The organism is Mesorhizobium sp. M0862 (genome assembly GCF_040319795.1).
Classification (GTDB): Bacteria; Pseudomonadota; Alphaproteobacteria; order Rhizobiales; family Rhizobiaceae; genus Mesorhizobium.
This window is the reverse complement of the sequence record NZ_JAMYOJ010000018.1, coordinates 56,680-140,660: the sequence shown is the minus strand read 5'-3', so window position 1 is coordinate 140,660 and position 83,981 is coordinate 56,680. Positions and strand designations below refer to the sequence as shown.

At 63.5% G+C, this 83,981-nt stretch carries 68 protein-coding genes and 2 pseudogenes (1 of these 70 running past the window's edge); 44 read left to right on the top strand and 26 right to left on the bottom strand.

Annotated features, from left to right (window positions below; translation table 11 throughout):
• Nucleotides 1-149: 149 nt before the first annotated feature.
• Entirely contained in the window at nt 150-2,255 is a 2,106-nt protein-coding gene (gene pbpC, locus NKI15_RS24215; RefSeq protein WP_352797150.1) for a penicillin-binding protein 1C, read from the bottom strand.
• Between the two features lie 83 nt (nt 2,256-2,338).
• Nucleotides 2,339-7,825 carry an alpha-2-macroglobulin family protein gene (locus tag NKI15_RS24210; protein ID WP_352887238.1) on the bottom strand — a complete coding sequence of 1,829 codons (5,487 nt, stop codon included), beginning with the start codon at nt 7,823-7,825 and terminating at the stop codon, nt 2,339-2,341.
• Nucleotides 7,826-8,102: 277 nt separating this feature from the next.
• Here NKI15_RS24210 and NKI15_RS24205 point away from each other — a divergent pair, with 277 nt between their 5' ends.
• From NKI15_RS24205 to NKI15_RS24170, 8 genes are all read left to right on the top strand, one after another.
• The gene (locus tag NKI15_RS24205; RefSeq protein ID WP_352887235.1) at nt 8,103-10,031 is read left to right on the top strand and encodes an autotransporter assembly complex protein TamA; all 1,929 of its coding nucleotides are present in this window, start codon (nt 8,103-8,105) and stop codon (nt 10,029-10,031) included.
• A 2-nt stretch (nt 10,032-10,033) separates the two neighbouring features.
• Nucleotides 10,034-16,081, top strand: coding sequence for a translocation/assembly module TamB domain-containing protein (locus NKI15_RS24200; protein WP_352887233.1), 6,048 nt, complete (start codon nt 10,034-10,036; stop codon nt 16,079-16,081).
• A 252-nt stretch (nt 16,082-16,333) separates the two neighbouring features.
• Nucleotides 16,334-17,986, top strand: a complete 1,653-nt coding sequence (locus NKI15_RS24195; RefSeq protein WP_023668187.1) for an ABC transporter substrate-binding protein — start codon at nt 16,334-16,336, stop codon at nt 17,984-17,986.
• Between the two features lie 223 nt (nt 17,987-18,209).
• The gene (locus NKI15_RS24190; protein WP_023668188.1) at nt 18,210-19,244 is read left to right on the top strand and encodes an ABC transporter permease; all 1,035 of its coding nucleotides are present in this window, start codon (nt 18,210-18,212) and stop codon (nt 19,242-19,244) included.
• A 13-nt stretch (nt 19,245-19,257) separates the two neighbouring features.
• Entirely contained in the window at nt 19,258-20,415 is a 1,158-nt protein-coding gene (locus NKI15_RS24185; protein WP_023690814.1) for an ABC transporter permease, read from the top strand.
• Nucleotides 20,416-20,462: 47 nt separating this feature from the next.
• A complete protein-coding gene (locus NKI15_RS24180) occupies nt 20,463-22,667 on the top strand; it encodes a dipeptide ABC transporter ATP-binding protein (protein WP_023707712.1) in 2,205 nt (734 codons plus the stop codon).
• A gap of 142 nt (nt 22,668-22,809) precedes the next feature.
• Nucleotides 22,810-23,037 (top strand): hypothetical protein, encoded by a 228-nt coding sequence (locus NKI15_RS24175; protein ID WP_023707713.1) that lies wholly within the window; start codon nt 22,810-22,812, stop codon nt 23,035-23,037.
• Nucleotides 23,034-23,471 carry a TA system VapC family ribonuclease toxin gene (locus NKI15_RS24170; RefSeq protein ID WP_023682204.1) on the top strand — a complete coding sequence of 146 codons (438 nt, stop codon included), beginning with the start codon at nt 23,034-23,036 and terminating at the stop codon, nt 23,469-23,471. Before NKI15_RS24175 ends, NKI15_RS24170 begins: the two co-directional genes overlap by 4 nt.
• 56 nt (nt 23,472-23,527) lie before the next feature.
• On the opposite strand, the gene NKI15_RS24165 is transcribed toward NKI15_RS24170, so the two are convergent.
• Nucleotides 23,528-24,118: a transglycosylase SLT domain-containing protein gene (locus NKI15_RS24165; RefSeq protein WP_023707714.1), complete on the bottom strand. Its 591-nt coding sequence runs from the start codon at nt 24,116-24,118 to the stop codon at nt 23,528-23,530.
• Nucleotides 24,119-24,335: 217 nt separating this feature from the next.
• On the opposite strand from NKI15_RS24165, the gene NKI15_RS24160 reads away from it, so the two are divergent.
• Both NKI15_RS24160 and NKI15_RS24155 read left to right on the top strand, forming a co-directional pair.
• On the top strand, nt 24,336-25,874 hold the full coding sequence (locus NKI15_RS24160) for a trimethylamine methyltransferase family protein (protein ID WP_023707716.1): 1,539 nt from the start codon (nt 24,336-24,338) through the stop codon (nt 25,872-25,874).
• Nucleotides 25,875-25,952: 78 nt separating this feature from the next.
• Nucleotides 25,953-28,394, top strand: coding sequence for a GcvT family protein (locus NKI15_RS24155; protein WP_023741732.1), 2,442 nt, complete (start codon nt 25,953-25,955; stop codon nt 28,392-28,394).
• 92 nt (nt 28,395-28,486) lie between these two features.
• Here NKI15_RS24155 and NKI15_RS24150 read toward each other — a convergent pair whose 3' ends face one another.
• A complete protein-coding gene (locus tag NKI15_RS24150; RefSeq protein WP_023687981.1) occupies nt 28,487-28,879 on the bottom strand; it encodes a DoxX family protein in 393 nt (130 codons plus the stop codon).
• A gap of 207 nt (nt 28,880-29,086) precedes the next feature.
• Between NKI15_RS24150 and NKI15_RS24145 the strand changes: the two genes are divergently transcribed.
• On the top strand, nt 29,087-29,575 hold the full coding sequence (locus tag NKI15_RS24145) for a hypothetical protein (RefSeq protein ID WP_023753560.1): 489 nt from the start codon (nt 29,087-29,089) through the stop codon (nt 29,573-29,575).
• A 72-nt stretch (nt 29,576-29,647) separates the two neighbouring features.
• On the opposite strand, the gene NKI15_RS24140 is transcribed toward NKI15_RS24145, so the two are convergent.
• Nucleotides 29,648-30,424 (bottom strand): VOC family protein, encoded by a 777-nt coding sequence (locus tag NKI15_RS24140; RefSeq protein ID WP_023705592.1) that lies wholly within the window; start codon nt 30,422-30,424, stop codon nt 29,648-29,650.
• A 192-nt stretch (nt 30,425-30,616) separates the two neighbouring features.
• Here NKI15_RS24140 and NKI15_RS24135 point away from each other — a divergent pair, with 192 nt between their 5' ends.
• The 7 genes from NKI15_RS24135 (at nt 30,617) to NKI15_RS24105 (ending at nt 36,562) form a co-directional block, all read left to right on the top strand.
• On the top strand, nt 30,617-31,333 hold the full coding sequence (locus NKI15_RS24135) for a gamma-glutamylcyclotransferase (protein ID WP_023705591.1): 717 nt from the start codon (nt 30,617-30,619) through the stop codon (nt 31,331-31,333).
• 128 nt (nt 31,334-31,461) lie between these two features.
• On the top strand, nt 31,462-32,817 hold the full coding sequence (locus NKI15_RS24130) for an NAD(P)-dependent oxidoreductase (protein WP_023705590.1): 1,356 nt from the start codon (nt 31,462-31,464) through the stop codon (nt 32,815-32,817).
• A gap of 5 nt (nt 32,818-32,822) precedes the next feature.
• Nucleotides 32,823-33,665: a class I SAM-dependent methyltransferase gene (locus NKI15_RS24125; protein ID WP_023705589.1), complete on the top strand. Its 843-nt coding sequence runs from the start codon at nt 32,823-32,825 to the stop codon at nt 33,663-33,665.
• Between the two features lie 12 nt (nt 33,666-33,677).
• Entirely contained in the window at nt 33,678-34,991 is a 1,314-nt protein-coding gene (gene preA, locus NKI15_RS24120; protein WP_023699020.1) for an NAD-dependent dihydropyrimidine dehydrogenase subunit PreA, read from the top strand.
• A 109-nt stretch (nt 34,992-35,100) separates the two neighbouring features.
• The gene (locus tag NKI15_RS24115; protein ID WP_023697058.1) at nt 35,101-35,619 is read left to right on the top strand and encodes an RrF2 family transcriptional regulator; all 519 of its coding nucleotides are present in this window, start codon (nt 35,101-35,103) and stop codon (nt 35,617-35,619) included.
• A gap of 31 nt (nt 35,620-35,650) precedes the next feature.
• Nucleotides 35,651-36,109, top strand: coding sequence for a carboxymuconolactone decarboxylase family protein (locus NKI15_RS24110; protein WP_023705588.1), 459 nt, complete (start codon nt 35,651-35,653; stop codon nt 36,107-36,109).
• A 75-nt stretch (nt 36,110-36,184) separates the two neighbouring features.
• Nucleotides 36,185-36,562: a DoxX family protein gene (locus tag NKI15_RS24105; protein WP_023705587.1), complete on the top strand. Its 378-nt coding sequence runs from the start codon at nt 36,185-36,187 to the stop codon at nt 36,560-36,562.
• Between the two features lie 2 nt (nt 36,563-36,564).
• Here NKI15_RS24105 and NKI15_RS24100 read toward each other — a convergent pair whose 3' ends face one another.
• Nucleotides 36,565-37,287 (bottom strand): SDR family oxidoreductase, encoded by a 723-nt coding sequence (locus NKI15_RS24100; protein WP_352887226.1) that lies wholly within the window; start codon nt 37,285-37,287, stop codon nt 36,565-36,567.
• Nucleotides 37,284-38,104 (bottom strand): annotated as a pseudogene (locus tag NKI15_RS24095) (SDR family NAD(P)-dependent oxidoreductase). Before NKI15_RS24095 ends, NKI15_RS24100 begins: the two are co-directional and overlap by 4 nt.
• A gap of 99 nt (nt 38,105-38,203) precedes the next feature.
• Here NKI15_RS24095 and NKI15_RS24090 point away from each other — a divergent pair.
• Entirely contained in the window at nt 38,204-39,076 is an 873-nt protein-coding gene (locus NKI15_RS24090; RefSeq protein ID WP_023699636.1) for a helix-turn-helix transcriptional regulator, read from the top strand.
• Between the two features lie 9 nt (nt 39,077-39,085).
• Here the strand turns inward: NKI15_RS24090 and NKI15_RS24085 are convergent, their stop codons facing one another.
• Entirely contained in the window at nt 39,086-39,715 is a 630-nt protein-coding gene (locus tag NKI15_RS24085) for a TetR family transcriptional regulator C-terminal domain-containing protein (RefSeq protein WP_023705585.1), read from the bottom strand.
• Between the two features lie 255 nt (nt 39,716-39,970).
• Here NKI15_RS24085 and aptA point away from each other — a divergent pair, with 255 nt between their 5' ends.
• From aptA to NKI15_RS24060, 5 genes are all read left to right on the top strand, one after another.
• Nucleotides 39,971-41,299, top strand: a complete 1,329-nt coding sequence (gene aptA, locus NKI15_RS24080) for an omega-aminotransferase AptA (RefSeq protein ID WP_023705584.1) — start codon at nt 39,971-39,973, stop codon at nt 41,297-41,299.
• Between the two features lie 69 nt (nt 41,300-41,368).
• The gene (locus NKI15_RS24075; protein ID WP_023690832.1) at nt 41,369-42,619 is read left to right on the top strand and encodes a Zn-dependent hydrolase; all 1,251 of its coding nucleotides are present in this window, start codon (nt 41,369-41,371) and stop codon (nt 42,617-42,619) included.
• 62 nt (nt 42,620-42,681) lie between these two features.
• A complete protein-coding gene (hydA, locus tag NKI15_RS24070; protein ID WP_023682186.1) occupies nt 42,682-44,133 on the top strand; it encodes a dihydropyrimidinase in 1,452 nt (483 codons plus the stop codon).
• A 41-nt stretch (nt 44,134-44,174) separates the two neighbouring features.
• Nucleotides 44,175-44,507 carry a hypothetical protein gene (locus NKI15_RS24065; RefSeq protein WP_023712056.1) on the top strand — a complete coding sequence of 111 codons (333 nt, stop codon included), beginning with the start codon at nt 44,175-44,177 and terminating at the stop codon, nt 44,505-44,507.
• Between the two features lie 49 nt (nt 44,508-44,556).
• Nucleotides 44,557-44,907 (top strand): hypothetical protein, encoded by a 351-nt coding sequence (locus NKI15_RS24060; protein ID WP_023668217.1) that lies wholly within the window; start codon nt 44,557-44,559, stop codon nt 44,905-44,907.
• A gap of 17 nt (nt 44,908-44,924) precedes the next feature.
• Here the strand turns inward: NKI15_RS24060 and NKI15_RS24055 are convergent, their stop codons facing one another.
• On the bottom strand, nt 44,925-45,329 hold the full coding sequence (locus NKI15_RS24055; RefSeq protein ID WP_031193071.1) for a cupin domain-containing protein: 405 nt from the start codon (nt 45,327-45,329) through the stop codon (nt 44,925-44,927).
• Nucleotides 45,330-45,439: 110 nt separating this feature from the next.
• Here NKI15_RS24055 and NKI15_RS24050 point away from each other — a divergent pair, with 110 nt between their 5' ends.
• Genes NKI15_RS24050 through NKI15_RS24030 form a run of 5 tightly spaced genes read left to right on the top strand, consistent with a single transcriptional unit; the run spans nt 45,440 to nt 49,797 of the window.
• Nucleotides 45,440-46,231, top strand: coding sequence for an ABC transporter ATP-binding protein (locus NKI15_RS24050; RefSeq protein ID WP_023687997.1), 792 nt, complete (start codon nt 45,440-45,442; stop codon nt 46,229-46,231).
• Nucleotides 46,221-46,757 (top strand): endonuclease domain-containing protein, encoded by a 537-nt coding sequence (locus NKI15_RS24045; protein ID WP_023705579.1) that lies wholly within the window; start codon nt 46,221-46,223, stop codon nt 46,755-46,757. Before NKI15_RS24050 ends, NKI15_RS24045 begins: the two co-directional genes overlap by 11 nt.
• Nucleotides 46,758-47,636, top strand: a complete 879-nt coding sequence (locus NKI15_RS24040; RefSeq protein ID WP_023690837.1) for an ABC transporter permease — start codon at nt 46,758-46,760, stop codon at nt 47,634-47,636.
• Complete coding sequence (locus tag NKI15_RS24035) at nt 47,633-48,787, top strand: ABC transporter permease (RefSeq protein WP_023682179.1); 1,155 nt, start codon at nt 47,633-47,635, stop codon at nt 48,785-48,787. Before NKI15_RS24040 ends, NKI15_RS24035 begins: the two co-directional genes overlap by 4 nt.
• A gap of 38 nt (nt 48,788-48,825) precedes the next feature.
• The gene (locus NKI15_RS24030; protein WP_023682178.1) at nt 48,826-49,797 is read left to right on the top strand and encodes an ABC transporter substrate-binding protein; all 972 of its coding nucleotides are present in this window, start codon (nt 48,826-48,828) and stop codon (nt 49,795-49,797) included.
• Between the two features lie 48 nt (nt 49,798-49,845).
• Here NKI15_RS24030 and NKI15_RS24025 read toward each other — a convergent pair whose 3' ends face one another.
• Entirely contained in the window at nt 49,846-50,304 is a 459-nt protein-coding gene (locus tag NKI15_RS24025; RefSeq protein WP_023682177.1) for an Lrp/AsnC family transcriptional regulator, read from the bottom strand.
• A gap of 123 nt (nt 50,305-50,427) precedes the next feature.
• Here NKI15_RS24025 and NKI15_RS24020 point away from each other — a divergent pair, with 123 nt between their 5' ends.
• The gene (locus tag NKI15_RS24020) at nt 50,428-51,711 is read left to right on the top strand and encodes a cystathionine gamma-synthase family protein (protein ID WP_023688001.1); all 1,284 of its coding nucleotides are present in this window, start codon (nt 50,428-50,430) and stop codon (nt 51,709-51,711) included.
• A 214-nt stretch (nt 51,712-51,925) separates the two neighbouring features.
• Here the strand turns inward: NKI15_RS24020 and NKI15_RS24015 are convergent, their stop codons facing one another.
• The 3 genes from NKI15_RS24015 to NKI15_RS24005 form a co-directional block, all read right to left on the bottom strand.
• Nucleotides 51,926-53,575 carry a thiamine pyrophosphate-binding protein gene (locus tag NKI15_RS24015; RefSeq protein ID WP_023699629.1) on the bottom strand — a complete coding sequence of 550 codons (1,650 nt, stop codon included), beginning with the start codon at nt 53,573-53,575 and terminating at the stop codon, nt 51,926-51,928.
• The gene (locus tag NKI15_RS24010) at nt 53,572-54,747 is read right to left on the bottom strand and encodes a CaiB/BaiF CoA transferase family protein (RefSeq protein ID WP_352515171.1); all 1,176 of its coding nucleotides are present in this window, start codon (nt 54,745-54,747) and stop codon (nt 53,572-53,574) included. Before NKI15_RS24010 ends, NKI15_RS24015 begins: the two co-directional genes overlap by 4 nt.
• Before the next feature lie 82 nt (nt 54,748-54,829).
• Entirely contained in the window at nt 54,830-55,762 is a 933-nt protein-coding gene (locus NKI15_RS24005) for an alpha/beta fold hydrolase (protein ID WP_352515170.1), read from the bottom strand.
• Between the two features lie 142 nt (nt 55,763-55,904).
• On the opposite strand from NKI15_RS24005, the gene NKI15_RS24000 reads away from it, so the two are divergent.
• From NKI15_RS24000 to NKI15_RS23985, 4 genes are all read left to right on the top strand, one after another.
• On the top strand, nt 55,905-56,795 hold the full coding sequence (locus NKI15_RS24000) for an alpha/beta fold hydrolase (protein ID WP_198024389.1): 891 nt from the start codon (nt 55,905-55,907) through the stop codon (nt 56,793-56,795).
• A complete protein-coding gene (locus NKI15_RS23995) occupies nt 56,792-57,241 on the top strand; it encodes a MarR family winged helix-turn-helix transcriptional regulator (RefSeq protein ID WP_352515169.1) in 450 nt (149 codons plus the stop codon). The genes NKI15_RS24000 and NKI15_RS23995 overlap by 4 nt, the downstream gene beginning before the upstream one ends.
• A gap of 98 nt (nt 57,242-57,339) precedes the next feature.
• A complete protein-coding gene (locus NKI15_RS23990; RefSeq protein WP_352887221.1) occupies nt 57,340-58,353 on the top strand; it encodes a ribonuclease T2 family protein in 1,014 nt (337 codons plus the stop codon).
• 70 nt (nt 58,354-58,423) lie between these two features.
• Nucleotides 58,424-59,038, top strand: a complete 615-nt coding sequence (locus tag NKI15_RS23985; protein WP_352515167.1) for a hypothetical protein — start codon at nt 58,424-58,426, stop codon at nt 59,036-59,038.
• Nucleotides 59,039-59,043: 5 nt separating this feature from the next.
• On the opposite strand, the gene NKI15_RS23980 is transcribed toward NKI15_RS23985, so the two are convergent.
• Complete coding sequence (locus tag NKI15_RS23980; protein ID WP_352515166.1) at nt 59,044-60,330, bottom strand: GGDEF domain-containing protein; 1,287 nt, start codon at nt 60,328-60,330, stop codon at nt 59,044-59,046.
• A 234-nt stretch (nt 60,331-60,564) separates the two neighbouring features.
• Here NKI15_RS23980 and ettA point away from each other — a divergent pair, with 234 nt between their 5' ends.
• From ettA to NKI15_RS23965, 3 genes are all read left to right on the top strand, one after another.
• Complete coding sequence (ettA, locus tag NKI15_RS23975; protein WP_023688009.1) at nt 60,565-62,214, top strand: energy-dependent translational throttle protein EttA; 1,650 nt, start codon at nt 60,565-60,567, stop codon at nt 62,212-62,214.
• Nucleotides 62,215-62,263: 49 nt separating this feature from the next.
• Nucleotides 62,264-63,034: a trans-aconitate 2-methyltransferase gene (tam, locus tag NKI15_RS23970; RefSeq protein WP_023746931.1), complete on the top strand. Its 771-nt coding sequence runs from the start codon at nt 62,264-62,266 to the stop codon at nt 63,032-63,034.
• A 131-nt stretch (nt 63,035-63,165) separates the two neighbouring features.
• Nucleotides 63,166-64,287, top strand: coding sequence for a beta-ketoacyl-ACP synthase III (locus NKI15_RS23965; RefSeq protein ID WP_352515172.1), 1,122 nt, complete (start codon nt 63,166-63,168; stop codon nt 64,285-64,287).
• Here NKI15_RS23965 and NKI15_RS23960 read toward each other — a convergent pair whose 3' ends face one another.
• Complete coding sequence (locus tag NKI15_RS23960) at nt 64,288-64,437, bottom strand: hypothetical protein (protein ID WP_245260604.1); 150 nt, start codon at nt 64,435-64,437, stop codon at nt 64,288-64,290.
• 69 nt (nt 64,438-64,506) lie between these two features.
• Here NKI15_RS23960 and NKI15_RS23955 point away from each other — a divergent pair, with 69 nt between their 5' ends.
• On the top strand, nt 64,507-65,124 hold the full coding sequence (locus NKI15_RS23955; protein WP_023746929.1) for an MOSC domain-containing protein: 618 nt from the start codon (nt 64,507-64,509) through the stop codon (nt 65,122-65,124).
• 59 nt (nt 65,125-65,183) lie between these two features.
• On the opposite strand, the gene NKI15_RS23950 is transcribed toward NKI15_RS23955, so the two are convergent.
• Both NKI15_RS23950 and NKI15_RS23945 read right to left on the bottom strand, forming a co-directional pair.
• Entirely contained in the window at nt 65,184-66,026 is an 843-nt protein-coding gene (locus NKI15_RS23950) for an SDR family oxidoreductase (protein WP_023690853.1), read from the bottom strand.
• A gap of 145 nt (nt 66,027-66,171) precedes the next feature.
• Complete coding sequence (locus NKI15_RS23945) at nt 66,172-67,134, bottom strand: aminotransferase class IV (protein ID WP_352515164.1); 963 nt, start codon at nt 67,132-67,134, stop codon at nt 66,172-66,174.
• Between the two features lie 152 nt (nt 67,135-67,286).
• On the opposite strand from NKI15_RS23945, the gene NKI15_RS23940 reads away from it, so the two are divergent.
• Entirely contained in the window at nt 67,287-67,793 is a 507-nt protein-coding gene (locus NKI15_RS23940) for a hypothetical protein (RefSeq protein WP_023682159.1), read from the top strand.
• A 6-nt stretch (nt 67,794-67,799) separates the two neighbouring features.
• Here the strand turns inward: NKI15_RS23940 and NKI15_RS23935 are convergent, their stop codons facing one another.
• Together NKI15_RS23935 and tsaA are read right to left on the bottom strand one after the other, a co-directional pair.
• Nucleotides 67,800-68,114 (bottom strand): DUF2293 domain-containing protein, encoded by a 315-nt coding sequence (locus NKI15_RS23935; RefSeq protein WP_023668245.1) that lies wholly within the window; start codon nt 68,112-68,114, stop codon nt 67,800-67,802.
• Complete coding sequence (gene tsaA / locus NKI15_RS23930; protein WP_352515163.1) at nt 68,111-68,617, bottom strand: tRNA (N6-threonylcarbamoyladenosine(37)-N6)-methyltransferase TrmO; 507 nt, start codon at nt 68,615-68,617, stop codon at nt 68,111-68,113. Before tsaA ends, NKI15_RS23935 begins: the two co-directional genes overlap by 4 nt.
• A 166-nt stretch (nt 68,618-68,783) precedes the next feature.
• Between tsaA and NKI15_RS23925 the strand changes: the two genes are divergently transcribed.
• Together NKI15_RS23925 and metF are read left to right on the top strand one after the other, a co-directional pair.
• A complete protein-coding gene (locus NKI15_RS23925; protein WP_023688015.1) occupies nt 68,784-69,806 on the top strand; it encodes an ArsR/SmtB family transcription factor in 1,023 nt (340 codons plus the stop codon).
• A complete protein-coding gene (gene metF, locus NKI15_RS23920; RefSeq protein WP_023690856.1) occupies nt 69,806-70,723 on the top strand; it encodes a methylenetetrahydrofolate reductase [NAD(P)H] in 918 nt (305 codons plus the stop codon). Before NKI15_RS23925 ends, metF begins: the two co-directional genes overlap by 1 nt.
• Before the next feature lie 449 nt (nt 70,724-71,172).
• On the opposite strand, the gene NKI15_RS23915 is transcribed toward metF, so the two are convergent.
• On the bottom strand, nt 71,173-72,090 hold the full coding sequence (locus NKI15_RS23915; RefSeq protein ID WP_023733081.1) for a DMT family transporter: 918 nt from the start codon (nt 72,088-72,090) through the stop codon (nt 71,173-71,175).
• 211 nt (nt 72,091-72,301) lie between these two features.
• Here NKI15_RS23915 and NKI15_RS23910 point away from each other — a divergent pair, with 211 nt between their 5' ends.
• Nucleotides 72,302-73,522, top strand: coding sequence for an alanine racemase (locus tag NKI15_RS23910; protein WP_023668250.1), 1,221 nt, complete (start codon nt 72,302-72,304; stop codon nt 73,520-73,522).
• Here the strand turns inward: NKI15_RS23910 and NKI15_RS23905 are convergent.
• Nucleotides 73,519-74,250, bottom strand: a complete 732-nt coding sequence (locus NKI15_RS23905; RefSeq protein WP_023668251.1) for an SDR family oxidoreductase — start codon at nt 74,248-74,250, stop codon at nt 73,519-73,521. The two genes, NKI15_RS23910 and NKI15_RS23905, sit on opposite strands and share 4 nt — an antisense overlap.
• A gap of 131 nt (nt 74,251-74,381) precedes the next feature.
• Here NKI15_RS23905 and NKI15_RS23900 point away from each other — a divergent pair, with 131 nt between their 5' ends.
• Nucleotides 74,382-75,281: a LysR family transcriptional regulator gene (locus tag NKI15_RS23900; protein WP_352515162.1), complete on the top strand. Its 900-nt coding sequence runs from the start codon at nt 74,382-74,384 to the stop codon at nt 75,279-75,281.
• Between the two features lie 25 nt (nt 75,282-75,306).
• Here NKI15_RS23900 and NKI15_RS23895 read toward each other — a convergent pair whose 3' ends face one another.
• Nucleotides 75,307-76,536 (bottom strand): lytic murein transglycosylase, encoded by a 1,230-nt coding sequence (locus tag NKI15_RS23895; RefSeq protein WP_023682152.1) that lies wholly within the window; start codon nt 76,534-76,536, stop codon nt 75,307-75,309.
• 32 nt (nt 76,537-76,568) lie between these two features.
• Entirely contained in the window at nt 76,569-77,366 is a 798-nt protein-coding gene (locus NKI15_RS23890) for a glycoside hydrolase family 25 protein (RefSeq protein WP_023682151.1), read from the bottom strand.
• Between the two features lie 283 nt (nt 77,367-77,649).
• On the opposite strand from NKI15_RS23890, the gene NKI15_RS23885 reads away from it, so the two are divergent.
• Nucleotides 77,650-79,029, top strand: a complete 1,380-nt coding sequence (locus NKI15_RS23885; protein WP_023690860.1) for a serine hydrolase domain-containing protein — start codon at nt 77,650-77,652, stop codon at nt 79,027-79,029.
• Nucleotides 79,030-79,152: 123 nt separating this feature from the next.
• On the opposite strand, the pseudogene NKI15_RS23880 reads toward NKI15_RS23885, so the two are convergent.
• From NKI15_RS23880 to NKI15_RS23870, 3 genes and pseudogenes are all read right to left on the bottom strand, one after another.
• A pseudogene (locus NKI15_RS23880) lies at nt 79,153-79,809 on the bottom strand (class I SAM-dependent methyltransferase); the annotation flags it as partial.
• Entirely contained in the window at nt 79,806-81,104 is a 1,299-nt protein-coding gene (locus NKI15_RS23875; RefSeq protein ID WP_031201832.1) for a BtaA family protein, read from the bottom strand. The pseudogene NKI15_RS23880 and the gene NKI15_RS23875, both read right to left, overlap by 4 nt.
• Before the next feature lie 31 nt (nt 81,105-81,135).
• Nucleotides 81,136-83,981, bottom strand: partial view of a hydantoinase B/oxoprolinase family protein gene (locus tag NKI15_RS23870; RefSeq protein WP_352515161.1) — the 3' portion only. The gene runs 1,114 nt beyond the window's last position; only the last 2,846 of its 3,960 coding nucleotides appear in the window; its start codon lies off the right edge, out of view — the gene reads right to left on this strand; its stop codon occupies nt 81,136-81,138.

The window sequence follows — 83,981 nt, the reverse complement described above, 5'->3', positions numbered from 1 at the left end:
CGCCCCCCCCCCCCCCCCCCCCCCCCCGCCCCCCCGCCCCCCCCCCCCCCCCCCCCCGCCCCCGCCCCGGCCCCCCCCGCCCCCGAGGGGGGTGCCTCGCGCCGGGTTTCAGGCGAAGAAGCCCAATCCCCTGAATCGCTTGGCGCCATCTATTCAACGAACACCTTCACGCTTGCCGCGCGTCCCACGGCGTCGATTACGGTGAGCGTTGAATAGCCGGCGCCGTCGGGCAGCCAGGTCGCGGTGCGGCGGCGGTCGATGCCGACGAGCGGCTTGCCATTGGCCAGCCAGCGGAACGGCGCGCGGCCGCCTTGCAGTTTCAGCACCAGCGGCGAGGCCTCGGCGGAATTGGTGGCGAGATCGACGCGGGCGCCGTTGGGCGGGAAAATGATCGTTGGCGCCGGTTCCGTCGGGCCTGCCTGCACCAGTCCGTCGGCGCCGGCGCCGAAGCGCCCCAATGTCACCGGCAGGTCTTCGCGCCTGGCCTTGAGGACACCGGCCGGCTGGCTGGGCAACGGGACGGCGGTGAGGCCGGAGCGGACGAAGCCCTCGAACAGGATGGGGGCGGCCGAGACATAGCCGGACAGGCCGGGCACCGCACCGGCATCGGCGCGGCCGACCCACACACCCAGCACGTAGCGGCCGTCGAAGCCGACCGACCAGGCGTCGCGGTAGCCGTAGGACGTCCCAGTCTTGTAGGCGATGCCGCGCTGCAAGGCGCCCTCGGGCGGCTTTACGCCCGACAATATGTCGGTGATCTGCCAGTTCGCCTGGGCGTCGAGGATCGTGGCGGTGGTGCGCTCGGCATTGGCCGGCTCGGTGCCGTCATGCAGCGTGTTTGCCTTGCCGCCATTGGCGAGGCCGGTATAGAGTTGGACGAGATCGCGCAGCGTTACGCCGACGCCTCCGAGGCCGATGGCGAGGCCCGGCGCCTCGTTGACCGGTAGCACCGGGCTGACGCCGGCCTGGCGGAAGCGCGCCATCAGCCGTGCCGGGCCGACCGAGTCGAGCACGCGGATCGCCGGAACGTTGAGCGACAGCTGCAGCGCCTGGCGGATCGAGACATCCCCCTGATAGCCCATGTCGAAATTCTTTGGCCGGTAGCCGCCGAAATCGACCGGACTGTCCTCGATCAGCATTTCCTGCGCCACCAGCCCTTGCTCGAAGGCGAGGCCATAGATGAACGGCTTCAGCGTCGAACCGGGCGAACGCACGATCCTGGTCATGTCGATCCAGCCGGAGCGGCTGGCATCGAAGAAATCGGCCGAGCCGACTTCGCCAAGAATGTCGCCAGTGCGTGCGTCCGCCATCACCATGGCGACCGACAGGCGCGGGCCAAGCTTGATCGCGGCATCGCGCGCCACCTGTTCCAGCCCTTGCTGGACGCTTTTGCGGATCGTAAGCTGCAGTGGCTTGCCGGGCACGGCCTTGGGCAGCATGGCGTAGGCGGCGTGCGGCGCCAGCGCCGGCAATTTGCGGCGCAGGCCCGAGACATCGTCGAGGGCGGCGCGCGCGGCCTCGCGCTCGCCAAGCAGGCCTGCCGAAACCATGCGGGTCAGCACGCGGTCGCGGGCGGCATGAGCGATGGTGAGATTGCGGTCGGGCCGGCGCTTTTCCGGCAATTGCGGCAAGGCGACGAGCAGTGCTGCTTCCGAGACCGTCAGCCGCTTCGGCTCTTTGCCGAAATAGGCGAGCGAGGCGGCGCGCACACCTTCAAGATTGCCGCCATAGGGCGCCAAGGTCAGGTAGCGTTCGAGGATCTCCTGCTTGGACAGCCGCCGCTCGATCTGGATGGCACGCAGCATCTGCTTGATCTTCGAGCCGAGGCTGCGGTTTTCGCGTGGCTCGATCAGCCGGGCAAGCTGCATCGACAGGGTCGAGCCGCCGGAGACGATACGGCCGCTGGTGGCGAACTGGCCGGCGGCGCGCGCCAGCGCCAGCACATCGACGCCATCATGGTCCCAGAAGCGCTTGTCTTCATAGGTGACCAGCATGTTGACGAACTGCTTGTCGACCTGGTCGAGATGAGTGTCGAGCCGCCAGTAACCGTCCGGCGTGGCGAAGGCGCGCAACAGCTGGCCGTCGCGGTCCTGGACCTCGGTGGAGACGGTGAGCCTTCCGGGCAGCGGCGGCGGAAAAGCGCGGTCGAGTTCCCAGAGAGAAGCGGCAGCGATCGCCGCAAAGCCGACGAGGGAGGCGGCGGCGATGCCTGTTCGACGGAGAAATTTTCTGGAGAGCATGGTGGTGCCCTTCATCCGCCTGCCGGCTCCTTCTCTCCGCATAGCGGGGAGAAGGAGATGGTCGCGGACATCGGCGTGTTCATCTTCGTCAAGGCGCCTTACGGCGCCTTGATCTCCATCATACCGGTGGCGGTGCGGGCCGAATATTGCGGCCGGTACATGTCCTCCACCGTGGCCGCCGGATGGGCGTAGGTGCCCGGCGTCACCGCACGCACGACATAGGCCAGCATGATGTTGCGGTCGCCATCGCCGCCATTGGGATTGAATGCCGCGACGAAACGGTCGTCGCGGAATTCGAGATGGGCGGCGTCGGTTTGCGCCAGCCAGGTGAAGTTCGACAGCTGGGCGCTGGAAACAAGGCCCGGATTGTCGATCTCGAAGCCGGCCGGCAACAGGTCGGTGATCAGCAGGCGCGAAGGCCAGCGGTTCTGCTCGTAAACCTTGAGCACGACCACGTAGCGTTCGTTCTGCGTCGCCTCGGTGACGTTGGCTTCGGTGCCATCGAGCTTGTAGTAGGTGCGGTCGATGGTGAAGCCGTCGCCGCCGGCCGGCAAGGGCTCTACCGGCGAGGCGACCGTGGTGACGACCGCCTGCAGCGGCGTGGCGCCGGTGTTGGCGATGGTCAGCGGGCTGTCGGCAATGTCGGTGCCGCTGAGGTGGTTGGAATACCCACCGGCATGCGGCGCGCCGTTGACCGAGAGCGTGATCGAGTCGTTGCCCGACTTCAGCGCGCGGGCCGCCAGAAGCATCCAGGACTCGTCCTGCGTGCTGGTCCAGCGGGCATCGGCGCGTTCCCTTGCCACCAGCCGGATCAGCTCCGGCACGATGGTCGGCACCGGCCTCGATTCGGCGGCGAGCGCCAGGATCGCGGCGCCATCACGCAGCCGCGAGCCATAGTCGGACCGGTAGTAGTCGTATTCGGTGGTCGACTTGGCCAGCTGCAGCGCCGTCTGGAAGGTTGCTTCCGAACGCTGCGCGTCGCCGTAGAGCGCCAGGCTCGCCGCCAACTGGGCGACGGCCATCGGGCTCGAGAAGGCTTCGAGCTTGGTGTCGGCGTAGTAGCGCAGATCGCCGACCGAGGCCTTCTTGTTGCGGGCCAGAACATAGAGCGCGTAGGCGATTTCGCTGCCGCGATCCTGGACGTCCTGGTCGTAACCGACCGAGTTTTGCAGATTGCTCAGCGCCTGGCTCATCGCCAGCGCCGGCACGTCGTAGTTCTGCTCGCGCGCCCGGGTCAGGAAGTCGGTGACGTAAGAGTCAAGCCACAGATCGCCGGAGCCCGGACCCCACAGGCCGAAGCTGCCGGCCGAAGCCTGGTAGCTCAGCACCTTGTAGATGGCGGCCTGCACGCGGCCGTGCAGTTCGGGATCGCTTTGCATGCCGACGCCGGACGCCAGATCGTTGACGTAGAGAAGCGGCATGGCGCGGCTGGTGGTCTGCTCGGCGCAACCATAGGGGTAGCGGTCGAGCGTCATCAGCAGCGACGGCACGTCGAAGGCGGCAGCCTGCGAAACGCCGACGCTGATCGAGGCGCCGTCGAGCAGGCTTGCCGCGAGCAGCTCCTTGTCGACGCGCAGCGAGCCGCCATTGCCCTTGAGGTCGACGACCAGACGGGTGGTGACCGGCAATTGCGCCGGACGCACCGGAACATACAGCGTCTGCTCGACGGCGGTGCCGTCGCCATGGGCGAGCTTGATGGTGATCGAGGCATTGCCCGCCGTCTGTGCAATCAGCGGCACGGTCAGCGTCTGGCGCTTGCCCTTGGCCAGCGTCAGCTTTTCGGGCAAGGGCTTGTCGCCGGTCGAGAGGTCGCCGGTCGTGGCGATCGACAGGGCATAGTCGCCCTCCGGACCGTCGGTGTCGGCGACGTCGAGCCGCATGATAGCTGCATCTCCAGGCGCCAGGAAGCGGGGCAGGCCGGCAGTGATCACCACCGGATCGCGCACGATGACATCGGTCGTGGCATGGCCGACGGCCTCCTTGGTCCAGGCGACGGCCATGACGCGCACGGTGCCGTTGAACTGCGGGATGTCGAAGTCGATCCTTGCCTTGCCGTCGGCGTCGAGCTGGACCGGGCCGGAGAAGAAGGCGACCAGCTTTTCGGTCGGCGGACTGCCTTGCGGCTGCATCGAGGCGCCGTCGCCGCCGGTCCTGAGCTTGCCGGTGGTGCCGAGCGAGCCGTCGATGAGACGGCCATAGATGTCGCGGACTTCGAGCCCGAGCATGCGCTGGCCGAAATACCAGCCCTCCGGATCCGGCGCCTTGTAGTTGGTGAGGTTCAAAATGCCGACATCGACGGCAGCGACCGTGACATAGGCATTGCTGCCCGGCGCTACGCCGGCGACCGAAACCGGGATCGACAGCTGCTGGCGCGGCATCGTCTTGTCCGGCGGCGTCAGGGTGACGGCGAGCTTTTTCGAGCCTGGGTCGACCGTCAGCCATTTTACGCCGATGGCGCGCGCCGGCATGCGGGTTTCCTGCGCATCGCCGGGCCGGAACAGGGTTGCGGAGATGTAGGCGCCCGCGCCCCAGTCGTCACCGACCGGGATGTCGACCGTGCTGCCGCCGGCCGGCACGGTTGCCGTGATGGTCTTGAGCAGCTTGTCGGCGCCGATGGTGACCAGCAGTTCGCCGGCAAAATGCGGCGACACCTTCAGCTTGGCCACGTCGCCGGCGGCATAGCTGTCCTTGTCGAGAGCGATCTCGAGCCCGTCAGGCGTTTCGGTGGAGGTCGAGGAGACATACCAGCCGGCGTCGAACTCATAGCTGGTCGCCGGGCCCTCGGGATCGGCAGTCTCGATCTCGAGCCGGTACTGGCCCCAGTCGACCGGCATCGTCACGGTCGCCTCGGCATCGGCGCTGAGATTGACCTGGCCGTTGGCGATCGACTTGGTGAAGGTGACCGGTTCGTAGTTCCACGAGTTGTTGTTGCGATACCACTGGTAATTGCGTTCGACCTTGACCAGCGACCACTGCGCGCCCTTCAGCGTCTCGCGCTTGCCGTCGGGATCGACCGCGATGAGGCTGAATTTGGCGGTGCCGCCCTGCGGCACCTCATTGTCGGCGAAATCCGGACGAATGCCGATCATGTGGCCTTGCGGGCGGATGCCGATGTTGAGCGAGCGCTCGATGGCGCGGCCGCCGGTTTCGCGCATGCGAACCGTGACCTTGGCGTCGACCAGCTTGGTGGTCGCGGGCAATTGGTCGACCGTGACCGGGAAGGTCGCCTTGCCGTCGTCGCCGACCACCGGCAGACCGGTGAACGGGGTGACCGAAGGCTCGGCCGACTGCTCGTCAGCAAGGCCGAACGAATAGCCGGCGAAACGGTCCCAGTCGCGCGCCGTCGACAGCGTCAGCTCGCCTTCGAGCGCGAGGCCGGCGGCCGGCGCGCCATAGAGGAAGCGGCCGTCAATGTCGATGTTGGCGGTTTCGCCCTGTGCGATCTCCTGCTTGTCGGACTTCATGTCGAACTCGATGCGATCCGGCACGAAGTCTTCGACCAGGAACATCTGGCTGGAAACGGCCGCCTGCTTGGGATCGGTATAGATCGACACCGTCCAGGTGCCGCGCATGGCGTTGGCTTCCAGCGGCAGGTCGACGGCATAGCCGCCGGCCGAGACGCCATCGGCAACGATGCGGCGGTTCTCGACGCCGTCGGGACGGGTGAAGATGAAGGTCAGCGGCAGGTTTTCCACCGCTTTGGAGGCGACGTCGCGGGCAAGGGCTGCGACATGCACATCCTCGCCGGCGCGGTAGATGCCGCGTTCGGTCCAGGCATAGACATCGAGCGCGCCCGGTGCGGCGCGTCCGGCGACGCCGCGATCGGACAGATCGAAGCCGGCGCGGCCCATGTCGAGGAAGACGAAATCGTTGTCGCCCTGCTTGGCCATCAGAACGGCCGGCACCATGCCGCCGTCGCCGCGCGTCAGGCCGGGGTTGAAGACAGCATGGCCTTCGGCGTCCGACGTGGCTGTGCCGAGGATTTCATTGTTCCTGGCCAGCAGCGTCAGTTCGGCGCCGGCGATCGGCTTGGCGGTTCCGAGCGAGCGGGCAAAGACATTGAGGCCATCCTGGCCGGTATAGGTCGACAGGCCGATGTCGGAGACGACGAACCACTGCGTGGCAAGCGAATTGTAATTGTCCTCGTCATTTTCATTTACCGCTTGCGCGGTCAGCACGTAGACGCCGGGCTTGCGCTGCGGCAAGGCTTCGTCGACCGGGAACGAAGTCGTGACGTCCTTGTTGAGGTCGTTGGCGATGTCGAGCTGGCCCTGCCAGACCGGCTCACCCATCTGGTCGGAAATGCTGGAGATATCATAGCCGTCGAGCTGCTTCAGGAACTGATAGCCGGACAGAAGCTGCGCCAGCGAACGATCGCCGATGCGGTAGAGCTTCATCTGTGCGGCATTCATGTTGACGGTGACGACCGGGATGCCGCGGCGGGCGCCGGCGGGCAGCACGAAGCTGTCGCCGGTGAAGCGGGCGGACGGCGCGCGGTCCTGCACATAGATCGACAGCACGACCGGAGCGGCGGTGACCTCGCCAATGGCGGCCGGTAGACCGGCGCGGAAGGTCACTTCGTAATGTTGGCCGTGCTCCAGGCCTTCGACGCAGATCTGCTTGTCCTTGGCCTCGACGCCCTTGGGCGGCTGGTTGTCGACGGTGACGAACTGGGCGTAGTCGACGCCGGTCTTCACCAGCTCCTCGGAAAACTGCGCGCAAATGCGCGGCGCGCTGGTGTCGGCGTCGATCGAGTGATCGATGACGCGGAAGCCCTTGCGGGCCTTGAGATCCTCATATTCGGCCTTGACCGCCGGCGAACTGACCAGCGCGAGGCTGGCTTCATAAGCCTGCAGGGCCGGACGGTAGAGATCGCGGCGGTCGAGGCCGTTGCCGAGCAGCGCCAGCACTTCGGCGCGGGTCTTGGTGGTGCGCAGCAATTTGTAGGCGTTGATGGCGGCGGAGGTGCCTTTGACCGGCAGATTGTAGGATTCGGAGGTGCCGCTGGCCGGCTGTATGGCAAGCGTTTCACGCGCCAGACCGAGCCAAAGCTGGCCGTCGTCAGGCAGGACCGAGACCGCGGCCTCGTATTTGTTCATGGCCTGGCCATGGTCGCCGGTCAGTGCAGCCTGTTCGGCGGCGGCGCGGAGTGATTCCAGCCCGTCGGTCGGCTTGTCATAGGCCGGATCGGTCAGCTTGTTGCGGTATTGCTGGGCTTGGTCGGCCATCCAGTTGGGGAAGAAGGCGAGTTCCGGCGGGGCGCCGATATCGGGGTCGCCATCGACATTGACGACCTTGCCCGCGACCGCGCCGCTGAAGGGTTTCAACTGGTTATAGTCGGATTTTAGGAAGCACCATTTGGCCTTGTTGTTGTAAGTAAAGGCGCGGCAGGCGGGGTCGCCGAGGCATGTCGTCTTGCACTGATCGAGGCTGACATTCTGGTCCGATCTGAGATCGAAGCCGAAATAGTCGGAATTATTTGAGGTCACCACCCGGCGGGCTTCGGCCGCTTGCGCTACAGACCCCCAGGCGAAAATGAGAAGAATCAAGATCGACAGACCACGAGCCGCCGCGCGCATCGCCATAACACCCTCCAGACACTGCTACGTCCGCGGCATGTTCAAGCTTCAGTCAAGCTTGTCAACACGAGGACGGGCAGGTTTCCGCCCGCCAACGGTTCCCAAACCGGCCAATGACCGGTATGCCGATAGTTCATCCACGGGAAAGGGATCACGCTTTCTTGCGAAAACGCAGAAGGTGTGAATTCCAAGCCCTGCCTATTTCAGACAATTGGATTGTGGCCCCTTTACGAGCGCTTCAAAACTTCATTCCAATTTTAGTTTTGTAACCTAGGTTGTCCTGATGCCGGCGTATGAAGCGCAGATGTCGAAGGTAAGTGCGCCACGGCGCACGCTTTCGCGCGCGCTGATTGTGGCGTTGGCGTGCTCGACCGTGCTCGTTGCCGAATCGGGGTCGGCGGCCGCCTTCGAGCTCTTCGGCATCAAATTGTGGGGCTCTTCGAATGACGAGGACGCCGATATCGTCGACCCGCTGCGCTATGCGGTGACCATCGAAGCGCCCGATGCCGACAATGACCTGGTCAAGAAGCTCGAAAACGCCTCGTCGCTGAAATCCGACGAGGATCGCCCGGTTTCCGGCTCGCTCGCCCTTTTGGCAAAGGCGCGTAGCGACCGCGAACAGCTGGTCGCCGCGCTTTATGCCGACGCCCGCTATGAAGGCGTCGTCAACATCACTATCCAGGGCAAGGCGCTGGACGATTTGCCGCCCGATGCCGAATTTACAGGTCCGCAGCCGGTGCCAGTGGTGGTCAGCATTTCGAGCGGGCCCAAATTCACACTTGGCAATATCAGGCTGGAGGGCGATGCCGCCGGGCTGGCGAGCGCCGATTTCGGCCTGATAGCCGGCGGCGATGCCGGCTCGGGCGCCGTGCTCAAGGCCGAGGCGCTGATCGTGCGGGCGCTGAAGCAGGAGGGCCGGCCGCTTGCCCGGATCACCGACAGGCAGGTCGTGGCCGAGCACACCACCTCGACGCTCGACGTGACGCTGACGGTGGCCGCCGGGCCGGTTGCCGGTTATGGCGACACCACCGTCGATGGCACCGAGAAGGTCAATCGCGAGTTCACTGAATATATGACCGGGCTGAAACGCGGCCGGCAATATTCGCCCGACGAGATCGACGATGCCCGCGACCGGCTGCTGAGGCTCGAAGTGTTCAACAGCGTGACGCTGAAGGAAGCCGACAGTCTCGACGCCGACGGCAACATTCCGATCGGCGTTCAGGTCAGCGAGCGCAAACCACGCTATTTCGGCGTCGGCGGCACTTTCTCCAACACCGAAGGGCTAGGCCTGGAAGGCTATTGGGGCCACCGAAATCTGTTCGGCCGGGCCGAAAAGCTGCGCATCGAGGGCAAGATCAGCGGCATCGGCAGCAACGATCTCAGCGAGCTCAACTACAATGCCGGCATCATGTTCGAGAAGCCGGGCGTGGTCGGGCCGGCCTCGAAATTCATCGCCAGCGTCAAGACCGTCCTCGAACATCCCGATGCCTACGATCATTTCTCGGTCAAGGGCAGCACCGGCCTGTCCTATGAGATCGACAAGAAGCAGACGGTTTCGGCTGAAATCGCGCTCGACTATTCCAGGATCACGGACGCCTTCGGCAAGCACAAATACCTGATCGCCAGCATTCCGCTGCAGTATGTCTATGACAACAGGGACAACCGGCTCAATCCGACCAGCGGCTTCAGGGTTCTCGCCTATGCCGAACCGAGCTACGACATTCTGAGCGGCGCCGCCTTCCTCAAGCTCAGGGGCGAGGGGTCGGCCTATCAGTCGCTCGACACGGCCTCGAAATTCGTGTTTGCCGAACGCGTCGCGCTGGGTTCGATCGTCGGCACCGGCCTTCAGAACGTTCCAGCCGACAGGCGCTTCTATTCCGGCGGTGGCGGCTCGGTGCGGGGCTATGCCTATCAGGGCATCGGACCGAAGGACATCGACAATCAGCCGATCGGCGGGCTTTCCTTCTTCGAAACATCGGTCGAAATGCGCATTGCGCTGACCGACACGATCGGCATCGTGCCGTTCGTCGACGCCGGCACTGTCTCGACCACAGCGACGCCGGACTTTTCCGACGTGAAGGTCGGCGCGGGCGTTGGCCTGCGCTACATCACGCCGTTCGGGCCGCTGCGCATCGACGCCGCCGTGCCGCTCAACCGCGACCGTGGCGACCCGCGTTTCGGCATCTATGCCGGCATCGGACAGGCGTTCTGACGATGAAGATTTTGAAACGCATCCTTCGCCTGTTTTTCTACACGCTGCTGATCGTGGCGGCGGCGGGCATCGGCGCGCTGGTCGTGCTGACCAAGACCGAGCGCGGCCGCGAAAATCTCGCCGGCATCATCTCTGACATGGCCTCGTCAGGGGACAGCAAAGTCACGGTCAGCGGCATTAACGGTATCTGGTCCGGCGCGCTGACGGTCGACCATGTCGTGCTGGAAGACCGCGAGGGCGCCTGGCTGGTGGCCCGCAAGGTGGCCGTCGACTGGTCGCCGCTGGCGCTGTTGTCGAAGAATTTCAGCGCCGACCGCATAGCGGCCGAACGCATAGAACTGGCACGGCTGCCTGTGGCGAGCACCGAGCCGAGCAAGAGCGGTTCGACCGGCCTGCCGGTTTCGCTTGATATCAGAGCGATCGATTTGCCGGAGATTGCGCTCGGCCAGCAACTTGCCGGCAGCGGCATTGCCGAACTTGCGGCCAAGGGATCGGCCAAGGTCGATGCGTCGCCGCTGGCGATCCAGACGGTGCTCAACGTTACCCGCCATGACGGCAAGCAAGGCAATGTCGACGCCAACATCCACTTCGCGCCGGATGAAAACAAGCTTGACCTCGATCTCAAGGCTTCCGAGCCGGCCGGCGGCATCATCGCCAACCTGCTCAAGCTACCCGGCGCGCCGCCGGTCAACATCGTCGTCTCGGGCACCGGGCCGCTGGCCAACTGGAGCGGCATCGGCACCTTCATGGTCGACGGTCAGATCGTTACCCAGCTCACCGGCCGGCACCAGCTGACCGACAAAGGCAACCGGATCGAGGCCAAGGGCGACGGTTCGTTCGAAGGGTTCCTGCCGGAACGGTTCAAGTCGCTGTTTGCCGGCAAGACCAGTTTCGACCTCGCCGGCACCGCGACCGCAGCCGGCGGCGTCGACATCGAGCGCGCTGCGATCGAGAGCGACGCAGTTCATGGGACCGCTGCCGGCATGGTCGACCCCAAGGGCGCCAGCGACCTTTCGGTCGAATTCGTGGCCAAAGCCAAGCCGGTCACGGTCAATGTCGGTACCCAAGCGCAGCCGATCATGGTGGCCATCAACAATGTGACCGCGCGCGCCTTCGGTGACGGCAAGGCGCCGATGATTGACGCCAGCGCTTCACTGGTCTCGGTGGTGGCGGGCGGCTCTCAGGTGAACAATCTGGATGCGAAGATCCATTCCGACGGTTTCGACTTCGAGAACCGCAGCGGCCCGGTCAGCGTGTCGCTGGCAGCGGCCGGGCTGAAGACCGACGTCGCGACGCTGGCGCCGCTGGTGACCGGCAAGCTGACGGCCTCTCTTGCCGGTTCGATCAGCAGGGACGAGATTTCGCTCGACGAAGGCACGCTGCGCAGCGATGCTCTCAATGCCGGGCTGACGGCCAAGGTGACGCTGGCCGATCTCGCCATGACGCTGAAGATGAATGCCGATGCTGTGTCGACGGCGCTGCCGCCGCAGATCAGTTCGCTGCTTGGCGAACGGGTCAAATTCTCGGCGACCGCGACGCGCGATCCGCAGGGCTCTTTCGCCGCCAACTCGATCGAACTCACTTCCGGTTCGCTGAGCGCCAGCGGCACCGCCAGCGCGCAAGGCAGCGATATCCAGGCCGACATCAAGGGCAAGCTCGGCGACGTCTCGGTGCTGTCTTCGCTGGTCGGCGTGCCGGTCGCCGGCGGGGTCGATTTCGCGCTGACGGCAAGCGGCGCGCGCAACGCACCGGATTTCTCGGTTTCGGCCGACAGTGCCAGCCTGACGGCCTCCGGCCGCACGGTCAAGGACATCAAGCTGACCGCATCGGGCAAGGCCGACATTGTGAGCCCGGCCGCAGATGTCTCGCTGACCGGCGCGGTCGACGAACAGCCGCTCGCCATCAAGGCGGCGCTGGTGACGAGCGACGGCAAGCGCTCCATCAAGGGGCTCAGCGTAGCGCTGGGCGACAACAAGGTGTCGGGCGACCTCGCGCTCGATGAAAAATTCCTGCCGCTGGGGACGCTGACGATCTCCGCCCCCGACATCGCGCCGCTGGCGTCGCTGGCCGGGCAGACGGTGGCCGGCGATATCGGCGGCACCGTGGTGTTCTCCAAAGACGGCGAGGCGCCCACCGTCACCATCAATGCAGCCAGCGTGTCGATCGCGCGCGGTGATGTGGCAGCCAAGGCAGTCACCGTCAGCGCACTGATCGCCAACTATCTCAACAGCCCTGCGATCTCCGGCACGATCAAGGCCGAGAGCGTGACCTCGGGAACGACCGTCGTCAGTGGCATCGGCGTCGACCTCAAGCGTGACGGCGACTGGACGAATTTCACCGGCGGCGCAACCATATCAGGCATTCCGGCGACAGCTGCCGGGCGGGCGAAGATTGCCGGCGGCGCGACCAGCGTCGAGATCGCGTCCGGCGAGGCGACGGTGCGCGGCATCAAGGTGGCGATCGCCGAGCCGTCGAGCCTGACCATTGCCGATGGCATAACCAACATTCAAAGGCTGGTAGTCGATCTCGGCGGCGGCTCGGTGACGCTGTCGGGCACGGCGGGCCAGACGCTCGATCTGGCGGCGACCTTCTCGGCGCTGCCGGCTGCGCTTGCCAATGGCTTTTCGCCCCGCCTCGATGCCGCGGGCACGCTCGACGGCACGGCGCAAATCACCGGGCCATCAGCAAATCCCGACATTCGCTTTAATGCAAAACTGACCGGCGCCGAGACCAGCCAGACCCGTCAGGCCGGGCTCGGACCGCTCGATGTCGATGCGGCCGGCAGCTATTCGACGGCCGGCGGCGTCGTGCTGGATCAGGCGACGCTGTCGGGCCAAAAAATCTCCGGCAAGGCAGCCGGCACCGTCAACCCGAACGGCGCCAGCGATTTCGCGCTCGATCTGACATCGTCCGGTCCGAGCCTGCCGTTGACGCTGGGCAGCGCGGAAAGCCCGATCAAGCTCGAATTGCAGGCGCTGTCGGTGAAGGCGGCCGGGCAGGCTGCGCAAGCCAAGCTCGACATCTCGGCGGTACTGCCTTCGGTGGCGACGGATGACGCCAAGGTCGAGGGCATTGCGCTTGCGCTGCATTCCGATGCATTTGATATGAAAAGCCGAACCGGTCCGATCTCGGGCACGGTGACGGCGGACAAGATCGGTCTGGACAATCCGACCATCGCGCCGCTGATCGCCGGCAAGATCACCGCCAAGATCGCCGGCACCCTGGCGGCGGACGCGATCACCATCGACAGCGGCTCGGTGCAGGCCGATGCGCTGGGCAGCGCCTTCAATGGCCGTGTCGGCTTTGCCGATGGAGCAATCGACCTCAACCTCAACGCCGACGTGCTGTCGGCGGCGTTGCCGGCGGCGGCGCGCAGCGTGCTGGCAGAGCGCACGCAGCTCAGCGCCACGCTGAAGCGGGATGGCAATGGCAATGTCAGCGCCAATCCGGTCAAGCTGGCGTCGGGCGCACTGACCGCGGACGGTCAGGCCAGTCTCGCCGACAACAAGCTCAGCGCAGATATCAAGGGTGCACTGGCCGACATCTCACTGTTGTCGAAAGATGCCAAAGGCGCGATCAGCTTCGCACTCAGCGCGCAGGGGCCTAGCCTGGCGCCGGACCTATCGCTGACAGTCAACAGCGACCGGCTGCTGGTGGCGGAACGCGAAATCACCGGGTTGAAGCTGACCGCCACCGGCAAGGCCGACGCCGCCAATCCGGCGGCCAATGTGCAACTGACCGGCAATGTCGCAGGGCAGGCGCTGCAAGGCAGCGCGGTGCTGGCGACGGCCGACGGCAAGAGCGCCATCAACGGCCTGCTGCTGTCGCTCGGCAACAACAAGATCTCCGGCGACCTTGCGCTCGACGAGGCTTTCGTGCCGGTCGGCACCATCGCGCTCGACCTGCCGGATATCGGGCCGCTGGCGGCGCTGGCGCTGGAAAAGGCCGAAGGCGACGTGCGCGGCACCATCGCCTTCTCAAAGACCGCGGATGGCCCGAACGTCGCCGTCAAGGCTGCGACCGCTTCGATTACGCGCGGCGACCTGCAGGCGAAGACGGTGTCGATCGATGCGCTGGTCGCCAACTATCTCGCCGCGCCGGTCATCTCGGGCAAAATTCGCGCCGACAGCGTCATTTCCGGCGGCACCGCCATCAGCGGCATCGATGTCGATTTGAAGCGCGACGGCGACTGGACCGGGTTTTCCGGCGGCGCCACCGTCAAGGGCATTCCGGCGAAGGCTGCGGGCAGGGTAAAGGTGGCTGGCGGCACCACCACCATCGAACTCGCTTCCGGCCAGGCCACGGTGCAGGGCATCAAGGCGGCCATCGCCCAGGCCTCGACCGTCAGCATCGCGAACGGCACCACGACGCTGGACAAGCTGGTGCTCAATCTCGGTGGCGGCACGGCGACGGTGACCGGCAAGGTCGGACAGGCACTCGACATCAGCGCCGCGCTGTCGAAGGTGCCGGCCTCACTCGCCAACAGTTTTTCGCCGGGCCTCCAGGCCGCCGGTTCGATTTCGGGAACAGTCAAGGTAACCGGCGCGCCGGGCAATCCGACTGTCGCCTTCGATATCGATGCTGGTGGGGTGCAGACCTCGCAGACGCGCAGCGCCGGTCTTGGCGGCATGAATATCTCTTCGTCGGGAACATTCGCCGGCAAGAAGCTCACCTTCAACGCCGACATCAGCGACGGCGCCGGGCTTGGCCTCAAGGGCGGCGGTATGGTGACGACGGCCGGCACACCAGCGCTGGTGCTCGACTTCAACGGCAAGGTGCCATTTTCCTTCCTGGCCGCCAAGCTTGCGGCGCAAGGCCTGTCGCTCAGCGGCACCGCCAACGTCAATATCCAGGTGCGCGGCCCGGCGGCGTCGCCGGTGATCGGCGGCACGGTCAGCACGTCGGGCGCCCGCCTGGTCGACGCGCGCTCCGGCCTTGCCGTCAATGACATTGCCGCCGACATTTCGATCGGCAACGGCGTTGCCCGGGTCAACCGGCTGACCGGCACGCTGTCGACACGCGGCAGCCTGTCGGCCTCCGGCACACTCGGCATCAATCCGGCGCAAGGTTTCCCAGCCGATTTGTCTATCAAGCTGGTTGACGGCCGCTATACCGACGGCAGGGTGGTGACAGCCAATCTCGGCGGCGACCTGACCATCAAGGGGCCGCTCACCTCGGCGCCGGTGATTTCGGGCACCGTCAACCTGGCCAAGACCGTCATCACCGTTCCCGATAAGCTGCCGGGCTCGCTGGCAGCGCTCGGTGTCAAGCACAAGAACGCGCCCGCCTCCGTACGGGCGCAGGATAAGGCCTTGCGACCGGCGGCGGCCAGCGGTGGTGGCGGCAGTGGGCTTGTCCTCGACGTCACGGTCAATGCGCCGAACCAGATCTTCATCCAGGGCAGGGGCGTCGATGCCGAGTTCGGCGGTTCGCTGAGGCTGACCGGCCCGGCGGCTTCGCCGCAGGCGGTCGGCACCTTCACCTTGCAGCGTGGGCGGCTGTCGATCCTCGGCAAGCGGCTGACCTTTACCGAAGGCACGGTCGGCTTTTCGGGGTCGCTGGTGCCCTACCTCAACTTGACCGCGACATCGACCACGACCAGCGCCACCGTCACCATCGTCGTCTCGGGCGAAGCGACCAATCCGAAATTCGACTTCTCATCGGTGCCGGCGCTGCCCGAGGACGAGGTGCTGGCGCAGCTGATTTTCGGCCGCTCTATGTCGAACCTGTCGCCGCTTCAGATCGCGCAGTTGGCCGAGGCCGCCGGCCAACTGGCCGGCGTCGGCGGCTCGACCTCGCTGCTCGAAAACCTGCGCAGTGCAATCGGCGTCGATGACCTGGATGTGACCACCGATGACCAGGGCGGCACCGCCGTGTCGGCGGGCAAGTACCTCAATGACCGCACCTATGTGACGATCCAGAAAGGCGACAGGCCAGGATCGGGCAAGGCGACGATCGACCTCAATGTCGGACGCGGCGTCAAGCTGCGCGGCGAGGCCAACGATGGCGGCGAGGCCAAGGGCGGCATATTCTACGAAAAGGAATATTGAGTTCCTGGCCCTTACCGCCGCCGGAACTGGCGCTGTCTCAACCCGCCCAAATGTATCAGTTACTCGCCTAAGCAGATTCCGGCGGAATCTGGGCGCGCTAGCACTTTTGCGCCAAGTCTGTCGTTATCACGCGAACCGCTCCCTTTTCAAAGTTGCACATTCCCTAACAGGTTCCGTAGCCATGCCGTCTTTGACATCACGGCAGGGATGCGGAATGTTAAAAGGCGGAAAGCCAACAATGGGAGTTAAGGTATGACAAATTACAAGAGTAATGGCGATCGCGTTCCCGATCACATCCTGGCCATGGCCGAAGAAGCCAAGGCAGGCAAAGTCGATCGCCGCGAGTTCCTCGCCATGGCCAGCGTGTTCGGCGCGTCGACTGCGATGGCCTACGGCATGCTCGGCGTAGCCGTGCCGACCCAAGCCAGGGCCGAAGAGGTGCAGGGCAAGAAGGGCGGCATCCTGAAAGTCGCGCAATGGGTCAAGGATCCCAAGGATCCACGCAAGGCCGACTGGTCGGAAATCGCCAATGCCGAGCGCCAGGCGCTTGAGCCGCTGGTCAAGTACACCAGCGAATACACGTTCCGCCCGTACCTTCTGGAGAGCTGGGAGGTCAACGACGACGCCACCGAGTACACGCTGCATGTTCGCAAGGGTGTGACCTGGTCGAATGGCGATGCCTTCACCGCCGATGACGTCATCTTCAATCTCAAGCGCTGGGCCGACAAGAAGGCCGAGGGCAATTCCATGCCTGGCCGTCTCGGCACGCTGGTCAAGGACGACAAGCTCGACGAAAGCGCCGTGACCAAGGTTGACGACCACACCGTCAAGCTGAAGCTCGGCAAGGCCGACATCGCGCTCATTCCGAACATGTGCGATTATCCCGGTCTCATCGTCCACAAGAGCTTCGACGAGAAGGGCGGCGACTTCAAAGCCTGCCCGATCGGTACCGGTCCGTTCGAGCTCGTCTCCTACGATGTCGGCCAGAAGGTGGTCTACAAGCGCCGCGAGGACAACAAGTGGTGGGACGGCGAGGTGTTCCTCGACGGCATCGAATTCGTCGACTACGGCACCGATCCGGCAGCCATGGTCAGTGCCTTCGAGGCCGGCGAAGTCCATACCAATTTCGAGACCTCGGCCGACTATGTGTCGATCCTCGACGGACTGGACCTGGTCAAGTCCGAAATCGTCACCGCCTCGACCATCGTGTGCCGCACCAACATCAACAACAAGCCTTACGGCGATCAGAAGGTGCGTAACGCGCTGCAGTTGGCGGTCGACAACAATGTCGTTCTGCAGCTTGGCTACGGAAATGCCGGCACGGTGGCTGAAAACCACCATGTCTGCCAAATCCACCCGGAATATTACGAGCTGCCCAAAGTCGCTCGCGATCCGGCCAAGGCCAAGGCGCTGATGGCGGAAGCCGGCCAGGCCGACTTCGAGCATGAGCTGATCACGGTCGACGAAGACTGGCACAAGAATACCGGCGACGCCATCGCCGCGCAGATGCGCGACGCCGGCCTCAAGGTAAAGCGCACGGTGCTGCCGGGCTCGACGTTCTGGAACGATTGGACCAAGTACCCGCTGTCGATGACCAACTGGAACATGCGGCCGCTCGGCGTCCAGGTTCTGGCGATCGGCTATCGCACCGGCGAGGCCTGGAACGAGTCGGCCTATTCCAACCCCGAATGGGATGCCAAGCTCAATGCAGCATTGGCCGTTGCCGATGCGGCCAAGCGCAAGGAGATGATGAAGGACATCGAGCAGATCCTGCAGGATTCCGGCATCATGATCCAGCCATACTGGCGCAAGCTCTACAGCCATTCGGTCAAGGCGGTGCAGAATTACAAGATGCATCCGACCTTCGAGCGCGACTACGGCAAGGTCTGGCTCGACCAGGCGTGATCGGAACGTCAGGGAAGGGGCGCTTCGCTCCTTCCCGTCACGCCTTGCATCGTCCAGAACCGGAAGCCGCCGCAGCAAAAAGTTGCGGACTCTCCTGAAAGACCGTTCAATAAAACTGGGTTGATTGCATCCGAGTGCCGATTTGACGGCCAACTCTGCCGGCAACGGCAAAGCTGGTTTTTCGAACTGGCTCCAACCCCAACCAGACCGGCAGGGGACCGCCATGCTTTCTTTCGTAATCCGGCGTCTCGGCACCATGGCATTGACGATGCTGTGCCTGACGATGATCGTCTTCTTCCTGATCAACCTCGAGCCGAATTTGAAGAAGCTGGCGATCAGCCAGACCGAAATGCACACATCGGCCGAACAGCTCGAAAGCTGGCTGGTCAACCATGGCTACCGGCAGAACTTCTTCGTGCGCTACGGGCAATGGCTGGGCGTCGTCCCGAAGCAACCGGTGACCGATCCGGCGACCGGCAAGCCGACGCAGCGTTTCTCCTTCTGCAACGATCCGCTGGAGCCGAAATTCTCCGGCATCCTGGAAGGTGATTTCGGCTGCTCGACCAAGTTCAAAACCTCCGTTGCGTCAAAGCTCTTCCCCGCACTCGCCGCCACGGGTATCCTGATGCTCTGCGTGCTGTTGGTGATGGTGCCAATTTCGCTGCTGATCGGCATCCTGGCCGGCATGCGCGAGGGCTCGCGAACGGACCGAACGCTGTCCGTCGCCTCGATCGCGTCGACGGCGACGCCCGAATATGTGTCCGGCGTCATCTTCACCGTCATCTTCGCCTCCTGGCTCGGCTGGCTGAACGGTTCGGCCGCCTCGGCAAGCCAGGGCATCACCTTCTACAATTTCACCCTGCCGGTGATGACGCTGGCGATCTACGGCATCGGCTACATCGCCCGCATGACACGCGCCTCGATGGTCGAGGTGATGACGCAGCAATATATCCGCACCGCCCGGCTGAAAGGGCTTTCCTTCGGCAGCGTCGTCGTCAAGCACGCGCTGCGCAATGCGCTGATCGCGCCCTTCACCGTCATCATGCTGCAATTTCCTTGGCTGCTTACCGGCGTCGTCATCGTCGAGGTGATGTTCCGCTACCAGGGCTTTGGCTACACGCTGGTCGAGGCCGCCGGCAACAACGACATCGATCTGCTGCTTGGCTGTTCACTGGTCTCGGTGTTCATCGTGCTGATCACGCAGCTCATCTCGGATGTCGGCTACGCGTTCCTCAATCCGCGTATCAGAGTTCAATAGGGGGCTGGGGCAGATGCAGGTCGAATATATCGGTGCCTTCAATGTCGTGCTCGGCGTGATTGGGCGTTTCTGGCCGGTCTGGTTAGGGCTTGCCCTGGTGATGGGGGTGAGCTTCACCTACAAGAAAAGGCTCGGCCTCTACGGCCAGTTGTTCGATAGCGGCGTCGGCATAGTCGGTGTCGGCATCTGCCTGTTCTGGCTGTTCACGGCAATCTTCGCGTCGACCGTCGCGCCCTTCGATCCGCTCGCCCAGGTCCCGATCATGAAGGATGCGCTGCCGGGCGCGCTCGAGCCGGTATCGAAACTCATCTACTATTTCGGCGGCGACAAGCTCGCCCGCGACGTCTTTTCGCGCATGGTCTATGGCAGCCAGATCGTGCTGATCATCGCGCCGGCGGCGACCGGTTTCGCGCTGATGGTCGGCATCACGCTCGGTCTGCCCGCCGGTTACTATGGCGGCCGGATCGACACCGTGCTGTCGTTCCTAGCCAATCTGGTGCTGGCCTTCCCGGTGATCCTGCTGTTTTACCTGCTGGTGACGCCGGGCATCATGGATACGCCGATCCCCTACGCCATGGCCGGGCTGTTCTTCCTGTTCCCGATCATCTTCTTTTCGGTGCTGTTCTGGACCCGCTACAAGAACCGGCCGGACCGCCTCTATATATTGCTCGGGCTGACGCTGATCATCGGCGGCTGGGTCTATGCCGGCCTGGTGTTCGACGCCGATCCGTTCAAGATCATCCACATCGATCCCAACCAGCTCAACATCTTCGTGGCGGTGGTGTTCGCCTCCAGCCCCGGCGTATTCCGCATCGTGCGCGGCCTGGTGATGGACATCAAGACGCGCGACTATGTGGCGGCGGCGCAGACGCGCGGTGAATCGCCCTGGTACATCATGCTGTGGGAGATCCTGCCCAATGCGCGCGGACCGCTGATCGTCGATGCCTGCCTGCGCATCGGCTACACCACGATCCTGCTCGGCACGCTCGGCTATTTCGGCCTCGGCCTGGCGCCGGAGAGCCCGGATTGGGGCACCGCGATCAAGGACGCCAGCCGCCTGCTGCGCTCCTTCATCCACCCGGCGCTGCCGCCGACGATCGCGCTGATGTCGTTCGTGCTGGGCTTGAACCTGCTTGCCGACTCGCTGCGCGAACAATCGATGAAAGACTGATCTGCGGGTTTCGGCCCGCGAGCATGAAAATAGGATTGGAGCGACCCATGAATGAGGCAGTTCGAAATCCCCCAAAGTCGACCAATGGGCCGATCATCGAGATCGAGAACCTGTCGATCTCCTTCTTCACCCGCAAGGGCGAGATCCCTGCCGTCATGGACTTTTCCTGCACGGTGATGCCGGGGGAAGCCATGGGCATCGTCGGCGAGTCCGGCTGCGGCAAGTCGACCGTGTCGCTCGGTATCATGCGCGACCTCTCCAACATCGGAAAGATCGTCGGCGGCAAGATCAAGTTCCAGGGCAAGGACATGGGCGAGCTGTCCGACGAGGAGTTGCGCTCCATCCGCGGCAACAAGATCGCCATGATCTACCAGGAGCCGATGGCGAGCCTCAATCCGGCGATGAAGGTCGGCCAGCAATTGATGGAAGTGCCGCTGATCCACGACAAGGTGTCGAAGGAAGAGGCTTACAAAAGGGCGCTCGAAATGGTGCGCTCGGTGAGATTGCCCGATCCCGAACGGATGATGCGTTCCTATCCGCACCAGCTGTCCGGCGGCCAGCAGCAGCGCATCGTCATTGCCATGGCGCTGCTGTCGAAACCGGCGCTGCTTCTGCTCGACGAGCCGACGACGGCGCTCGACGTGACGGTGGAGGCCGGCATCGTCGAACTGGTCAAGGGGCTGGGCGAGAAGTTCGGCACGTCGATGATCTTCGTGTCGCACAATCTCGGCCTCATCCTCGAGACCTGCGACCGCATCACGGTGATGTATTCGGGCGAAGCGGTCGAGACCGGCAAGATCAAGGACGTCTTCGACCGGATGCGCCATCCCTATACGCAAGGGCTGTTCCGCTCGATTCCGCTGCCGGGCGCCGACAAGAATTCGCGGCCGCTGATCTCTATCCCCGGCCAGTTGCCGCTGCCGCATGAGCGGCCCAAGGGCTGCAATTTCGGCCCGCGCTGCCACCATTTCGTCGAGGGCGTCTGCAATGCCGCCGAAATCCCGATGATCGAGGTCGCCGGTCACGAAGGGCATTTCTCGCGCTGCGTGCGCTTCAACGAGATCGACTGGGAAGCGCTGCCTCCCGGCGCCAAGAAGGTCAATGAGAAGGTCGTGCCCGGCGCGCCGGTGCTCAAGATCGAGGATTTGAGAAAATACTACAAGGTCGGCGGCAGCGAAGTGTTCGGCTCCAGCGAAGGCCGCGTGGTCAAGGCCAATGAGACGATCTCGTTCATGGCGCGCGAATCCGAGACCGTCGCCATCGTCGGCGAGTCCGGCTGCGGAAAGTCGACACTGGCCAAGGTCCTGCTGGGGCTGGAGACGGCAAGTGCCGGCACAGTGACGCTGGGCAACAAGGAGATCCAGTCGACCGGCATCGAGAAGCGCAGCGTCGAAACGGTGTCGTCGATCCAGATGGTGTTCCAGAACCCGTTCGATACACTCAATCCCAGCCACTCCGTCGGTTCGCAGATCATCCGCACGCTGGAAAAATTCAAAGTCGGCAACAATGTCGCCGAGCGGCGCAAGCGCATGCTGGAGCTGCTCGACCTGGTGAAGCTGCCGCGGGCCTTCGAGACGCGCAAGCCGCGTCAGCTCTCAGGCGGCCAGAAGCAGCGCATCGGCGTGGCGCGTGCCTTTGCCGGCGATGCCAAGGTGGTGGTGGCCGACGAGCCGGTGTCGGCACTCGACGTCTCGGTGCAGGCGGCGGTGACCGAGCTGCTGATGGACATCCAGCGCAAGAACAAGACGACGATGCTGTTCATCAGCCACGATCTGTCCGTCGTGCGCTACATCGCCGACCGCGTCGTCGTCATGTATCTCGGCTACATCGTCGAGCAGGGCACGACCGACCAGATCTTCGCGCCACCCTATCACCCCTACACAGAGGCGCTGCTGTCGGCTATCCCGATCGCCGACACCAGCGTGGTCAAACGGCACATCGTGCTCGAAGGCGATATCCCGTCGGCGATGAACCCGCCGAGCGGCTGCCCGTTCCAGACGCGCTGCGGCTACAAGAAACTGGTGCCGGACAATCTGTGCGAGACCAAGGTGCCGCCGGTGAAGCATCTCGGCGATGGCCATATGAGCCTGTGCTGGCTGTCGGACGATGTGCTGGCGACGATGGAGCCCGTGATCAAGTTCGACAGGGAACACGCAGCGCATGAGGGCGTGCCGGAAGACGCACCGGATGGGATCGGCCCCGGTTTCGCCGGCGAACCGCCGAAGCGCCCGCATGGCAAGAAGCCGAGCTGACCAGCCATAGAGGCAATGCCGCTCGTTGGCGCATTGCCGCAGCGTCGCCATAGCTCAAGGAACGACAGCTACGTTCGCTTGAATATTGCTGTCCATTGCATTATGTGATGCGTGATGTTTGATGCGCGATAGGGAGCATATTGTGAGAACCACACTTGCAATCGATGACGATGTCCTACTTGCGGCCAAGGCCATGGCGCGGCAGCAGGATCGCAGCGTTGGCGATGTCATTTCCGATCTGGCTCGCCGCTCACTGCGCAGGCCACCGACCGGCGGTGAACGCAACGGCATCCCCTTGCTTGCATCGCGGCCCGACGGCCCGATGGTCGATCTCGAAATGGTCAATGCGCTTCGCGACGAATTGGCGTGACCTTCCTGCTCGACGTCAATGTGTTGATTGCGTTGATCGATCCGGCTCACGTCGCGCATGAAGATGCCCATCGGTGGTTCCAATCCACCGGGCATTTATCATGGGCAACATGTCCCATTACCGAGAATGGCGTCATCAGGATTGTAAGCAACCCGAAATACCCCAATTCTCCGGGTTCGCCCGCCGTGGTGGCGCAGATTGTCGGCAAGCTGCATGCCCTTTCAGGACATCAGTTCTGGCCTGACGAGATCAGCCTTGTCGGTTCCAACGACATCGATGCAGCCAGGATCCTCACCCCGGCACAGGTAACGGATAGCTATCTGTTGGGACTCGCCAAGGCGCGTGACGGCCAATTGGCGACGTTTGACCGAAAGCTGTCGACGGCAGCGGTAAAGGGAGGGAGGTCGATCCTCCACCTGATCCCAAGCGAATGAATGGCTGAGTTCCGCTTCGATCGCAAACTGCGTGGCTGCAAGACCGCTTGGCAACGTCAGCTGCCGCATTGCTGCAGCTGTTCGGCATAGTCGCGGGCCATCTTTTCGGTCGCCCTGGCATAGCCCTGCACGCCGGCATCGCCACGGTTGCCGCGGCCGTAGGCGGTCCAGCCGAGATAGTAGGCGAGATAGAGATTGTAGGTGTCGTTGCGGGCGACGCCGAACGTGTCTGATGTCTTGGAATGATACCAGCCGACGAAATCGACGGCATCGGCAAACTTGGTCCGCCGCGCCGCCCAGCTGCCGGTTTCGCTCTGATATTGCGACCAGGTGCCGTCGAGCGCCTGCGAGAAACCGGTGGCCGACGAGACATGTTTCCACGGAATGAAGCCGAGCAGTTTGGTACGCGGCGGCCTGGCATTGCTCTTGAAACCGGATTCCTTGCGCACCGTCGCCATCAGCACGGGGACAGGGACGCCGTATTTCTGCGAGGCGCGCTCGGCGGCCGACTGCCAGTTGTCGAACCAGCCGTCGTTCTGGTCGAAGACGGCGCAGACATTGTTGATATGGTTGGGCGGCGTCGCGCAGGCCGGCAAAGCCAGCAGCACGCCAACCGCTACAATTTTACTCAAACTCGAACTACGCATTGGAAAACGAATAGGCCGAAATCATAAAGGGAATCTTGCGGTGTTTCTTAACGGCTTGCCGGCTTGGCTGCGCTCGGTGGGCCTGTATCATTATTCCGACCTTTCGCGTCGCCTTTATCTCCATCAGAATTCAAAAATGCCGCCTTGGATAAAATCACGCCCGCGAAGGGCGGATTTCTGACAGCGATATCCGGATGCCGGCGCTCTGATGCCAGGCATGAATGAACCAAGACGAAAGCGCGGCGCGGAGCGAACCAGCAACCGGGGGCCCGCCGCCATCCCGCAACTTCCACTGCGGCGGGTGACCAATCCCTATCCGCCGATGGCGATGCTCTCAGTCGACCAGGTCGAAGCGATCCACCAGGCGTCGATGCACATTCTGGAAAATTTCGGCATCGAGGTGATGTCTCAGCGGGCGCTGGCGCTGTTCGAGAAGGCGGGCGCAAAAGTCGACCATGCGACCGCGAATGTCCGCATCGACCGGGGCCTTGTCGCCGAGGCGCTGAAGACCACGCAGTCCAGCTATCGGCTGACGCCGCGCAACCCCGCCAACACCATTCATCTCGGCGGCAACACGATCAATTTCACCCTCGTCGCCGGGCCGCCCAATGTGCACGACATGGAGCGCGGCCGGCGCGCTGGAAACTTGCACGACTATGCCGATCTGACCCGGCTGGCGCAGCATTTCAACTGCATCCACATGCTCGGCAACCAGGTCTGCGCGCCGGTGGAACTGCCGGCCAACACCAGGCACATGGATACCTATTTCACCAACCTGACGCTGACCGACAAATCGTTCCATGTCTCGGCGATCGGACGAGGCCGGGCGCTGGACGGCATCGAGATGATGGCAATCGCGCGCGGGCTGACGCTGGACGAGATGCGCGATGATCCCGGCATTGCCACCATCATCTCGGTCAACTCGCCGCGGCGTTTCGACGAGATGATGGCCGAAGGGCTGATGACCATGGCTGAGTTCGGCCAGTCGGTGGCGGTGACGCCGTTCACGCTGATGGGCGCGATGAGCCCGGTGACGCTCGCCGGCGCCCTGGCGCAGCAGAATGCCGAGGCGCTGTTCGGCGTGGTGCTGACGCAACTGGTGCGCCCCGGCGCGCCGGTGATGTACGGCGCCTTCACCTCCAACGTCGACATGAAGTCGGGCGCGCCGGCCTTCGGAACGCCGGAGAACACCAAGGCCAACATCGCCTCGGGGCAATTGGCGCGGCGCTACAATCTGCCCTACCGCACGACACCGGGGTCGGCATCGAATGCGGCGGACGCGCAAGGCGCCTACGAGACGCTGATGGCGCTGTGGGGCGCTGTGCTCGGCCACGGCAACCTCGTCTATCATGCCGCCGGCTGGCAGGAGGGCGGGCTGACGGCATCGTTCGAAAAGCTCATCATTGATGTCGAGATGATCCAGCACATGATGGAGTTCTTGCGCCCGATCGTCGTCGACGAGGCGGAGCTTGCGGTCGAGGCGCTGGGCGCGGTGCCGACCGGCGGCCATTTCTTCGGCGAACCGCACACGCTGGAACGCTATGCCACCGCCTTCTACCAGCCGATACTGTCCAACTGGCAGAATTACGAGGCATGGCAGGAGGCCGGCGGCCTCGACACGACGGCGCGCGCGACCCGGCTGTGGAAGAAGGCGCTGGAAGACTATGTCGAGCCGGTGATGGATATCGCCGTGCGCGAGGCGCTGGAGGCGTATGTGGCCAGGCGCAAGGAAGCGATCGGGCAGGGCGAGCCGTGACTTTTTCAGCGTCGGCGCGCGGCGCTGCCTTTCTGATTCACCTTATCTCCTCAACTCATTGATAACAGAGCAAAACTCATGAAATCGCATGCAAAGGTCGTGGTCATTGGCGGTGGCGTCGTCGGGTGCTCCGTGCTGTTCCATCTGGCGCGTCATGGCTGGACCGATGTCGTGCTTTTGGAGCGCGACGAGCTGACCTCCGGCTCGACCTGGCATGCGGCCGGCGGCATGCACACGATCAATGGCGACCCCAACGTCGCCAAGCTGCAGAAATACACGATCTCGCTCTACAAGGAGATCGAGGAGCTGTCGGGACAGGCGACCGGCGTACATCTGACCGGCGGCGTGCTTCTGGCGGCAACCGAGGCGCGGCTCGACTGGCTGCGCGGCGTCGTCGCCAAGGGGCGTTACCTCGGCATCGACCTCGAGGAGATATCGGCCAATGAAGCGGCCGAGCTGATGCCGCTGCTCGACCCGAAACAATTCGTCGGCGCCGTCCGCAACAAGGAGGACGGCCATCTCGATCCCTCCGGCGTGACGCATGCCTATGCCAAGGCCGCGCGGAAACTGGGCGCCGAGGTCGAGCGCTTCACCAAGGTCGAGGACATTGTGCGCCGGCCCGACGGCATGTGGCGCGTCATCACCAACAAGGGCGAAGTGGTGGCCGAGCATGTCGTCAATGCCGGCGGGTTATGGGCGCGCGAGGTCGGCCGCATGGTCGGGCTGGAGCTGCCGGTGCTGGCAATGGAGCACATGTACCTGATCACCGAGGATATGCCCGAGGTGGCGGCGTGGAACGCCAAGACGGGGACCGAGATCATCCATGCCGTCGATTTCGATGGTGAGCTGTACCTGCGCCAGGAGCGCGGCGGCATGCTGATGGGCACGTACGAGAAGGCCAATAAGGTCTGGTCCGAATTCCAGACGCCGTGGAATTTCGGTCATGAATTGCTGGAGCCGGACATCGACCGCATCGCGCCGTCGCTCGAAGTCGGCTTCCGCCATTTCCCGGCCTTCGAGAGGACCGGCATCAAGCAGATCATCAACGGGCCCTTCACCTTCGCGCCGGACGGCAATCCGCTGGTTGGGCCGGTGCGTGGCCTTCCCGGCTTCTGGGTCGCCTGCGGCGTCATGGCGGGCTTTTCACAAGGCGGCGGCGTCGGCCTGGCGCTGTCCAACTGGATGATCGAGGGCGATCCCGGCGCCGACATCTGGGCGATGGATGTCGCGCGCTACGGCGACTGGGCGACGATGGCCTACACCAATGCCAAGGTGCGCGAGAACTATTCGCGCCGCTTCTCGATCCGTTTCCCCAATGAGGAGCTGCCCGCCGGGCGGCAGCTGAAGACGACGCCGATCTATGATCTGCTGTCGGCCAAGGGCGCGCAATGGGGCGTGTCCTATGGGCTGGAAGTGCCGCTCTGGTTTGCGCCCGAGGGTGTCAAGGACGAGTTCTCGTGGCGGCGGTCCAGCGATTTCACCCATGTCGCCAATGAGGTCGCGACTGTTCGTGAGAGCGTCGGCCTGGCGGAGATTTCGAACTTCGCCAAATACAAGGTGACGGGAGGAGGGGCGGCCGCTTGGCTCGACCGGGTCTTTGCCTGCAAGTTGCCCAAGCCAGGCCGCATGACGCTGGCGCCGATGCTGAAGGATGACGGCAAGCTCATCGGCGATTTCACGCTGGCCAATATCGGTGCCACCAATTCCAACGGGACCGAGTGGTTCATCGCCGGCTCCGGTATCGCCGAGCAGTATCATATGCGCTGGTTCGAGGCGCATTTACCTGCGGATAGCTCAGTGCGCATGGAGGCGCTGGGGCAGAAACTGACCGGTCTGGCGATCGCCGGACCCAAGGCGAGGGAGGTGCTGGCGAAGGTCAGCCGCGCGGATGTCGCCAACACCGCATTCCCCTTCATGGCGGTCGCGAAAATGGACATCGGCACGGCGCCATGCCTGGTCGGCCGCGTCAGCTACACCGGCGATCTCGGCTACGAGATCTGGGTGGCGCCGGAATATCAGCGCGCTGCCTTCCAGGCGTTGATGGCGGCAGGCGAGGAATTCGGCCTCGGCCTGTTCGGCTCGCGCGCGCTCAATGCGCTGCGGCTGGAGAAAAACTACGGCTCATGGGCGCGCGAATACCGGCCGATCTACGGGCCGCTGGAGGCCGGGCTCGACCGTTTCGTCGCCTATGGCAAGGATGCCGATTTCGTCGGCAAGGCCGGCGCTCTTGCCGAGCGCAAGCAGGGCGGCAAGCTCAGGCTGCGCACATTTATCCTCGATGCCGACGATGCCGATGTCATCGGCGACGAGCCGATCTGGTACGATGGCGCGGTGCGCGGCTGGGTGACGTCGGGCGGCTATGCGCATCACTCGAAGAAATCCGTCGCCATCGGCTATGTGCCGAAGGAGATCGCAGACAAGAGCGACGGCTTCGAAATCGAACTTTTGGGCAAGCGCCACGCGGCGCGCGTTCAGGCAGCGCCGCTCTTTGACGCGAACTTCGAGCGAATGCGCGCCTGAAGCGCTTCGGCTTCGCCGAGGCGCTTCAGATTCCTTTGTGCATGTCGTTATCCCAAAACCGCTGCGCACCTTTGGGCGACATGCATTGCGCGTCAGACGTTGCGGCGGTTGTCGAGCGCGAAGGCGCCGGCGCCGGCAAACACCAGATAGAGGAAGATGAAGCAGAAGGAGATTGCCGCGTCGCCGCTGTTGTTGACCGGGAAGAAGTCGCGCGGGTAGTGCGCCATGAAATAGGCGATGGCCATCTCGCCGGCCAGAAGGAACGCGACCGGGCGGGTCAACAGACCGAGCGCCAGCAGGATGCCACCGGCGAATTCCAGGATGCCTGCCGTCGCCGTCAGGCCGCTAAGAGCGTGAGGCTCGGCGCTGACCGGAAAATTGAACAGTTTCTGCGAGCCATGCTCGAGGAACTGCAGGGCCGTGATGATGCGCAGGACGCCGAGTGCCTGCGGCTGAAATCTGGCGAGACCGTCAAAAAGCTTCATCTAAACTCCATTTTTCCAACCATGTGGCCCGGCCATAAATCATCACCCGGCGCTGGACCATTCACTTCCCATGGCCTGTCATCAACAATCGGTGATTGCAATTATTTCCAGTCTGACTTCGAAATTTGCTCTCGTTATGGTTGCATACATCTCGTTAAGGTTGTATATTTGCGAGTAGACACTCCAAACCAGACGGGTTCCTTCGCCATGAAAAAAGTCGCCATCAGCCTGTTCGCAATCCTCGCAAGCACCAGTTTCGCCGTGGCCGCTGATGCTGGCTGCGATGCCTTCAAATGGCCGGTAACACGCGAGCAGGAACTGTTTCCGGCAGCGCCCGCCGCGCAGTCCGGTGCCTCTCTTGCTTTCGGCGAAGCCGCGGATATGGCGCTGGAGCCGGTCGATGCGGTCAGCTTCATGGTCTCACCGCAACGCGCGCCGGCAGCCGGCACGTTCGGCGCGACGGCAAACGTGGCCGTGCCAACGGAAGGAGAGCTCCAGATCAGCCTGTCCGATGAGGCCTGGGTCGACGTCATTCAGGATGGCCAGGCCGTGAAATCAGCCGGTTTCAGCGGCGTGAAGACCTGCCTCGGCGTCCGCAAGAGCCTGCGCTTCAAGCTGACGCCTGGCGCAGCCACGATCCAGCTCAGCGGCGCCAGGAAAGAGAACCTCAAGGTTGCGGTGCTGGCGCCAGAGTGACCGCGCCCCGACGCGCCTCTCATCGGGGCGGCGCGATGAGAGCAGTTCCGTGCAGGCGAGTACCGGAGGGGATCAGCGGCCCGGCGCGATCAGCGCGAAATAAGCGCCTTGCGGATCGGTGAACTGGGCAATCCATTGGCCGGTCGGCACCGGCATCGGACCCATGACGATCTTGCCGCCATTGTCGGTGACGCGTTTGGCGGCTGCGTCGATGGCATCGACATTGAAGTAGAACAGCCACACCGGCACCGGCAGCTGTTGTGGCTTGTTCATGATGCCGCCGCCGGATTCAGGGCCGGCCGAGAAGGTCTGATAGATGCCCATCTCGCCGATGTCCATGCTACCGGCATCGGTCCAGCCGAACTGGCTGGAGTAGAAATCGAAGGCCTTCTGGCGGTCGGACGCATAAAGCTCGTGCCAGCCGACATGGCCCGGCGTCGTTGCCGGAAGGACGGGCTGGTCGGGGCCATTGGGCTGCAGGAACATGAAGGCGGCGCCTTGCGGGTCGGCGACGACGGAGAAGCGGCCGACGCCGGGAATGTCGTCGGGTTCGCGGTGAACAGCCCCGCCGGCGGCTTTCAGTGCCTCGGTCGAGGCATCGGTATCGCTGGTGTGGATATAGCCGAACCAGGCCGGCTTCAGACCCGTCCTGGCTGCTTCCTCGGGCAGGGTCATCAGCCCGCCGACGCCACGCTCGGCGGAGTTCACCACGATATAGCGCGGCATGCCGGGCGCCTTGTCGAAGGGCTCGGCCCGCCAGCCGACCACGGTGGTGTAGAACGCTTGCGCCGCATCGAGGTCGCTGGTCATCAACTCGTACCAGAAGAAGGGCATTGGGGATCTCGGCATTCTCGGTCTCCTCACCTATGCATAGATCGTCGTCCGATCCATCAAAGGACGTTTTCAGCGACGCGAATCCGACAGCGAACCGGAGAAAATTCAACGGCTGCGTTGACACATCGTTCCGCACTTCGCCCCACCGACGCCTTGCACGTGCGGCGGTTTTCGACTTTCCTTGGGCAAACGAGGGGTAGTCGTTTCATGCGCCTTATGTCGCTCACGCCTGAGCTTGTGTCACTGTGTCATCGCGAAGAGGTCGATCCCGGACCCGACTGCAGTTGGACGCAGCTGAACGATGAGGATTTTCGCACGCTTGCCTTACGGCTCTCCGACGAAGCCGATGCGGGGCCGTTATGGGTGTTCGCCTATGGCTCGCTGATCTGGAAGCCGGCTTTCGAGTCCGTCGAACGCCAGCGCGCCACTGCGTTTGGCTGGCATCGCTCCTTCTGCCTCGACATGGTGCGCTGGCGCGGCAGCGTCGCGCAGCCGGGGCTGATGATGGCGCTCGAACGCGGCGGCCGATGCGACGGCGTCATCTACCGCCTGCCCGACGGCGACAAGCCGCAGCAGATCGAAAGATTGTTGCGGCGCGAGATCGACGACCATGAGAGTGTCAGCTCGGTCCGGTGGGTTCCCGTGCGCACGGAGCAGGGCCGGATACGGGCGCTCGGCTTCTGGGTCGGGGTGACGGGCAGGGGAACCTCGCTTGGGCAGCCGCTAGATCGGGTGGCGCGGGTGTTGGCGCGGGCCTGCGGCCATGTCGGCTCGGGTGCGGAATATCTCTACAACACCGTCAGCCACCTCGAGGAATTCGGCATCCGCGACCGCAATCTGTGGCGGCTGCAGCAACTGGTTGCCGACGAGATCAGGTCGATTCATGGCGGCGCTACGAGCACTGGCTTTTCGCCCGTGACATAGGCCATAACATGAGTGGTCCGATCATATTATCAGCTAGGCTTTTCAGTGGCTTGCGGCGAAAATTGACCAATTGATAAAAAAATAAAACGTGCTAGCCTTCCCCAAAACGAAAACATGGGGAACTGACGATGCCAGAAGGCCAGTTCAAGGACGGCATTGCCGGCGGCCGGCTTGCCGCCGACCAGTACGCCGAGAATTTTTCCGACCTGCATCCGCCGCTCGATCACCACGAAGCGCTGGTCGAATCCGACCGCTGCTATTTCTGCTACGATGCGCCGTGCATGAACGCGTGCCCGACCTCGATCGACATTCCGCTGTTCATCCGCCAAATATCGACCGGCAACCCGATCGGTTCGGCCAAGACGATTTTCGACCAGAACATATTGGGTGGCATGTGCGCCCGCGTCTGCCCGACCGAGACGCTTTGCGAAGAGGTCTGCGTGCGCGAGGTGGCGGAAGGCAAGCCGGTGCAGATCGGCCGCCTGCAGCGATATGCCACCGATGTCGCGATGGCCGAGCACAAGCAGTTTTATTCGCGCGCTGAATCGACCGGCAAGTCGGTCGCCGTGGTCGGCGCCGGTCCGGCCGGTCTAGCCGCGGCGCACCGGCTCGCCCGCCATGGCCACGAGGTGACCATACTGGAAGCCCGCCTGAAGGCCGGCGGCCTCAACGAATACGGCATCGCCGCCTACAAGAGCATCGACAATTTCGCCCAGGCCGAGGTCGACTATGTCACGGGGATCGGCGGCATCGATATCCAGAACGGCAGGGCGCTCGGCCGCGACTACCGGCTGTCGGACCTGATCCGGAATTACGATGCCGTCTTCCTCGGCATGGGGCTTGGCGGCGTCAATGCGCTGCGCGCCGATGGCGAGGAGGCCGGTGGCGTCGTCAATGCAGTCGAATTCATCGCCGAACTGCGCCAGGCCAGCGATCTCGCGAGCCTGCCGGTTGGCCGGCGCGTCGTCGTCATCGGCGGCGGCATGACGGCGATCGACGCCGCCGTGCAGTCGAAGCTGCTCGGCGCCGAGGAGGTGACGATCTGCTACCGGCGCGGCCAGGAACACATGAACGCTTCCGAGTTCGAGCAGGATCTGGCAGCCGCCAACGGCGTCACCATCCGCCACTGGCTGCAGCCGAAGCGGGTCATTGTCGAAGGTGGCAAAGTGTCGGGGATCGAGCTCGAATACACCGCGATGAACGGCGACAGTCTTGTCGGCACCGGCGAGCGGCTGACGCTGACCGCCGACCAGGTGTTCAAGGCAATCGGCCAGAGCTTTGTGCCGGCGGCACTTAACGGCAGCGGTGCTGCGATCGAACTCGAGGCCGGCCGCATCAAGGTCGATGCGGAAGGGCGCACCTCGCTCGCCAATGTCTGGGCGGGCGGCGACTGCATTTTTGGCGGTGACGATTTGACGGTTTCGGCCGTGGCGCAAGGCCGCGATGCGGCGGAGAGCATCAACCGGAGTCTGACACAGGGATAGAGATCATGGCCTCAGTGGAATCGGGCATCGCCCGTCACTACGACGTCTCGGATCTTGAGCAGCACATTCTTGCCGTGCTCGCCGATACCGGCGTGGAAATTGCCCATCTACGCGCTGGCGATCTCGAAGCGGTCGACGAGTTCCACATTGGCGGTATCGCCGCCACCAGGGAACTCATCGGCCAGATGGGTTTGAAGCCGGGGGCCAGGCTGCTCGACATTGGTTCCGGCGTGGGTGGTCCAGCCCGCTTCGCCGCCAACAATGCCGGCGCCGATGTCACCGGCATTGATCTGACGCAAAGCTATGTCGACATTGCGACCAGCCTTTCGAAGCGGGTGGGAATGGCCGACAAAGTCCGGTTCGTGCAGGGCAGCGCGCTGGACATGCCGTTCAGCAACAAAAGCTTTGATACGGCCATGATCCTGCATGTCGGCATGAATCTTCCCGACAAGAAAAAGCTGATGAGCGAGGCGGCGCGTGTGCTCAAGCCGGGCGGCGTCTTTGCCGTCTACGATGTGATGCGGCTCAAGGCAGGTGCGCTGACCTATCCGCTGCCATGGGCATCCGACGAGAGCATGTCCTTCGTTGCCACGCCCGACGACTATCGTTCGGCTGCCGCCGCCGCGGGGTTCTCTGTAACCGCCGAGCGCCCTCGTGGCGCCTTCGCCATCGAATTTTTCGACACGATACGGGCGCGCATGGCTGCGGCGCAGGCGGAAGGAAAAAAGCCGCCGCCTGGCGTTAATCTTATCATGGGCGAGAACGCCGGCACCAAGATCGGCAATCTCACCCCCGCGCTTAAAGGCGGCATTCTCGCACCCGTGGAAATGCTCCTTCGTCTCGGTTGAAAGGGACCTGTCATGGCAGACATCCGCAACAATTTCGTCGGCATCAAATCGCCCAATCCGTTCTGGCTGGCTTCGGCGCCGCCGACCGACAAGGCCTACAATGTCATCCGCGCCTTCAAGGCGGGCTGGGGCGGCGTCGTGTGGAAGACGCTGGGAGAAGAAGGTCCGCCGGTGGTCAACGTCAACGGCCCGCGTTATGGCGCGATCTGGGGGGCGGACCGGCGCCTGCTCGGCCTCAACAATATCGAGCTGATCACCGACCGCGATTTGCAGGTCAATCTGCGCGAGATCAAGCAGGTCAAGAAGGATTGGCCCGACCGCGCCATCGTCGTCTCACTGATGGTGCCATGCGTCGAGGAAAGCTGGAAGGCGATCCTGCCGGTGGTCGAGGAGACCGAAGCCGACGGCATCGAGCTCAATTTCGGCTGCCCGCACGGCATGTCGGAACGCGGCATGGGCGCTGCTGTCGGCCAGGTGCCGGAATATATCGAAATGGTGGTGCGCTGGTGCAAGGCCAACACCCGCATGCCTGTCATCACCAAGCTGACGCCGAATATCACCGATGTGCGCAAGCCGGCGCGCGCCGCACTCTCCGGCGGAACCGACGCGGTGTCGCTGATCAACACCATCAACTCGATCACCGGCGTCGACCTCGATAGCTTCGCCCCGCAGCCGACCATCGACGGCAAGGGCTCGCATGGCGGCTATTGCGGCCCGGCGGTGAAGCCGATCGCCATGAACATGGTGGCCGAGATCGCCCGCGATCCGGAAACGCGCGGCCTGCCGATCTCCGGCATTGGCGGCATCACCACCTGGCGCGATGCGGCTGAATTCATGGCGCTCGGCGCCGGCAATGTGCAGGTGTGCACGGCGGCGATGACATACGGCTTCAAGATCGTGCAGGAGATGATCGCCGGTCTCGAAAACTGGATGGACGAGAAAGGCCACGCCTCGCTCAACGACATTGTCGGCCGCGCCACGCCCAACGTCACCGACTGGCAGTATCTCAACCTCAATTACATCGCCAAGGCGCATATCGACCAGGACGCCTGCATCAAATGCGGCCGCTGCCACATCGCCTGCGAGGACACTTCGCACCAGGCGATCACCAACATGGTCGACGGCGTCAGGCATTTCGAGGTGATCGAGGCCGAATGCGTCGGCTGCAATCTGTGCGTCAATGTCTGCCCGGTCGAGAACTGCATCACCATGGAGCCGCTGGCCGCCGGCGTGATGGACCAGCGCACCGGCAAGCCGGTGTCGCCGGTCTATGCCAATTGGACGACACACCCGAACAACCCGATGGCCAAGGTGGCTGCGGAGTAGGGAACGGGTCGAAGAAAAAAGCGGCGCTTTCGAGCGCCGTTTTTCATTTTCCTATTGCAGATAAAATCTATCTGGGATAAAAGATATCCATGAATAGGAGCGCAACATCGTGAAGCTGGGCGAGGGTGTAGAAGCGGCCATCCATTGCGCGGCCACACTGGCCAGCGTGGAGGGCAACAGCACGATGCCGGGTGCTGCTTTGGCAGAGTCCTTCGGCCTGTCGCCGAGCTATCTGCTGAAACATCTGAACCAGCTGACTGCTGCGCGCATCCTGGAATCGGTACCGGGACCGGCGGGCGGCTACCGGCTGGCTCGTCCGGCCGAGCGCATCACGCTGCTCGATATCGTGCTTGCGGTCGAAGGCCGTGAGCCGGCCTTCCGCTGCGGCGAGATCCGCCAGCGCGGTCCGGTCAAGATCGATGCTTCGGCCTATGTGAAGCCGTGCGGCATCAATGCCGCGATGCTGAAGGCCGAGCGCGCCTATCGCGCGGCCCTCGCGGAAACCCGGTTGTCCGACATCGTGGCTGATTACAAGGCCGAAGGCGATCCGCGATCGTTTGCCGCCAGCTGTGCCTTTGTCGCGCGCCATCAGCGGCCGCAGAAACCCGCTTCGACCAAACAGATTTAATCCCCGCCAAACAGATGTGAAAGGAAAGACGATGAAACAGAGACTGCAATTCTTCGCCAAGGCGCCTGAGATCATGAAAGCCGTGTCGGCGCTCAACAAGGCGGTCGACGAATGCGGGCTTGAAGTGAGCCTGCTGCATTTGATCAAGCTCCGCGCCTCGCAGATCAATGGCTGCTCCTACTGCGTCGAGATGCACAGCCGCGAGGCGAGGCGCGATGGCGAAACCGAGACACGGCTCTATCTGGTTTCGGCCTGGAAGGAATCGCCGCTGTTTTCCGAGCGCGAACGCGCGGCGCTTGCCTGGACCGAGGCAACGACCCTGATCGCCAACAATGTCGTTTCGGACGAACTCTATGCCCGCACGCTAGAGCACTTCTCGGAAGAGGAACTGGTCAAGCTGTCGGTCGCGATCGGCATGATCAACACCTGGAACCGGCTCTGCATCCCGTTCCACGCCATTCACCCGATGCCGGCTGCCAAAGCAGCCTGACCGTCCGTTAGTCATGGAGCGCCGTGGAAAGGGCGGCGCTCCACCTGTTTCATGCTTAAGTACGGGGAAGATTTCATGCCTGTCGATTTGCCTTCGACCCTGTTGTTTCTCGGCCGCCTGTTGCTTGGCGGCGCCTTCGTTGACGCGGGACTGCGCAATGTTCAAAACGAGGCGTTCCTGACCGGGCTGATGGCCGCGCGCGGCGTGCCGCAGGCGAGATTGGCGTTGTGGGCCGGCATCGTCCTGCAGACCATTGCCGGCGCGCTGGTGATGGCCGGCCTGTGGACCGCGATCGCCAGTGCTGTGCTGGTGCTGTTTCTCATTGTCGCGACGCCGATGTTCCACAATTTCTGGGACCATCAGGGCCCGGACCGGGCCTCGCGCATCAACGGCTTCGTCGGCAACGTCGCCCTGGCCGGAGGCTTTCTCACGCTGATCGCACAGTCGCTGTAAGGTCACGCCGCGAAGCGCAAACCGCCATCGCAGGTCAGCACCTGGCCGGTCATGAAGCCGTTGGAGACGAGAAAGGCGATTGCGCCGGCGACGTCTTCGGCGCGGCCGATCCTGCCCACCGGGGTTTTGCCGGCATATTCGCTGAACACCGCCTGCCGCTGGTCTTCGGCCAGGAAATCCCACCATGGCGTGTCGATGACGCCGGGGGCAACGACATTGACGCGCAGCGGCTTCAGTTCGACCGCCAGGATCGGCACCACCGTCAACAGCATGCCGTTGACGGCGGCAATGCCAGCCACGCCGGGCGCCGACAATTGTGCCGACACCGCCGAGATGAAAGTGACCGATCCCGATCTGTTGAGCGTCGGCAAGGCAGCCTGCAAACAGGACAGCTGCGGCCTGACTTTCTCGTCGACGCCGCCGGCGATGTCTGAGAGATCGAGGGTTTCGAACGGCCCAAGTCCCTTGCCGCCGCTGGCAGCCAGCACGAGGTGATCGAACTGTCCGAGTTCCCCAAAGAAATGGCGGACTTCGTCCGGCTTCGAAGCATCGAAGGCAGCTTTTTCGGCGGCGCCGCCGAGGCTCTTCCAGGCGCGGGTGAGCTTGTCCTGGCTTCGTCCGGTGATGGTCACCTTCATGCCTGGGCCTAGCAGTTTTCGCGCCGTCGCCAGGCCGATGCCGGATGAGCCGCCGATGACGACCGTGTGTTCGATCTTGCCGGTCATGAATGCTGTTCCTTCGATTTTGCGGAGGCTTGGCCGACGAGGTCGAGGCTCAGGGTTCGCAATTGCTGTCTGGCCTTGGCGTCATAGGCTTGTGCGTCGGCGCGGGCCTCCCTTTGGCCGTCGGAATAGAGGCCGCTGCGGCCCTCCAGCGCGGGCGATGTCGCGAGGTTGAGAATGGCATCGGCGCCGGTTTCGACCGAGCTCCATGGCGTCACGCCGGCCTGGCGGACCATGGTGGTGTTCATGTAGCTCGCCGGATGCAGAGCGTTGACGGTGACGCCGCTGCCTTTCAACTCTCCAGGATCTGCGCCAGCTTGCTCTGGCAATAGGCGCGCACGCCGTCATAGGAACGTGTCAGCATGACGTCGCCGAAATCGATCGCCTGCTGGCCGGCCGAAGCGACGTTGATGATTCGCGCCGGCGAACTCGCCTTGAGCAGCGGCAGCAGTTCCGAGGTCAGCAGGAAACCGGCGAGATAGTTGACCGCAAAGCGCAGTTCGAAGCCGTCGGCGCTGAGCTGTCGCTTGGCGCCGGCCGTGCCGATGCCGGCATTGTTAATGAGGATGTCAAGCCGGTCGGTTTTTGCGCGTACGGCCTCGGCAAGGCGGCGGACCTCGGCTAGCGAGGCGAGGTCCGCGGCGAGGAACTCGGCTTTGCCGCCGGCGGATTCGATTTCTGCGACGGCTGCCTTGCCGCGAGCCGCGTCACGGCCATGCACCAGCACGCGCGCGCCGCCGGCGCCCAGCCTTTGCGCGACGACACGGCCGACGCCATCGGTCGAACCGGTGATGAGGATTGTCTTGTCTTTCAGATCCATATTCAGAGCCTCCATCTCTCTGGATGGAAGATGGGGCGCCTGACGCAGCCCAAACAGTTCAAACTTTATCCTGGTATCAATACTGCTATAATAGCTCTCATGGATGCTCCCACGCACTCCGCTGAAGACAGCCGCCGGCGCGAGCTTGGCGCCTTCCTGCGCTCGCGCCGCGAAAGATTGACGCCGTCCGCCACCGGCATCGCGACCGGCCTGCGGAGACGCACGCCAGGCTTGCGTCGCGAGGAAGTGGCGATGATCGCCGGCGTCGGCACCACCTGGTACACATGGCTGGAGCAGGGGCGCGAGGTCAGACCCTCGGTGGAGGTGCTAGCGGCGCTCAGCGAAGCGCTGCGCCTCGACCCCGTTGAAAGGCGGCATCTGTTCATCCTGGCAGGCCGCCAGCAACCGGAGAACCGCGTGGCTGCGCCGGAAAAGGTCGATGGCCCGCTGATGCATATGCTGGAGAGCCTGGTGCTGCAGCCGGCCTATGTCGTCGGGCGGCGCTGGGATGTGCTGGCCTGGAATCCGGCGGCGGTAGCGGTGTTCGGTGATTATGGCCTGCTAGAGGGCGACGCCCGCAACATCGTCCACATGGTGTTCACCAATCCGCATCACCGGCGCCTGCTGGTTGACTGGGAGCAATTGGCGCGCACCGTGCTGGCCTCGTTTCGGGCGGAAAGCGCCCGCTATGTGGGCGATGCGGATTTCGAGCGGCTGATCGTGCTTATGACGCGCTCAAGTCCGGAGTTTCGCGACTGGTGGCCGCAACGCGACGTGGCACGCCGATTGTCGGGGGTGAAACATGTCCGACATCCGAGAGCCGGCGCCATGACGTTCGAGCATATGAGCCTGTCGATCGACGACGGCTCGGACATGAAGCTGATCGTCTACACGCCGCTGGCCGAACAGAATTCGATTGAGAAGCTGCAGAATTTGCTTGAGGCGATGCCGGCGGAGCGCCGCAGCGCCTGACGCCCAAGGTCAGCCCTTCGGCTTCAGCCCATCAATGAACAACTGCTCCAGAAACCGCGCCGCATCCTCGAAGCGGCCGTCGCTGCCGCGGTCGGGCCCGAGCACCGCGCGGACCTGGACATCGAAATCGGCATAGTGCTGCGTCGTCGCCCAGATCGAAAAGATCAGGTGCCAGGGATCGGTGCGGGCGATTTTTCCTGCGCGCATCCAGCCCTTGATGACGTTGGCCTTCTCGTCGACCAGCGTTTTCAGCTCACCCGCCAGCAGCGGCATGATGCGCGGCGCGCCTTGCAGGATCTCGTTGGCGAACAGCCGGCTCTCCCTGGGAAAATCACGCGCCATTTCGAGCTTGCGCCGGATGTAGCTCCTGAGCTCGGTCAGGGGGTCGCCGATGTCGTCGAGTTCACGTAGCGGCGCCAGCCACGTCGCCAGCAGCCGCTCCATCAGCGTTTCGTGGATGTCTTCCTTGCGGCGGAAATAATAGAGCAGGTTCGGCTTCGACATCCCCGCGGCCTCGGCGATCTGGTCGATGGTCGAGCCGCGAAAGCCGTTGGTGGAGAAGACTTCGAGCGCTGCTTCCAGGATCAGTTCACGCTTTTCCTGCTGGATGCGGGTGCGGCGAGGGGCTGAGCCTTCCATGGCGCCGCTCACCCCTGCAAGCCTTGGCCGCAGGGTTCATCTGGACCAATTCTCTGGACCAGTTTTTCTCTTACCCGTGGAGCGCACTTCGCAGGCCGCATTTCCGCTAGTAATCCCTTGACCGCCGACAGGGCGGTGCTAACGTTTGTCCAATCGGTCAAAAATTTGCGTAGCATGAAAACGCAGCAAAGACCAAGCTTTGGAAAGACCAAGCGTTAGCCGCACCGAAACAGGTTACAAGGGGAAGTCTTGGTCATGTCCAACCGGCTGAAAGTCACGCCGAACGATCTCAGCGCATTCTGGATGCCGTTCACGGCAAACCGGCAGTTCAAACAGGCGCCGCGCATGTTCGTGTCCGCCAAGGACATGCACTACACCACCAGCGACGGCCGCAAGGTGCTCGATGGCACCGCCGGCCTCTGGTGCGTCAATGCCGGCCATTGCCGTCCCAAGATCACCGAGGCGATCCAGCACCAGGCGGCCGAACTCGACTATGCGCCGGCCTTCCAGATGGGCCACCCCATCGTGTTCGAGCTGGCCAACCGCCTGGTCGATCTCGCGCCCAAGGGCATGGACCATGTCTTCTTTACCAATTCCGGTTCGGAATCGGTCGAAACGGCGCTGAAGATGGCGATCGCCTATCACCGTGTGAAGGGCGAGGGCGCGCGCACCCGCCTGATCGGCCGCGAACGCGGCTATCACGGCGTCAATTTCGGCGGTATCTCGGTCGGCGGCATCGTCACCAACCGCAAGATGTTCGGCACGCTGCTCGGCGGCGTCGACCACATGCCGCACACGCATCTGCCGGAAAAGAACGCCTTCTCCAAGGGCGTGCCGGAATATGGCGCGGAACTCGCCAACGAGCTGGAGCGCATCGTTGCCCTGCATGACGCCTCGACCATCGCCGCCGTCATCGTCGAACCGGTCGCCGGCTCCACCGGCGTCATCCTGCCGCCGAAGGGCTATCTGCAGAAACTGCGCGAAATCTGCACCAAGCACGGCATCCTCTTGATCTTCGACGAGGTTATCACCGGTTTCGGCCGTCTCGGCGCGCCGTTCGCAGCGGATTATTTCGGCGTCACGCCCGACATCATGACCACCGCCAAGGGCGTCTCCAACGGCGTCATCCCGATGGGCGCGGTGTTCGTGAAGAAGGAAATCCACGACGCCTTCATGACCGGCCCCGAGCACATGATCGAGTTCTTCCACGGCTACACCTATTCGGGCAATCCGATTGCGTGCGCCGCGGCACTCGGCACGCTCGACACCTACAAGGAAGAGGGCCTGCTGACCCGCGGCGAGGAACTGGCGCCCTACTGGGAAGATGCGCTGCATTCGCTGAAGGACGAGCCGCATGTCATCGACATCAGGAATATCGGCCTGATCGGCGCGATCGAACTGGCGCCGATCGCCGGCAGCCCGACCAAGCGGGCCTTCTCGGCCTTCGTCAAGGCGTTCGAGCGCGGCGCGCTGATCCGCACCACCGGCGACATCATCGCGCTGTCGCCGCCACTGATCATCACCAAGGGCCAGATCAACGAATTGATCGACCATGTCAGAGAAGTGCTGAGGGCGATCGACTAATCTATCCAGCCAGTCGGGCGGCGGCGGGAACCGCCGCCCGGTTGGTTATATGAAATGAGAGGACTTTGAATGGCCGCCCCAGGCGAGAATCTGCGAATCAATTCAGACCGTTTGTGGGATTCCATCATGGAGATGGCGAAGATCGGCCCCGGTATTGCCGGCGGCAACAATCGCCAGACCGTGACCGACGAGGACGGCGAGGGACGGCATCTGTTCAAGCGCTGGTGCGAGGCGGCCGGGCTCGAAATGGGGCTCGACGAAATGGGCACCATGTTTGCCCGCCGGGAAGGCGCTGATCCCAGCCTGCCGCCGGTTTATGTCGGCAGCCACCTCGACACGCAGCCGACCGGCGGCAAATATGACGGCGTGCTCGGCGTGCTCGGCGGGCTGGAGATTATTCGCTCGCTTAACGATCTCGGCATCCAGACCAGGCATCCGATCGTCGTTACCAACTGGACCAATGAGGAAGGCTCGCGCTTTGCCCCGGCGATGATGGCGTCCGGCGTGTTCGCCGGTGTGCTCGATCAGGCGGACGTGTATCAGCACACTGATAAACAGGGCAGGAAATTTGGCGAGGAACTGGAGCGCATCGGCTGGAAAGGCACCGAGAAAGTCGGTGATCGCAAGATCCACGCCTTCTTCGAACTGCATATTGAGCAGGGGCCGATCCTCGAGGACGAAGGCATCGACATTGGCGTCGTCACCCACGGCCAGGGCCTGAAATGGCTGCAGGTAACGCTGACCGGCAAGGAGGCGCATACCGGCTCGACCCCGATGCCCAAGCGCCGTAATGCCGGGCTCGGCATGGCTCGGGTCATCGAACTGGTGCACGAGATCGCCATGGACTACCAGCCCGACGCCGTCGGCGCGGTCGGCCACATGGAAGTGTTTCCGAACTCGCGCAACATCATCGCCGGGCGCACCGTCTTCACCATCGACATCCGCTCGCCCGAGAAGGAAGTGCTGGACGCGATGGATGGGCGCATACGCGAAGGCATCGACACGATCTGTGAGGCGCTCGACATCCAGTACAAGGTCGAGCAGGTCGGCGCTTTCGATCCGGTCACCTTCGATGCCGGCTGCGTCAAGGCGATCCGCGACGCCGCCGATCGGCTCGGCTATTCCCACCGCAACATCGTCTCCGGCGCCGGCCACGACGCCTGCTGGATCAACCGCGTCGCGCCGACCGCCATGGTGATGTGCCCCTGCGTTGACGGGTTGTCACACAACGAGGCCGAGGAAATCACCAAGGAATGGGCCGGCGCCGGCGCCGACGTGCTGTTTCATGCGGTGGTGGAGACGGCGGGGATCGTGGCGTGAACTAAGATCTGTATTCAAAACGACGCTCACAAGAAGCGCGAAGAGAACAAGGGAACACGACAATGACCAAAGTCATCCGAAACGGCACCATCGTCACCGCCGACCGCACCTGGAAGGCCGATGTGCTGATGCAGCACGGCAAGATCGTCGCCATCGGCTCGAACCTGCATGGCGACCATGAGTTCGACGCCAGCGGCTGTTACGTCATGCCGGGCGGCATCGATCCGCACACCCATCTCGAAATGCCGTTCATGGGCACCTATTCGGCCGACGATTTCGAGTCCGGGACGCGTGCGGCCCTTTCCGGTGGCACCACGATGGTGGTCGATTTCTGCCTGCCGGCGCCGCAGCAATCGCTGCTGGAAGCGTTGCAGATGTGGGACAACAAGACCTCGAAGGCTGCCTGCGACTACTCCTTCCACATGGCGATCACCTGGTGGGGCAAGCAGGTGTTCGACGAGATGGCCACCGTCGTCGACAGAGGCATTACCTCGTTCAAGCATTTCATGGCCTACAAGGGCGCGCTGATGGTGGACGACGACGAGATGTACGCGTCGTTCCAGCGCTGCGCCGATCTCGGCGCGCTGCCGCTCGTTCATGCCGAGAATGGCGACGTGGTTGCGGCGCTGTCGCAAAAGCTGCTCGCTGCCGGCAATAATGGTCCCGAGGGACACGCCTATTCGCGGCCGCCGGAAGTGGAAGGCGAGGCGACCAACCGCGCCATCATGATCGCCGACATGGCCGGCGTGCCGCTCTATGTCGTGCATGTGTCCTGCGAGCAGAGCCACGAAGCCATCCGCCGCGCCCGCCAGAAGGGCATGCGGGTTTTCGGCGAGCCGCTGATCCAGCATCTGACGCTGGATGAAAGCGAGTATTTCGATAAGGATTGGGACCATGCGGCGCGCCGCGTCATGAGCCCGCCCTTCCGCAACAAGCTGCACCAGGATTCGCTGTGGGCCGGCCTGCAGGCGGGATCGCTGCAGGTGGTGGCGACCGACCACTGCGCCTTCACCACCAAGCAGAAGCGCAATGGCGTCGGCGATTTCACCAAGATCCCGAACGGCACCGGCGGGCTTGAAGACCGCTTGCCCGTGCTGTGGACGACGGGCGTCAACACCGGGCGGCTGACGATGAACGAGTTCGTCGCGGTGACTTCGACCAACATCGCCAAGATCCTCAACATGTATCCTAGGAAAGGCGCCATCGTCGAAGGCGCGGACGCCGACATCGTGGTGTGGGACCCCAGCGCCAAGAAGACCATCACCTCGAAGAAGCAGCAATCGGTGATCGACTACAACGTCTTCGAAGGTTTTGAGGTGACCGGCCTGCCGCGCTTCGTCTTTTCGCGCGGCGAATTGTCGGTCGAGGAAGCGGAGGTCAAGGCCAAGCCCGGCCATGGCGAATTCGTCGCCCGCGAGCCGAACGCGGCGGTCAACCGGGCTCTGTCGACCTGGAAGGACATTACCGCGCCGCGCAAGGTGGAACGCACCGGCATTCCGGCGACAGGCGTTTGACGTTGCGGAGCCCGGGGGCGCTCATTTCACTGGTCGTGGCGATGGTGGTCGCTGGTCCGGCAACAGGGGCCGAGAGGCTGGCCGGCTCCTGGGGCAACGATGCAGGCTGTGTCTTTGCAAAGGCCGGTTTTCAGGGCCGGGACGATTATATCGTGCTGACCGCCGAAGGCATCGAGACCTATGGCAGCGGCTGCCGGTTCGCGCAGCAATTGACGTGGGCGCCGGGCACGCAATCGCTTGATGCGACCTGTTCCGCCGAAGGCGAGGCGGGGACGACGGCTGAAACCGTTGTGGTCACCAACAAGGGCGAGGGTGGGTTCTTCGTGACCATTCCCGGTCTTGAAGAAATGGGGCCGTTGCAACCGTGTTCGTGACGTTGGAGCTGGGGGAATGAGCGCGCGCGGTTTGGGGCCGTCTGTTGCGATGATAGTCGTTCTAGCTGCGGGTCAGGCCCTTGCGGCAGGCATCGACCTGACGAAACCCTATGGGGACAAATATGGCTGCATCAACCGCAACGGCCAGGAAGTCGCCGCCGATCGGATGCTGCTTTTGACGGACGAGGCATTGGTCACCGCCGCCAGCGCCTGCACCTTCACGGACAAGCAGGCGCAGGCTGATGGGTCGCTGGTGGTGACGGCAACATGCGAGGCGGAAGGCGAAGAAGGACAGGAGCCGACCAAATTCACCATCAAGCGCAGCGCCAAGAACGCCAAGAAGCTGACGGTCGCCGACGACGACGGCAATGTCATGGGCGAAGTGGCGCGGTGCAAATGACGGCAGTCCCGTCAGCGTCAGGCCACCAGCGCATCCAGTTCCGGCAACAGGACGACGCTTTCCTGTTCATTGGGATCGGTGCGGGCGATGACGGCCGAGGACGGGGCGTTGCTCAGATTGGCCGGCAGATGCGGTACGCCGGCCGGGATGTAGAAGAGGTCGCCGGCCTTGACGACGATGTGGTTCTCGAGCCTGTCGCCATACCATGTGTGGACCTCGCCCGAGAGCACATAGATCGCCGTCTCATGGCTTTCATGCAGATGCGCCTTGGCGCGGGCGCCAGGCGGCAGGGTGAGCAGATGCATGCAGATGCCGGACGAGCCGACCGTCTCGGCTGCAATGCCGGCAAAATAGGTCAATCCCTGCTTGCCTTCATAAGTGCTTTCAGGACGGATAAGGTGACAAGTGGGTTTGGGCGACATCGGCAAGGCTCCGGGCGTCGATTGGGTGGGATTGGACGAGTGGAAAGCAACATCAACGCGAATGCAACGGCATTTCATCCTGGGCGGCTGCGAGAGGCAGGCAGCAAGCGATGACGGGACAATCGCCAGCCGTCGTCTCGGCAAGCAGACTTGGCCTTACCTTTCAGACCAATGACGGTCCGGTAGAGGCGCTCTCCAATGTCGACCTGACCATCGGCAAGGGCGAGTTCGTCTCCTTCATCGGCCCATCGGGCTGCGGCAAGACCACCTTGCTGCGCGTCATCGCCGATCTGGAAAAACCGACATCGGGCACGATCTCGGTCAACGGCATGACGCCGGAACAGGCGCGCGAGAAACGCGCTTATGGCTACGTCTTCCAGGCGGCAGCCCTTTTCCCGTGGCGCACGATCGAGCGTAACGTGGCGCTGCCGCTGGAGATCATCGGCCTTTCGAGAGCGGAGCAGGCCGAGCGCATCAAGCGCACGATGGAGCTCGTCAACCTCTCCGGCTTCGAGAAGAAATACCCTTGGCAGCTTTCCGGCGGCATGCAGCAGCGCGCTTCGATCGCCCGCGCGCTCGCCTTCGACGCCGACCTGTTGCTGATGGACGAGCCCTTCGGCGCGCTGGACGAGATCGTGCGCGACCATCTCAATGAACAGCTTCTGGAATTGTGGGCACGCACCAACAAGACGATCTGCTTCGTCACCCATTCCATCCCCGAGGCGGTGTATCTGTCGACGCGCATCGTCGTCATGTCGCCGCGCCCAGGTCGGGTTACCGACATCATCGAATCGACGCTGCCAAAGGAGCGGCCGCTGGATATCCGCGAGACGCCGGAATTTTTGGCGATCGCGGCCAGGGTGCGCGATGGCTTGAGGGCAGGGCACAGCTATGATGATTGAGGGGGCGAACGACCGGCTGGCTCCTCTCCCCAACGGGGAGAGGGTGGCCGGAGCGAAGCGGAGGTCGGGTGAGGGGGCGGCGCCGACGGATCCGACCAAGAGAAATGTCGGGGCAACCGCTCGCGCCCGAAAGCTGCGGTTTGACGAGACCGAAGCTGAATACCGGCTTTGGGGGGAATTGAGAGGACGTCATCTCAACGGCTACAAATTTGTGCGGCAAGTGCCGCTCGGACCTTTCATCGCGGACTTCGTCTGCCGCGAGCAGGGGCTGATTGTCGAACTTGATGGCAGCCAACACGCGGATTCACTGACCGATCCCGCCAGGACAGCCTGGCTGAACGGACAAGGTTATTCGGTTCTGCGCTTCTGGAATCACGAAGTTTTGGCTGAGCGCCGAGCGGTCCTGGATACGATCTTGGCTTGTCTCGACGGAAAGATTTCTACCCCCTCACCCGACCTCCGCTTCGCTCCGGCCACCCTCTCCCCGTTGGGGAGAGGAGGGCGCCCCGCTGGCGAGGCGCGCTAGATGGACACCTTCCGCGAAAAATTCATCCCCGTGACCTCCATCCTCCTGGGCGTGGTGGTGCTCTGGTATGTCTTCGCCGTCATCCTAAACGCGCCCTTCCAGCGCGACCTCGACCGGCGCGCCGGGGAAACCCACGACACCGTCGAATTCATCGGCAAGACGCTGTCGCAGCCCAAGCCGACGCTGCCGGCGCCGCATCAGGTGGCGGTGAACTTCTTCGAGAACACCTTCCTGCGGCCCATCACATCGAGCCGAAGCCTCGTCTACAATGCTTGGGTGACCCTGTCGTCGACGTTGCTCGGCTTTGCCTTCGGCACGGCGCTCGGCATCGTCATCGCGGTTGGCATCGTGCATGTGGCGACGCTCGACCGCAGCCTGATGCCGTGGATCATCGCCTCCCAGACGATTCCCATTCTGGCGGTGGCGCCGATGATCATCGTCGTGCTGGGAGCGATCGGCATCAGCGGTCTGATCCCAAAGGCGATGATCTCGACCTACCTGTCGTTCTTCCCGGTGACGGTTGGCATGGTGAAGGGCCTGCGCTCGCCCGAACTCATGCATCTCGACCTGATGCACACCTACAATGCCAGTGTCTCGCAGACCTTCTGGAAGCTGCGGGTGCCGGCCTCGGTGCCGTTCCTGTTCACCTCGATGAAGGTGGCGGTGGCGGCGAGCCTGGTCGGCGCCATTGTCGGCGAACTGCCGACCGGTGCTGTCGCCGGCATCGGCGCCAAGCTTTTGGCAGGCGCCTATTACAGCCAGTCCATCGACATCTGGTCCGCCCTTGTGGCGGGCTCGGTGGTGGCGGCCCTTCTGGTCATGGTGGTCGGCATAGCCGGGCGCCTCGTTGACCGCGCGATGGGCGGGAGGCCGGCATGAACTGGCTGAAGCCCTCCTGGCAAGCCGTGCTGGCCATTGCGCTGTGCCTCGTCGCCGTCGCGCTCGGTGCGATGTCGAAGCCGGAAGCGGCCGCCCTTGCAGACCCGACAGCAAGCTTCGACTACCCCTATTTCGGGATAAAGACCCCGATGATCGGCCTGGCCGTGCTGGCAGGGCTGATCTCGATGATCAGAATTTCGCCGCTGGCCGAGGCTGCGGTGCTGTTCATCGGCGCTCATCTCGTCGCCTGGATGCTGATCTCGGGCATTACAGGTTTCGAAGGCACGGCATTGGCGCCTTATTTCCTGCTGCTCGCCGCTGCCTGGCTGCTGGCCTGGCGCTGTGTGGCGGTGCTGTCGGGGCTTCGCCCGATGGCAAAAGGGGCGCGGATGGCGCTGCGCCTCATCATCCCGGCGATCTTCGGCGCCTGGATCCTGATCATATGGGAAGCGGTGACGCGTGGCGCCGGCATTCCCTTCATCCTTTTGCCGCCGCCGAGCGCCATCGGTGTGCGCATCGCCAGTTCCCTGCCGGTGCTCGGCGCCGATATCAGGCAGACCATCTTCAAGGCGGTGATCTTCGGTTATGTCATCGGCAGCGGCGCCGGCTTCCTGGTGGCGATTGCGGCCGACCGCGTGCCGTTCCTGCGCCGCGGTCTGCTGCCGATCGGCAATATGGTCTCGGCGCTGCCGATCATCGGTGTGGCGCCAATCATGGTGATGTGGTTCGGCTTCGACTGGCCGTCCAAGGCCGCGGTCGTCATCATCATGACCTTCTTCCCAATGCTGGTGAACACGGTTGCCGGTCTTGCCGCCTCCGGCCATATGGAGCGCGACCTGATGCGCACCTATGCGTCGGGCTACTGGCCAACACTCTTGAAGCTCCGGCTGCCGGCGGCAGCGCCCTTCATCTTCAACGCGCTGAAGATCAACTCGACGCTGGCGCTGATCGGCGCCATCGTCGCCGAGTTCTTCGGCACGCCTGTGGTCGGCATGGGCTTTCGCATCTCGACCGAGGTCGGGCGGATGAACATCGATATGGTCTGGGCCGAAATCGCAGTTGCAGCACTGGCGGGTTCGGTCTTTTATGGCGTGGTCGCTCTCGTCGAGAGAGCCGTCACGTTTTGGCATCCCTCTGTCCGTGGTGGATAGGGCGGTGGGTTCGGGTGTTAACTTCAGAGGGTAAAAACATGAAAAGACTGATCATTCCGATGCTGGCCGGCGCGATGTCGCTGGCCGCGTTCCAGGCAATGGCCGCCGACAAGGTGACCTTGCAGCTGAAATGGGTCACGCAGGCGCAGTTTGCCGGCTACTATGTCGCCAAGGCCAAGGGTTTTTATGAAGCAGAAGGCCTCGACGTCGACATCAAGCCGGGCGGTCCCGATATCGCACCCGAGCAGGTGATCGCCGGCGGTGGCGCCGACGTCATCGTCGACTGGATGGGCGGGGCGCTCGCCGCGCGCGAAAAGGGCGTGCCGCTGGTCAACATCGCCCAGCCGTTCAAGAAGGCCGGTATGGAGCTGGTCTGCCCGAAGGACGGCCCGATCAAGACCGAAGCCGATTTCAAGGGTCACACGCTGGGCGTCTGGTTCTTCGGTAACGAATATCCATTCTACGCCTGGATGAACAAGCTCGGCCTGAAGACCGAAGGCGGCCCGGACGGCGTCACGGTTTTGAAGCAGAGCTTCGACGTGCAGCCGCTGATCCAGAAGCAGGCGGATTGCATTTCGGTCATGACCTACAACGAGTACTGGCAGCTGATCGATGCCGGCTACAAGCCGGATCAACTGACCGTGTTCAACTACTCGGCGATGGGCAACGACCTGCTTGAGGACGGGCTCTATGCCTCGGAAGACAAGCTCAAGGATCCGGCTTTCGAAGACAAGATGGTGCGTTTCGTGCGCGCCTCGATGAAGGGCTGGAAATATGCCATCGACAACAATGACGAGGCCGCGGGCATTGTCATGGACGGTGGTGGCCAGGACGAAAACCACCAGAAGCGGATGATGAGCGAAGTCGCCAAGCTGATCGACAATGCCGACGGCAAGCTCGACCCGGCGACCTACGAGCGCACCGCCAAGGCGCTGCTCGACCAGAAGATCATCACCAAGGCGCCGACCGGCGCCTACACCACAGCCATCACCGACAAGGCGATCAAATAAGCCTTGCCAGGCAATTTCGACCTCGAGAGCGGCGCCTTTGACCAAATGTCAGAGGCGCCGTTCCTTTATGGTGTTCATGACGAAGCTGGTCTCGATCGACGCGACGCATTTCAGCCGCGCGATCTTTTCCTTGATGAAGCGCTCGTACTGTTCGAGGCTGCCGGTCACCACTTTCAACACATAATCGCGTGACCCGGTGACGAGGTGGCATTCCAGTACCTCTTCCCAACCGCGGATGGCGTCTTCGAACATGACGATCTCGTCCTCGTTCTGGCGGCTGAGCCGGACGGTGGCGATGGCGACCATGTTCCAGCCGAAGGCGGCCGGGTCGACCAGCGTGGTATAGCCCCGGATAATGCCGGCCTCCTCCAGCCGGCGTACCCTCCTCAAACATGGCGACGGCGACAGGCCGATGCGCTCCGCAAGCTCATTGTTGGTGATGCGGGCGTCGGCCTGCAGCTCGCGCAGGATCTTGCGGTCGAAATCGTCGGCTATCTTCTGTTGCACTTTTGCTCTCGCTCGGCAATTTGTTGCCGGGATGCAGCCATGCGAGGCCGAAAATAGCAAGGACTGGTGGACCGGGATCGCATAAATTGCTGGACGAGACTCCTCCAGAACGCAGGAAAAGCCATGACCGCGCCGCGCCCGTCGAAAACCCACATCGGCAACCACAAGCTCCATCCGGAAACGTTGATGTTGAGCTATGGCTTCGATCCGCAACTGTCGGAAGGCGCCGTCAAGCCGCCGGTGTTCCTGACCTCGACCTTCGTGTTCAAATCGGCGGAGGAGGGGCGCGACTTCTTCGACTACACATCCGGCCGCAAGGAGCCGCCGAGCGGCACGGCGTCCGGCCTGGTCTATTCGCGCTTCAATCATCCCAACTCCGAGATCGTCGAGGACCGGCTGGCGGTTTATGAGGGAACGGACGCCTGCATCCTGTTCTCGTCCGGCATGTCGGCGATCGCCACCACGCTGCTCGCCTATGCCCGTCCGGGCGATGTCATCTTGCATTCGCAGCCGCTTTACGGCGGCACTGAGACGCTTTTGACGCGCACGCTGTCCGGCTTCGGCATCGGCGCTGTCGGCTTCGCCGACGGCGTCGACGAGAAGGCGGTGCGGGCCGCTGCTGATGCAGCGGTGGCGAAGGGGCGTGTCTCGGTCATTCTCATCGAAACGCCGTCAAATCCGACCAACAGCCTGGTCGACATCGCACTGATCCGGAAGTTTGCCGACGAGATCGGCGCAAGCCAAGGATCAACGCCGATCATCGTCTGCGACAACACGCTGCTCGGCCCGGTGTTCCAGCGGCCGATCGAACATGGCGCCGATGTCTCCGTCTATTCGCTGACCAAATATGTCGGCGGCCATTCCGACCTGATCGCCGGTGCGGCGATGGGCAGCAAGGCGGTGACCAAGCCAATCAAGGCGTTGCGCGGCGCAATCGGCACGCAGCTCGATCCGCATTCCTGCTGGATGCTCGGCCGCTCGCTGGAAACGCTGTCGATCCGCATGGAGCGCGCCAACGACAATGCGCGGCTCGTGGCTGAATTCCTGCGCGATCACGCCAAGGTGGAAAAGGTGCATTACCTGCCGTTCCTGGGCGAGGACACGGCAGCGGGACGGGCCTACAAAGCGCAATGCAGCGGCGCCGGCTCGACATTTTCTTTCGATATCAAGGGCGGAGAGAAGGCGGCCTTCGCCTTTCTCAACGGGCTGCAAATATTCAAGCTGGCGGTGAGCCTTGGCGGCACGGAGTCACTCGCCAGCCACCCGGCGGCGATGACGCACTCCGGCATTCCCTTCGACGTGCGCCAGCGCATCGGCGTGCTGGAGACCACGGTCAGGCTGTCGATCGGCGTCGAGCATCCGGACGATCTTATCGCCGACCTGACGCAGGCGCTGGCAGCGGTCTGACTGCTGACGAAGGTCGGCGGGACAGCACCCCCCTCTGTCCTGCCGGACATCTCCCCCTCAAGGGGGGAGATCAGCAGCTCTGACCATAGCGCCCTGTCTGCAACGCTGGAGATTGGCGAAGGGCGACGTGACATCCAATCTCCCCCCTTGAGGGGGAGATGTCCGGCAGGACAGAGGGGGGTGTGACGGAACTCGGCCTATCCCTTGTCGGTACTCAGCTCTTGTCGCGGATCTGCGTCATCGTCCGCGTCGGCGTGATCGCCTCGGGGTCGAGCCTGATTTCGACGATCGCCGGCTTGCCGCTGGCGCGGGCACGCTCGAAGGCAGGGGCAAAATCTGCCGTGTTCTCGACCGTCTCGCCGTGGCCGCCATAGGCGCGGGCAAGAGCGGCAAAGTCAGGGTTCTTAAGATCGGTGGCGACGACGCGGCCGGGATAGTCGCGCTCCTGGTGCATGCGGATGGTGCCGTAGATGCCGTTGTTGACGACGATTACGACGATCGGCAGGTCGTATTGCACGGCGGTAGCGAATTCCTGTCCGTTCATCAGGAAGCAGCCGTCGCCGGCAAAGGCGATCACGGTGCGGTCGGGATGGAGCGCCTTGGCGGCGACCGCAGCCGGGGTGCCGTAACCCATCGAACCGGAGGTCGGCGCGCCTTGCGTGGCGAAGCGGCGGAAGCGGTGGAAGCGGTGCACCCAGGTGGCGTAATTGCCGGCGCCGTTGGTGAAAATGGCGTCATCGGGCAAAATCTTTTCCAGATAGTTCATGATCGGCCCCATCTGGACCGTGCCGGGGCCGGTCTCAGGAGGCGTCGACCAGTCGAGGTAGGCAGCGTGTGCTTTCGCTGTCTCATCCGCCCAGGCTGGCGTGGAGGTTGGCTTGCGCTTGGCGAAGGCTTCGACGAAGGCTGACGGCGCAGCGTTGATCGCCAGGGTCGGCCGGTAGACACGGCCGAGTTCGCCGGCATCGGCATGGACATGGACCAGCGTCTGGTCGGGGTAAGGGCTCTTCAGCAGCGTATAGTCGGAGGACGGCATCTCGCCCATGCGGCCGCCGATCAGCAGCACCAGGTCGGCCTGCTTGATGGCGGTGGCCAGCTTCGGGTTGATGCCGATGCCGACATCGCCAGCATAGTTCGGGTGCAGATGGTCGAACAGCATCTGGCGGCGGAAGGAGCAGCCGACCGGCAGCGACCAGGCCTCGGCAATGGTGCGCATACGTGCCACCGCTTCCTCGTCCCAGCGTGTGCCGCCGAGGATGACGAAGGGACGCTTGGCCTTGGCCAGAAGCTTTTCCAAAGCATCGAGTTCGGCTTCGCCGGGCCGGGTTTCGACCGGCGTGTGCGGCAAGGCCGCGGGCGCGTCGACAAGACTGGTCAGCATGTCCTCCGGCAGCGAGACGACGACGGGGCCGGGGCGGCCCGATGTCGCGACAGCAAAGGCGCGGGTGACGAGTTCGGGGATGCGCGCGGCATCGTCGATCTCCACCACCCATTTGGCGATGTCGCCGAAGAAGCGCTTGTAGTCGACCTCCTGGAAAGCCTCCCGCTCCTTGGCGTGGCTGGCGACCTGGCCGATGAACAGGATGACGGGTATCGAATCCTGCATGGCAATGTGAATGCCGGCCGACGCATTGGTGGCGCCGGGGCCGCGGGTGACGAAGCAGATGCCGGGCTTGCCGGTCAGCCGCCCCTGGCAGTCGGCCATCATGGCGGCGCCGCCTTCCTGGCGGCAGACAATGGTGCGGATGGGCGAGTCATGCAGCGCGTCCAGCACAGCGAGATAGGATTCGCCAGGCACGCAGAAGATGCGGTCGGTGCCGTTCGCCTCGAGTGCGTCGACAATCAGTTGTCCACCGGTCTTCATCGTCCAGACTTCTCCAGTTCGGCAAGAATTTCTTCGGTATGTTCGCCAAGGCGAGGCGAGGGACGCTCATAGACGAGCGGTGTGCCGGACATCACCATCGGCGCGCGTACGGAGGGCAGACGATTGCCGTGGCCATCGTCGAGGTCGAGGCGCATGCCGCGTGCGATCGTCTGCGGGTCGGCAAACATCTGGCCGATGTCGTTGATCGGGCTCGCCGGCACGCTTGCCGCTTCGAGCTTGGCCAGCAATGGGTCGCGATCCCAATTCTTCAGCGTCTCGATCAAGTGCTCGCGCAACTTCACCCGGTTGGCGACGCGGGCCGGATTGGTGGCGAAATCGGGATTCGCTGAGAGATGGTCGAGCCCGACGGCGGCGCAGAATTTGGCGAACTGGCCGTCATTGCCGACCGCCAGGATGATGTGGCCGTCCCTGACCGGGACAACCTCATAGGGCGCAATGTTCATATGCGCATTGCCCATCTGCACCGGCGCCTTGCCGGAGACGAGATAGTTGAGGTTCTGGTTGCCGAGTGCGGAAATCTGCGTGTCGAACAGGGCCATGTCGATATGCTGGCCTTCGCCGGTCTTTTCGGCATGGCGAAGCGCTGCCTGGATGGCGATCACCGAATAGAGGCCGGTGAAGATGTCCGATATGGCGACGCCGGCCTTTTGCGGCTCGCGCCCGACCTCGCCGGTGATCGACATCATGCCGGCCATGGCCTGGATGATGAAATCATAGCCGGCGCGTGGGGCGTAAGGCCCGTCCTGGCCGAAGCCGGTGATCGAGCAGTAGACGAGCTTTGGATTGATCGCCTTCAGGCTCTCGTAATCGAGCCCGTATTTCTTCAGGCCGCCGAGCTTGAAATTCTCGATCAGAACGTCGGCCGTGGCAACCAGCCGGCGCACCGTCTCGGCCCCTTCCGATGTTGAGAAATCGACGGCGATGGAACGCTTGCCGCGATTGCAGGAATGGTAATAGGCGGCCGACAGGTTCTCGCCATCATGGCTCATGACGAAGGGCGGACCCCATTTGCGGGTATCGTCGCCGCCGTCGGGGCTCTCGACCTTGATGACATCGGCGCCGAGATCGGCCAGCAATTGTCCTGCCCAGGGGCCGGCCAGGATGCGGGCGAGTTCGACGACGCGGACGCCTTTCAGCGGAGGTTCAGCCATAAATCACCTAAAACGGGTCGGAACCGCAGCCTCTATCAACCCGGGATGCCGCTGTCACGGGCCTTGCGGTGGGCCAGCGATGTCAGCGTTTCAACACACCATCGGCCCACGCGGCAAAATCGTTCATGACGGTGTCGCGGTTCACCTCGTTCAGGCTTTCGTGGCGGGTGTCGGCGTAAATTTTTGAAACCAGATTCGAAAAGCCCATCGCGCGCATGCGTTTGGCGAGATGATCGATGCCCTTGCCATACTCGGAGGCCGGATCCTTCTCGCCGCCGACGATGCTGACGGGCAGGTCGCGCCTGATGCGGGCAAAGCCCGCATCCATGCCGCCTTTCTGCGTCATCTCCACGACGTCGCGCCACATCGAGATCGAGGCATCCCAGCCGCACAGCGGGTCGGCAATGTACTTGGCCACTTCAGCCTCGTCGCGCGACAGCCAGTCGAACAGCGTCTTGTGGTTGGGCACCGCCTTGCCCCAGGCCTGGAAGGTCAGTTTGGGCAAGACGCGTGAGGGAACATCGGAGCCGAGCCTGAAGCGCTCATAAGCGAGGATGGCGAGTGCAAGCTGACCAAGCAGGCCTTGTGAGAAATTGCCGTTCCAGATCGCCGCGGCGTGGACGCGCGGCGAGTGCGCCAGCAGGTAGTTGAGCGCCACCGACGCACCCATCGAATGGCCGAACAGGATGACCGGCAGGCCGGGCTGCTCCTTCGCAATCAAATCGTGGACTGCGTCGACATCGGAGATCACCTTGGCCGGGCCGCTTGTGCCGGCGAATCTGCCGAGCGGGGCATCGGGCGCCTTGGTCGCGCCATGGCCGCGATGGTCGTGGACGTAGACATGAAAGCCGCGGGTGCTGAGGTAATCGGCGAAGCGGGCATAGCGCGCGGCGTGTTCGGCCAGGCCGTGATTGACCTGGACTACCGCGCGTGGAGAGCCCCCCGCGTGCTTCACATAGAGATTGAGCGTGGCCCCGGTCGGTGAGGCCAGCGTCGTCTGCTTGTCAAATGCCATGTCTCGCTCCCTTGGCGACTGTTTGGGCGACGGCGTGACCGACGTCAAGGGGAGGTCGAAATCAGCCGGCGTCACTATTGACAGTGTGCTGTCAATTTGGCTATATGACAGCATGCTGTCAAATTACATCGGGAATATGAGCATGAAAACCGTTTCGACCGTTTCGCGCCGCGCGTTTCTGCTGGCGAGCCTTTCATCCGCAATGCTCCTGCCCGGCATTGCTTCCAGCCAGACCAGGGAGACGACCATGAAGACCTCAACCATTGCCGGCCCGCAGGGCCAGCTTGCCGGCTACGACATCAAATCCGGCGGCGGCCTGCCGATCCTGTTCGCGCATGGCGATTGCAGCCGCGCCACACAGTGGAACCGGGTGATGCAGCTCACCGTAGGTGGCCGTGAGGCGGTCGCCTTCGATTTTCGCGGCCATGGCGCATCGGCGCCTGCAGCTGATGCCGACTACGGCTATGACGGCCGTGCCGACGATATTGGTGCGGTGGCCGATGCGTTCGGCCTGAAGCGGTTTGTCCTCGTTGCACATAGCGGCGGCAGTGGGGCCGCGCTCGCCTATGCCGCCGGCCATGCCGACCGTGTTGCCGGCATCCTGCTGGTCGATCCGGCGACCGATCCGCGCGCCCTGCCCAAAGAGATTCGCGACGGGTTCGTGCGCGATCTGGCGGGGCCAAACGGCGGCGATGTGCTAAGCGCTTATTACACCTTGATCGCCGGCTCCAACCCAGATGTCCGCAAACAGGTCATCGCCGATGCGGCGGTGGTCGATCCGGCGGCTCGGGCAGGCGTCGGCAAGGCGCTGGCGGAATGGAATCCCGAACCGACGCTCGACGCCTACCACGGGCCGATCTTCGTGCTGGCCACGGAGGCCAATGACAATGCGGCGGCCCTGTTTCGGCTGCGCAGCCGAATTGGCCACAGAACCGTCGCCGGTTCCGGCCATTGGGTGATGCTTGACGAGCCGGAGGCGGTGGCGGAAGCCGTCAACACCTTCGTTTCCACCATCGAGGCCGGCCAGAAATGACAAGCAGGACCGAAGCGGGAGATGTGCTCACCGAAGTGGTGCTTGCCGTGTTCCGGCTGAATGGCGCGTTTCTCGACGCGGCCGACCGGCTGGCCGAGCCTGCCGGGTTGACGGCGGCGCGCTGGCAGGTTCTGGGCGCGGTGCTGAAGGAGCCGAAATCGGTGGCCGACATTGCCCGCGACATGGGGCTTGCCCGCCAGAGCGTGCAGCGCCTTGCCGACATTCTGGCCGCCGAAGGGCTTGCCGCCTATGCGGACAACCCGGCGCACCGCCGCGCGAAGCTCCTGGCGATGACCGATGCCGGCCGGGCCGCGATCCGGGATATCGGCACGCGCCAGCATGTCTGGGCCAACCGCATCAGCGAGGGCATCGAGGCTCGCGCGCTCGAGACAGCGCTTGATCTGCTGCGTATGTTGACGAAGCGGGTCGAGGAGGGCGGGGTCTGATCGACCGAGCGATTGTTTTTTGCGGCGGACGAAAGAAATCGTAATTCTGACATGTCACACGTTTCTAGCTTGCGCTATGAAACGCTAGGAGTGCTGGAATGCGGATATCGGCGATATGGGGTGCGGTGTTGGTGGCGCTGGCCGGTGTCGGCCTAGCGCGTGCCGATGTGAAGATGAGCGGCTCCTTCGTGGCCGATGCCGCCTGTCCGGCAACGCAGGCGATCAAGAGCGGCAAGAACCCCGGCAATATCGCGACAACGGCTGGACAGAGCTACGATCTCCTGGCCGGCAACAAGGATGCGCCGCCGCATTACCTCATCCGCGTGCCTGGCGCCGATCCTGAGCGCCGTTGGGTCAGGATCAGCTGCGGCCATGTCTCAGGCGGCAGCGCGTCGACTGAGCCGGCCGCGCCCGCCGATCAGGGCAAGCCTGCGGCGCCGGCTTCAGGAAAACCCGAATATGTTTTCGCGCTTAGCTGGCAGCCGGCCTTCTGCGAAACCAAGTCGAGCAAGCCCGAATGCCAGGCGCAGACGGCGGGCGGCTTCGACGCGTCGCATTTCACGTTGCATGGGCTCTGGCCGCAGCCGAACGGCAATTTCTATTGCCAGGTGCCGGCGAGCGACAAGGCCAATGACAATCCGGCCCATTGGGCAGACCTGCCGCCGGTCAACCTCGATGCCAATACGCGCGCCGAACTCGACCAGGTGATGCCTGGCACCGCCTCCAAGCTCGAACGGCATGAATGGATCAAGCACGGCACCTGCTACGGCAAGAGCCAGCAGGAGTATTTTGCCGAGGCGCTGAACCTGATGCGGGCGGTGAATGCCTCGCCTGTGCGCGAGCTCTTCACCAGGAATGTCGGCAAGCAGCTGACTTCGGACCAGATCCGCAGCGCCTTCGACAGCGCCTTCGGCGCCGGGTCGGGCGCGCGGGTGCGTGTCTCCTGCCTGGTCGATCCGTCGAGCGGCAGGCGGCTGATCGGCGAGCTGACGCTCGGCCTGACCGGCCCGATCGGCCCCGACAGTTCGCTGAGCACTCTCATGCTCGCCTCGGCGCCGACGACCAAGGCGGGCTGTCCGAAGGGCTCGGTCGATGCGGCCGGGTTCCAGTAGGATATCCGTCTGTCGCTTGGCAGTGACGCGGTGATATGGTCTGGATGTGTTTCATTCGGCGGGGGTGGCGATGAGTGGCATGACATCAGGCGCGCTGGCGCGGCTGGCTTTCTGGGCCAGGGGGATGACCGCCATAAAAGACGGCCGCATGGAATGGCCGGGCTTTTCCTATACCGATGCCGAGTGGGCGCGCATGCGCGTGCTTGCCGCGCCGATCGGGGCAAGCCGCTACCAGCTGTTCACTTGGGTCAATGCCGCGATCTTCATCGCCATTGCCGCGCTCGGCATCGTCTGTGTCTTCTTGCCGCTGGCGACACTTTTGTTTCCGGTGCCGGCCGAGACCAGCGCGCTCAAATTCTCGGCTCTGCTGGCGGCGTGTGCCTTCCTCATAATCGGGCTCGGCTTGCCGATCTCCATGCGCCTGTCGAGCGCGTTGGCCATCTCCCGGGAGATGCGCGCCGGTCTTGTCGGCGAAGCCGGTGACGAAGCGCTGGCGGCAAAAGTGTCTTGGCAGATCAACCGCATCATGCTGGTCATGTGCGGCCTGCTGGTGCCCGGCATTCTGTTGTTCATCGCTTATGACATCGATGCCAGTCCGATCATCACCGTGCTGAAATGGCTGGCCATCGCGCTGATAGCCGTTTCAGTTGCGGTCGGCGCGTTGCAGCAGCGCAAGCGGAGCTGACAGCCTTATCTGCTGACGCCACGCGTGGGCAATGTCCGCGCAGTTAGGTCTTCGGAATCGTCATGCGCTTCGCCGACGACGCGGTCACGCCCGGTGGACTTGGCCCTGTAGAGACGCTCGTCGGCAAGGGCGAAGAGATCGGCAAGCGAGCCTACGGTCTCATCGACAGTGGCGATGCCGGCGCTGACGCTGATGTCGAACCGGTTTACGCACGCTTTGACGGCCTGGCGGAGGTTTTCTCCGAGCAACCTGGCGACCGCATGCGGCTGCGAGCAAAGGATGGCGAACTCCTCGCCGCCGATCCTGAAAACCTGATCGTGTGCGCCGGCCGCCTGGGTCAGCACCTGGGCGATCGATCTCAGCACCCTGTCGCCCTCGGCATGGCCGAAGCGATCGTTGATCGACTTGAAATGGTCGACGTCGACGATCAGCAGGCTGAGCGGTTGGGCCGTGCGCAGGCTGACAGCGACCAGACGTTCGCCGTCGCTGTCAAAGCGTCCCCTGTGCAACAGGCCGGTGAGGCCGTCGCGGCCGACATGTTCGACCAGGGCTTCGTAGCGCTCGCGATAGGTCAAGGTGTCGAAGACGTCGGACAACCCACGTGGTGCCACGACCTGACGCGTTTCGAACCATCTGAGGTAGGCGACAAGCATGGCGCTGTAGGCAAAAGCGGCACCCATCTTGGCGAACCAGCCGCCGAAGAAGACCGCAATCGGCGCGCCGGCGACGAAATGCAGGGCGCTGAAAAATCCGGCCTGGTCGAAGGTGAGCACGCAGGCGACGCAAATCAGGATGCGGGAGAACGGCGCCCTGCGTAGATAACGCCCGAGCTTTTCGTAAAGCAGGATGATCAGGATGGCGTCGATGAAGAGCAGCGTCGTGCCCCACACCATCAGCCAGCCCAACTGGTCGATGAAACCGATATCGGGAAGCTTGCCGTCGGAAAGGGCTGAAATATCGTGCAGGCGCAGGATCAGGACCAGCCCGATCATCAAGGCGTTGCCGAGCAAAAGGCCATAGATCGGCTGGCGCACCGTGGCCGCATCTTCCTTCATGTAGAGCAGAAGCAGCATCACCAGCTTGCCGGAAAACAGCACCGCCGAGCCTGGCGAGACCATGCCGAAGGGCAGGGCGACATAGAAGACGCTGGCGAGATAGGTTTCGAGGAAATGCATGGCGCCCAGCGCGCAGACGAAGACGCCGAGGCCGATGCGATCCCTGAAGCGGAACAGCGTGACCATGACGCTGAAGTAGACGACCGCTTCGGCAAGGAGCAGGAAACTGTTCAGCACTACCTTCGGTCCGATCTTTACTTTCGATCGCGACAGGCCAGCGATCGATCCTGTTTTGACGCTGAAGGGTTAACCGGGGATTTCAACGCTCCCTACAACCGGCGGAAAACTTAACGTGCGGTGTACACCCGGCTTGAAATGGCAAAAGCGATTGCCGTTCGGCCCGGCATCGCCTACATAGCGGCCAACCTCCATTCAATCCGACATTTCGGTCAATCATCAAGGAAAGCGCGCGTGGCACGCCAGTTCATCTATCACATGGCCGGCCTCAACAAGGCCTATGGCACCAAGAAGGTGCTTGAGAATGTCCATCTCTCCTTCTATCCCGACGCCAAGATCGGCATCCTCGGCCCCAACGGCTCGGGCAAGTCGACGATCCTCAAGATCATGGCCGGGCTCGACAAGGAGTGGAACGGCGAAGCCTGGCTCGCCGAAGGCGCCACCGTAGGCTATCTCGCGCAGGAGCCGGCGCTCGATGCCAACAAGACGGTGTTCGAGAACATCATGGAAGGCGTCGCCGCCAAGACCGCCATCATCGAGCGCTACAACGAATTGATGATGAACTACTCCGACGAGACGGCTGACGAGTCGGCCAAGCTCCAGGACGAGATGGACCGGTTAAACCTGTGGGATCTCGAACAGCAGGTCGAGATGGCGATGGAAGCGCTGGGCTGCCCGCCCAAGGATTCCGAGGTCACCAAGCTTTCGGGCGGTGAGCGCCGCCGCGTCGCGCTCTGCCAGCTGCTGCTGCGTCAGCCCGACCTCTTGCTGCTCGATGAACCGACCAACCATCTCGACGCCGAGACCACGGCGTGGCTGGAAAAACACCTGCGCGCCTATCCCGGCGCGGTGATGATCATCACCCACGATCGCTATTTCCTCGACAATGTCACCGGATGGATTCTCGAGCTCGATCGCGGCCGCGGCATCCCCTATGAGGGCAACTACACCAAGTACCTCGAAGCCAAGGCCAAGCGCCTCAAGCAGGAAGGTCGCGAGGACGACGCCCGCCAGCGCGCCATCGGTCGCGAACGCGAGTGGATCCAGTCCAGCCCGAAAGCTCGCCAGACCAAGTCCAAGGCGCGTATCCAGGCGTTCCAGGACCTGCTGGATGCAGCCGACAAGCGGCGTCCGAGCGATACGCAGATCGTCATTCCGCATGGCGAACGGCTCGGCAATGTGGTGATCGAGGCGGAAGGCCTGTCGAAGGGCTTTGGCGACACGCTGTTGATCGAGGGTCTGGAATTCAAGCTGCCGCCAGGCGGCATCGTCGGCGTCATCGGCCCGAACGGCGCCGGCAAGACGACGCTGTTCCGCATGATCACCGGCCAGGAAACGCCGGATGCCGGCTCTGTCCGCATCGGCGAAACGGTGAAGCTCGGCTATGTCGATCAGAGCCGCGATGCGCTCGATCCGTCAAAGACCGTCTGGGAAGAAATCTCGGGCGGCGCCGAAGTGGTCAAGCTCGGCAAGTTCGAAGCCAACACGCGCGCCTATTGCGCGTCGTTCAACTTCCGTGGCGGCGACCAGCAGCAGAAGGTCGGCAACCTCTCCGGCGGCCAGCGCAACCGCGTGCATCTGGCAAAAATGCTGAAGACCGGCGGCAATGTGCTGCTGCTCGACGAACCGACCAACGATCTCGACACCGAAACGCTGGCGGCGCTCGAAGACGCGCTGGAAAACTTTGGCGGCTGCGCCGTCATCATCTCGCACGATCGTATGTTCCTCGACCGTCTGGCCACCCACATCCTGGCCTTTGAAGGTGACAGTCATGTCGAATGGTTCGAGGGCAATTTCGAGGATTATGAGCAGGACAAGATCCGCCGGCTCGGCCCCGAAGCCGTCAACCCGCACAGGATGACCTACAAGAGGCTGACGCGGTAAGGGAGCAACCGGGGCGGCGAATTTCTCAACTGATACGAGGAAAGCTTGAATGACCGACTGGTCAGCCGCCCAATATCTGAAATTCGAGGATGAGCGCACGCGGCCCGCGCGCGATCTTGTTGCGCAGGTGCCGGTGGATTTCCCGCGCCGGGTGGTCGACATCGGCTGCGGCCCGGGCAACTCGACCGAGCTGCTGGTCGAGCGCTGGCCGGATGCTGAGGTCATCGGTTTCGATACCTCTCCCGACATGATCGAAAAGGCGAGGGCGCGCCTGCCCAGCGTCAATTTCGACCTCGCCGATGCCTCGACATGGCGGCCTGCCGAGCCGGTCAACGTCATCTTCGCCAATGCGGTGTTCCAATGGCTGCCCACCCACCCGGTAGTGTTCCAGCGGCTGATGGGCTTTCTCGCGCCGGGCGGTGCGCTCGCCGTCCAGATGCCCGACAATCTGCTTGAGCCGTCGCATCGGCTGATGCGCGAGACGGCCGCCGAAATGCCGTTCGCCGCCAAGATGGCAGGTGCTGCGCGCGGACCGCTGCCGGCGGTGTCGTTCTATTATGATCTCTTGTCGCCGCTCTCCATCCGGGTGGATATCTGGCATACGGCCTACAATCAGCCGCTGACCGACGCCGAGGTGATCGTCGAATGGGTGAAGTCGACGGGGCTGAAGCCGTTTCTCGATCCGCTCGACGCCGGCGAGCGCAAGATATTCCTCGACAATTACACGGCCAAAATTGCCAAGGCCTATCCGAAGACCGCAAACGGCAAGGTGCTGCTGCGCTTCCCGCGTATCTTCATCGTCGCCAAGCGGGCCGGCTAGCACTCCCGATGACATCCCGCCACAGCCTAGGGTTTAAGCCGGCGTAAACCGGTGGGGTGAGAAAAGTGTTGTGTCGCGCCCCCTCGTCGTTCACATGAGAACGACAACGCCTGCGCATGGACGGACTGGATATGCATCGCGTCATCATCAGCGGCATTGGCGTTGAAATCCCTGAAGCCAAGATCACCAATGAAGAACTGGTCGCCAGCTTCAATGCCTGGGTCGACACCGAGAATGCGCGCCGGCAAGGCACGGATGAGACGCTGCTGCAGAAATCCGACAGCGCCTTCATCGTCCATGCCTCGGGCGTCCAGACCCGCCATGTGATCGAGCGCGAAGGCATTCTCGATCCGACCCGCATGGCGCCGCGCATTCCGGCGCGGCCCGATGACGCGCTGTCGCTGCAGGCCGAGTTTGGCGTGGCCGCGGCCCGGAAGGCGCTCGACCATGCCGGCCTGAAGCCGTCCGACATTGACCTGGTGATCTGCTCGGCCTCGCACCAGCAGCGGCCTTATCCGGCGATCGCCATCGAAATGCAGGAGGCGCTGGGCACCAAGGGCGCCGGCTTCGACATGGGGCTTGGTTGTTCATCGGCCGCGGCCGCCTTGCACATTGCGGCCAATCTGGTGCGGGCGGGTGGGCACAAACGCGTGCTGGTGGTCACGCCGGAGATCATCACCGGCCATCTCAATTTCCGCGACCGGCAGACGCATTTCATCTTCGGCGATGCTTCGGTGGCGATGGTGGTCGAGGGGCTGGCCAAGGGCGAGAAGCGGCCGGGGCGCTTCGAGGTGCTGGACACGCGCACCTGGACGCAGATGTCGAACAATATCCGCACCAATCTGGGCTATCACACCCGCACCGCCCAGGACGATCCTTACATGATTAACCTTGAGGGCAATCTGATCAAACAGGTCGGCAACAAGGTGTTCAAGGAAGTCACCGTCGCCGGCCACAAATTCATTGTCGAATTCCTCGCCGAGCACGGGCTGACGCCGCAAGCCATCAGGCGCTTCTGGCTGCATCAGGCCAATGCGCGCATGAACGCCATGATCCTGAAACTGGCCTTCGGCCACGAGGTCGACCACGACCGCGCGCCGATGGTGCTGGAGCGGCTCGGCAACACCGCCGGCGCTGGCGCCATCATCGCGCTGTCGGAAAACCACGCCGACATGAAGCCCGGCGATTTCGGCGTGCTGTGCGCCTTCGGCGCCGGCTATTCGATCGGCGGCGCGCTTTTGCGGATGCTGTAATCAGGCCGGCATGAACGGCACCAGCATCGGTACGCTGCGGGCATAATCGTCATAGGCGTCGCCGAGTTCGCCGCGCAGAAAGCGCTCCTCCAGCCTTGCCTTCATGACGATGCCGATTGACGCCATCAGCCGGTTTGATCGAATCATCATCGCTTTCGACTGGACCCGAGCCCACGGCTACGGCTATTTGCGACGTCATCCTGCAGAAGGAACGAAGCCATGCTGGACCTCTTCCCGGAGTCTGAGAAGCCGGTCGACATCATCCCCGCCAGGAAGCTGTCCGCCAAAGTGGCCGCTTTGTACGTCGCACCGTCGAATCACTTCCAGACGCGCCCGGTGGAAGCATTGCAGCTCGGTTTCGAAGGCATCGACGGCGACTTCCACGCCGGCGCCACCCGTCGTTCGGGCGGTCGCGAACCCTGGTATCCGCGCGGCACCGAAATCCGCAACGAGCGGCAGATATCAATCGTAGCAGCGGATGAACTCGCCGTCATTGCCGAGCGGATGGGGCTGGCCGAGATCAAGCCGGAATGGATCGGCGCCAATCTGCTGATCGAAGGCGTGCCGCATCTCTCGATGCTGCCGTCAGGCACGCTGCTGTTCTTTAGAGGTGGCGTGACGATCAAGGTCGATGCGCAGAACGGGCCTTGCCGGCTTGCTGGACGTTCGATCGCCGAAAACGCCGGGATGGCCGATCGGGAGGCCGGCGCGCTGGCCTTCCCGAAGGCGGCGAAACAGCTGCGCGGCCTCGTTGCCTGGGTCGAGAAACCGGGTCGTATGACAACAGGGGAAGAGATCTCGGTGCGCGTGCCCGAGCAGTGGATTTATCGATCCTAGTACCGGGCTAGGGCACGGGCTGCGCCGCCGGGGCGACGCAGCCGAATTTCAAGACGCGCTCAGGCCGCCTTGCGGTTCTTCTTAGCGCCCTGCGCCTCGACGGAAACGTGGTCCCACTTTTCCCAAAGCGCGATGCGGTTGGCGTATTCCTGCTTGATCATCGGCAGGCCGCCATCGCCGAAGAAGACGCGCAGCGGCGGCTCGGCCGCGTCGACGATTTCAAGCATCGCCGGTCCGGTGGCCTCGGGGTCGCCGGCGACCGAGTTGGCGCGGCGTTCCGCCATCTTGGCGCGGGCCGGCGCGTAAGCCTCGATTGCTTTGGAGACCTTGGCCGAGGCGCCGGACCAATCGGTGGAGAAGCCGCCCGGTTCGACAAGCGTCACATGGATGCCGAATTCGGCGACCTCGATGCTGAGCGACTGGCTGAAGGCTTCGAGCGCCCATTTCGAGGCATGGTAAAGGCCGAGCGAGGCAAAGGCGTTGACGCCGCCGATCGACGAGATCTGGATGATATGGCCGGAGCCCTGCGCCCGCATGATCGGCAAAGCCGCCTGGGTGACCCAGAGCGCGCCGAACACATTGGTTTCGATCTGGTCGCGGGCTTCCTGTTCGCTGACTTCCTCGATGGCGCCGAAATGGCCATAGCCGGCATTGTTGATGACGACGTCGAGCCGGCCAAAGCGCTTGTGCGCCTCGGCGATGGCCGCATCGACAGCCTTCTTGTCGGTGACGTCGAGCTTGATCGCGGCGACATTATCGCCGTATTTCGCGACGAGATCGGCGAGCGTGCCGGCATCGCGCGCGGTTGCGGCGACACGGTCGCCGCGAGCGAGTGCGGCCTCGGCCCAGACTCGGCCAAAGCCTTTCGACGATCCGGTGATGAACCAAACCTTGCTTGTCATGACGTGGAATCCTTGCCCATGCGCGCCGTGAACTGGGAAGCGGAGGCTTCTCCGCTTCCGCGATATACGGTGCGTCGAGCGATTTTCCAGAGGCGAGGGGGAATCTTTTTGGTCACGACATCGTGTGGAGCAGGACCTTCGCCGGTCAGGGATAGCGCACCGGGCTCGACCAGGCCGGGTCGTCATGCTTTTGCCAGTAGAGCGCCATCAAGCGCTTTGTGATCGCGCCTATCTTGCCGTCAGCGACAGCAGCGCCGTCGATCACTGTCACAGGCATGATGCCGCCGGCGGTGGAAGTGATGAAGACTTCGTCGGCAGCCTTCAGCGCGGCAACGCTGACGTCGACGGCCGTGGTGGGAAGCGCTGCCTCGGCGCAGAGGTCGAAGACGGTGCGCCTGGTGATGCCGGGCAGCACGCCGGCGGCTGGCGTCGACAGCCTGCCGTCCTTGACGCAGAACACGTTGAAGCCGGGGCCTTCGGCGACATTGCCGTTGAAGTCGAGAATCAATGCGGTTTCGGCCCCACGGTCATAAGCGTCGTAGAGGCCGCGCACGAGGTCGAGCCAGTGGTAGTTCTTGATCGCCGGATCGATCGAAGCCGGCGGAATGCGCACCTTGTCGCTGATCGCAACATTCAGTCCGCGCCGCAACTGCTCGGCACTGGCGACCGAGCCAAAGGGAACTGCGAAAGCCATGAAGCGGTTGACCGCCTGGCGCGGATCGCGGCTGAAGGTCGGCGAGGCGCCGCGTGTGCACAGCATTTCGACATAGGCGGCGCGATGGCCCGACAGCGCCACGCAATTGTGCAGAATCTCGGCCACACCATCGCGGTCGGACGGGATCGTCATGCGCAGTTTTAGCAAGCCGGCGAAGAAGCGGTCGAGATGCAGGTCGAGTCGGAAGAAGCTCCCGTCCCAGACATGCACGGTGTCGTAGGTGGCGTCGGAATGCAGAAAGCCCCAATCCAGCACCGAGATCTTGGCTTGCGACATCGGCAGATACTGACCATCGAGAAAGGCGATGCCGTCGGGATAGGAATGCGGATCGATATGGCGATCCGACAAAGCCGGCAATGGCACAATGCTACCGGCTGCTGCGCTTCGGTTCATGGCGATTGGTCCCTTCGGCTTGATGCGGCAGATTCAAGCTAGTGGTCCCCTGCAGGCGGCATAGGGCCACCCAACCATCGCTGTTTGTCCTAGGTAGCACATTCGATATGCCCTATGGTCCGGCTTGAAAATATCCGGCCGGGAGGGGCAAAATGGGCAGATCTTTTCGGACCATCAGCTTTGCAATTTTCCTCGTCTTCGTCACTGGCCATGCCTTCGCGCAATGCGCTCGCGAGGGCGAGGCGCTGTGCCAGAACGGCCAGACCTATCGTTGCGAGAAGACGGGCAGCGAGCTGACGCCGATCTTTCAGAACGTGCCTTGCGTGGTCAACGCGGCGGGGCTCAACGGCGTCTGGACCGGCAGCGGTCATCAAAGTCCGGCCGGTGCTGCCGGCGCCGATTGGGCGATCGCAATGACAATCGGCGATGGCGCCGCGTCGATCGACTATCCGTCGCTCGGCTGCGGCGGATCGTTGACCCAGATTTCTCGCGACGACAGTTCGGCGGAATACCGGGAAAACATCAGCTACGGCCAGGACAAGTGCATCGACGGTGGCGGCATCACCGTCCGATTTTTCAAAGGGAACCTGTCCTGGACCTGGGTTGGCCAGGCCGACGGCCAGCCCTACAATGCGGTTGCCGTATTGAAGCGACGGTAGCTGAAGTTATTCCTCTTCGTCCTCTGCATCGAGCAGGCGCGTGGCGCGCCAACGGGTCAGCACCATGTTTGTTTGCTCGATGACGAAGAACCGCGCCGAGTCGCGGTCATAGCCCTCGGCCAGCAGCTTTTCATAGTCGGTATGGCCGTGCCTGATATGGGCGATCGTCGCCAGCCAGACCGCGATGCCCGGCGGCAGCGTCTTCATGTGCACGGCGCCGGCCTCGGTGCGGATTTTCTCCATATCGGCATAGGGCGCCAGGGGCAGCAGTGCGGTCAGCGCCTTGGCGATGGCGCGGCGGCGGCCGGTGGGCGCGCTCATTTTTCGTCACGCCCGGCAATGGTCGCCTCGGGAAAGGCGTCGGTCGAGGCGAAATAGGGCTTGATGTCGATCACCGGGGTGCCGTCGAGCACATCGATGGCGTCGATGGCGATGCCGCCGTGGTCGATGTCGACGGCGATCAGCCTGGCGATATGCAGCCCGACTGGGTTCGGCCGGGCAGGGGAGCGCAGCGAGAAAACCCCTTTCGGTTCAGCCGCATGGCGGGGTTTCTGGACAATCAGTGCCCGCGGCGCGTAATGCAGCCAGGACAGGATGACGATGTGGCTGGCCCGCTCCAGCGCAAGCAGACCGTCGCGATAGGGTGGGTCGATGAGAACGGTGGCCGCCTGTCCGGTCTCGCGGGCGGCGCGCATGTTCTTCGGGCAGCTTTCGCGCGTGGTCCATGGCGAGGCGATGCGGCCGATAAACACGATATGGCCATCCGCCGGCATGTCAGCCGGGTCGGCCTGCAGGAGCTTTTCGCCGTCGCGCGTCTCGAACATGGCTTTCGCCCTAGCACAAGTTTCCAGCCGATCGTCAGGGAAAAGCGGTTCTCTCAGGCGGGGACCATGTGTGCGGCATTTTCTTGTCAGGAAGCGACATAGGCCTTGCTATGCCGCCAAAGCTGACATAAACATATGTTTATATCTTTTCAACGAGAATACGCCAATGCATGTTTCGCTCGATACGATGGTTGATACGTTGAAGGCTGCGGCCGAATCGAGCCGGCTCCGCATCCTGGCGCTGCTGTCGCGCGGCGATCTCACCGTGTCCGACCTCACCGAGATCCTCAGCCAGTCGCAACCGCGGGTGTCGCGGCATTTGAAGCTGCTGCTGGAGGCCGGGTTGATCGGCCGCTACCAGGAGGGCTCCTGGGCCTTCTTCCGGCTGTCGGATACGGATTCTGCGCGCGACTTCGTCATGGGGCTGGTCTCTGGCATTCGCGGCGCCGATCCACAGGTCGAGCGCGATCTCGAGCGGCTGGCGTCGGTCAAGCGCAAGCGCCAGGACCGTGCCGCCGAGTATTTCTCCGAGAACGCCGCCAGCTGGGATCACATCCGCTCGCTGCATGTGCCGGACCGCGCGGTGGAAGCCGCACTCCTCAAGCTGGTCGGCAAGCGGCCGTTCCAGTCGATGCTCGATCTCGGCACCGGCACCGGGCGGCTGCTGGAAATATTTTCGCCGCTCTACCGGCGCGGCGTCGGCATCGACATGTCGCGGGAAATGCTGACGGTGGCGCGGGCCAATCTCGACAAGGCAGGCATCGCCAATGCGCAGGTCCGCCAAGGCGACATTTTCGCGCCGCCGGTCGAGCGCGACGCCTTCGACCTCGTCACCATCCATCAGGTGCTGCACTATCTCGACGATCCGGCACGCGCCATTCGCGAGGCGGCGCGGCTGCTGCGTCCGGCGGGCCGGCTGGTGATCGTCGACTTCGCGCCGCATGCGCTGGAATTCCTGCGCGACCAGCATGCGCATGTCAGGCTGGGCTTTTCCGACCGCCAGATCTCCGAATGGTTTGCCGAGGCCGGGCTCGATCTCGAGGATGCCCAGGAATTCGAGCCGCGCGGCGGCAACGAAGCCAGGCTGACCGTCAAGCTGTGGCTCGGCCGCGACCGCCGCATGCTGATGGCCGAGCCTTCAAATGACACCCAACCCACCAAAGCGTACCCTATGGGGGAAATCGCCTGATGAACCAGTTCCGCTTTTCCCGCCGTCCCGACATTGGCGACAAGGTCCGCGTCTCCTTCGAGTTCTTCCCGCCGAAGACCGACGAGATGGAAGCCAGGCTCTGGGACACCGTCACCAGGCTGGAGCCGCTGAAGCCGAGATTCGTCTCGGTGACCTATGGCGCCGGCGGCTCGACGCGGGAGCGCACGGCGCGCACGGTCAAGCGCATCCTGAACGAGACGGCGCTGACGCCGGCGGCGCACATGACCTGCGTCGACGCCGCCCGCCATGAGGTCGATGCCGTGGTCCGCGAATTCGCCGATATGGGCGTGAAGCGCTTCGTTGCGTTGCGCGGCGATCCGGCGGCGGGTGTCGGTACGGCCTACCGGCCGCATCCCGATGGCTATGCCAATGGCGCCGAACTTGTCGGAGCGCTGAAGGACGCCGGCGATTTCGACATCTCGGTCTCGGCCTATCCCGAAAAGCATCCGGAAAGCCCCGACTTCGCCACCGACTTCGACATGCTGAAGCGCAAGGCCGACAATGGCGCGACGCGGGCGATCACCCAGTTCTTCTTCGACAACGATCTCTACGAGCGTTATGTCGAGAAGGCGCGCCGTGCCGGCATCTACATCCCGATCGTGCCCGGCATCCTGCCGGTGCACAATTTCACCCAGGTCGCCAATTTCTCGGCGCGCTGCGGCGCGCTGGTGCCGGCATGGCTGGCCGAGCGTTTCGAAGGGCTGCACAACGATCCGCAGACGCATGCGCTCGTGGCGTCTGCCGTGGCGGCCGAGCAGGTGCTCGATCTCGTCGAGCGCGGCGTCAGCGACTTCCATTTCTACACCATGAACCGGGCCGACCTGGTGTTTGCCATCTGCCATATGATCGGCATCCGCTCCCACGAAACAGAGGCAGCTGGATCCGCCGCCGCCTGAGCTTCATCGTGGTATGAAATCTGAAATGCAAAAGGCCGGGCGAAACACCCGGCCTTTCGAATTTGTGGGCTATTGCTGCTGTTCTTCCGCTCCGGCGGTTACGGAAGAACACCTATGATAAGGGCGCCAATGAAGGCAAATGCAGCACAGATCATCAATGCGTTGATTGGCCTCGTAAGTCCCATGTCATAGTCTCCTCTTCAAGAGCTATGGGTGGAGTCTAGGGGCATTTGTGCCACAGGCAAGCGGAAAATATGCTGCAATGCGACGCGATTGTGGAATTTGCGACCTGCCACCTGTCGTTAAGCGTTGAAACTCTTCGGCAAAAGCCGCTGGCAGCCTGTGAATAAATTGTGACGCCGCCGTGGCGAAAGCGAGGCATGGCAGCGCTACCAGACCTAAAGCGCGTCGTTGTCCCAAAACCGCTGCGCACTTTTGGTCGACAGGCATTAGCGCCGACCAAACAACCGCCCGTCGATCGTCACCAGGCCAAGCGCGATTAGTGCCATGCCGCAGAACTCAAACAGAGCGAGCCGCTCGCCGAGGAACAGGAGGCCGAGCAGGATGGCGCTGGCCGGGACGATGAGCGTGACCAGCGAGGCGTTGGTGGCGCCGGCCGAGGCGACGACGTTGAAATAGAGGATGTAGGCGAAGGCGGTGGAGAGCAGCGCCAGCGCCAGCACCGCCGTCCAGACCGGCGGCGAGGCCGAGAACAGGCCGGCCGGGCCATAGGTGAGCAGCACCACCGGGATCATGATGATGGTCGACGCCGTCAATTGTCCGGTGGCGATGACCGGCGAGGGCACGCCCTTGAAGCGGCGGGCAATCATCAGCGCGACGGCGTATGACAGCGAGGCGCCGATCAGCGCGAATTTCGCCCAGACCGGGCCGCCGAGCCCGGCCAGCAGGCCGGGGCCGATCATGACAGCGGTGCCGGCGATGCCGAGCCCGATGCCGGCAAGCTTGTTCCAGGAGAGCTTTTCGTCCGCTGTCAGCGCGTTGGCGAGGATCAGCGTCCAGAACGGCGTCGTCGCATTGAGCACCGAGGCGACGCCGGCGCCAAGCGCGGTCTGGCCGGCAAAGATCAGCGAGAACGGGACGACATTGTTGGCGAGCGCCAAAAGGAAAAACAGGCCGGCATGCGGGAAGGCGAGGCGGAAGGACGGACCGCGAATGCCGAGATAGAGCTGCAGTGCAATGGCCGCAATGGCAACGCGAAACAGCACCAGCACCAGCGGGTGCATTTCGGCAACGGCGATGCGGGCAAAGAAGAACGAGCCGCCCCAGATGGCGCCGAGCAGCAGAAGCTGTCCCCAGTCCCTCAGCGTCATCGGTCCGCGCTGCACGGCTGTCGTGGCTATTGCCATCGTGAACGTCCTTCCCCGCGGCATCAATGCCAGCCACTCAGGCAAAAGGCATATCGGGTCCGGCGACAAGAGCCACCCGAAACCTGATTGCTGGCAACAGTGCTGCCAGGAGGATGCGCCGCTGGGTCAGTGCCCGCCAGACACAGAATTGTTTTCTTTGGCCGCTAGCTTGGATTAATTGTGCGCAGCCGAGAAGTCAGGGGATTCGTCCATGCAGCGATTCGAGAATGCCCGCGAGGCGGCGCTGGCGCTTCGGCCGGACGATCCGGTCTACTGCTTTCGCCCGCAGGTGCTGAAGGCGGATGCCAAACAGTTCATGGGCATGTTTCCCGGCAAGACCGCCTACGCAGTCAAGACCAATGGCGAGCAGATCGTGCTCAAGGCGCTGGTCGAAGCCGGCGTCACCGCCTTCGATGTGGCCTCGCCCGGCGAGTTCGCCGCCGTGCGCGCCGTCTCACCCGACGCCGAGATGCTCTACATGCATCCGGTCAAGGCGCAGTCGGACATCAAGCTTGCGCTGGAAAAATACGCCATCCGGGTCATTTCGCTCGACCATGAGGACGAGATCACCAAGCTGACGCGGGTGGTGCGGGCGCTTGACATCGATCCGGGCTCCATCAGCGTGTTCGTGCGAATCCAGACCAAGGGTTCGGCGGCCTATGAACTGTCGAAGAAATTCGGCGCCGGGCCGGCCTATGCGGTGGAACTCGCCGAGCGGCTCAACCGCACCGGCTACAAGGTCGGCCTGTGCTTCCATGTCGGCAGCCAGATCGAGGATCCCGACACCTATGAACGGGCGCTGGCCTCCGCCGATTGGGTGCGCAACCGGCTGACCTTCGACATTGCGGGCCTCGATGTCGGCGGCGGCTTTCCCGCCGAGTACGGCCATGACCCCAATCGCAAGCAGATCGAGATGCCGTCGCTCGGCCAGATCATGTCGCGGCTGTCGGGCGACCTGAGGGAATACCAGTTCGACCAGATCCCGTTGGTGGCCGAGCCCGGCCGGGTGATCGTGGCGCGCTGCCTGTCGCTGATCGTGCGGGTGCTGCTGCGCAAGGGCAAGCGGCTCTACATCAATGACGGCATCTGGGCGTCGCTGTCGGATTCTTGGACCGGCAAGATCACACTGCCGGCCCGCTTCATCCCCGATCCGGCGATCCGCTCGCGCAATGGCGAGGAGAAGAACATCGTGCCGTTCAAGGTCTGCGGCGCGACCTGCGATTCCGTCGACATCCTGTCGCGGCCGTTCTGGCTGCCGGAAACCGTCGACACCGGCGACTGGATCGAGATCGGCCATATCGGCGCCTATTCGCTGTCGCTAAGAACCCGCTTCAACGGCTTTTATCCCGATACCTTCGTCGAGGTGACGACACCCTTCGATGAAGGCGATGCGCCGCAGGGATTCGCCAGCCTAGAGACGATGGCGGACTAAGCGACCCCGCCACCGGCCTGGATATTCTCGCCGGTCAGCCAGCGGGCCTCGTCGCTGGCCAGGAAGACCGCGACATCGGCAACGTCGCGGGGCGCGCCGATCCTGCCAAATGGAGACATGCCGGCCGCCACGGCGCGATCGCGCTCGGGAAGCAGGTCCGTGTCGGTGAAGCCAGGCGACAGCGCATTCACGGTGATGCCGCGCGGTCCGAGTTCACGCGAGAGCACACGGACGAATTGTTCGACGGCGCCCTTGCTGCCGAGATAGAGCGCCGTTTGCGTGAAGAACATCTTGGTGCCGCCGGTGGAGACCGCGATGATGCGGCCGCCGTTTCGCACACGGCGCGCTGCTTCCTGAAGCACGAAGAACGTGCCCTTGGCATTGGTGCCGAAGACATGGTCGAAATCGGCTTCGGTTGCCTCGGTCAGAGGCTTGATGACGGCGACGCCGACATTGGCAACCACGATGTCGATCGCGCCGAACTCACTCTCAGCCTCGTCAAACAGGCGATGAATATCCGAGACGCTTGATATGTCGGCCTGGACGGCCATCGCCTTTCCTCCCTTGCCGGCGATGGCGGCCACGACCTCGTCAGCGGCTTCGTGGTTGCCGACATAGTTGACGACGACGGCAGCGCCCTTGGAGGCGAGGCCTTCGGCGATGGCTCGCCCAATGCCGCGCGAACTGCCGGTGACGAGTGCGGTTTTGCCTTGCAAGGACTTGGGCATGATACGTTTCCTTCAATCATTCAGGCCCGTGCCGGTTTCATCCGACGGGTCTGCTAGTCGAGAAATAGGGCCATGCAACTGATCAGATAATGGCCTATTATCTGACTAGCTTGTTAATCTAGGGATACACAATGCGCGGTTCTGAATTCGCCGAGCTCAAGGCATTTGCCGCAATCGTGGAAGAGCGTAGTTTCGTCCGCGCCGCCGCCCGGCTGCGTGTTTCCCCGCCGGCGCTCAGCCAGTCGATCCGGCAACTGGAGGCTCGCATCGGCGTCAGGTTGCTGAATCGCACGACGCGTAGTGTTTCACCCACTGGTGCCGGCGAGACGCTGTTTGCGCGCCTTGCCGTTGCGTTCGAAGAGCTAGAGGGCGCCGTAGCGGACATTCATGCCGCGCGTGATCGACCGGCGGGTTCGCTACGAATAAACGTGCCGCGTGTTGCCGCGGTGCGGTTCATCGGCCCGATCCTTGGCGACTTCCAACGCGCCTATCCTGATATCGCGCTGACCGTCATCGTCGACGATACGCTGACCGACATTGTTCGAGGACGGTTCGATGCCGGAATCAGGCTTGGCGAGCGGCTGGAGAAGGACATGGTGGCAGTGAAACTGAGCGGGGATTTGCAGATGGCGGCGGTGGCCGCTCCCGTCTATCTCGAAAATCGGGCCATACCGCGCCATCCGCAGGAGTTGCATCAGCACCAATGCATAACATTCCAGTGGCCTGGTGGCGGCAACCTCTATCGATGGGAGTTCGCGCGCGGCAAACGGTCTCTGGAAATCGCCGTCGAGGGCAGCCTGACTGTTAACGACACCGAGCTGATGCTGAACGCGGCGCTGGGTGGAGCAGGCGTTGCCTACATGATCGACTATCAGGTCCAGTCCTGGATCAATGCGGGCAGGCTGATGAGATTTCTAGAGCCCTGGTCGCCCAGCTTTCCAGGCTTCTTCCTGTATCACCCGAGTTCGAGGCACGTCCCCCCGGCTTTGCGGGCATTTATCGACTTCGTCCGGGCAAGGAGTAGGGAATAAGGAACCCAGCTTGGGCAGATTCTACTCACAGTTTCCCCAAAAGCTCCGGCGTCGGCCAGCCGTCGACCGGCATGCCGAGCCGCATCTGTTCCTTGCGGATGGCTTCGCGGGTGTTGGTGCCCAGAATGCCGTCGACGGTGCCGACGTCATAGCCCCTGGCTTCGAGCTTGGTCTGCAATTCCTTCATCTGGTCGCCATTGAGCCCGGTTTCGGGATTGCGCGGGTCGAACTGCTTTGCCCCGGCCAGCCGGCTGGCGAAGTTGGCGGCGGTCAGCGCGTAGGTGAAGGACTGGTTCCATTCGAGATAGACGTCGAAATTGTCGTAGGCGAGGAAGGCCGGACCTTTGCGGCCCATCGGCAGCGCCAGGCCGGCCTTCAGGCCATTGTCGATCAGCGGCGTGCCATCGGGATTGGTGACGCCCCACGCGGCCCATTGAGACAGCGGCAGCTTGTTGGTGCGGCCGGTCTGCTCCCAGGGCATGTCCTCGGGCACGCGCACTTCCTCGATCCACGGCTGGTCGCGTTTCCAGCCGCGCGACAGCACCTTGTTGGCCGTGGTCATGATCACGTCGGGTACGCTGCGCCTGAGGTCGACGATGCCGTCGCCGTCGCCGTCGACGCCGCGCGCGAGATAGTCGGAAGGCAGGATCTGCGTCTGGCCGATCTCGCCGGCCCAGGCGCCGGTGACGTCGGCCGGAACGACGCCGCGATCGATCAGCGTCAACAGCGGCAGCAGTTGCGGCCGAAACAGCTGCGGGCGGCGGCAGTCATGCGACAGCGTCACCAAGGCGCTCAGCGTGTGGAAATCGCCCTGTACGGCGCCGAAATCGGTCTCCAGCCCCCAGAAGGCGGTGATGATCGGCGCCTGGACACCGAACTGCTGGTCGGCGCGCGCAAAGATTTCGGCGTATTTCTTCAGATTGGCCGCGCCCTGCTTCAGCCGGTAGGCCGAGATCATGCGGTTGGAGAACTGAATGAAGGTCTGGGCGAAGACGCCCTGGGCGCGGTCACGCGCGAGCACCTTGTCGTCGATGGTGGCGGCCTCCAGCGCGTTAAGGCCGACAGCGCCGACACCGGCTGCCTTGGCTTCCGCCGCCACGCCTTGCTTCCAGGTTTCGAAGTCGCCGCCGCATTCCTGCGCCGCCGCCGGCATCGCCGTAGCGCCGAGCAGCAGGGCCGCGAGCAGCCCGGAGCGCAGGCGGCTCTTCGACTGTTTCCGGCGTAAATATCCCAGTGGCTGCAGGTAGGTGCGCATGGGACGTCGAAAAGCAGGCGGCAGAGCCGGTGTCAACGGGTGTTCTGCCGCAGCCACTTTTTCCAGGCTGCCTCAGTGCCGTTGAAGACGTTGATATCGGACTTGCCGTTCATGCCGGGCACGATACCGGTTCCGGTGTATTGCCAGAAGGTGAAAGGGTGGCTGCCGTACTTCTGGCGGGGGTGGCCGGCCACCGAGCGCAGCCAGTAGGGATAGCCGCGGAAGGTCGCAAGGTCGTTATCGTCGAAGAAGTCGACCGAGGTGTAGATGATCGGCTTCTTGCCATAGTGCCGCTCGATCATCTCGAGAAAGGTGGTCATTTCGGCCCGCACCGTCGCTGAATCCGGGCGCAGCCGGCAGGTCGGCGATTGCGGGTTCCACTCCATGTCGAGCACCGGCGGCATGGCCGAGCGGTCGACGGGCACGTTCTGGATGAACCAGCGCGCCTGGGTGGCGGCAGGCGTGCAGAAATAGAAGAAATGGTAGGCCGCGCGCGGAATGCCATTGGCCTTGGTGCGCGACCAATGCTCGTTGAAATACTCGTCGAAACGGTCGCCGCCCTCGGTCGCCTTGATGAAGGCGAAGGAGATGCCGCTGGCCTTGGCCGTCGGCCAGTCGACCGAGGTCTGGTATTTGGAGACGTCGGTGCCGTGAACGGCATAGTTCCAAGGCGCGCCGCTATCCCATTCATGCGGCTTGGAGTCTTCGAAACGCGGTGCACGCACGGCAACCGTCGGGCTGCTGGATGGCGACATCGAGGGCACGAGATCGCCGGCGGTCGAGCAGGCGGCCAGCAGCGTCAACGTGATGAGGGCCGCGAAACGGCGCATCGCATTTCCCGAGCCGGAATCAGCCGGTCGCTGTTGGGTTGTCGTTGCAGGTGCCCCTCAGGCGATCGCCCCACAGCATCGCCTGATACGCTATTTTCGTGCATGTCGTTGTTCCAAAACCGCTGCGCACTTTTGGGCGACATGCACCAGTGATCGCCGATCATGGTTGATAACAGGTTGACGGCGCTCGACAAGAACACCGATTTTGCGGAAGCAATGGCGGCAAATCGATGACATAAATCGGGCCGCAAGCCACGGGCAGCGGAAAAGCAGGGACGGAAAGATGCGGATCGCCGTGAAGATCATCAAATGGCTGCTCGGCCTGGTCGTGTTGGCCATAGCCGCCCTGTTTACCTGGCTCTACGTCGCGCCGCCCGAACTGATCCGCGTCGGTTCCGGCTATTCCGCCAAGATTGTCTGCTCGAATGTTTTTATCGCCGGCCGTGATCCCAATGAGGTGCTTGCCATCGACGTGCAGGCGCCCGGCCATCCGCTTCTCAGGCTGATGAAGGTGTCGGTCGACAAGAACAGGGGGACCGTCTCGGCCGGGCTGCTTGGCTTCCTCGGCAAGAGCGTTGCTGTTGCGCGCGCCGGCCTGGGTTGCGCCTCGGTTCCTGATGGCGACGTCGGCAAGGCACGGCGCACGTCAATCCCTGCCGAGGCGTCGGCGGCCACCAAGGGCGATCTGTGGCCCGAGGGAGATCGAGTCGATGCCTCGCAAAATCCCGAAATCAACAAGATCCTCGACGGTGCGGCGATGACCGGCATCGGCATGCGCGCCGTGGTGGTGGTCAAAAATGGCCGCATTGTTGCGGAGCGTTATGGCGACGGCTTTTCGGCGAAAACGCCGCTGCTGGGCTGGTCGATGACCAAGACAGTCAACGCCGCGCTCGTCGGCACGCTGGTCAAGGACGGCAAGATGGCGGTGACCAATCAGGGCCTGTTCGGCTCATGGAAGGCGGACGGCCGCGCCGCCATCAGCCTTGCCGATATGATGGCGATGTCGAGCGGACTCGAGTTCAACGAGGATTATGGCGACGTTGCCGATGTGACGCGCATGCTCTACCTCGAACCGGATATGGCGGGCTTCGCCGAGGCCAAGCCGCTGACCGGCGACGTCGGCAAGGTCTTTTCCTATTCGAGCGGCACGGCGGTGATGCTGTCGCGGCTGTGGCAGGATGCTATCGGCGACAAGGACAAGGCGCTGATGTGGCCAAGGGCAGCGCTGTTCGGGCCGCTCGGCATGCAAAGCGCGGTGCTCGAAACCGACGAGGAGGGTACCTTTGTCGGCTCATCCTACCTCTATGCCACGGGGCATGACTGGGCGCGGTTCGGCCAATTCCTGCTGCAGGGCGGCGTCTGGAACGGCAACCAGATCCTGCCGGCCGGTTTCGTCGACTGGATGCGCGAACCGGCACCGGCCTCGAAAGTCTACGGCAAGGGGCAACTTTGGATCGAAGCCCCGGGGGACGAAGGAAATCCCGGCGCCGGCGTCGCCGCCGGCCTGCCCAACGATACCTACTGGATGGAGGGCCATGACGGCCAGACGGTCGCCATCATCCCGTCGGAGCAACTGGTGGTGGTGCGGCTGGGGTTGACGCCGGCCAAGCTCGGCTACCGGCCGCAGGTGATGGTCGGCGCGCTGATGAAGGCACTGCGCTAGCTCCCTTTACCCTCCCCTTGATGGGGAGGGCGGGGGCGTAGCGCCGGGCGGGGTGCCTGGCACTTCACCCCTACCCGCGCCTTCAGCGCGACCTCCCCCATCGAGGGGGAGGTAAGAGTGCGCGATCTTGACGACCGCCAGCCAGGCATAGCCGCGATAAAGCGCGCGGAAACAGAAGCTTGCGCCGGTTCGCCGAGATTCCGATTCCAAGACTTCGCGCAATGATTCACGTGGGGTGACATGGAATTTCTTGAGCCAGCCGCGCAGCAATGTCCGGAACCAGTTGGGCAAGCCTTCCTGCTGGCCGAAATCGACGACATGCAGCGAGCCGCCGGGCGCGAGTGCCGCAAGGGCTGCCGAAACCGTCTTTTCCCAACCGGGGATCATCGACAGCGAATAGGACACGAAGATGCGGTCGAAGCGCTCGACGCCGAACAGCGTCTTGGCGTCGAAATCGGTGGCGTCGCCGCGCGCCAGCACGGCGCGGCCGGACAGGCCGTCGCGGCCGATCGCCTTGCTCGCCGTCTCCAGCATCTCGGCCGAGATGTCGAGGCCGTAGAGGCGGGCGTCGGGATAGCGGCGGGCGGCAAGCGCGATGTTGCGGCCGGTGCCGCAGCCAAGTTCGAGCACTCTGCCATTCGCCGGCACATCCAGCCCGGCTATCATCTGGTCGCGGCCAAGCAGATAGTATTTGCGGGTCAGGTCGTAGATATGGCGTTGCCAGCGATAGACGCCGTCCATCAGTTCGGCATGGTCGGCCGGCAGCTCGCTCGCGCTCATGCCGCGCGCTTCACATAGAGGTGGAAGCCGCCATAGATGGCCGAGCGGTCGCGGGCCGAACAGTCGCGCGAGGCCTCGTCCTCGTAGGTCCACTGGTCGAGCAGCGAGATCGAGACGCGGCCCGGCAGCAGGCTGGGCTCGGCGGCGGTACGGAAGATGACTCGGGCGCCGACCGAGGCGGTGCGGGTGATCTCCGACCAAAGGGCATTGAGCTGGTCGTTCGTCATCCAGTCCTGCGCGTCGAGCAGGACGAAACGATCGACGGTGCTTGCGTCCTTGCCGGCCAGAAATTCGATCAGATTGGCGTGGTGGATGCCGACGCGATCGACATTGTTGCGGATCGCCTTGTAGTTGGCCTCTTCTAGATAGGCGGGCAGGGCGGCCTCACCCGGATTGGGATAGCGACGGGCGAAGGCTTGCCAAGCGAAGTAGTTGTTCTTCAGTGGAAAATCGCAAGCGAGCTTTTCCAGCCGGGCCTTCAGCACGCTGGCCATCGAACCATCGCCCGAGGTGATCAGCGAATCGTACTGCGCCGGCGGAATGCCGAGGCCGAACAGCGAAGCCTTGCGCGAGGTAGCCCAGCGCAACAGCTTCTTGTCGAAGACCGGCGCCAGCTCTTCGTTGAAGAAGCGGCGCTGGTCGGCGAGGCTCTTCGACGCCATGATACCGGCGGGATCGACGCCGAAGAATTTGGCGATGCGGTGGCCCATGGCGATGAACAGGCCGAGCAGGCCGGTCTGGTAGAAATTGCGGTCGAAGACGGTGATGCGCCGGCGGCCGGGCCAGCTGCGACGCTCCCAATAGTGGCGGCTGACCGGGTCGAGATGCGGCGCGATGAAGCGGTCATAGGCTTGCGAATTGTGGCTGGTGCCGGCGGCGCCGAAGAAACGGAACAGATCGCCCTGCGAGGGCAGATGCCGCACCGCCTCCAGCTTCATCCGGTTCAAGGCGATGTGGGCGGCGTTGAGGTCGACCGCATCGACGCGTTCAGGCGAGCGGGTGAGGTAGGCGAGGATGTTGCAGCCGCCCGACGCTATGGTGACGACGCGGTGACCCTGGCCAAGCTGCATGGCCTCCATGTCGACTTCAGGGTCTTCCCAGATCTGCGGATAGACGAGACCGGAAAACAAGAGGGCGAACAGCCGCTCCGAGATGCCGGCCTTCGACAGCGGGCGGTTCTGGTAGACGGCTTTTCCAACTTCCTTGCCGCGGCGAAAAACGAGATCCGAGGAGACGTCCGTCATGGCAAAGTGATTCCCCATTTGCTTTGCCGCAAGCGGGTAACTCAGGGGCATGACAGGCGGGTGACAGCCTGTTGACGCGAGTTCAGGCCTTGCCAAATCCCCCGGGTGTCGGCGTCGTCAGGATGACGGCGTCGCCGGCGTCGAGCACGGTCTGGTCGCAGGCCTTCAGCGTCTCGACGCTGCCGTCCTGGCGGCGGACCTTGGTCGAGCCGACCTCGCCGTCACCGCCGCCGTCGAGGCCTTGCGGCGGGCGGTTGCGGTGCGAGGACAGGATGGCGCATTCCATCTTTTCGAGGAAACGGATGGTGCGCCTGGTGCCGTCACCGGCATCCCATTTGCCTTTGCCGCCGGAGCCTTCGCGAATGTGAAAATCCTCGAGCAGCACGGGAAAGCGCAATTCCAGCACCTCCGGGTCGGTCAGGCGCGAATTGGTCATGTGGGTGTGGACGCCGGATGTGCCGGCAAAGCCGCGGCCGGAGTTCATCTGTCCGGCCGGCGAACCGGAGCAGATCGTCTCGTAATACTGGTACTGCTTGTTGCCGAAGGTCAGGTTGTTCATCGTGCCTTGCGCATTGGCCATGGCGCCCATGGCTCCGAACAGCGCGTTGGTGACATGCTGCGAGGTCTCGACATTGCCGGCGACGACTGCTGCGGGGTAGGCCGGCTTCAGCATCGAGCCGTCGGGGATGATGATGTTGATGGGCCTGAGGCACCCGGCATTCATCGGGATCATGTCCTCGACCATGACGCGGAAGGCATAGAGCACGGCGGCGCGGGCGACGGGCTCGGGCGCGTTGAAATTGTTCTTCATGACAGGCGAGGTGCCGGTGAAGTCGACGGTCGCTTCGCTCTTTTGCCGGTCGACCGTGATCTTCACCTTGATCACCTGGCCGGTGTCGGTCGGGTATTCATACTGCGAGCTGTTAGGCAGCCTTTCCAGCACGCGGCGCACGCTTTCGGCGGCATTGTCCTGGACATGGCCCATATAGGCCTCGACGACATCGAGGCCGAAATGGGAGACCATTTTGCGCAGTTCCGCCACGCCCTTTTCATTGGCGGCGATCTGCGCCTTTAGGTCGGCGATGTTCTGGTGCGGGTTGCGGGCGGGGTAGGGGTGGTCGGTGAGCAGCGTTTGCAGCTCCGCCTCGCGGAATTTTCCGCGATCGACGACGCGGAAATTGTCGAACAGCACGCCTTCCTCGTCGACCGTGGTGGCAAGCGGCGTCATCGAGCCGGGGGCAGTGCCGCCGATATCGGCATGATGGCCGCGTGAGGCTACGTAGAAGATTACTTCCTCCCCCCTTGAGGGGGAGGTGGCGGCGGAGCCGCCGGAGGGGGTCGTTGCGGCAGTGCTCGACGCTCTTGTGGTGCCTTCTGAGAGGACCCCACCCGGCCGCTGCGCGGCCACCCTCCCCTCAAGGGGGAGGGAAAACACCGGCGTCACCACGGTGATGTCGGGCAGATGCGTGCCGCCATTGTAAGGTGCGTTCAGCGCAAAGACGTCGCCGGGGTGGATGTCGCCGGAGTTCAGCCGGATGATGGTTTCGACTGAGCGATCCATTGAGCCGAGATGCACCGGCATGTGCGGCGCGTTGGCGACCAGCGCGCCGTGGCGGTCGAAGACGGCGCAGGAGAAATCCAGCCTTTCCTTGATGTTGACGGAATAGGCGGTGTTCTGCAGCGTAACGCCCATCTGTTCGGCGATCGACATGAAGAGGTTGTTGAAGACCTCCAGCATCACCGGATCGGCTTCGGTACCGAGGGCAGCCGTGCGAACTTTCCGTTCGGTGCGGCGGATGACGACGTGATTGAGGTTGGTGATTTCGGCCCGCCAGCCCGGCTCGACGACGATGGTCTGGTTCGGCTCGATGATCAAAGCGGGGCCTGCGATCAGGTTGGATGGGCGCAGATTTTCGCGACGATGGATGCCGGCCTCATGCCAGCGGCCCTCGGTGTAGATGCGCCGCGTTCCGGACGCACCCGCTTCAACCCTTGCCGGTCCGGCGGGCGCAACGGCTTCGGCCGTGGTCTCGACGATCTCGGCGCCTTCCACGCCAACGGTCTCGACGATCATCGGCTTGTCATCATAGACGAACCCGAACTGCGCCTTGTGGGCGATTTCGAAATCGCGCCTGGCCTGGAAGATCGAGTCGCCTTCGAAATTCACCGGCAGCGTGGTGTCGGTGCCGTCATAGCGGATGTGCAGCACCGGCTTTGCCGCAATCTTGTCCTCGGCGATGCCTTGCGCTACCAATTCGGCGATGACGGCTTTTTTCAACGTGCCGATGAGGCTGCCCATCTGGGTCCTGGATTCTTCGGCAAGCGGCTTCAGGAGCGCCTGCTGGCGCGACGCGAAAACCGACGACAGGCCGATACCATAGGCTGAGAGCAGACCGGAGAAGGGGTGGATCAGTACCGCCTCCATGCCGAGCGCGTCGGCAACCAGGCAGGCATGCTGGCCGCCGGCGCCGCCAAAACAGTTCAAGAGATATTCAGTGACGTCATAGCCGCGCTGCACGGAGATCTTCTTGATGGCATTGGCCATGTTTTCCACCGCGATGGTGACGAAGCCTTCGGCGACGGCTTCCGGCGTGCGGCCATCGCCGATTTCGACGGCCAGCGCAGCGAATTTTTTGCGCACGGCGGCCACATCGAGCGGCTGGTCCTGGCCTGGGCCGAAAATTGCCGGGAAGAAATCGGGCTGCAGCTTGCCCAGCATGACATTGGCGTCGGTGACGGCCAGCGGGCCGCCGCGCCGGTAGGCGGCGGGGCCAGGATTGGCGCCGGCGGAATCCGGGCCGGCGCGGAAACGGCCGGCTTCGTAGTGCAGGATCGAGCCGCCGCCGGCAGCGACGGTATGGATGCGCATCATCGGCGCACGGATGCGCACGCCGGCGACCTCGGTGTCGAAGGCGCGCTCATACTCGC

Bases quoted from the DNA above. Each gene is read 5' to 3' on its own strand.
- pbpC (WP_352797150.1), bottom strand. From the start codon at position 2,255: ATGAAGGGCACCACCATGCTCTCCAGAAAATTTCTCCGTCGAACAGGC.
- NKI15_RS24210 (WP_352887238.1), bottom strand. From the start codon at position 7,825: ATGGCGATGCGCGCGGCGGCTCGTGGTCTGTCGATCTTGATTCTTCTC.
- NKI15_RS24205 (WP_352887235.1), top strand. From the start codon at position 8,103: ATGCCGGCGTATGAAGCGCAGATGTCGAAGGTAAGTGCGCCACGGCGC.
- NKI15_RS24200 (WP_352887233.1), top strand. From the start codon at position 10,034: ATGAAGATTTTGAAACGCATCCTTCGCCTGTTTTTCTACACGCTGCTG.
- NKI15_RS24195 (WP_023668187.1), top strand. From the start codon at position 16,334: ATGACAAATTACAAGAGTAATGGCGATCGCGTTCCCGATCACATCCTG.
- NKI15_RS24190 (WP_023668188.1), top strand. From the start codon at position 18,210: ATGCTTTCTTTCGTAATCCGGCGTCTCGGCACCATGGCATTGACGATG.
- NKI15_RS24185 (WP_023690814.1), top strand. From the start codon at position 19,258: ATGCAGGTCGAATATATCGGTGCCTTCAATGTCGTGCTCGGCGTGATT.
- NKI15_RS24180 (WP_023707712.1), top strand. From the start codon at position 20,463: ATGAATGAGGCAGTTCGAAATCCCCCAAAGTCGACCAATGGGCCGATC.
- NKI15_RS24165 (WP_023707714.1), bottom strand. From the start codon at position 24,118: ATGCGTAGTTCGAGTTTGAGTAAAATTGTAGCGGTTGGCGTGCTGCTG.
- NKI15_RS24160 (WP_023707716.1), top strand. From the start codon at position 24,336: ATGAATGAACCAAGACGAAAGCGCGGCGCGGAGCGAACCAGCAACCGG.
- NKI15_RS24155 (WP_023741732.1), top strand. From the start codon at position 25,953: ATGAAATCGCATGCAAAGGTCGTGGTCATTGGCGGTGGCGTCGTCGGG.
- NKI15_RS24150 (WP_023687981.1), bottom strand. From the start codon at position 28,879: ATGAAGCTTTTTGACGGTCTCGCCAGATTTCAGCCGCAGGCACTCGGC.
- NKI15_RS24145 (WP_023753560.1), top strand. From the start codon at position 29,087: ATGAAAAAAGTCGCCATCAGCCTGTTCGCAATCCTCGCAAGCACCAGT.
- NKI15_RS24140 (WP_023705592.1), bottom strand. From the start codon at position 30,424: ATGCCGAGATCCCCAATGCCCTTCTTCTGGTACGAGTTGATGACCAGC.
- NKI15_RS24135 (WP_023705591.1), top strand. From the start codon at position 30,617: ATGCGCCTTATGTCGCTCACGCCTGAGCTTGTGTCACTGTGTCATCGC.
- NKI15_RS24130 (WP_023705590.1), top strand. From the start codon at position 31,462: ATGCCAGAAGGCCAGTTCAAGGACGGCATTGCCGGCGGCCGGCTTGCC.
- NKI15_RS24125 (WP_023705589.1), top strand. From the start codon at position 32,823: ATGGCCTCAGTGGAATCGGGCATCGCCCGTCACTACGACGTCTCGGAT.
- preA (WP_023699020.1), top strand. From the start codon at position 33,678: ATGGCAGACATCCGCAACAATTTCGTCGGCATCAAATCGCCCAATCCG.
- NKI15_RS24110 (WP_023705588.1), top strand. From the start codon at position 35,651: ATGAAACAGAGACTGCAATTCTTCGCCAAGGCGCCTGAGATCATGAAA.
- NKI15_RS24105 (WP_023705587.1), top strand. From the start codon at position 36,185: ATGCCTGTCGATTTGCCTTCGACCCTGTTGTTTCTCGGCCGCCTGTTG.
- NKI15_RS24100 (WP_352887226.1), bottom strand. From the start codon at position 37,287: ATGACCGGCAAGATCGAACACACGGTCGTCATCGGCGGCTCATCCGGC.
- NKI15_RS24090 (WP_023699636.1), top strand. From the start codon at position 38,204: ATGGATGCTCCCACGCACTCCGCTGAAGACAGCCGCCGGCGCGAGCTT.
- NKI15_RS24085 (WP_023705585.1), bottom strand. From the start codon at position 39,715: ATGGAAGGCTCAGCCCCTCGCCGCACCCGCATCCAGCAGGAAAAGCGT.
- aptA (WP_023705584.1), top strand. From the start codon at position 39,971: ATGTCCAACCGGCTGAAAGTCACGCCGAACGATCTCAGCGCATTCTGG.
- NKI15_RS24075 (WP_023690832.1), top strand. From the start codon at position 41,369: ATGGCCGCCCCAGGCGAGAATCTGCGAATCAATTCAGACCGTTTGTGG.
- hydA (WP_023682186.1), top strand. From the start codon at position 42,682: ATGACCAAAGTCATCCGAAACGGCACCATCGTCACCGCCGACCGCACC.
- NKI15_RS24065 (WP_023712056.1), top strand. From the start codon at position 44,175: ATGGTGGTCGCTGGTCCGGCAACAGGGGCCGAGAGGCTGGCCGGCTCC.
- NKI15_RS24060 (WP_023668217.1), top strand. From the start codon at position 44,557: ATGATAGTCGTTCTAGCTGCGGGTCAGGCCCTTGCGGCAGGCATCGAC.
- NKI15_RS24055 (WP_031193071.1), bottom strand. From the start codon at position 45,329: ATGTCGCCCAAACCCACTTGTCACCTTATCCGTCCTGAAAGCACTTAT.
- NKI15_RS24050 (WP_023687997.1), top strand. From the start codon at position 45,440: ATGACGGGACAATCGCCAGCCGTCGTCTCGGCAAGCAGACTTGGCCTT.
- NKI15_RS24045 (WP_023705579.1), top strand. From the start codon at position 46,221: ATGATGATTGAGGGGGCGAACGACCGGCTGGCTCCTCTCCCCAACGGG.
- NKI15_RS24040 (WP_023690837.1), top strand. From the start codon at position 46,758: ATGGACACCTTCCGCGAAAAATTCATCCCCGTGACCTCCATCCTCCTG.
- NKI15_RS24035 (WP_023682179.1), top strand. From the start codon at position 47,633: ATGAACTGGCTGAAGCCCTCCTGGCAAGCCGTGCTGGCCATTGCGCTG.
- NKI15_RS24030 (WP_023682178.1), top strand. From the start codon at position 48,826: ATGAAAAGACTGATCATTCCGATGCTGGCCGGCGCGATGTCGCTGGCC.
- NKI15_RS24020 (WP_023688001.1), top strand. From the start codon at position 50,428: ATGACCGCGCCGCGCCCGTCGAAAACCCACATCGGCAACCACAAGCTC.
- NKI15_RS24015 (WP_023699629.1), bottom strand. From the start codon at position 53,575: ATGAAGACCGGTGGACAACTGATTGTCGACGCACTCGAGGCGAACGGC.
- NKI15_RS24010 (WP_352515171.1), bottom strand. From the start codon at position 54,747: ATGGCTGAACCTCCGCTGAAAGGCGTCCGCGTCGTCGAACTCGCCCGC.
- NKI15_RS24005 (WP_352515170.1), bottom strand. From the start codon at position 55,762: ATGGCATTTGACAAGCAGACGACGCTGGCCTCACCGACCGGGGCCACG.
- NKI15_RS24000 (WP_198024389.1), top strand. From the start codon at position 55,905: ATGAAAACCGTTTCGACCGTTTCGCGCCGCGCGTTTCTGCTGGCGAGC.
- NKI15_RS23995 (WP_352515169.1), top strand. From the start codon at position 56,792: ATGACAAGCAGGACCGAAGCGGGAGATGTGCTCACCGAAGTGGTGCTT.
- NKI15_RS23990 (WP_352887221.1), top strand. From the start codon at position 57,340: ATGCGGATATCGGCGATATGGGGTGCGGTGTTGGTGGCGCTGGCCGGT.
- NKI15_RS23985 (WP_352515167.1), top strand. From the start codon at position 58,424: ATGAGTGGCATGACATCAGGCGCGCTGGCGCGGCTGGCTTTCTGGGCC.
- tam (WP_023746931.1), top strand. From the start codon at position 62,264: ATGACCGACTGGTCAGCCGCCCAATATCTGAAATTCGAGGATGAGCGC.
- NKI15_RS23965 (WP_352515172.1), top strand. From the start codon at position 63,166: ATGCATCGCGTCATCATCAGCGGCATTGGCGTTGAAATCCCTGAAGCC.
- NKI15_RS23960 (WP_245260604.1), bottom strand. From the start codon at position 64,437: ATGATGATTCGATCAAACCGGCTGATGGCGTCAATCGGCATCGTCATG.
- NKI15_RS23955 (WP_023746929.1), top strand. From the start codon at position 64,507: ATGCTGGACCTCTTCCCGGAGTCTGAGAAGCCGGTCGACATCATCCCC.
- NKI15_RS23950 (WP_023690853.1), bottom strand. From the start codon at position 66,026: ATGACAAGCAAGGTTTGGTTCATCACCGGATCGTCGAAAGGCTTTGGC.
- NKI15_RS23945 (WP_352515164.1), bottom strand. From the start codon at position 67,134: ATGAACCGAAGCGCAGCAGCCGGTAGCATTGTGCCATTGCCGGCTTTG.
- NKI15_RS23940 (WP_023682159.1), top strand. From the start codon at position 67,287: ATGGGCAGATCTTTTCGGACCATCAGCTTTGCAATTTTCCTCGTCTTC.
- NKI15_RS23935 (WP_023668245.1), bottom strand. From the start codon at position 68,114: ATGAGCGCGCCCACCGGCCGCCGCCGCGCCATCGCCAAGGCGCTGACC.
- tsaA (WP_352515163.1), bottom strand. From the start codon at position 68,617: ATGTTCGAGACGCGCGACGGCGAAAAGCTCCTGCAGGCCGACCCGGCT.
- NKI15_RS23925 (WP_023688015.1), top strand. From the start codon at position 68,784: ATGCATGTTTCGCTCGATACGATGGTTGATACGTTGAAGGCTGCGGCC.
- metF (WP_023690856.1), top strand. From the start codon at position 69,806: ATGAACCAGTTCCGCTTTTCCCGCCGTCCCGACATTGGCGACAAGGTC.
- NKI15_RS23915 (WP_023733081.1), bottom strand. From the start codon at position 72,090: ATGGCAATAGCCACGACAGCCGTGCAGCGCGGACCGATGACGCTGAGG.
- NKI15_RS23910 (WP_023668250.1), top strand. From the start codon at position 72,302: ATGCAGCGATTCGAGAATGCCCGCGAGGCGGCGCTGGCGCTTCGGCCG.
- NKI15_RS23905 (WP_023668251.1), bottom strand. From the start codon at position 74,250: ATGCCCAAGTCCTTGCAAGGCAAAACCGCACTCGTCACCGGCAGTTCG.
- NKI15_RS23900 (WP_352515162.1), top strand. From the start codon at position 74,382: ATGCGCGGTTCTGAATTCGCCGAGCTCAAGGCATTTGCCGCAATCGTG.
- NKI15_RS23895 (WP_023682152.1), bottom strand. From the start codon at position 76,536: ATGCGCACCTACCTGCAGCCACTGGGATATTTACGCCGGAAACAGTCG.
- NKI15_RS23890 (WP_023682151.1), bottom strand. From the start codon at position 77,366: ATGCGCCGTTTCGCGGCCCTCATCACGTTGACGCTGCTGGCCGCCTGC.
- NKI15_RS23885 (WP_023690860.1), top strand. From the start codon at position 77,650: ATGCGGATCGCCGTGAAGATCATCAAATGGCTGCTCGGCCTGGTCGTG.
- NKI15_RS23875 (WP_031201832.1), bottom strand. From the start codon at position 81,104: ATGCCCCTGAGTTACCCGCTTGCGGCAAAGCAAATGGGGAATCACTTT.